Origin of the sequence: Micromonospora sp. NBC_01796 (assembly GCF_035917455.1) — a bacterium.
Taxonomy (GTDB): domain Bacteria; phylum Actinomycetota; class Actinomycetes; order Mycobacteriales; family Micromonosporaceae; genus Micromonospora_G.
Map to the genome: position 1 here is coordinate 571,876 of NZ_CP109078.1, position 114,947 is coordinate 686,822.

Below are 114,947 nucleotides of genomic sequence, written 5' to 3' on the forward strand. Positions count from 1 at the left end.
GCGGGTGACCTCGACGCTGTCCGGGGTGAGCAGGTGAGGGGCCAGCCAGGCGAGATCGACGGTGACCGGCGCCGGTTGGGCGAGATGGGCGGCGATCGCGGCGCTGACCCGTTCGGCCAGGTCCAGGGTGGATGAGTGGGGACGCGGATCGCCGGACACGGTGACGATCATGGTGTCACTCCTCGGCGCAACTGGGCCGGCTCACCCGACGGAACGGGCGGCGGCCGAAATCCACAACGGATCGGGGAACGGGTCGGTCGGACATCGGTGGCCGGCGACCCGGGGAGGGAGCGACCGTCACCGGTGGTTGTGCGGCGCGTGCTGCGAAGCAGCGCGACAACGGGCGGTGACTGCCGGACGGATAATCGGGACCCGGCAAGCGGACATGGCCGTGGGAAATGGGATTGACAGGCTCGGCCCACCCTTGCCTCCCCCCATGCTGCCGCTGCACCAGGAGCCGGTCAACCCCCATCCACCATTCGGGACTTTTGCCCGGCTACCTGATCGACCTGCGGCGTCATGGCCAGAACAACTCCTTAAATCCCATGTGATAAGTAGGATTATTCATTGATGTTCTTCGTCCTCGGGCGGGTTCCTGGCCAGCATCGCCTCCGTCCGATGAGGACAACGGGAGGTTTGCCGGACCGTCGCCGGGGGAACCTTCGATCCGTCCCCCCGACACCGACTGTTTTTACGAAGGGAGCACGGCCATGGGTCTGATGTTCCGTAAGCGCAAGAAGTTCGGCCCACTGATCCTGAACTTCACCGAGAACGGCTTTTCCTCCTGGAGCATCAAGATCGGCCGCTGGTCGTGGAACTCCAAGGCCCGCGCACACCGCGTCGACCTGCCCGGACCACTGTCCTGGAAGCAGGACAAGCGCTGACCGAGGAATCGGATGAGGGGCCGGCGAACCCGCCGGCCCCTCACCGTATCCGAGGTACGGATGCCCTGCGGTCGACCGCTGTGGCCGGGTCCGGCCCGGTCAACCGTCCACCGACGGCTGATCCGGCACGGGCGCAACCGCCTCGACCAGCACGTCACCGCCGAGCCGCCCGGACGAGGGCTCGCGGCGGACCAGACCGGCGGCGAGCAGTCCGGCCAGCGCCCGGTTGGTGTCCTCCGCGCGGTAGATGCTCCGCGTCATCGCGAACAGGCGCAGCTCGCTGACCGTACCGGGGCCGGTTCTGGTGAGCCGGTCCAACAGCCGCGAGGCGAGCGGGTCCGGGGACGGGTTCGGCGTGACCTCCACCGGCTCACCAGGTCCGTGCGGATCCCGGTAGCTCACCCCGATGCCGTGGCCCACCGTCCAGATCCCGTCCATGAACGCCTCCAGCCGCTTGCCGGACGAAGTGCCGAAGACCACCAGCCGGGGCTCCCGCTCCGGCCCACCGACCAGCTCCACCTCTGTGAGCAGGTCGAACCCGGCCTCCGGCACCGTCACGCGATGGTCGGACCCCGCCCGGGCGGTGTCACCGAGCACCAGCAGCAACTCCGCCGGTCGCCCGGCGGCCAGGGCCGCGAGGGTGGCCGGGGACGGTGCCGGGCCGTGGCTCGCGTCCAGCACGGCCAGGACCGGGGCGCCGGCCGCGCCGGCCGCCTTGAGCACCACCGCCAGCCGGTCGAGCCCACCGGGTACGGCGTACACGCTCACCTCGGCGGGCAGTCCGCTCTGGTCGACGCCGAGCCCCGGGTCGCCCGGCGACGCGGCGAGGACCACCGCCGCCAGTCGACGCCCCCGCAACGAGTCGGTCAGGCCGGTGAAGACCCGCAGGACCGACTCGACCGTACCGGTGTCCGCGCCGGTGTAGGCGTACACGAGGGTGGCCCGGCGGCCCCGTTGCAGGGCGCCCGGGGCCCACTCGGCGACCTGACGAACGAGCAGGTCACGGATGACGGCGGCGATCGGATCGGGAACCATCCTGCGGTTCTACCGTGCCACCCGCGCCGGTGTCACATCCGCCCCGCTCCGGGCGACCGGCCGAACCCGTCAGACCGGTACGGAGATCCCGACGCCGCCGCGCGTCTGCCCGCCGTACCGCTGCTTCTCGCGGTCGAGGTCGAGCCGGCCGATGCGCTTGCGCGCCGCGATCGCCGCGTCGTCGAGCTGGTCGGCCGGGACCAGCCAGACCACCTCGAACTCGAGTCCGTCGGGGTCGTGGGCGTAGAGGCTCTTGGTGGTGCCGTGGTCGGAGCTGCCGGAGAGCGCGCCCGCCTCGCTCAGCCGCAGCGCGGTGGCCGAGAGTTCGTCCAGGGTGTCGACCTCCCAGGCGAGGTGGTAGAGCCCGACCGTGCTCCGACCGGCGGTGGACGGGCCGGCACCGGTGCCCAGCTCGAACAGCCCGAGGTCGTGGTCGTTGGTGGAGCCCGGCGCCTGGAGGAACGCGGCCCCGGCGAAGTTGTCCGGCGTCATCGCGACCTGCCGGAAGCCGAGCACGTCACGGTAGAAGGCGACGCTCCGGGCAAGATCGCTGACGAAGAGTACGGCGTGGTTGAGCCGGTGGATACCCATGGGACCAACGGTACCGCGAGATAGTTGAGCGTTCAACCACTGGGGTTATGCTCTGCATCATGACCCGGTGGCTCGATCCCGAAGAACAGCGCACCTGGCGGACCTTCCTCGCCGCCAGCCAGGCGCTGATGGAGACCCTCGACCGGGAGCTGCAACACGACGCCGGCATGCCGCACGCCTACTACGTGATCCTGGTGCACCTCTCCGAGGCACCCGACCGCCGGCTGCGGATGAGCGAACTCGCCGAGGCGGCCGGCTCGTCGCGCAGCCGGCTCTCGCACGCCGTCGGGCGACTCGAACAGTCCGGCTGGGTACGGCGCGAGGACTGCCCCACCGACCGGCGCGGCCAGCTCGCCGTCCTCACCGACCAGGGCTTCGCCGCGCTCGCCGCAGCCGCACCCGGCCACGTCGAGGGCGTACGCCGGCACCTGTTCGACCCGCTCAGCCCAGCACAGATCGACCAACTGCGGCGGATCAGCGAAGCATTGGTCGACCATCTCGACCCGAAACGTCCGGCATCATGACCAAACTGCCCCCCATCGGCCCCTTGTACTGAACGTTGCTGGACCAGCACGATGGGACGTGTCTCCCGGCTTCGGCGATCTCACCCCTCAGGCGCAACAGCTCGTGGCCTCCGGCGATCTGGCCGGGGCTCAGGAACTGCTCGGTGCCGCCCTCAACAGCGCCGATCCCAGCCCGGCGAACGCCTCACCGGAACTCACCGAGGCGGCCGGGCTCCAGGCAAGGGTGCTGGTCGCCCTCGGCGAACCGCACTCCGCACGGGGCTGGGCCTCGTTCGCGTACGCCGCCGCCGACCGGCTCTACGGCCCCTCCGACCAGCGTACGGTCGCCAGCGCGGCCACCCTGGCGGCGGTCCTGCACCGGGTCGGCAGCCACGAACGGGCGGCCCGGCTCTACCGTGACGTGATCATCGAGCTGACCGCGAACGACGGTCCGGAATCCCTGCGGGTGCTCGCCGCCCACGCCGACCTCGCCACAGTGGAGTACGCCCAGGGCGAGTGCCAGCTCGCCCGCAACCGGCTCGAGGACGCCTGGGAACTGCACCGCGAGGTGTACGGCGACGGTCACCTCAGCGGGATCAGGATGCTCGCCCGGCTCGGCGCGATGCAGCGCGACTGCGGGCACTTCACCGAGGCGCACGAGCACCTGGCCCTGGCCCGGGAACTGTGTCGCGAGCACCTGCCCGCCGACCATCCGCTCGCCGCCCAGGTGGCGGCACTCGCCCGAGCGGCGGCGAATCCCGACCACAGCTGCCACGACGGCCAGTCGGCCGAGTCCGCCGATCCGGACGAGCCGGGCAATCGCACGGCCGGACCGAACGCCGGCTACCCGACCCCGGCCGACAGCCCCGCGCCCCCGCCCGACAGTTACACCGCCCAGGACCGCTACACCGCGCCCGACCGCTATGCCGCCCCGGACCGCAATCCGTCCCCGACCGGCGCGTACCCGGCCGCGACCGGCGGATATCCACCCGCGGCCGAGACCTACCCGGTTCCCCCCGACACCTACCCGGCGGACGCCGACACCTACGCCGCCCCGGCGGACGTTTCCGCCGTGGACGCATACGGGGCACCAACCGACAGCCATCCGGCGCACGCCGAGCCGGCGCCCTCGCTCCCCCCGCCCCGGATGCCGCCACCGCGCGTGCCACCGCCCCGGCAACCGGCCGACCACGGGCCGTTCGGCCCCGGCGCGTCCTCGGCCGACACCGTCTACCCACCGGCCGACGACCGCGCGACGGACCGGGACAACCAGTGGTGGCCGCCCGACCGGGCCGAGTCCGACCCGGCGGACGAGCCCGTCGACGGACCGGACGACCAGCGGGCCGGCTGGACGTCCACCGGCCGGACGGGTTGGCGGACCGAACACCCCGCCGACCAGGACAACGACTCCTGGGCCCGCGCACCGACCGGCACCGACTGGGACCACGCACCGACCGGGTCCGGTTGGGACCACGCACCGACCGGCGCCGCCTGGAACCACGGCACGCCCGGTGGCGGATCGTCCCCGCTGCCGCCCGCCGTTCCCGGCATGACGGCCGACCCCGACAGCGGCCGGGACCCGTTCCGCGAGGCCGGTGGGGGCACCGGGACCAGGCACCTGCCGGAACGTCGGACGCAGGCCAAACTGCCCGTCCGGATCTACCAGCCACCGCGCCGGCCGCTGCGGCGCACCCTGCCGGTCATCCTCGCCGGCCTGGTGGTGGTCCTGCTCGGCACGGTCGCGGTGGTCGCCGGGTTCGCGTTGACCGGTGACGCCGATCCGGAACCGACCGGCCCCACCGGACCGACGCCGAGCGGCCCGGCCGCGGGCACGACACCCGAGGCAACCGTGCCCGGCCCGGTCGCGGCACCACAGGTCTCCCCCGGTGCGCCGCCCACCGCTCTGGCCATCCGGGACAGCCGGGACAGTGTGAGCCTGACCTGGATCTACCCGCCGGGTGCCGAGGGTCCGGTGGTGGTGTCGGCCGGACGGACCGGCCAGGAGCCGCGGGCCATCTACGAGTTGGCGCCGGGGACCACCAACTTCATCGTCTACTCGCTGAACCGGAACACCGACTACTGCTTCACCGTGGCCGTCGTCTACTCGGTGGACCTGGTCGGGCGGACCAAGCCGGTCTGCACCAACCGGTCGAGCTGATCCAGGTCGGCCGGGCCGCTGTCAGTCGGAGAATCGACTGCCGCTGCCAGTCGGAGAGTCGGGCTGCCGCTGTCAGTCGGAGAGTCGGGCTGCCGCTGTCAGTCGGGCGGTCGGGCTGCCGCCGGTAGCCGTACCTCGACTCGGAGACCGGGGGCCGAGCCGGGACGGGTGCCGGCGACCTCGGCGCCCGCGTCGGCCAGCCGGACCGTGCCACCCTGGCGGCGTACCAGCTCACGGACGATGGCCAGGCCCAGGCCGGCTCCGCCGCCGTCGCGGGCCCGGGCGTCGTCCAGCCGGGTGAACCGGTCGAACACCCGGTCCCGGTCCGCCGCAGGGATGCCGGGACCGTCGTCGCTGACGGTCACCAGGTGCCAGCCCTGATTGTCGTCCTGCTGCGGAACCACGGTCACCACGACCTCGCCCGCCGCGTGCCGTACCGCGTTGTCGAGGAGGTTCGCCAGGACCCGGTCCAACGCGTCCGGCTCACCCTCCGTCCATGCGTCCCCGGCCGTCGGTACGACCCGCACCGGCGGCGACGCATACCGCTGGGCCACACCGTCGACCAACTCCACCAGCTCGATCGGCCCACTCGACCGGCGCTGCCGGGGTATCCCGTCGTCGGCCCGCGCCAGCAGCAGCAGGTCGTCCACGAGCCGGCTCAGCCGTTTGGTGTCGGCAAGCAGGTCGTCGGCGACCGCCGGCCAGTCCGTACGGTCGCCGAGGTGCTGCGCCACCTCCAACTGCGTACGCATGTTCGCCAGTGGGCTGCGCAACTCGTGGGCGGCGTCGGCGACGAAGGCCCGCTGACGTACCCGGGCCGACTCCATCCGGTCGAGCATGCCGTTGAGGGTGACCGCCAACCGATGGATCTCGTCCCGTGACGCCGGTACGGGCAACTGCCCCGGACGGGCACCTCCGGTGATCTCCTCCGCCCCGGCCCGGAGCGCCTCCACCGGACGGAGGGTGGCACCGATCACCCGCCAGGCGACCACCGCGAGCAGGACCAGCAGCAGCGGAAACCCGACCAGGAGGATGCTGCGCACCATGTTCACGCTCTGCGTGACATCGGTCATCGACTTCGCCACGAGTACGGTCTGCGGGTCCTCGGGCGGCCCCGCGGGCACCGCGACCACGCGTACCGGACCGGTCAGGCCGATCTGCCGGCCGGGGATGTAGACCCCGGACCGGTCATGGGTACGGGCAAGCTGCTCCCGGTTGAGCATCGGCACGAGGCGATCGGCGTCGATGCTGGCGGCCCGGATCCGCAACCGCTCGTCGATCACCTGCACGCGTACCTCCCCTCCGGCGACCGGAAGCGGATCGGGCAGGGCGTTCTCGGCGGCCAGCATGGCGACCGCGTCGGCGGTCTTGAACGCCTCGGTGTCGACGGTGCGTTGCAGGGCCCAGCCCAGTGCCCCGACCAGCAGCGCCCCGCCGACGAACAGGCCGGCGGCGAGTCCCGCCACCCCGATCACCATCAGCCGGGTACGCAGTCTCAGCCGGAGAAAGGGTGCCTCCCCGTCCTTTTTCGTACCGGACGAGACCCTTACCGACCGGGGGCGCAGGGCGACGCGGAGACTCATTGGTTCAGCCGGTAACCGGCACCACGGATGGTCTGCAGGCGGTCGCGGCCGATCTTGCGGCGCAGGTAGCCGACGTAGACCTCGACCGCGTTCGGCGCGGTCTCCAGGCTGGCGTCCCAGACGTGGTCCAGCAGCTCGGTCTTGGAGACCACCTGCCCGGCCCGGCGCAGCAGGTACTCCAGCAGCCCGTACTCCCGGGCGGTCAGGTCGACCTCCACGCCGTCGCGGGTCACCCGCCGCCTGGCCGGATCGAGGCTGAGGTCCCCGGCGGTCAGCACCGCCGGGCGCTGCGGCGCGCCCCGACGCAGCAGGGCCCGCAGCCGGGCCAGCAACACGACGTACGAGAAGGGTTTGGTGAGGTAGTCGTCCGCCCCGCAGTCCAGCCCGTCGGCCTGGTCGTACTCGCCGTCCTTGGCGGAGAGCATCAGCACCGGCAGCCACTGCTCCTCGGCCCGTAGCTGCCGTACCACCCGGTAGCCGGAGAGTCCGGGGAGCATCACGTCGAGGATCATCGCGTCGTAGCCGCCGTGCCGGGCGAGGTCGAGACCGGTCCGTCCGTCGCCGGCCACGTCGACCGCGAACCCCTCGGCCTGCAGACCGCGCTGCAAAGCAGCGGCGAGCCGCGCCTCGTCCTCCACCACCAGCAACCGCACCCGCCAAGGGTGCCACCGTGACCGGGGCGGACCACACCACTTCTCAGCCGGACCACAGCACCGACAGGGCACCATGGGAGCAGGAGGTGCTACAGATGTCAGTTTTCACGAACCGCCCGGCGCTGCGCTGGGTGGTACCGCTCGCCGCCGCGGCGGTGGTCGTCGGCGGCGGCGCCGCGATCGGCACACTGAGCGCGAACGCCGAGCCGGCCCTGCCGCCGCGCAGCGCCGCCCAGCTTCTGGTCGACCTGCAGACCGCCCAGGTGGAGGGCTTCTCCGGCACGGTGGTGCAGCGGGCCGACCTGGGCCTGCCCGCGCTGCCGGGCCTCGGTGGTTCCGGCAGCGCCGACCTGACCGCGCTCGCCTCGGGTACGCACACCCTGCGGGTCTGGTACGCCGGTCCCGACAAGGCCAGGGTGGCGTTGCTCGGCACCCTGGGTGAGAGCGACTTCATCCGCAACGGCGCCGACGTCTGGAACTGGCGCAGTCAGGGCAACGAGGCGACCCACTACCGGCTGCCCGCCTCGGCGGACACCGGCGAATCCGCCCCGACCGGGCTGCCGTCGACTCCCCAGGAGGCGGCCGACCAGGCGTTGGCGGCGATCGACCCGAGCACCCGGGTGACGGTGGGCCGGTCCGCGACCATCGCCGGGCGGGACGCGTACGAGTTGGTGCTCCAACCGCGGGACGAGGCGTCCCTGGTCGGTCAGGTACGGATCGCCATCGACGCCAAGGAACACCTGCCGCTGCGGTTCGAGCTGTTCGCCGAGGGCGCCGAGGAGGCCGCCTTCCAGGTGGCCTTCACCCAGGTCGACTTCAACCGGCCGGGCGACAGCCAGTTCACCTTCAACCCGCCGCCGGGCGCCAAGGTGACCGAGGCCAACGGCGACAAGCGCGCCACGGACAAGCCGCACAGCCCCGGCACCGGCACCGACGCGGACAAGGCGAACGCACCGACCACGGTCGGCAAGGGTTGGACCACCGTGGTGGTCGGCCGGGTGCCGGCCGAGCTGGCCGCGGGGCAACTCCCGGCGGGCGCGCAGGGCGGTGGCCCGCAGTCCTTCGATTCGGCGGACCTGCTGGGCAACCTGCTCGACGCGTTCCCGAAGCAGAGCGGCGACTGGGGCAGCGGTCGGCTGTTCAGCACTCGGCTGGTCAACGTACTGCTCCTGGACGACGGCCGGGTACTGGCCGGTGCGGTCACCCCGCAACGGCTGTACGAGGTGGCCGGGGGCCTGCGCTGACCGGACCGCCAAACTGATCGGAGCATCCGCCGGTCGGTGTCGCCCACGGGCGATGCCGGCCGGCGGAACTCGTCAGTGGTCGAACCAACGGCGGGCCGGAGCGGGAGGGCTCCGGCGGCGGAGTCGATAATGGTTTCGGCGATCAGCCGGAACGCGGCACCGACCGATAGGACCATGGTCGGAGTACGTGTCACCGCGCTATGTTCGTCATTCGAACACGAAAAAAGAACGGCAAAAGAATGCCGTTCTCAATGCATCTTAGCTACTGGGGAGAAGGTTTGTCAAGGTACTCCGAAACCTCGGATGACCAGCACGCCGACGAGATCGGCCACGAGCAGGATTACGTCTCCATGCTCTACGGCCGCCTCGACCGGCTGCGCGACCGGGCCGCACAACGCCTGGCCGGACAGCTGCGCAGCGTCGGCGGAACCCAGCAGGCCCGCTCCCAACGGGACAGCACCATCGCCATGTACGCCGAACAGGTCGAGCAGTACGGCGCGGTGGAGGATGGTCTCTGCTTCGGGCGACTCGACGTCGACGAGGGTCCGCCGCGCTACATCGGCCGGATCGGCGTCTTCGACGAGGACGGCGGGTACGAGCCACTGCTGATCGACTGGCGGGCACCGGTCGCCCGGTCGTTCTACCTCGCCACCGCCGCCTCACCGGACGGGGTACGGCGACGCCGGCACATCCGTACCCGGTTCCGGAAGGTGACCGGGATCAACGACGAGGTGCTCGACCTCGCCGCCGCCCGGAAGACCGAGCACGAGGGGCTGACCGGTGAGGCCGCCCTGCTGGCCGCCGTCAACGCCAGCCGTACGGGCAGGATGGGCGACATCGTCCAGACCATCCAGGCCGAGCAGGACCGGGTGATCCGGGCCGACCTGGCCGGGGTGCTGGTCGTGCAGGGTGGACCGGGCACCGGCAAGACCGCCGTGGCGCTGCACCGGGCGGCGTACCTGCTCTACACCCACCGGCAGCAGCTCTCCACCCGTGGCGTGCTGGTGGTCGGCCCGAACGCCACCTTCCTGCGGTACATCTCGCAGGTCCTGCCGACGCTGGCCGAGACCGGCGTGCTGCTGCGTACGGTGGGCGAGCTCTTCCCCGGCGTCACCGCGACCCGGGCCGAGTCACCGGTCGTGGCCGAGATCAAGGGTCGGCCGGTGATGACCGAGCTGCTCGCCGCCGCGATCAGGGACCGGCAGGAGGCGCCCGAGGACGGCATGGACGTGGTGGTCGAGCGGGACACCCTGCGCCTGGACCGGCAGACCGTGCTCGCGGCACGGGAGCGGGCCCGGCGTTCCGGCCGGCCGCACAACCTGGCCCAGCCGCTCTTCGACCTCGAGATCATCCATGCGCTGGCCCACCAGGTCGCCGAGCGGATCGGGGCCGACCCGCTCGGCGGGGACAACCTCCTCGAGGAGGCCGACCTCGCCGAGATCCGGCGCGAGCTGCGCGAGGAATCCGGGGTGCAGGAGGCACTGGCCCAACTCTGGCCGGTACTCACCCCGCAGCAGCTCCTGTCCGACCTGCTCGGGTCCGCCGAACGGATCGCCACCGCCGGGGCGGACCTGGTCGGGGCCGGGCTGACCGGGGCGGAGCTGGACCTGCTGCACCGGGATCCGGCCGGCGGGTTCACCCCGGCCGACGTACCGCTGCTGGACGAGTGCGCCGAGCTGCTCGGCGAGGACGACCGGTCCGCGCAGGCGCTGGCCGAGCGGGAACGCCAGCAACTGATCGAGTACGCCGAGGGTGCGCTCGAGATCGCCCTCGGCTCGCGGTCGATCGACACCGAGGACGAGGCCGAGGGCGGTGAGATCCTCGGCGTGACGGACCTGCTCGGCGCGGACCGGCTGGCCGAGCGGCAGGAGACCGGCGACCGGCTCACCACCGCCCAGCGGGCCGCGGCCGACCGGAAGTGGGCCTTCGGGCACATCATCGTCGACGAGGCGCAGGAACTCTCCCCGATGGCCTGGCGGCTGCTCATGCGCCGCTGCCCGAGCCGTTCGATGACGGTGGTCGGGGACGTGGCCCAGACCGGTGCGCTGGGCGGCGCCGCCTCGTGGCGGCAGGCGCTGGGGCCGTACGTGGCGGACCGGTGGCGGATCCGGGAACTGAGCGTCAGCTACCGCACCCCGGCCGAGATCATGGCGGTCGCCGGCCGGGTCCTGGCCGAGATCGACCCGACCCTGGAGCCGCCCCGGGCGGTACGCAGCACCGGCGTACCGCCGTGGGACGTCCGGGTGGAGCCCGCCGACCTGGCCGTCCGCCTGGTCGAGTGCACCCTCGCCGAGGCGGGTGCGGTCGACGACGGCCGGCTCGGCGTGATCGTGCCCGAGGGCCTGGCCGCCGAACTGGGCCAGGTCATCACGGACGCGGTGCCGGAGGCGGCCATCGGCGAGCACCCCGAGTTGGAGAGCCGGGTGGTGGTGCTGACCGTTTCCCAGGCCAAGGGCCTGGAGTTCGACTCCGTACTGGTGGTGGAGCCGGACCGGATCGTGGCCGAGTCACCGCGCGGGTTCAGCGACCTCTACGTCGCGCTCACCCGTGCCACCCAGCGGCTCGGCGTACTGCGCACCACCGGGGCGGGTCTCACCGGTCGGTGAAGTTGCCCACCTGACTGGCGTCGCTGGACTGGTCGCTGGTCGAACCGCCGGCCGGGGTACTCATCCCGCCGGTGGTCGCGTCACCGGTGGTGGTCGGTGCCACCTTGCCCTTGCCCCGTGGCGGGCCGGTCCGGCGAACACTCGCCGGGCCGGCGGTGCCGCCGGTGGTGGTCACCATGCCCCGTGGTGTCCGGGTCGGGCCACCGTCGCGCCAGACGCCGGTATCCGCCTTCGCGTCCGCCGGGTCGTCGACGTCCCGTGACTGGGCCTCCCGCCGTTCGTCTCCCGGCAGGGTCACCTCGTCCGTAGCGGCTGGCCCGTACTCGCCCCGACCGACCCGATCCTCGGCCCGCCGGGTCGATTGTCGTTTCTCGTCGTCTCCGCGCACGTTCACACCACCTCAATGGGAAGCCATCCGTACCGGTTGCCTGCCCGTGCGGCGGCCCGCTAAACGGTTCCCGACCCGGCCCTGACCTGGGACGAAGCCAATCGAGGACCGGCCGTTTGCCGGAAAGTGCGTCGGGTAGCCAGGTGGTGCCGCCCTCACCTCGGGCCGATTGGTTCGTGGCCGAGGGAGCGTTCGGAAAGCCTCATCGAATCCTGAGGAGGAAAAGATGAGTACGCAGACTCCGTCCAGGTCGCAACGACCGATGTCGGACCAGCCCACGATGAACCGGCCCATGTCGGACCAGCAGCACATGCAGGGGTACGACATGGACATGTCGGATCGGCACGCCGGTTACGACCAGCCTGTGGGGCGACGTGGTGGCAAGCCGGGTAGCGAGACCAAGCCCGCCTTCCTCACCACCGAGTTCTACGTCTTTCTGGCAGCCGTCGGTGGCGTGATCGCCGCCTCGGTAATCATCGGCAACGACAACGCGGGCCTCGATGTGTTCCGCGCTGACCGGGCCTGGTTCTTCATCGCCCTGCTGAGCATCGGTTACATGCTCAGCCGTGGTATCGCGAAGGCCGGCAGCTCGTGGCGTCGCGGTGGCAACCGCTAACCACGAGGGCGCCTTCGGGCGTGACCGGAAACGGTCCACTCCCTGAGCATCACGGTGCCGCGGTCGTCAGGTTCTCCCTGGCGACCGCGGCATCCGCACGTCTTCTTCTCGAACCGGCTCCGGCTGCCCGAAGCGGCACCGACTACTCCTCGAAGTCGCCGCCACCGTCGTCGCCGCCGAACGCGTCCTCCAGCATCTCGCCCGCGAGCAGGCCGCCGCCGAAGCCGAGCGCGGCACCGGCGACAGCGCCGCCCATCCCGCCGTGACCACCGCGACCGCCGTGGTACCCGTGGCCGCCCTGCTTGGCCCGGCTGCCGTAACCGGAGATCGTCTCGTTCAGCCAGGCGTCGACCTGACGGGTCCAGTCGACCGCCTCGGCACCGGCATGCTGTACGGAGTAGCGGCCGAAGCTGTCGTGGCCACCGGTGAAGAACCCGCCCCGCTTGTCACACTCGATGATCACGTCGACGCTGTACTGGTTGGTCACGAAGGTGAGCTCGACCTCGCGTACGACGTGCGCGTACTGCGGGGCGGCGAAGAACTCGATCTCCTGGTAGAACGGGAGCGTCTGCTGGACCCCACGGATGTGACCGCGTTCCAGGTCGGCACCCTTGAACCGGAACCCGAGCTGGTTGAACGCCCCGAGGATCCGCTCGTGCACCGGCAGGGGGTGCACCGACACCTGGTCGAGGTCACCCTTGTCCACCGCGCGGGCGATCGCCAGCTCGGTACGCAGTCCCATGGTCATGCCGTGCAGGCGCTGACCGTAGACGTCGGTGATCGGGGTCTCCCACGGCACCGGGAGCTGGAACGGGATGCTGAGCTGCTGGCCGGCGGCGAGCTGGAGCGCCCCGGTGACCGGCAGCCGGTGGAACTCCATCGTGCCGGCGTACTCGTGGTCGCCGGACTCCATCTCGACCCGGGTGACCAGGGCGAGGCTGATGTGTTCGATATTGGCCGCGGCGTCCCCACCGCGGAGGTTGACCTGGCCGTCGAGCACCAGACCGGGCCGGGTGTTCGGGTTGGACAACACCGTGTCCACGCTCGGACCACCGACACCGAGGGCGCTTAACATCTTCTTGAAGACCATGGGCTTTGACACCATCCACCGTGGATCGACGTACGACGTACTACACGGTAGTTGTCGTCCCTGTGAGATCGCTGAGAGCAGCCGGATCGTCACCTGTACGTATCCGGACGTGAAAATCCGTCATCGATGGACCCGACTGGCGCTCGGACGATAGGTTGCCAGCCGTCGCGGTGTGGCGACTCTCGGCTGATGGAGGCGGGCGTGACCGGTGTCGAACAGGTGCTGATGAAGCTCGGCTCGACGATCGTGACGACCGCCTGCAAGTCGTGGTTGACCGACCGGCAACGCCGGGCCGAGGCCCGCCTGCCACTGTCCGAGCTGATCAACCGGCGCCTCACCGACGAGTTCGACCGGCGCAAGCTGCACCGCGAGATCGAGGCGATGACCGACGCGGTGGCCCACCGGCTCACCGGACTGACCAAGGCCCGCAGCCTGCCCGAACACGAGCGACAGGCCGCGCTCGACGCCGTGGTCGACGCCTTCACCAGGGTCGGTGCCACCGACGAGGCGTTCTTCGCGGCCGACGCGGACGGCTCGAAGCTCGCCAGCGCGATAAGGAGCGGTGCGGCGGACACTCCGGACCGGGCTGGTCTCGGCGAAGTCGGCCGGCGGATGTACGACCTGGTGCTGGACGAGTGCTGCGACGTCTACGCCCAGACCGTGATCCACCTGAACTCGTTCGCGCCACGGGCGACCACGGAGGTACTGGCCCGACTGACCAGTCAGGGCACCCAGCTCAACGGAATGGGCGAATACCTCACCCGGATCCTCGCCCGGCTGCCCGTTCGGAGCCTGGACGCGCCCAGCGGCACCGACCTGGACGAGGAGTTCCGTCGCCGTTACCTGACCCAGGTCAGCACGGTGCTGGACGAGTTGGAACTGCTCGGCGTCGACGTCCGGCAGTACCGGCCCCGGACCACCCTGAGCGTCGCGTACGTCAGCCTGACGGTGAGCGAGACGGGGCAGCGTCGACTGCTGCCCCGGCGGGGACCGCGCCCCGACGGCTGGCTACCCGGCTCTTTGCGGCGCGGGGAGGACACCGATCCGGAGCTGGCCGAGTCGGGCGCGGTACGGGTCGAAGCGGCCCTGGGTCGCTCCCACCGGACCCTGATCCGGGGCGAGGCCGGCTCGGGCAAGACGACCATCCTGCGCTGGTTGGCGATCACCGCCGCCCGGGGCGCGTTCACCGGGGAACTCGCCGACTGGAACGGGCTGGTGCCGTTTCTCGTTGTCCTGCGCCGCTACCCGGATCGTCCTTTGCCCTCCCCCGAGCAACTGGTCAGCGCCACCACGACTGCGCTCGCCGGGCTCGCACCGCTGGGCTGGACCCATCGCCAACTCGCCCTCGGTCAGGCGCTGCTCCTGGTCGACGGGGTGGACGAACTGCCGGCGAGTGCCCGGCGGCGGGTCCGGGAGTGGCTGCGTGAGCTGCTCACGGCGTACCCGATGATCCGGGTCGTGGTGACCTCGCGCCCGGCGGCGGCCACCGCGCGCTGGCTGTCGGCGGAGGATTTCGGCAGCACGGTCCTGGAACCGATGAGCCCGGCGGACGTACGGGCGCTGGTCAGCCACTGGCACCGCGCGGTCCGCGACTCCGGTGACCTGCCGTGCCCGGTCGAGGAACTTTCCCGGTACGAGCACACGCTGATCGGCCGGCTGGATGCGAGCGCACATCTGCACGCGCTGGCCACCACTCCACTGCTCTGCGCCATGCTCTGCGCGCTCAACCTGGACCGGCGCACCCACCTGCCACCGGACCGGATGAGCCTCTACGCCGCCGCCGTCGACCTGCTGCTCCAGCGACGGGACGTCGAGCGGGACATCGTCTGGTCGGACCTCGCCCTGACCGGCCGGGACAAGCTCAACCTGATGCAGTACGTCGCCTGCCGGATGTCGATCAACGGCGAGTCGGAGACCCCCCGCGAACGGGTGGTCGAACGGCTGGGCCACAAGATCGCCTCCATGCCGCAGGTCGACGCCGATCCCGAGCTGACCTTCGACTATCTGCTCGAACGCGGTGGTCTGATCCGGCAACCGGTGCCGGGTCGGGTCGACTTCGTGCACCGGACGTTTCAGGAGTACCTGACCGCCCGCGAGGTCGCCGATCTCGGGGACATGGGCATGCTGGTCGAGCGGGCCCACCGCGACACCTGGCGGGAGACCATCATCCTCGCCGCCGGCCAGGCGAACGCCCGCTCCCGCGACGAGCTGATTGCGGGCATCCTGCGCCGGGCCGAGACCGAGCCGGACCAGCGGCGGGTGCTGCGGCTGGTCGCCGCCTCCTGCCTGGAGACCGTTCCGGCGCTGGAGCCGGAACTGCTGGGCGAGGTGCGGTCCGCGATCGACGCGCTGGTCCCACCTCGGACCCCCGCCGAGGCTCGTACGCTGGCTGCCGTCGGGGAGCCACTGCTCCGGCACCTGCCGCCGACGCTCGACGGCCTGACCGCGAAGGCCGCAGCCCACACCGTACGGACCGCCGCCCTGGTCAACGGCCCGCAGTCACTGGGCCGTCTGGCCGGCTACGCGGCCGATCCACGCGCCGAGGTGCAGCAGGAGCTGATCCGGGTCTGGGACTATTTCGATCCCCACGAATACGCCCAACAGGTGCTCGCCGACGCACCGCTGCTGGAGGGGTGTCTCGATCTGGCCAACCTCTCCTTGCTTCCGGCGCTACCGCACCTACGCCGGCTGGCCCACCTGGACCTGGTCACCGTAAAGGTGCTCGACCTCACCGAACTGGACGACGTGCCCCATCTCCGGGACCTTGCCCTGCTGGCGGGAACGCGCAGCCCGATCAAGCAACTGAAGCAACATGCGGGCCTGCGCTACCTGTACGTGTCCTCCTCCGCCGGGGCGGTTGCGCTGAACCCGGAGGAGTTATCTGAACTGGCACAGCTTGCCCACCTCTGCCTCTGGCAAGTTCGGAAACTCACCGCGATCTCGTTCGTATCCGAACTCACCAACCTCAGGTCACTCATGCTGAACTCGCTCGACAACGTCACCGACTACACGCCTCTCGACAATCTGCCGGCCCTCACCGACCTCTCGCTGCACAGCCCGCGAATCGACTTCTACACCAGGACCGCACTGCTGCACCGCCTGACCGCACTCACGCTGAGCGGCGTGGGCGCGCCACCCGACGGGATCTCCGAACTTGTCGGCAAGGCACCGCAGCTCGAACATCTGACCCTCGGCGGCTGCAACTGGGTGGAAAGCACAACGCCGCTGACCACGCTGACGGCGCTCAAAAGGCTCAGTCTCCCCCGTACGCGGGTGTCTGAGCTGGGTCCGCTGGCCGAACTGACCCAGTTGCGGCACGTGGACCTGGAGGGTTGTACGGCGGTCACCAGCCTCGCTCCGCTGGCCGGTCTGCCGCATCTGTCGTCGCTGTCGATCGCAGGGATCGCGCGTGGCACGGACCTGTCGCCGTTCGCCGGCCGGCGCGGTCTCACCATCACCCTCGGCAAGGGTCAGGATGTGCGCGGTCTCGACCGGCTCGGCTCGGGCGTGCGGGTGCTTGTTCGCGGCTACTGACCGGCAGATTGGACCGCAACGCGTCGGCCGATGCCTCAGCCGAGCGTGAGGTCGACGGTGGCGGTCTGGCCGACGGTCACCGTGGCGGTCTGTGGAGCGGCGTGACCGGAAACGGCTGCACCGGCCGCGGGCCGGGCCTGGAACTCGTACCGGCCGGGTTCGAGGGTCCAGTGGAAGACGCCCTTGTCGTCGCTGACCACCACCAGTTCCGGGATCGCCCTGGCCGGGTCGTCCAGCGACTTCGGGGCGACCGCGACACCGGCGACGGGTGAGCCGTCGGCGGCGAGGACGCGGCCGGTGACCGTACCCCGGTTGGTGGCGCGGCCGGAGTCGGCCGCCGGGTCGGACGCGGAGATCGGCGAGTCGCCACCCGGCCCGCCGGCCGAGCCGGGCGCGTTGCCGGGTTGGGCGCAGGCCGAGAGTACGGCGACCGCGAAGACCGCGGAGACGAGTACACGAGCATGAGTTGAGCGCATTGGTAGCTCCTTATGATGATCTGAACCATATGACGTACGGGGGGGCCACTCCGGTTCCGTCGCGATGACAGTCGGTGAGCGGACAGGCGGATGGGCCGGAGGTTGGTTCCCCCGGCCCACCCATCTGATCGGTCAGGCAGCCTTCCAGGCCTGCAGGTTGTTGAACCTCGCCTCGGTGATGCGGGTTCCGTGGTTGTACGTGTTGTGCGGGTACCCGATGTGCGGGAAGCCGTACGCGTGGATCCCCATCGAGCAGTAGCCGGTGCACCACGAGCTGCCCGCCGCCCGGAGCTGGTAGATCGGGCTGCCGCTCATGCCACCGGTGGTGTCGTTGCTGTAGAAGATCTGGTTCGCCTGGCTCACCGCGACCGTGCGGGCCACCGAGTCGCCCCGCCACTGCTGGCCGAAGGGCTTCTCACCCGGGTAGCCGTTGATCAGGGTGCTGGCACCGGCGAGACTCGCCGCCTGCCACCAGTAGCCGAACCAGCCGGTGCTGTAGCCGATGGTGCAGTTGAGCTTGATCGCACCGTAGTCGTACGCCTCGTCGCCGCTGACCGTCCAGCCGGTGACCGAGTAGAGCTGACGCACCGAGCACGATCCGTACGGCGCCGAGGCACCGTTGCGGGCCGGCCAGATGGTGAGCTGTCCGGTGTACCACGAACCGCCGCTGCCGCCGGTGTGCACGCAGTGCCCGGCGGTGGCCACGATGTCGGGGCCGTACATCCAGCCGGTGCAGTGCGCACCACCACTCCGCGTGATCATGACGACGGCACGGGCCGGGAACGACGTGGTCGGGTTGATCCTGATCCGGTTGTCCGGACCGAAGATCGACTCCGTACCGAGGGCGGTGGTCGAGGAGCCGCTCGGCGCGGTCAGGTTCGCGCCCACCATCTTGCCGGTGCCGGCGAAGCCGGAAACGCCGCCGATCGCGGCCCGGCTCGGCACCGACATACGCGAACCGTCGCTGGCCACCGGTGTGTCGGGACGGACCGAGGCCCGTTCCGCGCTCGCCGGGGCGGTGGCGACGGTCAGACCGGTGGCCATGATGGTCACGATGACCGTCATCCCGCGCACCCAGGTTCGACCGAGCCCTTTTCTTGTGTTCATTCGGGAACTCCCTTTCCCTCACGTACCCGGCTCTAATGAGCACGGCGATATTCGGCCCCGGACCACACGGGCCCGGCCGGATATTCGAACTGATAACGGCGATGATCCGCGACAGACGCCTGCGGGCCATGCCGAATGCCGGTCGTCAACCGGTTGCCGGTTCAGGCTCCCCGGACAATCTCGACTCGGCACCCCCTTGCGGTGGGCCACTACTCCCACCTGCTGATATCGCTCACTGTAGAGCGACGATTACAGAGAAGGAAGGGAGCCGCGACGGCTTTACCGGGATATACCGTGTCAGATCCGCGACAAGGAGTTAAATCCCATCGGTACGGTAGAAGTCGCTCTGCCGCCCGGAATTCGACGAGAGGTGATCATTCACGTTCGCTCCCCCACTGAGCTGCGCGTACCACGCCGGGCGCAGATCCCGGCGGGACCCGCCGTACGGGTCGCCGGGCCGAATGGGGAGAGCGCCGAACCGGGTCGCGCCCATTCCGCCGCGCCCGTATCCGATGCAGGAACGCGACAACACGCAACCCAATTATCATCGCCTTTCGGGTGGGTCCAAGGAATGCACCCACCCGTCCTCCAGTGCAGCGATTGCCGGTATGCGAAGGCGACGATCACCCATACCCGCAAACGGCCGGGAACCCGACGGAAAGGCCGGTGGCCGGGCCCCGGGAATGGGTCCGGCCACCGGTGACGGGACCCCGGTCCACCGATCGGTCCCGATGTCGCGCCACCCGAACGGGTCAGCGCTGGTGGAGGTGCGTCAACTCGCCGTACAGCGCAGGGTCGGCACACTGTTGGTGCCGTTCCACGTACCGATGAAGCCGAAGCTCGTCCCGGCACCCGCGCCGAGACTGCCGTTGTAGCCCACGTTCCGCGCGGTCACCGCCGAACCGCCGCTGGTGACCGTGGCGTTCCAGGACTGGCTGACGGTCTGCCCGTTGCCGAAGGTCCAGTTCACCGTCCAGCCGCTGATCGCCGCACCGCCAGCGGTCACCCGTACGTCGCCCTGGAAACCGCCCTGCCACTGTCCCGTGACCGTGTACGTCGCGGTGCAGGTACGCGTCCCCGCGGGCGGGGTGGTCACCGGCGGGGTGGTCGGCGGCGTGGTGGGCGGCCGGGTCGTGGGCGGAGTGGTCGGCGGCGTGGTCGGCGGGCGGGTGGTGGGCGTGGTCGGCGGGGTGGTCGGGTTGCCGCTGTAGACGCTCGCCTCGCGGGAGGTCTGCCGGATCCCGTTCGCGCCGTTGAAGATCCGCTGCCCCCAGGAGGTCAGGCTGTTGGCGTCGAAGTTCGTGACCATGTCCAGGTATTCGACGCCGCCGCCGTTCCCGCTCCACGACCAGCCGATGTACCCGATCCCGTTGGCCTGGGTGTAGGACATGATCGTGTCCTCGTCCGGGTTGCCGTCGGAGTGGTTGTGGCCGAACTCGCCGACCACGATCGGCAGGTTGGCGCTGCGGAACCGGCCGAGATAGTCGGTGATCTCGGCGGCGGTGTCGAAGACGCCGTACATGTGGACGCTGAAGACCGTGTTGCGGTCCGGGTCGCTGTTGAACACCGACTGCGCGTTGTCGCGCATGATGAACTGCCAGTCCTGACCCCAGTGCGGGGCATCCGCCATGATCGTGTGATCGAACCCGGCGTCGCGCAGCCGGGTGATCGCGTTGCGGGTCGCCGTCGGCCAGGTCGCGCTGACGCTGGCGTTGTTGCCGAACGGCTCGTTGCCGATGTTCAGGATGACGTAGCGCTCCTGGCCGGCGAGCGCGCTCTGGATGCTGATCCAGTAGCTGACCGCCTGGTCGAGGGTGATCGCCGCGCCCTCCTCGCCGTACCCGGTGGTGTCGTGCACCTCCAGTACGCAGATCAGCCGGTTCTGCTTGCAGGTGTTGATCACGCTGGAGACGTCGCTGGCGGTGTTCTGCGTCCAGCGGGCGCCGGAGCTCAGCACCACCCGTACGGTGTTCGCGCCGAGCGCCTTGATGCTGGCGAATGAACCGGTTTGGCTGGGGTACCAGGTGTGCGCGTGGCTGACCCCGCGCATCACGAACGGATTGCCGTTGGCGTCGAGCAACTGTCCGCCGCTGACCGTGAAGCCGGCGGCGGCGTGCGCCGGCTGGATGAACGCGAGTACGGAGACGAGGACAGCGAGCAGCGCCGCGACGGCGACGGAGACACGTGTTTTCATGGCCTACCTCAGGAAGAGCCCCGGAACGGGGAGGGGACGTGAGGGTTCGGCAACTGCTGCCCGGCAGCTGCCACCCGGCTTCCTGAAGCGCAGGGATCAGAGTAGGGCCATGCATCGATGAACGCAACCGGTTAAGTTGAGGGGGTCCCGTCGTCGCCTCGGCGACAACCGGACCCCCTCCACTGCCGACGTCACCAGGTGGTGGGCTTGCCCGGGGTGTAGATCCAGGTCTGGAAGAAGGCGTTCAGCCGCTGACCGGAGACCCGCTCGGCGAGCCGGACGAAGTCGGCGGTGCCGACCGTGCCGTCACGGTTCGCCGCGTACCAGGTGCGGAGGAGGGTGAAGAAGGCCCGGTCGCCGATCTTCTCCCGCAGCGCCTGGAGCGTCATCGCGCCCTTGGTGTAGACCGAACCGGCGAACAGGTTGTCCGCGCCCGGGTCGCCCGGCGGCGGGTTCCAGATCCCGGAGGTGTCCGGACGGGCGTAGTACGTGTCGAACCGGGCCGCCGCCGTGGTGCCGCCGGTGTGCTCGGTCCAGAGCCACTCCGCGTACGTGGCGAAGCCCTCGTTGAGCCAGATCTCCTGCCAGCGCTCCGGGCTCACGCTGTTGCCGAACCACTGGTGGGCCAGCTCGTGCGCGACCGTACCCTCGGACGGCGGGCCGGAGTAGATCGGCCGGGTCTGCGTCTCCAGGGCGTACCCGGCGTCCTCGTCGTCGTCGACGATCGCACCGAACGAGGTGAACGGGTAACGCCCGAACAGCTCGTTGAAGTACGCGATCATCTCCGGCGTACGCGCCAGCCCGGCCGCGGCGTCCGGTCCCAGGTCCCGGTCGATCGCGTCGATGATCGGCAGCCCCTTGGGGCCGGTGCTGCGCCGCAGCTCGTAGTCGCCGACCGCGGCCGTGGAGAGGTAACTCGCCATCTGGTCGGTGGCCCGCCAGGTGAAGGTGGTCCACCCGCCCCTGGTCCGCTGGCTGACCAACTCGCCGTTGGCCACCGCCGTCTTGCCCTCCGGCACGGTGATCCGGAAGTCGTAACTGGCCTTGTCGGTGGGGTGGTCGTTGACCGGGTACCAGGTCGACGCCCCCTCCGGCTCGTTGGCGACGAAGGCGCCGTCCGGGGTGGAGACCCAACCGTAGAGCGCGCCCTCGTTGTCGGTCGGCTGGCCGGTCGTACCGTCGTAACGGATCACGACCGTGAACCGCTCGCCGGAGGAGAGGCCGTGCCGGGGCGAGATCAGCAGTTCCTGACCGTCCCGGTCGAAGCGCGCCGACCTGCCGTCGACGGTGACCGAGCGGACGTCGAATCCGCGCAGGTCAAGGTTGAACCGGTCGAGCCGGTCGGTGGCCCGTGCCTCGATCGTCGCCACCCCGGAGAACGCCCGGGTGGCCGGCTGGTACCGGATCTCGAGTCCATAGTGTCGTACGTCGTAACCGCCGTTGCCGGCGAGCGGGAAGTAGCCGTCCCCGGCCCCGGGTGCGCCGACCCTGCTCCTGCCGGCACTGGCCGGCACGCCCGTGACGGTGAGGGTGAGGGTCGCCGCTGCGACGACCGCCGTGATCCGTCGAATCATGTGCATAGCGCGTCACGCTAGTGCCGGCGTTCCGGCCGGGGAAGACACCGGGCCGGACGGTACGGACGTAGGGCCATCGCGCGATCGGCGGACCCGGGCGTCCGGGCGGCCCGACGGTCGCCCGTCCGACCCGCCCGGACGCCGTCATCCCCACCACAGGATGTCGCGCCAGCCGGACTCTTAACCGGTTAAGCCAGGTACGCTACCCGCCACACCGGAAGATAGTCAAGCTCATCACTGTCTCGTCGCTCCGTCGTCTCTCCGGTCGATCCGGTGCCGGCCTCCGCCCCGGCCCGGTCTCCGGTCAAGCCGATTCCGGTGCCGGCCCCGATCCGGCGTCCAGTCGATCCGATCCCGGTGCCGGCCCCCGCCCCGGCCCGGCCCGGTAGAGGTCGCGCAGCAGCGCGATCTCCGCTCCGTGGTGGAGCATCTCGCGGTTGATGTGCAGCACGAGCGTGGCGAGCGGGTACTCGGCGAACGGTCCCTCGGCGGGACCGCACGGCCGGGCCAGACCCGCTTCGCCCAACCCCCGTACCCCGGCCACCCAGCGGGCGTACGCCTCGTCGAGTTGCTGGAGCGCCTCCTTTGCCGTGCCCGCGTACGCAAACGAGTCGTAGCCCACCTGAGGGCCCCCGAAATGCGAGGCGACACGGGTACCGAGCACGCTTGCGATCACGTGCCCCAGTCGCCAGGCGATCGTGGTGACCGGCGCCGGGTCGGGCTCGGGATAGGCGAAGTCGAGGAGATGCTCGCCCGTGCCGAACGCCTGCGCCGTACGGCTCTCGCCTCGTCGACGGACACTCCAGCAACCGGCCACCGGTTCCCAGAGATATTCGGGGTCGCTGAGGCCGTCGAGCCGGGGCCGGAGCTGGTTGCGCCAGTGCCAGTCGAGCTGGTCCAGCAGTTCGCGGTTCCAGTCGATGTTCATGGCCACAGATTACGGACTGAGCTGGACATTCACGTCCCGCCAGCCCCCGACACCGGGGCGATTCGGGCCCGACGACGACTCACGCCCGCCGACGGAAACCCAGTGCGACGAAGACCTGTCGGGTGGTCACCTTCACCGGTGCGAACACGCCCTCACGGACCCACCGGAGCGCCGGCAGGACCCCTCCCGACCACACCCGACCGACCGCTCGCCCGACCGGTACGGCGGTGTGCCGCCACAGCCAGCGCACCGCCAGCCCGATCGGCCGCAACAGGAGCCGGTACAACGCCCGCACCACCACCCCGCACAGCCACCAACCGAACCGCACCCCGGCCCGGACCAGCCGTCCGAGGTAGACCACGGCCAGCCCGACCGGGCGCAGCATGCGGGCGAGTTGACCCGCCGACCAACGCAGTGCACGACCGACCGGGACCACACCGTGACGCCACAACCAACGCACCGCCAGCCCGAACGGCCGCAACAGGAACCGGTACAGGGCCCGCACCAGCACCCCGCACAGCCACCAGCCGAACCGGGCACCGGATGCCACCACCCGGCCGATCCACACCATGCCCGCCCCGAGCAGGCGGAGCACGGCGGCCAGCCGGGCCAGTAGCCAGCCGGCGGCAGCCGCGAGCATCCGTATGAGCGCCCGGGCGGGTGGGGCGAGGAGCCGGTGCAACCAGGTCAGCGGCACCAGGACCAGGTAACGGACGAGCCAGGTCAGCGGGAACCACAGCAGGTAGCGCGCCACCCAGACCAGCGGCAGCCAGACCAGGTGCCGCGCCGTCCAGGCCAGCGGCAGCCACACCAGGTGCCGGGCCGCCCAGACCAGGCCGCGCGCCACCCAGACCAGTGGCAGCCAGACCAGATGACGAGCGGCCCAGACCAGGCCGCGCGCCACCCAGACCAGTGGCAGCCAGACCAGGTGTCGGGCCGCCCAGACCAGTGGGCGCCAGAGCAGGCGGTCGACGGCCCGTCCCACGGGACGGATCAGGTAGCGGTCCAGCAGCCGGCCGGTCAGCCGGACCGCCTCCCAGAGCAGGCCCAGCGGCACGATCACGAGCGCGGCGAGCACGCGTACCGGTAGTTGGATCCACCGGGGCACGTCCGGCTCGAGCGGCGGGGCCGCCGGCCGGGTCCCACCGTCCACCTCTGGCCCGATCACCTGCTCGACAGTAGTGTCCGGGGACCAGCGGCCGGTCCCCGGATCGATGCGGTCAGGCCGGCGCCGGCGCCGGGTCCGGAATCTGGCCGGCTCGGGCGATCACGTGATCGATCATCCCGTACGACTTCGCCTGCTCGGCCGTGAACCAACGGTCCCGGTCGGAGTCACGGGTGATCTCCTCGACGGTGCGGCCGGTGTGCCGGGCCAGCAGCTCGTGCGTGGTCCGCTTGACGTGGAGCATGTTCTCCGCCTGGATGGCGATGTCGGCGGCGGTGCCACCGATACCGCCGGAGAGCTGGTGCATCATCACCTGCGCGTGCGGCAGGGCGTAGCGCTTACCGGCGGTGCCGGCGCAGAGCAGGAACTGTGCCATCGAACCGGCCAGCCCCAGGGCGATCGTGGCGACGTCGTTCGGAACGAACTGCATCGTGTCGTAGACCGCCATGCCGGCGCTGATCGAGCCGCCCGGCGAGTTGATGTAGAGCTTGATGTCCCGCCCCGGGTCAGCGGCCGACAGCAGCAGTATCTGCGCGCTGATCCGGTTCGCGGAGTCGTCGTCGACCTCAGTACCGAGGAAGATGATCCGTTCCTGCAGCAACCGGTCGTAGACCTGATCGCCGAACGAGGCCTGCGCCTCGGCGCGCATCCACACCCTGTGCCCGTTCATAGATCCCGCCTCCTGCCCGGCCGGCGGGCGAGGTGCTCGCCCGGATAACCGACTCGTGCAGCCTCCCTCGGCGGCGGGGGCGCAGGGAACGGTTTCTGCTGTCGGGAGATCCGCTGACAGCGCAAGAGATCTCGCGTGCCGGGCCGCCGGACGACGGCGCCCCGGCACGCGGCGGACCGACGGGGCGGGCGGGCTCGATCCGGGACAGATCGTCGCGTACCTGTTCGAGCAGGTCGGCGAGGTGCAGCCCGAGGGCGCGGCAGATCGCGGCCAGCACCTCGGAGGAGGGCTCCTTGCGGCCCCGCTCGACCTCGGAGAGGTACGGCACCGAGACGCCCGCCATCCGGGCGACGTCGCGCAGGGTCCGTCCCTGGCGCAGCCGTACCCGGCGCAGCACGGAGCCGATCAGGCGGCGCAGCAGCGGGGGCGGCGTGGGACCGGTGGCGGCCGGCGGGGACCCGACCGTGGCCGCGACGCGGCTGGCCGGGACCCGCACCACCCGGCGCGGGGCCGGGCCGGTGCTGGCGGACGGGACGGTCTGCTCCGGGCCGATCCTCATGCCGCCACTCTATCCAGCACCGCGGGTTCCGGCTTGCTCGCCGGGTCGTCCTGTTCGAGGTCCGCGTTCGGGCGTACCACCAGGTAGAGCAGGCCGACCCAGAGCACGGTGAGCAGGATGGCACCGGCGAAGTCGCTCGGGTGGTGCATGCCCCGGTAGATCCGGGAGAGCGCGACGCCGAGCGGCATGACCACCGCGGCGACCACGGTCAGCCAGCGCCACCACCGGTCCGTACGCGGCATCACGAGTATCGCGATCGCCGCGTAGAGGCACATGGTGGCGGCGATGTGCCCGGACGGGAACGACGCGGTCGGCATCTGGCCGTCGAGGTTCTCCACGGCGGGACGGGGCCGGTCGACCGCCCGGGCGGTGGTCAGGAAGAGCGACAGCTCCCCGAACATGGTCAGCACGACGAACAGCACCGGTCGCCAGCGGCGCCAGACGGCGAGGATCAGCGGACAGAAGATCAACGAGACGAGGAGGATGGCGTGCGTGTCCCCGGCCTTGCTCCAGCCGTAGCTGACCGAGTCGAGAGTGGCCGTACGGTGTTCCTCGAACCAGCGCGGCACCTCGGTGTCCAGCCACGCCACGAACGTGCCGTCGGCGTAGTAGCTGACCAGCATGCCGAAGCCGTACAGGGCGGCGAACACCAGCACCCACCCGGTCACCAGCTCGGCGGTGCCGGCCCAGGGGTGCGGCAGCATCCGTTCCTCGGCGGGCGCCGGCCGCAGGTCCTGCCGGGCCTCCGGTTCCAGCCCCTCGGTGAGCTCCGGGACCGGGCGGCCCCGCTCGCGCCGCCAGAGCCGGAAGGCGTACCCGGTGACGACCAGCCAGGCCAGCCCGAGCAGCCAACCACCGAGTACGTCGGTGACGAAGTGCACCCCGAGCGCGATCCGGGTCAGCCCGATGGCGAACACCAGTACGGCCACGAACGCGATCGCCGGGCGCCGCCACCGGGGCCGGATGGCCGGCAGGAACACCAGCAGCAGGGCCCCGTACGCGACCAGCGAACCGAGCGCGTGTCCGCTGGGGAAGCTGTTGCCCACTCCCGCCGCCACCGGTACGTCGACCACCGGCCGCAGGCGCCCGACCAGTGCCTTGAGCGACGGGTCCAGGGCCAGCGCACCGGCCCCGGTGACCAGGAGGTAGCCGGCCAACCGGCCCTGCCGGCGGATCAGCAGCCCGACCACCGCGACCGTGACCAGCCAGACCATGATCGGTCGACCGCCCAGGTCGGTGATCGCCCGGAGCACCGTGACCAGCGGGTGGTGCGCGGAGACCAGCTCGTTGAACCAGGCCGCCACGCCGCTGTCGATCCGGCGCAACGGTCCCCACTCGACCCGGACCAGGGTCAGCAGCAGGGCGAATCCCGCCCCGGTGCCGACGATGAACACGAGGCCGGCCAGGCTCCGTTCGGTGAACTGGCCGCCCGGTCGCCGCAGTATGTCCTTGACCGCGCTCACACCCGCACCTCCTCGATGCCTGGCGTGCCGATACCCGATGGGGTCGCGCGGTACACCCGGACTCAGGGTGAATGCGGTGCCGGGTCGGTTCGGTCGTCGGCGGTGGCGTCGTGTTCGCCCGTACGCGCGACCGGCACGGTCCGGTCCGTACGGGGCTGCCAGCGGTCCGGCTCGGCCGGCTCCGGAACCCCGATCCGCAGTGCCTCCAGTTGGGCGCTGAAGGCCAGCCCGCCGAGGAGCGCTATCCCGGTGAGGTTGGCCCAGAGCAGCAGCGCCATCATGCCGGCGAGAGCCCCGTACGTCTCCCCGAACCCGTCGCTGAGACTCACGTACGTGGCCAGCAGGACGCTCGCCAGCCACCAGAGGGCGGTGGCCAGGGTGGCGCCGAACAGCAGCCAGGACACGCTCGGCTGGTGGCGGCGCGGGGCGTACCGGAACAGCACCGCGACGGCGAAGACGGTCAGGCCGAGGCTCAACGGCCAGCGGAGCACGTTCCAGGTCGTGTGCGCGACCTCGCCCCAGGCGTAGTAGCGCTGCACCGAGTCGCCGAGCGGTCCGCCGCCGACCAGGATGAGGAACCCGAACAGCGCCGGTACGCCGGCACCGAGCGCCAGCAGGACCGCACGGAAGTACTTGCGGAGCGCTGGCCGGTCCCGCTCCACCCCGTAGATCCGGTTCGCGCCCCGCTCGACCTGCGCCATCGTGGTGGTCAGGGCGAACAGTCCGGTGATCAGACCGAGGGCCAGGGCGAGTTCACCGGCGTCCTCGGTCCGCTCGGTGTCGACCAGCAACTCCTCGACCATGGCGTCACTCTGGCCGGGCGTGAGGGCGACCACGGTGTCGGCGACCACCCGCCCGCCGTCCTCCACCCCGAGGTCGCTGATCAGGCCGGTGAGCGCGATCAGGAACGGGACCACCGCCAGGCAGAGTTGCAGGGCGGTGGCCCGGGAGTGGCTGAAGCCGTCGCCGTACCGGAACCGGATGAACGCGTCCCGGAGCAGGTGCCAGCCGCCGTACCGGCGCAGGGTGTGCCAGGCGTCGTCGGCGGAGAGTTGGTCGTCCGCCATCAGCCGGGTCTCCGGAACGATGCGGGTGCTACTCACCGTGGACTCGTTCCACCCGGCGCGCCCCCCGCTCGGTCACCGACTCGGCGTCCACCGCCAGGTCCGGCGCCTCGGCCGGTCGCGGTACGCACAACCAGAGCGCCTTGGGCCGGATGTGCGCCCGCAGCGCCTTGTCGGGTGTGATCAGGTCGCCGTCGAGCTGCCTCGGTTGCCGGCGGTTGCTGGTGATCTGCACCCGTTGGCAGCGGAAGACCTCCATCCGGGGCACCCGCTTGTGCCGGTTGATCACTCCCCAGAGCAGTTGGGCCCACTGCCCGATCGTGCGCGGGGTGAGGATGGCGACGTCGAGGTAGCCGTCGTCGGGTTCGGCGTCGGCCAGCAGGCGTACGCCGCCCTGGAGGCGCCCGACGTTGGCCACCAGCACGGTCCGGGCCCGCCGGCGCAGCGGTGGCTTGTTGTCGATCCGGATGGACACCCGCATCGGCCGGTCGCGCAGGTGGCGTACGGCCCCGACCAGGTACGCCGGCCAGCCGATCCGGGCCTTGGTCGTCTCGGAGGTGGCGGCGAGCATCTGCGCGTCGAAGCCCATGCCGGCCATCACGGTGAAGACCTGGTTGTCGACCACGCCGACGTCGAGCAGCCGGCGGCCCCGCTCGATCGCCACCTCGATGCCGGCGGCCACGTCGCCGGAGAGCCCGAGGTTCGCGGCGAGCAGGTTACCGGTGCCCACCGGCAGCACCGCCATCGCGACTTCGGTGCCGGCCAGCGCGTTCACGCAGGACAGGATGGTGCCGTCGCCACCGCAGACGAAGACCACCTCGACCCCGGCCTCGACCGCCCGCTGGGCCTGTCCCCGGCCGGGGTCCTCCACCGTGGTCTCGTACCAGAGCGGTTCGGGCCAGCCGGCGTCGGCGAGCGCGCCGGTGACGGTGGTGCGCAACTGTGCGGCGTCGACCTTGGTCGGGTTCACCACGACTGCGGAGCGTAGGCCGCCATCACTGTTGGTATCGCTTCGCTGGCTCACGGGCGTCAGTGTGCAGCAAGTCGCGGAGCCGAGCGACCCGGCGGGCCGTGACGTACCCCGCATCGATATGACGTTGGCGAACGGGCCGGCGTGGGTACGCCGGCCCGTTCGTGGTCTTGCCGCTGCTTAGCCGAGCACGAGGCTCAGCCCGTACGCGGAGAGGATCTCCCGGACCGGCTGGAAGTAGGTCGTGCCGCCGCTGGAGCAGTTGCCCGAGCCACCGGAGGTGACCCCCTGGGCCTGGTTGCCGCTGAGCCACGAGCCGCCCGAGTCACCCGGCTCGGCGCAGGCGTTGGTACGGGTCAGGCCGCCGACCGAACCCTGCGAGTAGCGCACGGTCTGGTTCTTCGCCTGGACGGTGCCGCAGCGCCACCCGGTGGTGGAGCCCGACCGGCAGATGGAGGCGCCGACGGCCGACTCGGTCGAGCCGCGTACGGCCACCGTGGTGCTGCCGCTGTACCGGTTCACCACACCGCGCGGGACCCAGTTGGAGTTGGTCCGGATGAACGAGTAGTCGTTGCCGGGGAACGAGGAGCCGGCGAAGCTGCCCGCGGCGACCCGGTTCGAACCCTGGACGGCCGAGCCGGTGGTGCCGCAGTGTCCGGCCGAGACGAAGCCGCCGTTCACCGAGAAGCCGATCGAGCAGCGCCCGCCGCCGATGTAGTACGCGTCCCCGCCCCGGATGTCGTAGAGCGTCTTCGGGGCCTCGGCCGCGACGGCGATCCGGACCGAGCCGGCCGGCGCACCGCTGGTGGCGGCGAAGGTGCTGGCTGCCGCGAGACCGTCCGCGGTGGCCTCGACGACCACGGTGTTGCTGGTGACGTCGACGTACCAGCCGGTGACGGCCTTCGGCGCGGCGGTGCCCTTCGCGTCGAGGGTGTCCTTGATCGCCGTCAGGGCCGACTCGCTGCGGGCGACGACCTTCGGCTGCGCACCGGCGGCGCGTACCCGCTCGGCGGACGCGGCGTCGGTGACCGCGACGACAACCTGGCTGCCGTCGGCGAGCCAGGCGCCGCCGAAGCTGCCGCCGAGGGTGCCGCGCAGCGACTCCTCGGCCTTGGCGGCCCGGTCGTCAGCGGCGAGCCGCGCCTGCACCTGGCCGGCGGTGAGGCCGAGGTCGCGCTGCATCGCGCTGAGGATCTCCGCGGAGACGGCCGGTGCCGCCTCGCTGGTGGGCTTGGCCGAGGCCGCTTGCGGCAGCGTGGCCAGCATGCCGGCCGCGAGCAGGATTGCCGCTGCGACAGACGAGGATCTGTGCTGCATTGACGGTCCCTTCGATTGGGGGTTGAGGAACGCTGCGCACGCTCCGTCCGGATCCCGGTCCGGTGCGGCAACGCCCTCAGTGCGCCTCACGCTAGCCCCAATCGATTGATGCAAATACATATCCTCTATGTCATACCTTGCAGTCGACAAGCCGGCGACCGTCACATCCGGGCCGGTCGGCGCCGGCTCCGGTCGGGACCGGCGCCGGCACGTCGGGCGTACGTCAGGCAGCCGCGCCGAGGGCGTGATTCCACGGCGGCGGTCGTTTCCGGCGTAAGGGGAACCGGGGTGGGCCGTGGAGGAGGGCAGAGGACCCCTGCTTCTATGGTGGGCCGATGGCATCGGTCAAGCAGTTCCAGGTCACCTTCGACTGTGCAGAACCCGAGCGCGTCGCCCGTTTCTGGTGCGAGGTGTTGGGGTACGTCGTACCGCCGCCGCCGGAGGGGTTCGCCACCTGGGACGACTTCGATCGCTCCCTGCCGCCCGAGCGGCAGGGCTCGGCGTTCGCCTGCGTCGACCCCTCGGGGGTGGGCCCGCGGCTGTACTTCCAGCGCGTACCCGAAGGCAAGGTCGTCAAGAATCGGGTGCATCTCGACGTCCGGGTCGGCACCGGGCTCGTGGGGGAGGAACGCCTGGCCGCACTCGAGGCCGAGTGCGCACGACTGATCCCGCTCGGCGCGGTACGCGTACGACTACTGACCGCCGACGGCGACAACGAGTCGTGCCTCGTGATGCAGGACGTCGAGGGCAACGAGTTCTGCCTCGACTGAGTCGCCGCACCCTCGACCGAGTCGCCGCGCCCGACCTACCGAACCCGGTCCGCCGGCTCGAAGCCGCCACTACTGTCAGTACCGGAGACAGACGCTGCGAGCCAGCCCGCCACCCGGTGCCGGCGACCGGGCCCGGAGGTGACGACGATGAGCCTGCCCGCGAACGCGCCGGTCGTGGTCGGGGTGGACGACTCCGTACAGGGGATGACGGCGGTGCGGCTGGCCGCCCACGAGGCGGCGGCACACCAACGGACGTTACGGATCGTGCACGCCTTCAACTGGGTGGCCGACCCGTCGACCCCGCTTGAGGGAGAGCTTCGTGGACCCGCCGAACGGCTTCTCAACGAGGCCGCCCACGCCGCGACGGAGGCCGAACCCGAACTCCGGCTCTCCTGCGCCCTGATCGAGGGACCGGCGCTCACCACCCTGCTGCGGGAGTCGGGCAGCGCCGCGATGATGGTCCTGGGCGACGGGGGGCTCTCCGGCCAGACCGCCGTACCGATCGACGCCCTGTCGGTGCAGGTCGCCGCCCGCGCCGGATGCAGTGTGCTGGTCGTACGCGAGAGTTCCCCACCGCCGGGGCCGGTGCTGGTCGGCATCGACTGCGGCGCCGGTACGACAAACGCCCTCGGCTTCGCGTTCGACTCCGCCTCCTGGCGCGACACCGAACTGGTCGCACTCCGGATCTGGGAGGCGGACGATCCGTCGGAGGAGCCGGACCCCTCGGTGGCCGAGGAACTCGACGGGGCGTTGGAACCCTGGCGGCAGAAGTACCCGGACGTACGGGTCGTCCCCCGGGTCCGCAGCGGCGACTCGAAGCAGATCCTGCTCGGCGAGTCGCACGCGGCCGAGGTCGTGGTGGTGAGCATGCGCGGGGAACAACCCTCGCGCAGCATGCTCGGGGCGCTCAGCCAGACCCTGCTCTACCACTCCCCCGCCCCGGTGGTCATCGTCCGGACCGCCCACGAGCTGTACGTGCAGGCCTGAGCGTCCCCGCTCGGGGGACATCCACCGATCCGGCTGCGCGAGCACCCGGCAGGCGGCAGGCTCAGACCGATGGACACCGCGCTGGATCCGCACGCCCCGCTCACCGACGACGAGTTGCGTCGGCTGAACGCGTACTGGCGGGCGGCGAACTACCTGACCGTCGGCCAGATCTACCTGATGACCAACCCGCTGCTGCGGGAGCCGCTGACCCCGGACCAGATCAAGCCCCGGCTGCTCGGACACTGGGGCACCAGCCCCGGGCTGAACCTGATCTACGCGCATCTGAACCGGACCATCGTCCGGCGCCGGCTGCCGATGATCTTCGTGACCGGGCCGGGACACGGCGGCCCGGCGGTCGTGGCGAACACCTGGCTGGAGGGGACGTACAGCGAGCGGTACCCGTCGGTGGACCGGGACGAGGCCGGGATGGAACGGCTGTTCCGCCAGTTCTCCTTCCCCGGCGGCATCCCCAGCCACGTCTCCGCCGAGGTGCCGGGCTCGATCCACGAGGGCGGTGAACTCGGCTACTCCCTGATGCACAGCTACGGCGCCGCGTTCGACAATCCCGACCTGATAGTGGCCTGCGTGATCGGCGACGGCGAGGCGGAGACCGGGCCGCTCGCCGGGAGCTGGCTGTCGAACGTCTTCCTCAATCCGGCCAGGGACGGGGCCGTACTGCCGATCCTGCACCTCAACGGGTACAAGATCGGCAATCCGGCGATCCTCGACCGGATCCCCCAGCAGGACCTGCTCTCCGTGCTGCACGGCTACGGCTACCGCCCGTACGTGGTTGCCGGTGACGATCCGGACCGGGTGCACCGGGAACTCGCCGCCACCCTGGACCGGGCCCTGGACGAGATCGCCACCATCCAGGGCCGGGCCAGGAGCACCGGCGTGGTCGAACGTCCCCGCTGGCCGATGATCGTGCTCCGTACGCCCAAGGGTTGGACCGGACCGCGCGAGGTCGACGGACGCCGGGTCGAGGGGACCTTCCGCGCCCACCAGGTCCCGCTGGCCGGGGTACGGGACAACCCGGAGCACCTGGCCCAGTTGGAGCGGTGGCTGCGCGGCTACCGCCCCGAGGAGCTGTTCGACGCCACCGGTTCACCCGTACCCGAGGTGTGTGCCCTGGTGCCCGAGGGCGACCTGCGGATGAGCGCGAACCCGCGTACCAATGGTGGCGAGGTGCTGCGCGACCTGGTGCTGCCCGAATACCGCGAGTACGGCGTGGCCGTGCCGGAGCCCGGCGCCACCGCGACCGGCGCGACCACCCCGACCGGCCGGTGGCTGCGTGACGTGATCGTGGCCAACCCGGACCGGTTCCGGCTCTTCGGCCCGGACGAGGTGGCCTCCAACAAGCTGGACGCGGTCTTCGAGGTCACCGACCGGGTCTTCGTCGCCGACCGGGAGCCCGGTGACGACCACCTCTCCCCCGACGGCCGGGTGATGGAGGTGCTCTCCGAACACCTCTGCGAGGGCTGGCTGGAGGGTTACCTGCTCACCGGCCGGCACGGCGTCTTCACCAGCTACGAGGCGTTCATCCACATCGTCGACTCGATGGTCAACCAGCACGCGAAGTGGCTCAAGACGACCAGCGACATCCCCTGGCGCCGGCCGCTGGCATCGCTGAACTACCTGCTCTCCAGCCATGTCTGGCGGCAGGACCACAACGGCTTCTCGCACCAGGATCCGGGTTTCATCGACCACGTGGTGAACAAGAAGGCCGAGGTGGTCCGGGTCTACCTGCCGCCGGACGCGAACACTCTGCTGTCCATCATGGACCACTGCCTGCGCAGCCGGCACTACATCAACGTGGTGGTCGCCGGGAAGCAGCCCAGCCCGAACTGGCTGTCGATGGACGAGGCGGTCCTGCACTGCCAGCGCGGGCTGGGGATCTGGGGCTGGGCCAGCACCGACGAGGGGTCCGAGCCGGACGTGGTGCTGGCCTGCGCCGGTGACGTACCGACCCTGGAGACGCTGGCCGCCGCCGACCTGCTCCGGCGGCACCTGCCCGACCTGCGGGTACGGGTGGTGAACGTGGTCGACCTGATGCGCCTGCAGTCCGAGGTCGCCCATCCGCACGGCCTGCCCGACGCCCAGTTCGACACCATCTTCACCCGGAACAAGCCGGTGATCTTCGCGTACCACGGTTATCCGGCGCTGATCCACCGGCTGACCTACCGCCGGGCCAACCACGACAACCTGCACGTACGCGGCTATCAGGAGGAGGGGACCACCACCACGCCGTTCGACATGGTGATGCTCAACCAGCTCGACCGGTTCCACCTGGTGGTCGACGTGATCGACCGGGTACCCGGCCTCTCCGCCCGAGCGGCGCACCTGCGCCAGTCCATGATCGACGCCCGGCAGGAGTGCCAGGACTACACCCGCCGCTACGGCGAGGACGCCCCACGGGTGGCCGAGTGGCGCTGGATCGGCACCCGCGGTTGACCCCGGCACCGCGAACTGAGGCAGACATGACCGACAGACCGATCCTGGTGGGCTACGACGCCTCCGAGGGGGCCCGCCTCGCGCTCGCCTGGGCGCTGGACGAGGCCGCCCGGACCGGCACGTCGGTCCTGCTGGCGTACGCCTTCGAGTGGATGACCGCCGCGACCTGGATCGGACCCGGTCCCGGCCCCGGCACCTGGCCGGACGAGACGACCCGGCGGGCGGTCGGGGAGATGGTCTCCGCCGCGGTCACCGAGGCCACCGACGCCCACCCGGGCCTGACCGTACGGGGCGAGGTGCTCGACACCCCGGCCGGGATCGGACTGGCGCAGCGGTCCGCCGACGCGGCGCTGGTGGTGCTGGGCAGCCGTGGGCACGGTGGCTTCAGCGGCCTGCTCGCCGGCTCGACCACCATCTCGGTCAGCGCCCACGCGCACTGCCCGGTCGTGGTGGTGCGCCCCCTGCCCGACGCTGGTCCGGGTGCCGAACCCGGACGGAGGCGGATCGTGGCCGGGGCGGACGGTTCGCCGTACGCCCGGCTCGCGCTCGCCTGGGCGGTCGAGCGGGCGGTGAGCCGGGCCGCCCCGCTGCACGCGATCCGGGCCTGGGCCGAGCCGAGGGCACCCTGGCGTCCAGCCGACCTGGATCCGGCCGAGGTCACCCGGACCGAGCTGAACGCGCTGGACGAGGAGCTGGCCGGCTGGCGGGACCGGTACCCGGATCTGCCGATCACCGGCGAGGTGGTGACCGGTCACCCGACCGAAGTGCTGGTCGAGGCGAGCCGGCAGGCCCAACTGGTGGTGGTCGGCACCCGCGGTCACGGCGGTTTCCGGGGGCTGGTGCTCGGCTCGGTCAGCCAGCAACTGCTGCACCACGCGGAGTCCCCGGTCGCGGTGATCCGCGAGCTTCCGCCGGACACCGCCCGATAGCCCCTCGACCGCGAATCACCCGACCGCGAATCACCCGACCGCGAATCACCCGGCCGCGAATCACTCGGCCGTTTCGAGCAGGGTGCCGGTGACCCGTGCCCGGGGTCCGAGGGCCCGACCGCCGGGCGGGACGTCGTCCAGCACGGTGGCGCCCGCTCCGATCTTCGCGCCCCGCCCGATCACGATCGGTCCGAGTACGGTCGCACCCGCGCCCAGCGTCACCTCGTCACCGATGACCGGCTCACCGCTGTGGTCCCGTCGCCCGATCGTCACCTGGTGGTACGCGTTCACGTCCCGCCCGAGCCGGGCGTCACGGTGGAACACCAGCCCGTACGGGTGGAACAGGCGCAGTCCCGGGCCGCAGTTCAGCTCCCGGGGGAGGTCGCTGTTCGTACCGAGGCGGATGACCAGCAGGTTCAACACCTTGTACGGCACCGTCCAGCACCTGCGCGTGAGGGTACGGCGGGCGACCGTCCACTGCCCGAAGCGGAAGACCGCTAGCACGAGCCGTACCAACGGGTCCCGGTTCCGCCGAAAGTCCTGCCGGAGCGTATCGAACATGATGCAGAGCGTAAGACCCGTAGCCGGGCGGCCCCTAGCCGAACGGCCCAGGGCAATCGGTCAGAAATGCGACAAGCTAGGACCGGTACCGCCGTCTAGCCGAGCAGACCCGGCCCACGGTAGAGCAGGGCGTGCAGGCGCGCGTGCTCCTCGTGGGTGCCGATGGCGACCCGGCGCGCGGGATGATCGAGGTAGTGCCGGATCGCGCCGGTCAGGAACTCCGGGGAGACCGCGTACCGGTCGAACCAGACCGTTGCCCGCCTGCGCCGCAGAAGGCTGGTCGAGTCCCGCCGCCGCACCCGCAGGACGAGCCGGTTGTTGTGACGGCGTCCCTTCAGCCGGCCGGACGGCACCTCCGCCCACGGCAACTCCGTACCCCCGAACGGTCCGGGCAGGAACAGTCCGTCCCGTCGCAGTTCCAGGTCGGCGCCGCGACGGATCTCCAGCAGCACCATCGCGATGGCCACGACCACGCCCGTCACGGCGATCAGCGTGACGATCCAGGCGAACCAGGTGACCCAACCGTCCCCGTCCAGACCCTCGTACGAGAAGATCCAGAGTTGGATCGTCGGCAGGCCGGCGAAGAGCACCCAGGCCCGGTCGGTCCGCCACCACGCGCGGGCGGGCGCGACCAGGACCGGCGGCCCCCCGAGGGTGGGCGGGGCGAAACCGGTCACCGCTCGGACGGACTCGTCCCGGCCGTTCACCCACAGCAGGAGGAACTGGGCAGCAAGGATGGCCAGGCCGCCGGCGAGGTAGACCGGCTCCCCGTATCCGGTATCCCGAAGCCGGCCGGCACCGAGCAGCCAGGCGACGAGGAACGCGACGTATCCGAAAAGGACGGCGTACTGCACCGCGCGGGACGGGCCCGGGGTCGGCGGCTGCACGGTCACGATGGGTCGGTCCTGCCGATGACATGCACGCCGGCAGGGTAGCCGGGGTCCGCCACGAAACCCCATCGGCCACGGCGGCTCCGGGACGAGTGGGACTCAGAGCGCGCGGCGCAGCCACTCCTCGACCCCGGCCACGTGCACGGTGGCCCAGGACCGGGCCAGTTCGGGCTGGCGGGAGGCGATCGCGTCGAGAATGGCAGCGTGCTGTTCACGGGTGCGGGCGACCGCGCTCTCCTGGGTGAGGCCGCGCCAGATCCGGGCCCGGGTGGTGGGGCCGGAGAGGCTGTCGATCAGCGAGCAGAGCACGTCGTTGCCGGCACCGGCGGCGATCTGCCGGTGGAATTCGAGGTCGTTGGCGACCAGTGCGTCGATGGTCGGTTCACCGCCGAGTCCGTCGAGCAGCGTACGCAGCTTGGCGATGCCCTCCTCGGTCATCCGCTGGGCGGCCATCGCGGCGGCGGCGGGTTCCAGGATCCGGCGTACCTCCAGGAACTGGAGCACCGTGTCGTCGCGGTGGAAGTCGACGACGAAGCTCATCGCGTCGAGCAGCAGACCGGGGTCGAGGCTGGTCACATAGGTGCCGTCGCCCTGGCGTACGTCCAGGACGCGGATCACCGACAGCGCCTTGACGGCCTCGCGCAGCGAGTTGCGGGACAGCCCGAGCCGGTCGGCCAGATCGGCCTCCTTGGGCAGCCGGTCACCGGGGCGCAGTTCGCCGGAGACGATCATTTCCTTGATCTTGTGGATCGCTTCGTCGGTGAGCGCCATGCTCGTTCCCCTCCGGCCCGCGCGGTCAGTCAGCTCACAGGCTCGCAGTGCGGCGCCACGGAGTCGGCGAGCCCGCACCGCCCGGCGTGGCGGCGACGCTGCACCCGGCGCGCCACGCCGACCGCCCGGTGCGGTGCGACTCATCCGGCTCTCGGGCACCCAACAGCCGTGATACATCCGATGTCTACCAGCCTCTTGAACGCTTTCACAACCACGGTGGGTAAGTGAGCCGACAAACCCCGTGTTCCCGGGCCGGTCACCGACCGCGTTCGAGGGGGCGACATCCGATGGATACGCAGGTGGGGCGGTCGCTGACCGAACCCCGGACCGGCTCACCCCGGCCGGAGGTACTGTGCAGCCATGTCCGGCTCCGCCTCCGCCGCCCTCGACTCCGCCGCCGTCCCCTACGAGGTGATCCGGCACGGACCGGTGGGCAGTGTGGCCGAGGCCGCCGCCGCGCTGGGCATGGAGGTCGCGGACATCGTGAAGACGATCGTGATCCGTCGGGGCGACAACGACTACGTTTTTGTCCTCGTACCGGGTGACCGGGTCATCTCCTGGCCCAGGCTGCGCGCGTTGCTGGGCGTCAACCGGCTCTCCCTGCCCGACGCGGGCGCGGCCATGGACGCGACCGGGTACGAGCGCGGCACCATCACCCCGTTCGGTTCCACCACCGCATGGCCGGTTGTCGCCGACGAGCGGGTACGCGGGCGCCGGATCACCCTCGGCGCCGGCGAGCGGGGCGTCGCGATCGCCCTGGCAGCCGACGAGGCACTGCGTACCCTGGCCGCCACCGTCGCCGACGTGACCGACCCCGAACCGCCCCGCTAGCCGGGAGGGTCACACCCCGACCGGACGGTCCCGGGATCGGGAAGTCGCGTCCGGGCAGCACCTGGTCGGGGCTGGCCGGGAACGGCCCGGTGCGGTTCCGGGGGCGGGCGTGCGCCCGAACCGCCCGGAACCGCCCTGGGTCACGCCGTGCAGCTCACCCCGTAACACTGGCCGACCTGGCTGTTCCCGCTGGCCCGGTTGCCGCCGCCGTCGGTGTTGCCGGGAGCGGCGTAGATCCCCCAGCCGCTGTTGTTCCGGGCGATGTTGCGCCGTACCGTGTTGCCGGCATTGTCGACCACGATGCCGTTGCCGTTGTTGGCGTTGGCGGTGTTCCCGTCGAGTACGTTGCCCGCCGTCTCGGCACCACCGGTGACGAAGACACCGGCCCCGTTGTTGGTGTTGGCGGTGTTGGTCAGCAACCGGTTGGCGGAGGAGTTCTGGAGTTCGACACCGCTGCCCAGTTGGGCGTTGGCGGTGTTGGACTGGAGCACGTTGCCGTTCGCCCCGATCAGCTCGATCCCGCTGGCGTTGGGCGCGGTGACGTTCAGGTTGTTTCCCCGTACGGTGTTGCGCTGCGCCAGGTCGAGCAGGATCCCGGCGTCACCGCTACCGGAGACCCGGTTGTTGACCACCTGGTTGTCGTGCGAGGTGCCGAGCAGGATCCCGGCGTCGCCGCTGCCGGTGACGGTGTTGCCGTCGACGGTGTTCAGATTGGAGCCGGTCAGGGCGAGCGCCGCGTCCCCGCTGCCGGTGAGGGTGTTGGACCGCAGCGTGACCCGTTGCGACCCGACCACCTCGATCCCCCGGTCGCTGCTGTCGATCACCTGGTTGGTCTCGACCGTGTTGCTGGCCGAGTTCTCGACGTAGATGCCGTCCCGGTTGTCCCGTACGGTGTTGCCGCGCACGATGTTGCCGGTCGAACCGCCGAGCACGGCAACCCCGCGCTGGGACTGGAACTCCAGCAGGTTCCCGATGACCCGGTTGTTGGTGTCGGCGTTGACCAGTTCCACCCCGGCGACCTCGTTGTGCCGGGCGGTGATCGCGGTGACCAGGTTCTGGGTGGTGCCGGGATTGAGCTGGACCCCGTGGTCGAACCCGCTGATGGTGCCGTTGCGGATGGTCACCCCGTCGAAGCCGCCGTTGCGTACGCCCACACCGAGCCCGACGCCGTCGATGCTCCGGCCGTTGAGGTTGAGGACGATGTTGTGGGCCCCGATGACCAGTCCGTCTCCGGGGCAGTCGACCAGGTTCGCGGTGACCGTCGTACTGACGGTGACCACCGCGCCGCAGCTCGGCGCCGCCTGCGCCGGTCCTGCGGAAAGGACGAGCACGACCGGGGCCGCAACCAGCCCGCCGAGTACCGCGCCCAGCGCCCGCCGCATTGCGCGAATTTCTGACATGATGTGCCGCCTCCAGGTATTCCTGCCGGAACACGTCGCCCGCAACACCCGCTGTCGGAGCGACGTGAATAGCTGGAAATCTAGGTAGCGGAACAATTCCAAGTCAATGCGACGCCGATGAGAGCTGTCTTATCCGGGCCGTACGAGTATTCATGGCGAATGACCCACAGAATAGTGGTCTTCGGCGGATTCGTGAGTTATAAAAGCGCCTTCACAAACCGCGGGCGGGTCGCGACACCTGCCGCGGCCCGCCCGTCGGGTGCCGACCCACCGTCAGTGCTCCACCCAGCCGTGGCGCTGGGCGAGCACGGTCAGACCCTGCCGCACCTGCACGATCTGCGCCCCGGTCAACGTCGGTACGGCTTCGAGCAGCAACTCCGTCACCTCGTGCCGGAACCCGGCCGACGTGAGTACGTCACACATGCCGTCGTCGTCGGAGCGCTCCGTCCCGCCCGCGATCACACCGGACAGCGTTCCATTGCCGGCGGGGGTTCCGCTACGTTCCGTTTTGAGAATGCGGACCGCGAGGGCCTTCATCCCCCGATCGCTCTCCACCGCGTCGAACTCCACTGGTACGCCCGGCACAAACGCGTATTTCCCGTCGCCCAGGACATTCGCGTGTACGAAGACGTCCTCGCCGCCACCGTCCGGCGTGATGAATCCGTATCCACGCGCCTCGTCGAACCTGATGAACCTACCTCTGACCACCGCGCCCAACCTCGCCTCTACCGTCACCGACAACTCCGCGACAACACACACCGCCCAAACATCATAAGGTCACCACCCGATGCCGGAGCGGTGCAAGCGGCGTACGGATTGCGGGATGCGGGACCGCAACGATCGGGACCGGAACGATCGGAGCCGGAACAGAGCCGGCCGCCCGGGTACCCCTATGACCCGCCGGCCGGGACGCCGGGCCGCCGAACCGCACCCGACTCGCCCACGCCGACACCGGACTCCTCCGACACCGGCGTCGTGGACGGGACCGGGGCGTCGGCCGGACCCGTCGCGTCGGACGGGGCGGCGGTGTCGGGCAGGGCAGCGGTGTCGGGCGGGGCGGCGGCGAGCTGCCGGATGCCTCGATGGGCGAAGAGCAGCGGGATTATGCCGAAGACCCCGAACGAGATGTCGATGAGCTGCCACCACCAGGGAATGCCCCGGACCGGGCCGGCGATCAGCGCCAGCGGGACGATCGCGACGCAGGAGATCATGCCGAAGTGGACCACCCAGATGTTGCGCACCGGGTCGCGGTACGGGCCCCAGAACGCGATCGCGATGACCAGGTGGGCGAAGGCCAGCCAGTCCGTTCCGTACGCGAGGAAGGGGAACTCGTCGTTGGTGGCGACGATGCCCCGGTGCACGTGGTCGATCCACTCGACCAGCACCGGCAGGTGTTCGGGTGCCGGCGACCAGTCGGCATGCAGCAGCCGGACCAGCAGGCGACTCTCCGCTTCGAGGGGGAACGCGGTGACGCCACTGACAACCAGGCCGATGACAAACACCACCAGCCAGACACGTACGCGGGTAAGGGTGCTCACGAACCGTCAGCGTAGTTAGTCCCGGGTGGACCGGGCCCCGTCCGGCGAGCACCCTCACACAAGATTCACACCACCCACCCAGTTCACTGCCCGCCGATCCGGGGCAGATGGTGGCGTACTGCCGCGTACCTCCGCAGGGGCACCGGGCGGGGGACTTTTGTCAAAGCAGACAGGGGCTTCTGCTGGGATCGACGGAAGTTAGTTGGTCTTGGGTCTATCTTTCGTGTTGCCCACGGATTAAGGTTCTGTTTCAGCCAGAGCCACTCCAGAGCCCCTGCATGGGACCCACAAAAACGTTTCAGCGGCGCATCGGCGGCGCCACTGTCCCACCCCCGACTCCCGCATCGTCGCCGCGGCCCAGGTCGCGAGGAAGGTAGCGAGACATGGACAAGACAGCCTCCAGCCGCCCGCGAACGCTCCCCTGGCCCGCTGCGGCCAGTTGATCCGGTAGGACGGTGGCCAGGCGGCCCCGTCCACGTACCCGGAACCTCGGCCACACGAACGGGCCGAGCCCACGATCCTCCGCCGTACAGGCGGGTGGCGGGACCGGTGCACCACGACCGGCCCGGACAGCAGGAAACGTGGATCGTCGTGTCGGCGCGCGCGACCACCCGGTAGCGGACAGCACCCGGCGTCACCGGTCGGCAGCCGATGGCGGCTCCTGCGAGATCGCGCACCATCCAGACGGATGCGGCGCCACACCCCACCGTGACAACCAGACCACCACACCGGACCCGTGCGCGTCCGGTGTCGACGGGTGCCGCCGCATGCCCGCTCCACACCCCCGGAGGAACATATGACAAGACCCCTGCGCCGGTGGCTTGCCGCCATGGCCGGCGCCACCATCGTGCTTCCCGGCCTGGTGGCCGTACCGGCCTCGGCCGCGCCCGATCGGGGCGCCGCCGAGGAACGCCTGGTCACCGAGGAGAACGGACCGGCGGCGCTGCGCTCCGAGGCCCGCGCCCCGGAGGACTACCGGGTGCTCGTCTTCACCAAGACCGCCGGTACGCGCCGACCGTCCATCACCGACGGCGTCCGTACGATCCAGTCGCTGGCCGCGGCGAACGGGTTCTCGGTCACGGTCACCCAGGACGGTGGCGCGTTCACCACGGAGAACCTGGCCGACTACCGTGCCGTGGTCTTCCTCAACACCACCGGCAACGTCCTCAACCCCGGCCAGGAGGCCGCGTTCGAGTCGTACGTCAAGTCCGGTGGCGGTTACGTCGGCGTGCACGCGGCCGCCGAGACCGAGCCGGACTGGGCGTTCTACCAGAACCTGGTCGGCGCCAAGGCGTCCGGCGTGGCCAGCACCGAGGCGGGTGTCGTCGAGGTCGCCGACCGGGTGCACCCGGCCACCGAGGCGACGCCGCAGACGTTGACCCTCACCGAGGAGTGGTACAACTTCACCACCAACGTGCGGGGCTCGTCGCACGTGCTCGCCACCGCGCAGGAGAAGAGCTTCGCGGGCGGCACGATGGGCTTCGACCACCCGGTGAGCTGGTGCAAGGACTACCAGGGCGGGCGTTCCTTCTACACCGGGCTCGGCCACTCGATCGAGACCTACCGGGTCGGTGGCTTCAAGAAGCACCTGCTCGGCGGCATCCAGTGGGCGGCCGGCGTGGTCGAGGGCGACTGCGGGGCGACCGTACTCGGCAACTACGAGAAGGTCACCCTCAACGACGAGCCGGGCGAGCCGATGTCCCTGTCGGTCCTGCCCGACGGCCGGGTGCTGCACAACACCCGTGGCGGCGAGATCCGGCTGTACGACCCGGCGACGGGTGCCAGCCCGGTCATCACCACCGTCCCGGTGTACCAGCACGACGAGGACGGGTTGCAGACGATCTCGATCGCGCCCGACTTCGCCACCAGCAAGTGGGTCTACATCTACTACTCGCCGCCGCTGAACACCCCGCTGGACAACCCGGCGACCCCGGGTGTCAACGAGGGCGACGCCCCGGCGACGAGCACGGACCCGACGGTCTGGAACGCGTTCAAGGGGTACAACCAGCTCTCCCGGGTGAAGTTCGTCGACGGACCGACCCCACGGCTGGACATGGCGACCGAACAGCAGATCATGCGGGTCGACACCGACCGGGGCATCTGCTGCCACGTCGCCGGCAAGGTGAAGTTCGACGGCAAGGGTCTCGTCTACCTGATCACCGGCGACGACACCAACGCCAGCGGCTCGGACGGCTTCAACCCGATCAACGAGTCCCCCACCCAGGGACCGGGCTACGACGCCCAGCGCTCGGCCGGTAACACCAACGACCTGCGCGGCAAGGTGCTGCGGATCAAGGTCAAGGAAAACGGTACGTACAGCATCCCGGCCGGGAACCTGTTCCCGGAGAACACCGACTACGACAACAAGACCCGTCCGGAGATCTTCCTGATGGGCCTGCGGAACCCGTTCCGGTTCGACGTGGACAGCAACGGCTTCGTGTACGTCGGTGACTACTCGCCGGACTCGCGTACCCCGAGTGCGACCCGTGGTCCGGAGGGCACCGGCCGGTGGTTCGCCACCAACAAGGCGGCCAACTACGGGTGGCCGTACTGCTACTCGCCGAGCCTGCCGTACATCGACTACGACTTCGTCACCCGTACCTCCGGTGAGCCGTTCAACTGCGGCGCCCCGGTGAACAACTCGCCCCGCAACACCGGCCGTACGGTCCTGCCGGCGGTGGCGCAGCCCCAGTTCTGGTACACCTACGAGGCCCGGACCACCTGCGCCGGGGCGTACCTGCAGACCCCGCCCGCGACCTGCGACTTCCAGTGGCCGGTCATCGGCACCGGTGGCGTCGGCCCGCACGGCGGACCGATCTACAAGTACGACTCGGAGAGCACCTCGGAGACCAAGTTCCCCGAGTACTACAACAACAGCGTGGTGTTCGGGGAGTTCACCCGGGACAAGCTGTTCATGATGCGCACCAACGGCAGCGGCCAGCTGACCGGGGTGGAGGCGTTCCTGCCCGGCGTCATCTTCGACAACCCGATGGAGATGGAGTTCGGGCCGGACGGCAACCTCTACGTGCTGGAGTACGGCGACGGCTTCTTCCGGGCCAACCCGGACGCCCAACTCTCCATGATCCGGTACGTGAAGGGCACCCGTTCCCCGGTCGCCGCGCTGTCGGCGAACCCGACCTCCGGCCAGGCCCCGCTGCCGGTGCAGTTCTCCAGCGCCGGTTCGTCCGACCCGGACCCGGGTGAGTCGATCTCCTTCGCCTGGGACTTCGACAGCAACGGCACGGTCGACTCGGCCGACCCGAACCCGACGTACACGTACACCGCCAACGGGGTGTACAACGCCAAGCTGACGGTGACCGACTCCAGCGGCAAGACGGCGGTGCTGACCAGGGAAATCGTGGTCGGCAACACCGCGCCGACGGTCACGGTGACGGTGCCGGCAGGCGGTACGTTCTTCAACTGGGGTGACACGGTGCCGTTCACGGTCGCCGTCACCGACCCCGAGGACGGGACGATCGACTGCAGCCGGGTCACGGTCTCGTTCGTACTCGGTCACGACACCCACGGCCACGGCGAGACCGAGACCAGTGGGTGCACCGGCACCCTGCCCACCCCCGCCGACGGTGCCGACCACGCCGGTGGTTACCTCTACGGCGGGATCAGCGCCACGTACACCGACCTCGGCGCCAACGGCCAGCCGGCGCTGACCACGGTCGGTCAGGCGATCATCCAGGTACGGCGGCAGCAGGCCGAGCACGCCCAGGTCCAGCAGGGCGTGACGATCGCCGCCAGCACCGACACCGGTGGTGGTTCACAGGTCGGCGGGATCGATGCCGGCGACCACATCGCGTTCGAGCCGATCAACTTCGACGGCGTGAACACGGTGACCCTGCGCTACTCGGGTGGATCCGCCACCACGGTCGGCACCCCGCGTGCCAACGTGGAACTCCGGGTCGGTTCGCCGACCGGGGCGGTTGTCGCCACCGCCGTACTCAACGCCACCAGCGGCAACGGTGCCTACGCGAGTCAGGCCATTCCGGTGACCTACCCCGCCGGCCCCCAGCGCCTCTACCTGGTGTTCACCCCGGTAACCGGTGGCCCGACCACGGCCCTGGTCAACCTCAACTGGGTCGAGTTCGGAAGCACCACCCCGTAACCGAGTTCGCGCACCTGTAGAGAATGAGTGGCTTTCCGTACCCGGAGAGCCACTCATTCTCTGTTCGAGGCGTCGGCGCGGTCAGGCGTACTGCGGGGTGTCGACCCGGGTGGGTGCGACGGCGTTGCCGGCGAAGTCGTTGTCCTGGAAGTCGGCCGAGCCTCGGGTGCCTTCACCGGTGACCCAGAGGCCGTGGGTCTGCGACTTGTACCGCTGGGTGTCCCAGACCCGGTTGTTGCGCAGGGTGAGGTCCGAGGTGGCGGCAGCCAGGGTGATCCCGGCCCGGTTCGGGGGTGTGTCGGGCAGCCGGTAGGTGGCGCCGGCTGGTGGCGTACCCCCGGCCCAGGCCGTGGTGGCACCGGGCCGGACCGGTGCGAGCACGAGTTCGGTGGCGGTGTTGGTGGCGACCATCGCGGTCCAGTTACCTACCGTCACCATTTTGCCCCGGTGCCCGTCCGGGAACCAGGTCGCGCCGTCGTCCCGCACGGCCGTACGCGTGTAGCTGACCCGGTCCCCCGAGCCGCCGGCGGCACCGGCCTCCCGCCGGCCGTTGTCCCGGATGCGGTTGTTCACGATCGCCCCGTCGAGCAGACCGGCGTCGACCCGTACGCCGTCCAGGCCGTTCTCCCAGATCTCGTTGCCGTCGATCACGACCTCGTGAGCCGGGATGGAGTCCTCGGCCAGGTTGTGCTCCCGGTAGCCGTAGCGGCCGTTGCGGCTGATCCGGTTGCCGCGCACGATGTAGCGGCCGGGGGTGTTGCCGATGCTCAGCCCGTCCAGGATGTTCGCGTCGATAATGCAGTCCGCGACGATCCCGCCCCGACCGGCGATCCCGCAGGTGCCCTGGGCCGAGACGTCGAACCCGGCCTCGTGGTTACCGATCATGGTGCACCCGTTGACCACCAGGCCGTCCGCGCCCCAGTCGGAGATGCCGAACCGGTTGTCCTCGGCGTGGCAGGCGGTGATCCGGATGCCGCGCGGGGGCGGCCACATCTTCTGCTGAAGTTCGAGGAAGATGCCGTTGGTTCCGTTGCCGACGGCGGTGCAGGTGGAGACGGTGAGTCGTTCGCTCGCCCCCCACCCGCCGATCCCGATGCCGATGCCGGCGCCGCCCATCTGCTGCCCGGTGTCGAGCCGACCACAGCGCAGTGCGACCACACCCTGCACCACCGTGTCCTGGAGGAAGTCGCAGCCGAGACCGGTGGCGGCGGTGTCGTGGATGAAGAGGTCGCGGAACCGGCCGCGCATCACGTACTGGAGGCCGAGGCCCTTGGCCAGGTAGTCGTAGCGGGCCAACTGCACACCGGAGCCGTCGATCTCGAAGCTGGCGAACGTGCAGTCGGCGATGTGGTTCTCCCGGCTCGCCCCGTGCTGTACGGCGGTGAAGTAGGCCAGCGGCACCGGGTCGACCCGGTTCCCCTCGTTGCTGAGTACGAACTTGGTGGCGCCGATCCCGTCACCGACCAGGGAGATCCCGCTGCGCCACACGGTGCCGGTGTCCCGGATCGAGTAGACGCCCGGCGGGCAGTGGATCGTCCGGGCCAGCCCGTCGGCCGCGTACGCCGTACCGAGCCGGTCGACCAGCGCCTGTAACGCCGGCTGGTCGTTGGTGACCCCGTCCCCCACCAAGCCATGATCACGGGCGTTGCAGACCAGATCCTCAGGCACCGACACGCCCGTCCCCCTCCGTCGCCCGGAGATCGGTCGATTCCCGTTTCCCGCCGAACCTAACGTCCCCGCTCACCCGCCTCCCCCCTCCAAGACCCCCCCTCTTGTAGAGAACGAGTGGTTACTGCACCCCGGATAGGCACTCTTTCTCTACAAGAGTGGGCGCGGCCTCGATGGGGGTGGGGGTCAGCGGAGGGCGGCGGGGGTTTGGGGGGTGGGGCGAAGGTGGCCGGGGTGGAAGGCGGGGGCAATGGTGCGGGTCGGCTCGGCGGGTAGCGGCGGCAGGCCGAGCAGGTCGGTGATCGCGGAGACCGCCAGGACGCTGGCCCGGCCGTCGCCGAACGGAAGAGCCCGCTGAGCGGTGGAGCGTACGTTCAGTTCCTGCGTGGCGGCGGCGACGAGCCGTTCCGGGTCGGTGCCGACCAGGGTGCCGTGGCCGGAGTCGATGATCTCGGGGCGTTCCGTGGTGTCCCGGGCGACCAGGACCGGTACGCCGAGCGTGCCGGCCTCCTCCTGCAACCCGCCCGAGTCGGTGATGACCAGGTCGGCGACGCTCAGCAGGCCGATCATCTCGGGGTAGACCAGCGGCGGCGTCAGCCGGATGCCGGGGGTGTGCCCGAGTTGCGCGGTCATCGCCGCGCCGAGCGTCGGGTTCGGATGGGTCACCATGACCAGTTGGACGTCCGGGAAGCGGCGGGCGAGGAAACGCAGCCCGGAGCAGACGCCGAAGACGCCACCGCCCCGGTTCTCCCGCCGGTGCAGCGTCACGACGACCACCCGGCGGGTCGGGTCGATCCAGTCGGGCGGCTGGGCGAGTTGGTGGTCGAGCAGGTGGTGCAGCGCGTCGACCACGGTGCTCCCGGTGACCACGATCCGGTCGTCCGGGACTCCCTCGTCGAGCAGGTGCTGGCGGGCGGTCGGGGTGGGTGCCAGGTTGAGGGCCGCGATCCGGGACAGCATCGACCGGTTCGCCTCCTCCGGGAAGGGCCGGTCCAGGTCGTGGGTACGCAGACCGGCCTGGAGGTGCACCACGGGGATGCGCTGCCAGAAGGCGACCATCCCGGCGACCAGTGCGCTGAGGGTGTCCCCCTGGACCACGACCGCGGCGGGGCGGCGTATCGCGAGCACCCCGTCGGTCGCGGTGAGCAGCGCGGCGGCGAGTTCGGCGAGCGACCCGGTCCGGCGTACGGGTTCCAGGGTGACCTGGACGGCGAGGTCGAACGGCGCCAGCGCCTCCGCCACCCGTCCGGGGTGCTGCCCGGTGTCGACCACCGTGACCGTGACGCGGGTGTCCAGCCGCAACCGGCGTACCAGTGGGGCGGCCTTCACCGCCTCCGACCTGGTGCCGAGCAGCACGACGACCTCGTACGTGGCCGAGTCGTCAGCCCGCACGTCGTGGTCCGTACATCAGAGACACCCCTTGACAGTTAGCCGTGACGCCGATGTCACGTTAACCAGCCAAACGGACGTTTGCCGCGAAAACGACTAAACCAGGTACGGTCGCCGGGCGGGGCTATCCGGTGAGGCCGACGTCGCGGGCGAGCAGGGCCGCCTGGACGCGGTCGGCGACCCCGAGCTTGGCCAGCACCGCCGAGACCTGGTTGCGGATCGTCTTCTCGCTCAGCCCGAACCGGCGGGCGATCCGGGCGTTGCCCTCACCGGCCGCCAGGTACCGCAGGATGTCCCGCTCGCGCGGGGTGAGCTGGTCGAACGGCGCGGGCAGCTCGACCGGCTGGCGGCGCAGGGTGGTCAGCACCTGCGGCCCGATCCGGGGGCCGAGCACCAGACCACCGCCGGCGACCGTACGCAGCGCGTGCAGGATGGTGTCCGGATCGGTGTCCTTCAGGACGTAACCACGGGCGCCGGCCCGCAACGCGCGGTTCACCACGTCCTCGTCGTCGGCCATGGTGAGCATCAGGACGTGCACGTCGGGTCGACTCTGGATGATCCGGGCGGTGGCGTCCACCCCGTCACCGTCGGGCAGCGCGACGTCCATCGCGACCACCCCGACCCCTTCGGTCACCGCGGCGACCAGCGCCTCGGCGCACGAGGCCGCCTCCACCACACCCTCGACCCAGGGCTCGTCCTCGAGCATGGTGCGCAGCCCACGGCGTACCACCGGATGGTCGTCCACGATCAACACGCGTACCCGATCGGACATGACTCGCCGCCTCACTCACCCAGCGACCGGGCGGCCGGTTCCGGCCCGACGGCACCGCCGGGCCCGACCGGGTCACCGGGACCAACCTGTTGTACGGCAACCGTACCGGTCGCGTCGGGCGCGAACTCGGCACAGGGCAGCCGGACCCGGACCCGCGTCCCGTGCGGCGACACCTCGGAGATCTCGCAGTCCCCACCCAGTTCGGCGGCGCGTTCCCGCATCGACTCCACACCGACTCCACCGGGCCGGGGACCGGCGAACCCGATCCCGTCGTCGACCACCTCGACGACGAGCTGGTGGTCCCGGCGTACGGTCACCTCGCAGGCGCTCGCACCGGCGTGCCGGGCCACGTTCGCCAGCGCCTCCGACACCACCCGGTACGCCGCCACCTCGACCGCTGCGGAGAGTCCGCGCAGGTCGTGTTCCACGCTCAGCCGTACCGACAACTGTGGACCGTCGAAACGCTCGCACTCGACCCGGAGCGCCGACTCCAGCCCCCGGTCCAGCGCCGCCGGCCGCAACTGGTCGACCAGTTGCCGCACCTCCTGGGTGCAGGTGCGCAGGTCGTCAGCGAGCCCGTCGAGGACCCGGCCGAGCCGGTCCTGCCCGTCGGCCATCTTCCGGGCCGCCCGTACCTGCATCGACATCCCGGCGAAGGTCGGGCCGAGCCCGTCGTGCAGGTCCCGGCGCAGTCGCCGCCGTTCCTCCTCGCGAGCCATAACCAGGCGTTCCCGGGACTCCTGGAGGTCACGGATGAGCCGGGCGGTGGCCGTGGCGACCGAGGCGTGCAGCGCCACGTCGCTGAGCAGCCGGCGCTCGACCGGGGTGAACCGGCTGCCGGAGCGGCGGTGGGCCACGATCAGGCTCCCCACCCGCTCGCCGTGGGTGAGCATGTCGAACCTCTCCACCGACGTGGTCGCCCGGCCGTGTTCGGCGTGCAGTCTCGGCCCGTCCGCACCGTCGACCTCGACCGCGACGTACGGCACCTGCAACGAGCGCGCGATGGTGCCGGTCAGCAGCGGCAGGACCGCATCCGGCTGGACGGTCCGCTCCAGCAGGTCACCCAGCCGGGCGAGCACCGCGTACGGGTCGTCCCGGTCGCCGTAGAGCAGCCGGTTCACCCCGCGCTGCACCCGGTGCCGCAACGGTTCGAAGGTCACCGCGATCAGGCCGGTCGCGACGAGCGAGGCGTTGGAGGTGCTGCCGCGCAGCAGGATGTCGCGCAGCAGGGTGACGATGGCCACGAAGCCCGCGATCACCAGCAGGCTCATCACCAGCCACACCAGGGTCCGGTTGATCACCTGCTCGAGCCCGTACAGGCGGTAGCGCAGCACGGCGAGGGTCATCGCGGCCGGGATGGCGATCACCATCAGGACCCAGGCCCCGGCCAGGTTGATCCCGTCGAGCAGCAGCCCGAGCAGGAAGAGGACTCCGGCGGCGAGCAGGCAGGCCAGTTGCTGGCGAACCTCCCCGACCGACCGGCGCCACCGTTGTACGAGCGACACCAGCACCGCCACCAGCCCGAGCAGGCCGACCCCGATCGACAGCAACGCGATCCGTACGAGCAGTTGGGCCCGTTCGGTCGCGGCCGGCTCACCGGAGAAGAGCAGGTTGCGGGGATCGTCGAGGGCGGCCACGGCGAGCGCCCCGGTGGTGAGCGCGGTCGACGCCACGATCGCCGCCGCGACCACCCGCCAACGCGGGCCGGGCAGCCTTCCGTCCGGGAAGTACAGCAGCGCCAGGAAGATCAGGCCGTACGGCGGCCACCACAGCCACTGGACCAGCCAGGCCAGCGGCAACCAGGCGAGCCAGCTCAGTGCCAGGACCGCGACGGCGGCGGTGAGTCCGGCCGCGAACATCAACCGCCCGACCGGGTGGCCGGGCACGCCGGCCAGCACCAGGCCGCCCAGCGCGGTGAACGACGCGGCGATCACCGCGGTCATCGCGGTCGGCCCACCCGGTGCCGGCTGGAACCACTGCCCCACCACCACGAGTACGGCGATCACCACCGCCGCGGCGGCGAGCACCCGTCGGCGGTTGATCATTGGTGCTGCGGTCGACATCAAGTAGGGCCTCCCCGGGGCGCCGACGGTTGGTCAGGCCCAGCCGGCGGCGTGCATGGCGTTGTGCAGGAAATTGCCCTTGTTGCCGTGCATGTGCCACGGCAGCGCCTCGATCGCGTCCTGCAACGTGCCGCCGGTGGGCGCGGGCATCTCGTCGACCAGTTGCTCGACACTGACCCGGAACCGGTCGGTGAACTCGGGGTGGTCCTTCAGGTACCGCTCCACGTGCTCGAAGACCGCCTGGAGCCGCCGCTGGAGCTCGTCCGGATCGGCCGGCTCGGCGCTCGGTTGCAGATCCGCCAGCCGCCAGTCGACCCCGAAGTACGGGGCCAGGCGCCGGCCGTCGGTGTGGAAGAACTCGACCGCGCCACCGAACCGGTCACCCTGCTCCGGCTCGGCCAGCACCGCGGCGAGGTCGCCGTAGAGATGGGCGAAGGTGTTGTCGGCGGCGAGCAGCAGAATCTGCCCGTCGGTCTCGGTGGGGACGTCGGTCATCGTGACTCCTCGGTTCGATGGTCGAAGGTGGATCGGCGCGCGCCCGTACGGGCAGCGCGCCGGCTCGCCGGAGCGTAGGCGAGACAACGTCCACTCGGGATCGTCGTTGAGGTCCGAGCCTCGTTGCCGAACGCCCGGTCACCATCGTCGCGCGGGGGATGTCCCGTGGACCCGGGCGATCCGCCCGATCGGCGGGACAAAGCGCCGCTCGTACGAGGACCTTCGAATCGCCCCGGCCCTGACCGTGGTCACCCTGCCGGAGGAAGCGGCTACTTCCCGCCGTCCGGGGCGGGGCCGAAGCCGGTGACGGCGGCGTCCACGGGCACGAGGTAGTCGTACACGGCTCGGGCGAGCTGGCGTACGGTCTCGGCGCCGGTGGCCTCCGGGCCGGAGGTGACGAAGGCGACCGCCACCTCGGAGTGCGGGATGAGCAGGTAACCGACGTCGTGCGAGGCGTCCGGCAGCTCGCCGGTCTTGTGCGCGACCGGTACGCCCGGCGGCAGTGCGGCCGGGATCTTCGTGTTGATGGTCTGCTCCAGCATGAACGAGATCATCAGCGCCCGGGACGCGGGCGAGAGGATGTTCCCGTCCCAGACCGCGCCGAGCAGGGACACGACGTCGTCGGCGGTGAGGTAGTTCTCCTCGCCGCGCGCGGCTGCCGCGGTGTCGAGCATCCGGCGGTTGAGGGCGGTCTGCTTCAGCAGCATCGTGTCGATCAGCGCGTTCACCCGGACGAACCCGTTGAGGTGATTGATCAGTACGTTCGCCGCCGTGTTGTCGCTGTAGATGATCATGTACCGGGCGAGCCGGTACAGCGTCACCACCTGCGGGAACGTCTCGTGCTGCAACTCACCGGAGCCGCCGACCACGTCCTCGGGCCGGACCAGCACACCGTCGGACAACGACTCCCACCCGCAGTCGACCTCACGCAGCAGTTCCGCGAGGATCCACAGCTTGATGACACTCGCCGCCTTCGGGCGGAAGGTCCCGTTCACCTCGATCTGCTGGTCGCCGTACCGGCCGGACAGGTCGCGTACGGCCACACCGGTCGGGTTGGGCGAGGCGGCGACGATCTCCCGCAGTTGCTCGGTGAGCGGCAACAGCTCCGCACCGCGTCGCCGGTCGACGGGCGGCTGCGGGTTGGTCACCACCTCCCCGGTCAGCACCACGGGTTCCAGGTCGGGGCGGTGGATCTCGACGGCTCCCTCGGCCCGGCCACGCAACGGCACCCGGTAGACGTACGTGATGCCGTTGACCGTCACCCGTCCGGTGGCGACCCCGTCGGTCACCACCATCCCCTGGTCCAACACCCGGCCGGTGTCGCCGTCGCAGCCCCGGTACCGGACGATGCGTTCGGCCGCGTCGACCGCGAAGATGGCGTTCTCGGTGGCGAGCCAGGCCAGCTCGGCTCGCGGCGGCAACGGGTCGGCGTGGTCGGCGGACCAGGGGTCACGACCATCGGCGGGCCCGGTGTCGGGACGGCCGGAGTGCGCGGGTGCCGGCATCCCGACGATCACCATCAGGGTGGTCACCGCCACCACGGCCAGCCGACCGCAGAGCAGGGCGACGGTGGCGGCGATGGCGGCAGTTCGCCGGTGCCGGGCGACCCGCGGTCGGTTCTGGTTCACCCCGGCAAAGTAGCCAGCGGTACGGGCCGGCCGAGGCGGCTCGGCGGGGACATCACCCGACCGTGCGTACGCCCCCGGCGGGTCGCGGACGACCCGCACGAACCCGGCCGACCCGACCCCGGCGGGGGCGCCGCCACCGGCACCGGGACCTGTTCGCAAGCAATTCGGCGCAATCCGAATGGTGTAGATCGGAGTGGATTCGACCCGACCGTGCCGGTCAGACTCGACTGTGTCAACGGGGGTTTCAGAAGGGAAGAAGTCATGCGAGTAGGACGTCTGCTGGTCGGCGCGACATTCGCGGCGGGACTGGCGCTCGGCATCATGGTTACACCGGCCCAGGCCGGCGACGCGCACGCCAACGGCTGGGACCACCCCGGCCGGGTCGCCACCAACACCTGGGACCACCCCGGCGTGGTCGACAGCAACGGCTGGGACCACCCCGGCGTGGTCGAAAGCAACGGGTGGAGCCACGGCGGCTGATCAGCACCAACGACTACGGCTGGCCGGGAGCGGGCCTGATCATCGGTTCTGTGCCGTCTCGGGGCTGGTGAAGCGGGTGACGTCGGCGGGTGGTCCTCGGACCACCCGCCGGACTCGCCTGCCGTAGGACACACCGGGCGGGCGGTCCGTTGGGAGACTGGACCCGGCGGGTTGGCCCGACCCGCGTTACCGGAGGAGGCTGGAGTGTCCGTCCCGACCCCTGGCGTCATCGTCATCACCGGCGTGATGGCAGCCGGCAAGTCGACCGTGGCGCAACTCCTCGCGGAACGGCTTCCCCTCGCGGCCCACGTCCGGGGTGACGTGTTCCGAAGAATGGTGGTCACGAACCGGGAGGAGCTGACTCCGGAACAGACCACCGAGGCGACCGCCCAGCTCTGGTTGCGCTACCGCCTCGCCGCGAGCGTCGCGGACGCGTACGCCGAGGCGGGCTTCGCCGCCGTGGTGCAGGACGTCGTCCTCGGCCCCGAACTGACCGAGTACGTCGACCTCCTGACCGCCCGACCCCGGCACCTGGTTGTCCTCGCGCCGAGGCCGGAGGTGGTGCAGACCCGCGAGAACACCCGTGGCAAGCGCGGGTACGGCGACTGGACGGTCGAGGTGTTGGACCGGTCGCTGCGTCGGGACACCCCGAGGATCGGACTGTGGCTGGACAACTCCGACCAGACACCGGACGAGACCGTGGACGAGATCCTCGCCAAGCTCTCCGACGCCCGCCTGCCGGACTAGCCGGTCGGGCCGCGCAGGCCCTCGGCACGCCGCCGGAACAGGGTCCGCTCGCCGTCGTTGCGGGTGAGGGCGGCGGCTCGGGTGAACTCCGCGCGTGCCTCGTCCGCCCGTCCGAGCCGGGCCAGCAGTTCTCCGCGCACGGCCGGGAGTTGGGGGTAGTCACGCAGCGCCCGCTCGTGGGCGAGGTCGTCGGCGAGGGCGAGTCCGCGTACCGGGTCGTCGGCGAGGCCGACCGCGACGGCCCGGTTCAGCAGGATCACCGGGGACGGCTGGAGGTGGGCGAGCACCTCGTAGAGTGCCGCGATCCGGGACCAGTCGGTCAGGTCCGCGCGGGCGGCGCGGGCATGGCAGGCGGCGATCGCGGCCTGGAGGGTGTAGACGCCGCCGCCGAGTGTCTCGGCACGGTCGAGGGCGGCGAGCCCTCGACGAACGAGCAGCCGGTCCCAGCGGCGGCGGTCCTGGTCCGGCAGGAGCACCGGCTGCCCGTCCGGGTCGGTCCGGGCGCCCAGCCTGGAGGCTTGCAGCTCCATCAGGGCCGCCAGGCCGTGCACCTCGGGTTCGTCCGGCAGCAGGCCGGCGAGGAGTCGACCCAGCCGCAGCGCCTCCTGGCACAGCTCGGGTCGGGACCAGGCCGGGCCACCGGTCGCGGCGTACCCCTCGTTGAAGATCAGGTAGACGATCTCCAGTACCGAGCCGAGCCGGTCGACGAGTTCGGCCGGGGTGGGCAGCTCGAACCGGACCCGCGCGGCGGCGAGCGCGCGTTTGGCCCGGACGATGCGCTGGGCCGCGGTGGCCTCCGGCACGAGGAACGCGCGGGCGATCTCGCCGGTGGTGAGGCCGCCGACCATCCGCAGGGTCAGCGCCACCCGCGCCTGCACCGGCAGCACCGGGTGCGCGGCCGTGAAGATCAGCCGCAGCAGATCGTCGCCGATGTGGTCGTCGAGGATGTCGTCGAGGGCCGCCTCGGCGTACTCCTGCTGGATCTCGACGTCGCGGCCGAGCAGGTCGAGCTTGGTCGCGTACCGCTGCTGCCGCCGCAGCAGGTCGACCGCGCGATGTTTCGCGGTCGCCGTCAGCCACGGCCCGGGATCATCGGGTACGCCGGTCGCCGGCCACTGCACGAGCGCGGCGACCAGGGTGTCCTGGGCGATCTCCTCGGCCAGCCCGACGTCGCGGACCAGCCGGGCGATCCGGGCGATCAGCCGGGCGGACTCGATCCGCCAGACCGCCTCCACGGCACGCCTGGCGGCCTGCCCCGGATCGTCCGGTGCCGGATCGGTAGCCGTCACGACCACCGATCCAACCACCGGTCGGGTCATTCCGGGAACGGGAAGTCCTCCGGCCCGAACACCTTCAGGATGTCGGCGTCGCCCTCCCAACCCGGCCAGAGGTCCCGGTGCGCCTTCATGAACCGGGAGGTCCACTCGACCACCTCCTCCTTGGCGCGTACCTCGTAGAGGGCGTAGCTGATGACCTCCTTCGCCTCGGCGAACGGGCCGTCGGTCACGGTCAGGTCCCCGCCGGCGACGGTGACCCGCGCGCCGGCCGCGCTCGGCGCCAGGCCACCGGTGTCGAGCAGGCTGCCGGAGGTGGTCGCCTCCTCACCGAGCTTGGCGATCGCCGCCATCAACTCGGGTGGTACGGGCGTGGTCGGCTGTTTGGCCCGGAGCAGTGCCAGGTATCGCATGGTCGAACTCCCTCGGATGGTGGTGGGGCGGAAGGATCATCGGTGGAGCCGGCGGGACCGGCCATGGTGGTACGCCGACACCAGCGAGAGCCAGGTCCAGGCCAGGACGATCGCCACGGTGAACGACAGCGTCGCCCAGGAACTGCCGCCACCACCGGCCACGGCGACGAACCCGGCGAGGAACAGTGCCCCGGTCAGGCGCGAGAACACCGCCCATCCTCGCTGGTCGTCGGCGACGAACCGGCGGGCGAGCACAAAACACGCCGCGACCAAGGCGACGAAGCCGACGCCGCCCAGGCCGAAGTGGAGCAGACCGTGCCAGGAGGTGCCGGTGCCCTGCTCCGGCGTACCCGGTGGGAAGCCCTGTCCCGGGTCGGCCCGGAACATCCCGCCGGACACCAGACCCAGGCCGTAGCTCCCGAGCAGCCGGGGCGCCCAGGTGCTGGCCCGTCCGGGGTCGAGGGTGCGTCGCAGCCCTACCGCCCCGGCGACCACCAGGAGGCCGGTCACGATCAGGTTGGTGCTCTGGACCCATCCCGCCGTGCCGTTGGCGAGCAGGCTCCAGGCGTGCCGGGTCGGGTCGAAGCCGTCCCGTACCAGCATCTGGGCCACCGACACCAGGACGTACAGCGGACCGGCGACGACACCGGCGGCCAGGAGCCGCCCGGTGAGCCTGAGCCCGGCGGCGGCCGGTCGGTCGGCCGCCGCCTCGGCCGTGACGGGCGGATTCGTCTGGGACATCGCCGTCCCCTTCGGGTTCGGGGGCCGCCTTGCCGGCCCGCTACCTGTAGCTCGAACGGGACGACCCGATTTCGACACCGGCGCCGAACTTTTTCCGCCGGGATTTCCGGGCGCCCGCCCGTGGCCGCCCGGTCCCCGGTCCGCTCCCGCCGGCGAGGCCGGCCAGCAGGCTCCGAGAATTCAGGGCGATGAATTCAAGGTGAACCCCGCCGCAGCCCACTCCCCACGGCACCGCTTTCCGGACGAGAGCACGCTCGAAGTTGTGGCCGCAGAATGTGAAAGCCAAGGATGTTCACAAACGATGACGAGACGGTGACGAACGGAAGAAGGTTTCGGTGAAGACGCGCAAGACCGTTCTGCGCGAGAAGCACCCTTCGGGGCAGAACGGGTACCGCTTCGACCTCCTCCGGAGAAGGGCGACGGAGATCCCGTCCCCCCTCTTCATCTGTCCGGTCGCCCGGATTCCGGGGTCGTGGCTGGTCGCACCGCCGTCCCCGTCGAGACCGGGGCCGGTGGTCCGGCTCCGGAGACGTCCAACCGTGATGTCGACACCGGACGGGCTGGGTCGCCGTACCGCGCAGAGACCAGCCGCATAGGCACCGGCGACCACGGTGCCCCACCTCCCATCGAGGAGAGCACCGTGCAGACCGAGCCCGGCCCCCCGGATCCAGCCACCGGAACCGACTATCCAGCGCTCCGCCGCGTCCAGCGCCGCGTCGTCGTGTCGATCCTGGTGGTGCAGGCGGTGTTCTTCCTGGTCTTCGCGATGACCGGTCCGCTCGTCTCGCTCATCGCCGAGCGGATGACCGGATCGGCCCGTGGCGCCGGCTTCGCGCAGGCCCTCATCTTCTGCGGCGGGGTACTGGTCAGCATCCCGCTGGCCGCGCTGTCGGCGAAACGGGGTCGCCGCGCGGGGATCGCCACCGGCTACCTGGCCGGTGCCGCCGGCTCCGCGCTGGTGGTGGTCAGCGCGACCGTGTCGAGCTATCCGCTGCTGCTCCTCGGCGCGCTGGGCGTCGGCGCGGCGCTCGCGGCCGGGCTCCAGGCCAGATTCGCCGTGACCGACCTCGCCGACGCCGACCGGATCGGCCGGTCGATGGGCATCCTGTCCTGGAGCGCCATCACCGGATCCGTACTCGGCCCACCGCTGGCCGGTGGGGTGGAACAGCTCGGTGCGGGAAGCCTCGCGGAGTTCACCGCACCGTTCGCCGCGGTGGCCGCGGGTCTCGCCGTGGCCGGTCTGCTGGTGCTGGTGGCCCTGCGGCCGGATCCCCTGCTGCTGGCCCGATCGATGGGACGCGAGCCGGTACGCAAGCGACGCAACACCCGTGCCGCGCTGAGGGCGAGCCTGCGCAATCCGGTGATCCGACGGGGGATCGCGGTGGTGGTCACCGTCCACACCGCGATGATCTCGCTGATGAACATGGCACCGATCCACCTGAGCCACGGCGCCGTGACGCTCACCTCCATCGGCCTGGTGATCGGCGCGCACTCCGCGGCGATGTACCTGCCCGGTCCCGTGGTGGGCTACCTGTCCGACCGGCTCGGGCCGTACCCACTGCTGGTGACGGGTCTCGGCGTGATGGCGACGGCCGCGTTCGTGCTCGCGATGTCACCGGCGGGTGACACGGTCATGGTCGGCCTCGGGCTGACGCTGCTCGGCGTCGGCTGGGCCGCCGGTTATCTCGCCGGCTCGGTGTTGATCACCTCTGCCACCGAGGGCCAGCTCCGGACGATGGCGCAGGGCGCCTCGGACTTCTTCGTCCAGCTCGCCGCCGCGCTGGGTGCCCTGCTGGCCGGTGTGATGGCCGCCGCGCTGGGTTACGACGGGCTGTCGATCTTCTGGCTCGCGGTGATCGTCGCGCTGCTGTTCCGGATCCTGGCGGTTCGTCCGGCGGCGACGGTCGGCCCGACGATGGCCGCCGCGCCTTCCGGGCCGGAGTCACCGGGGTCGGCGCCCGACAGGGTCGACGCGACGAACTGTCGATGACCGTCGTGGGCGCCCGGAGCGCGCGGGACACCGGCGCTGCCGTCAGGGTAGGGATCTGGCGCGTACGTGGGCGCGTTCGCCCTGGCGTCCGAAGAGGCTGAGCACCTCGACGGGTGTGGAGTCGGCGCTGGCGAACCAGTGCGGTACGCGGGTGTCGAACTCGGCCGCCTCACCCGGTACGAGGACGAGATCCTGGTCGCCGAGGACCAGCCGGAGCCGCCCGCTGAGGACGTAGAGCCACTCGTAGCCCTCGTGGGTCTTCGGCTCCGGCACGGTTGTCGGCCGGGCCGCCGGAATGAGCATCTTGTACGCCTGGAGCCCGCCGGCGCGACGGGTCAGCGGCACCAGGGTCATCCCGTTGAGGTTGACCGGGCGCAGGTGGACCCGGGGGTCCCCGGTCGGCGGGGCGCCGACCAGCTCGTCGATCTGGACCCCGTACGCGCGGGCCAGGGGCAGGAGCAGTTCCAGGGTGGGACGACGTTGACCGGACTCCAGCCGGGACAGGGTGGAGACGGAGATGCCGGTCGCCTCGGAGAGGCTGGTCAGCGTGATCTCGCGTTGCCGGCGCAGCGTACGCAGCCGGGGCCCGACCGCGGTGAGCACGCTCTCCAGGTTGTCGTCCATCGCCCCAGTTTGCCACAACGGCAAGAATGTTTGCCGATCTGTGCCGACCGCCGCACAGTGGTCTCGGAGGTGGTCACCATGACCAGTGAACAGGCAGAACAGCCGACCCGGACGTTCGACGTCGCGGTCATCGGCGGGGGTGCCGCCGGGCTGAGCGCGGCGGTGGTGCTGGGCCGGGCCCGGCGCTCGGTGATCGTGATCGACGCGGGAACGCCCCGCAACGCCCCTGCCGCCGGGGTGCACGGGTTCCTGTCCCATGACGGGATCTCCCCGCACGAACTGCTCGAAACCGGCCGCAAGGAGGTCGACCACTACGGCGGCCTCCTGCTGCCGGGGGAGGCTGTCCGCGCCCGCCGTACCGGCGACGGCTTCGAGGTGACTCTCGGCGACGGTCGGCTGGTCACCGCCCGGCGGCTGCTGGTGACCACGGGACTGGTCGACGAACTCCCCGACGTCCCCGGCGTACGGGAGCGGTGGGGTCGGGACGTGCTGCACTGCCCGTACTGCCACGGGTGGGAGGTGCAGGACCGGGCGATCGGGATCCTCGGGACCGGATCGTGGTCCGTACACCAGGCCCTGCTGTTCCGGCAGTGGACATCGGACCTCGTCCTGTTCACCCACACCGCCCCGGAGCTGACCGACGAGCAGGCCGAGCAGCTCGCCGCCCGGGGCATCCGGGTGGTTCCGGGCACCGTCGAATCCCTCGACGTGGACGACGACCACCTCACCGGCGTACGCCTGACCGACGGGACCGTGGTCGCCCGGCAGGCGTTGGTGGTCGCCCCCAGGTTCGTGGCCGCCTCGCAGGTGCTGGCCACCCTCGGACTGCGACCCGTCGAGGACCCGCGCGGCATCGGGGCGAGCATCGCCGCCGGCCCCACCGGGTTGACCGAGGTCCCGGGCGTGTGGGTCGCCGGCAACGTCACCGACCTCAGCGCGCAGGTTGTCATGGCTGCCGCCGGTGGGGTCGCCGCCGCCGCCGCGATCAACGCGGACCTGATCGCTGAGGAGACCGAGCAGGCTGTCACGGCGTACCGCGAGGCGCGTACGGCGGGAGCCGGGCACGGCCACCACGACTCGACGGAGACCATCCTGTTCACCCGCGAGTTCTGGGACGAGCGGTACGGTTCCGCCGAGCGGATCTGGAGCGGGAACCCGAACCCGCACCTCGTCGACACCGTCACCGACGTGGTCCCGGCTACCGCGTTGGACGTCGGCAGCGGTGAGGGCGCCGACGCGATCTGGCTCGCCGCCCGGGGCTGGCAGGTCACCGGTGTCGACATCTCGGGAGTGGCACTGCAACGCGCCGCCGAGCGGGCCACCGAGCAGGGCGCCGACATCGCCGACCGGCTCACCTGGCAACAGGTCGACGTGATGTCCTGGGATCCCGCACCGGCACGGTACGACCTGGTGTCGGCCCAGTTCATGCACCTGCCCCGGCCTGCGCTCCGGGCGCTGCACCGCCGGCTGGCGGCGGCCGTACGGCCGGGTGGGACCCTGCTCATCGTCGGTCATCACCCGTCGGACCTGGACACCTCGATGGGGCGTCCCGACCGGGCCGACCTCATGTTCACCGCCGAACAGGTCGCGGCGACCCTGGACCCGAACGAATGGGACATCACCGCCGCGACGCCGCCTCGGCAGGCCACCGATCCGGAGGGCCGGACCATCACCATCCACGACGCCGTCCTGCGGGCCACCCGCCGCCACTGACCGCACTGCCGACGGGACAGGAGGCGGGCCGCGACGGTCCGCCTCCCCTGTCGGCCGGACGGACGCGGCGGGTGCCAGACTTGCGCGATGTTGCGCGTCGGGATCCTCGTGGCGGCACTGGTCGGTATCACGGCCGCGCCCCCGCTCGTCGGACTCACGGCGGCACCGGCGCATGCGATGGCGCCGACACCGGTGGTGGCGGCTCCATCGAAAGGCACCGAGGTCTGCGTCGTCACCGACGAACGGCTGATCGAGATCTCCGGCATGGTCGCCACCGACGACGGATACGTGGTGGTCAACGACAGTGCCGACCTGGAGAGCCGCCGGAAGATCTTCTTCCTCGACAGGTCGTGCAAGGTGACCAGGACGGTGTCGTACCCGAGCCGCCCGCGTGACACCGAGGACGTGGCGATGGCTCGCGACGGCACCATCTGGATCGCCGACATCGGCGACAACGACCGGGCCCGGACGAACATCGCACTCTGGCGACTGGCCAAGGGCGCCAAGGCGCCGGTGTTGCACCGACTGTCCTATCCGGACGGAGCACACGACGCCGAGGCGCTGCTGCTCGCCGGCGACGGCACACCGATCGTCGTCACCAAGGACCCCGGCACACCCCGGCTGTACGTACCCGACGGGCCGCTCAAGGCCGGTGCGACCGTACGGATGCGCAAGGCCGGGGAGTTCGTCCTGCCGCGTACCGGCACGGACAATCCGTGGTCCGCCTTCGGTCGGCTGATGGTCACCGGGGGTGCCACCGCACCGGACGGCAGTCGGGTGGTGCTGCGTACCTACGCCGACGCGATCGAGTTCGACGTCACCGACGGCAACGTGGTCGAGGCCGTCACCCGGGGCGTGCCCCGGATCACCCCACTGCCCGACGAACCCCAGGGAGAGTCGATCACGTACAGCCGGGACGGCCGGTTGTTGCTGACCGTCTCCGAGACCTCGGATCAACCGGCCACCACCCGACCGACCGTACTCGGCTACACCCCGGAGGGCAGGCCCGCACCGGCACCCACCGCGAACGCGACCGGGCCGGGATCAGCGAGCACGTCGGAGTCGAGCGCGTCCCCGGCGAGCAGCCGGGCGCAACCGTCGGAGGGGCCGGACGGCGCGTTTGTCGCCCGCCTGCTCGGCGGGCTCGGTCTGGCCATGGTCGCCCTCGCCGTCGTCGGCGTGCTCGGAGTGCTCGCCTTCCGCCGATGATCACCGGCACACCAGCGCCGGTCGGGGCGTCGGCGGGCGCCGTGGTGGGTAGTAGCGGCGTACAGATCGGCAACGAGGAGGCGACGAAGTGACCCGTACGTTGGTCCGGGGTCGACGGGCGGCCGGCGGTCTGCTCGCCGCCGCCATGCTGCTCTCCGCCTGCACCTGGCACGACGGCCGCTGGTCGGACGACAACCCGGACCGGACGGCCGCCGCCGAATCCGACCGTGCGGCCGACCACGCGGTCGCCGGGGCGCGCAACGACCGGCGGGAGGCGACGCTCGACCTGCTCAACGGCTCCGACGTGGTACGGGTGACCACCGCCGGTATCGGCGGCGACCTGTACCGCATCTCCACCCCGCAGGACGCCAAGGTACGGCCGTCGGTGCACGTCGACGGGGACACCGTGCTGGCCGGGCTCGCCGGCACCGGTCGGGCCGGACCGGCGATCGTCACCATCGTGCTCAGCGACGCGGTCCGCTGGCGGATCCGGCTCGGTGGCGGCGCCGGAGAGGAGATCGTCGACCTGACCGGCGGCCGGGTCGCGGAGGTCGACTTCAGCGCCGGCACCAACCGCGCCGAGGTGACCCTGCCACCCGCGAGCGGCACGGTCCGGGTGGTGATGGGCGGCGGCGCCAGCCAGTTCCTGGTCCACCTGACCGGCAACGCACCGGCACGGGTGCGCGCGGGCGGCGGCGCCGGAACCGTCACCGTGGACGGCAGCAGCCGGTCCGGCGTGGCCGGCGGCACGGTGATCACACCGCCGGCCTGGGAGACCGCCACCGACCGGTACGACATCGACGCCACCGCCGGCGTCTCCACCCTCACCGTCGACCGCCGCTGACCGACCCGCCCGAACCGTGCCGACGGGCGCCGGGGAGATCGCCCCCGTTGGGGTCACCCCGCGAGGTGACCCCAACGGTCGGCCAGTTCCCGCCACGTACCCCGGGCCACCACCGCGCCGTCGACCAGCACGACCACCAGGTCTGCCTGTGCCAACGCGGCCCGCTTCGAGGTCGATCCGACCACGGTCACCCCGTGCCCGCGCAACGCCCGCCACAGTTCCAACTCGGTGGTGACGTCGAGGGCCGAGGAGACGTCGTCGGCGATCAGCAACTCCGTACGCGGTGCCAGGGCGCGGGCCAGGGCGAGCCGCTGCAACTGCCCACCGGACAGCCGTGTCCCCTTGTGCCCGATCAGCAGCCCGAGCCCGCCCCCGGCCGCCGCCAGGTCGTGCTCCAGCTGCGCGGTCGAGATCGCACCGACGGCGTCCACCTCGTGCCCGAGCCGGATGTTGTCGGCCACCGTGCCGGAGAGCACCCGCGGGAGCTGTGCGACGTAACCGACCTGGTTGGGGCGGAGGAACAGTTCGGGTTCGGTGACCGGCTGCCCGTTCCAGCGCATGTCCCCGGTGTGGTGGACGATCCCGGCCAGGGCTCGCAGCAGCGACGACTTGCCCGCGCCGACCGGCCCGACCACCAGCACCAGTTGCCCGGTCTCGACGGTCAGGTCGACCTCGTGTACGCCGACCGTCCCGTCCTCGTGGACGGCGCTGAAGCCGACCAGGTCCAGCCGGCGCAGCGGATGCCGGGGTGCCGCCTCCGGTGCGGGTGCGGTTCCCTCGGAGAGGTCCACCCCCGGCACCGCCGCCGAGTACGCCCCGACCCCGCTCATCGCGACCGTACGCCGGGTCCAGACCCGGGCCGAGGGCAGTTGCGAGACCAGGGACGCCGTGGTCCAGGCGAACCACCGCACCGCTCCCAGGGTCGAGACCGCCACCAGGGTCGCGCCCGACGACAGCGAGCCGTTGAGGTAGAGCGCCCAGGCGGCGATCGGCAGGAGTCCACCGATCATCGAGGGGGTGGAGCGGGCCCACACCTGGGTCGAGATCTCCCGCCGCTGCCGATCGCTGCGGATGACGTCGAGTCGGGCGAGGTGTGCCAGCACCGACCGGGTCGCACCGGCCAGTTTCACCGTACGGGCGGCCGAGAGGGACGACACCAGGGCGGTCGCGAACGCGGCCCGGGCGGCGACCGTCTTGCGCGCGGAGCGCTCCAGGATCGGCCCGAACAGGGCGGCGGCCAGTCCGGAGAACAGGATCGTGCCGCCGAAGAAGAGGGCCGGGACCGGCGTCCCCGACACCAGCGTCATCGAGATCAGCAGTACGAAACAGGCCGCCTGGTCGAGCAGGTTGTCGGCGAGCATCACCACCCGTTCGGTGTCGCCGCCCTGGGCGACGACCTCGGCCGGGGTGTGTCCGCTGACCCGGCGGGCCCCGGTCTGTCCGTGCACCAGCCGCAGGCTGATCCGGAGCATCTGCCGGACCCACCACTCCGGGAACCACCGCCCGGTGAAGTACGACATCGGCACCACGGCCACCAGCCCGGCCATGATCCCTACGGCCGGCCAGAACGGGTCCCCCAGTCCGTCGACCAGGTCGGCCCAGAGCCACGGCAGGATCGCCCCGTCGAGTCCGAGCAGCACCATGAACAGGAACATCCCGAGCGCGCCGAGCCCGAACCGGGGGTCGTTACCGGCCAGCCGGAAGATCTCCCGAACGGTACGCGCACGTGCCGGTTCGGGCAGCGGCGGCGGATCGGCCTTCGCCCGTACGGCGGTCCGTTCCGGTGCGGGCACCACCGCCGTGGCGGTGCCGTTAGCCGTCGCCGCGCCGCTCCCCGCGCCCCGGACCGGGTCCACCCGCAGCAGGGTGTCGCCGTCCGGCGGGGCCAGCGCGAGCCCGCCGCCGGCACCGACGCCCACCCCGATCCCGATCCGGCGGACCGGTTCCGGCTCGGCATCGAAGGTGGCCTGGGTACTGGCGAGCAGCCGGGCGAAGCGCTCCGACTCGCGCAGCGGTCCGGCCTCGACCACCTCGCCGTCGGCGAGCACCACCACCTCGTCGCAGCGCCGCACCGAGGACAGCCGGTGCGCGATGACGATCCCGATCCTGTCCCGCAGCAGCCGTTCGGTGGCCAACTGCACCCGTGACTCGGTGACCGGGTCCATCCGGGCGGTGGCCTCGTCGAGGATCACCACGTGCGGATCCCGGACCAGGATCCGGGCGAACGCGACCAGTTGCTCCTGCCCGGCCGAGAGCACGTGCCCGCCCTCGCCGAGCTTGGTCTCCATCCCGTCTGGCAGGTCCGCGACCCAGGGGGTCAGGCCCAACTCGTCCAGCGCCCCGGCGGCCGAGGCGTGCAGTTGCGGGTCGAACAGGGCGACGTTCTCGGCGAGCGTTCCGGCGAGGATCTCGGTCCGCTGCGGGACCACGCCGATCCACCGGCGCAGGCCCTCCAGGTCCAGGTCGCACAGGTCGGTCCCGCCGAGGAACACCGCACCGCGCGGTACGTCGACGGCCCGGGTGAGCACCTTGGCCAGGGTCGACTTGCCGGAGCCGGTACGCCCGATCAGGGCGTACGAGTGGCCACGGGTGAAGGTCAGTCGGACGTCCCGCAGGGCCAGCCGGCGTCCGCCGTCCGACCCGGTCGTGCCGTAGCCGAAGGTGAGGCCGCGTATCTCCAGGTCGCCGTCGGCCGGCTGGGCGCCACCGGCCGGCTCCTGCGGGGAGTCGCGCAGCAACTGCACCCGCCCCCAGGCGCCGAGGGCGTACTGCAACTCGGGCACCATCCGGCTGACGTGTTCGACGGTCGCGCCGAAGGCGAGGGCGAGCAGCCAGACGGCGGTGAGCCGGGCCCCGTCGATCCGGTCGTTGGTCAGCGCCCAGACCCCGCCGAGGACCACCGCGGCGATGCCGGCGCGGGTGACACCGACGGCGACGGTGGTGACCCGTGCGGAGAGCACCCACACCACCCGTCCCCGGGCCAGTACCCGGCTGGCGCGTTGGGCGTACATCCGCAGCACGTACGGCCGGGCCAGGCTGGTACGGATGTCGTCCTGTCCGTGGATCGACTCCTCCATCACCGCGGCCAGGTCCGACCAGGCTTCCTCCTCGCCCATCCGGGCCGGACCGATCTTCCGGGTGGGTCCGGCCAGGCCGATCGCCAGCAGTACGCCGAGCAGCAGCATGACCACTCCGGCCGGCCACCAGACGCCGACCGCGAGCGCGATCGACAGCACCCCGGCGGTCAGCATCTGCACGATCCGTACGCCGCTGCCGCGCAGTTCGGCGGCGACCTGGTAGACGTCGCCGTCGATCCGGTCGAGCAGTTCCCCGACCGGTGTGGTCTCCAGTCTCGGCAGGTCCTGACCGAGGGCGACCCGGCAGAGCCGGCGGCGGACGTCGGCGGCCCAGTCGGCGGTCAGCCCGGCCGTGACGAGGCCGACCACCAGGTCGCTGAGCACGGCGACGACCAGGGACAGGGCCAGCACGGCGAACAGGGTGGTCGAGCGGTCCACCAGCACCGGCCCGGCCAGCGCCAACGCGGCGGACTGCCCGGCGGCACCGAGCACGATGAGACAGGCCACGGCCGCGACACGGCGCGGTGAGGTGGCCCACAGATCGCGGAGCAGGCGCATCGGAAGCTCCAGGGCGTAGTGGGCGGAGCCTCCAGCCTGGCGGTAAATCCGGGATCACTCAACGCAATTACGGCGGACTGTGATCATGGATACGGGAGCCGTCCTGGTCTGCGCGGCGGCCACGCCGCTACTGCACGATGTTCACCGCTCGGGCGATGATCAGTGCCACGACCAGCAGCGACACGGCCGACTGGAGCATCATCGCCGTCTTCGCCCAGCGGCTGAGCGGCAGCGTGTCGGTCGGGCTGAACGCGGTCGAGTTGGTGAAGGCCACGTACAGGTAGTCGAGGAAGACCGGCCGCCAGTCGTGCGGCGCCAGGTCCGCGGCGGTCATCTGCGGAAAGAGCAGATCCGGGTACGGGCGCCGCACGTTCGCCCGCGCCGCCGGCCCGCCCCGGTCGAGTTCCCAGTACCAGAGCGCGAAGACGATCACGTTGGTCAGCCAGATGGCCGCCCCGCTGAGCAGGATCGTCGCCGGGTCCTCCGGTGCGGCGTCGGCCACCAGCAGGACGATCAGCCGCCCGGCGGACCAGATCACCGCCATCGTCGCCACCGCGACCAGGGCCAGTTCGAGCACGCGTACGGCGGCCGACTCGCGGTTCATCCTGAACGGGTTCACCACCAGCAGTACGAGCAGCAGCGTCCCCTCGACGGCCGGGAGCAGCCACCTCGGGCTGAACGCGAACTGTGGCGGGGTGACCAGTTGCAGCACGATCGCGGCGGCGATCACCAGGGTCACCGGCCACCGGTGCTCCCCCGGATGCCGCCGTCGCCAGGCCGGCACCGGGTGCGGTGGCGGGCCGGGGTGATGGTCCGTTCCGCCCTGCTCCGCCTGCCCGCTCATCGTGGCATTGTCGCGTGGTTCTCCCGGATTCGTGCCGCGTCGGGTCGCGTACCCGTTCGGGGAGCCCGGACGGTCGCAGAGTGACTGGCATGACCTCGTCTCGTGGCCGCGTCGCCGGCCTGCTCCTCAGCCTCACCGCCGTTGCCGCGCTGGGCGCCGGATGCGGCGTCATCAGCACCGTGCAGAACGCCGTCGACACCGCGGGTGCCCTGTCGGAGTTCGCCGACCGGCTCGGTAAGGCCGCCGCGCTCACCTACACCGCCGAGTACACCATCGTCGGCGCCGAACAGGCGTCGGTCACCCTTGCCCAGCAGCCGCCCCGGTCGGTCCTGGTCAACGGGGACGGCCGGCTGATCACCACTCCCGACAGCATGATCATCTGCGACGGTGGCGAGTGCCAGCGGACGCCGAACAACGCCTCCACCGGGCCGGACGCCGCCATGGTCGCCGGGGTCGCCGGACCCGCGTTCATCACCCCCGAACTGGCCCTGGGCATGGTGGCCGCCGCCGCGATAGTGCCGAACACCGATGTGGACACCTCGGAGAGGACGATCGCCGGGCAGGACTCGCTCTGCGCCGACGTCACCGGAATCAAGGACCCGCAGGGCGGTACGGACGAACTCCTCCAGGACTTCTCGGTCTGCGTCACCGACTCCGGCGTACTGGCCTCGTTCACCGGCACCTCGAACACCGGCACCCACGCCTCCATAGAACTGGTCAAGTTCGCCGACTCCGTGGACGAGCGCTTGTTCGCGCCCCCCGCCAACGCCACCCTCACAGACCTCACCCCGCGCTGACCCACCGACGATCTTGCACTTGTGGTGCCCGAATCGAGCTACCGGTCCGGGTTTGTACACCACCACAAGTGCAAGATCGTCGCGAGGTGTCAGGGAGTGAGGGGGAGGCGGCGGAGGAGTTGGGCGTTGAGGGCCACGACGATGGTGGAGGCGGACATGAGGACGGCTCCCAGAGCTGGGCTGAGGGTCAGGCCGGCCGAGGAGAGGACTCCGGCGGCCAGCGGGATCGCGACGACGTTGTAGCCGGCGGCCCAGCCGAGGTTCTGCACCATCTTGCGGTAGGACGCCTTCGACAGCCGGATCACGCCGGTCACGCCGCGCGGGTCGGACGAGGCGAGGACAACCCCGGCGGACTCGATCGCCACGTCGGTGCCGGCACCGATCGCGATCCCGACGTCGGCGCGGGCCAGCGCCGGGGCGTCGTTGACCCCGTCACCGACCATCGCCACCCGGAGCCCACGGGCCTGCAACTCGGCCACCGCCCGGTCCTTGTCGGCGGGCAGCACCTCGGCGAACACCTCGTCGACACCGGGCCGGAAGCCCAGGTCGGCGGCGACCGCCTCGGCGACCGGCCGGGCGTCGCCGGTGATCATGACGATCTTCCGTACGCCCTGCCGGCGCAACTGGGCGATCGCCTCCCGCGCCTCGGGGCGGACCTCGTCGGCCAGCCCGAGCGCGCCCAGCGCCTCGGCCGACCCGTCCCCGATCCGGACCAGGTGCAGTACGGCCGCACCCCGCCCCGACCAGACGTCGGTGGTCGCCGCCAACTCGGCCGGCACCCGTACGTCGAGTTCGCGGAGCAGGGCGGGACCGCCGACGGCGTAATCCCGGCCGTCGATGGTGGCCCGTACCCCGCGCCCGGTCAGTGACCGGAAGTCGGTCGCGGTGGCCGTCACGCCGCGTTCGGCAGCCGCCGCGACGATCGCCCTGGCGAGCGGGTGCTCGCTGTCGGCCTCGACCGCACCCGCGAGCCGGAGCACCTCGTCCTGCGTCTGGCCGGGTGCGACGGCGAGGCCGGTGACCGTGTGCACGCCCCTGGTCAGGGTGCCGGTCTTGTCGAACAGAACCGCCTGGACGGTGCGCATCCGCTCCAGCGCCAGCCGGTCCTTGACCAGGATCCCGGCCTTCGCCGCCACCGCCGTGGAGAGCGCGATCACCAGCGGGATCGCCAGTCCCAGGGCGTGTGGGCAGGCGATGACGAGCACCGTGACGGTGCGTACCACGGCCTCGTCGACGTCGCCGAAGGCCGCCCAGGCACCGAAGGTCAGTACGGCGGCGGACAGGGCGACGTAGAACAGGAGCGCGGCGAACCGGTCGGCGAGCACCTGCGCACGTCCGCTCGACGCCTGCGCCTGGGCGACGAGTCGTTGGATGCCGGCGAGGGCGGTGTCGTCGCCGACGGCCGCGATCCTGACCCGGATCGCCGAGTCGGTGGCGACCGTGCCGGCCACGACCCGGTCGCCGGGCTCCCTGCGTACCGGGCGGGACTCTCCGGTGATCATCGATTCGTCCAGCTCCGCCCGGCCGTCGGTGATCTGCCCGTCGGCCGGTACGCGGGCGCCGGGGCGTACCAGCACCAGGTCCCCCACCCGCAGCTCCGGCACCGGTACGCGACCGACCCGACCGTCGTCCCCGATCCGCTCGGCGTCGTCGGGCAGCAGCGCGGCCAGGGCGCTCAGGGCTCCCTGGGCCTGCCCGATGGCCTTCATCTCCTGCCAGTGGCCGAGCAGCATGATGGTGACCAGGGCGGCGAGTTCCCACCAGAAGTCGAGGTCGAAGGCGCCGGCGCTGGTGGCCAGCGAGGCGACGTACGCGACGGTGATCGCCATCGAGATCAGCAGCATCATGCCCGGCGCCCGGTCCCGGACCTCGGCGAGGCCGCCGACGAGGAACGGCCAGCCGCCGTAGAAGAACACCACCGACCCGAGCACCGGGCCGACCCAGGACATGCCGGGGAAGTCGAGCGAGTAGCCGAACCAGTCCATCACCATGTGGCTGGTGACGACGATCGGCACGGTGAGGGCGAGGCTCAGCCAGAACTTCCGCCGGAACACCTCCGGGTCGTGGCCGGCGTGCTTGTCGTGTCCCTGGTGGCCGCCGCCCGTCCCGTGGTGTCCCTGGTGGTGGTCATGTGGCTCGATGTCCGATTGATCCGCCCCGGTCGCCATGTCGGCTCGCATTCCCCAGACCCCCTCGCCATCACCTCGGAGGCATACCCCCCGGAGGTATCCACAGCGAGACCGTAACATACCCCCGGGGGGTTAGCTATAGTTGGCGGATGACCACACCTGCCCCTCCCCCGACCCGCGGTTACACCGCCAGCAAGGACCAGCTCCTCTCCCGGCTGCGACGCATCGAGGGACAGGTCCGGGGCGTCGAGAAGATGGTCGAGGACGACCGCTACTGCATCGACGTACTCACCCAGATCTCGGCCGTCCAGGCGGCCCTCGACAAGGTCGCCCTCGGCCTGCTCGACGGCCACGCCCGGCACTGCATGCACGAGGGCGCCGCCGAGGGACGCGCCGACGAGATGGCGGACGAGATGATGGCCGCCGTCGGCCGGCTGATGAAGCGAGGGTGACCTGGCGCACCGGTGTTAACGTGCGCTGATGCGTCAGTCGCTGCGGCACCTCGCCGGACGGGTGTGGTGGTACCCCCACGACGAGGACCCGGACAATGTCCAGGGCGGCGTCGCGGTCATCGCCGACGATGCGGGCAGCGTGCTGGTCGACGCCGGCAACAGTCCGGGCCACGCGCGCCGGATCCGGGCCGCGATCGAGGCCGCCGGGCTGCCGGCCGTACGGCGGTTGGTCTACACCCACCACCACTGGGACCACGTCTGGGGTGCCTGTGCCTGGCCGGAGGTCGAGGTCATCGGTCACCGGGCCGGTGCGCGGATCCTGGCCGAGGAGGCCCTGCGCCCGTGGAGTCACCCCTACCTGCGCACGGAGGTCGAGGCGAACCCGCTGCTCGGCCCCAGCTTCCGGGGCCGGGCGTGGGCGATGCCCGACTGGACGGGTTTTGCCGTGATCCCGCCGCACACCGAGTTCGACGACACCCTCACGCTGCCGTCCGGCGTGGAGCTACGCCACGTCGGTGGCCGGCACGCCGAGGACTCGACCGTGGTGGCGGTGCCGGACTCGGGTGTGCTCCTGCTCGGCGACTGCTTCTACCCGCCACCGTGGCACCTGCGACAACCCGGCGACGGCCACGACGTGGGCCTGGTCCGACGGCTGCTCGACGAGCGCGTCACCGGCCGCTTCGACTGGTACGTCGACAGCCACGACCACCCGCACACCGCCGAACAGACACGGGAGCTGCTGGGCGCCGCCAGGGGCTGACGGCGACCTCGCTACGCCGGCACGGGACTGACTAGGGCTTGCGCGCGACCGCCCCGTACATGGCGATGTCCTTGTCCGCGATCTCTGCAGTCTCGGACCCGTCGGGGCGCCACCTGTGCACCTGGACCAGCCCCGGCTCGACCAACTCCAGGCCGTCGAAGAACCCCAGCGCCGTGGCACGGTCGCGGAAGATCAGGGTTTCACCGAGCCTGTTGTACTCCCGCTGGACCTCGGCCAGCGGAATCGGGTCGAACTCGTCGGTCGCGATGGACATCGCCAGGTAGCTGCCGGACGGCAACACGTCCAGGACCTGCCGTACGACCCGCAGCGCCTCGGCGTCGTCCTCGATGAAGTGCACGATCGCGATCAGCAGCAACCCGACCGGCTGGTTCAGGTCGAGGGTCTGCTGGAACTCCGGGGCGGAGATGATCGACTGGGGGTCGCGCATGTCCGCCGCCACGTAGGCCGTGCGTCCCTGCGCCGACCCGACCATCAGCGCACGCGCGTGCGTGAGGACGAGCGGATCGTTGTCGGTGTAGACCACCTGCGCGGTCGGGTCGACCGACTGCACGATCTCGTGGAGGTTCGGCGAGGTCGGCAGTCCGGTGCCGATGTCGAGGAACTGCCGGATCCCGCACTCGGTGGCCAGGAAACGCGCCACCCGGTGCATGAAGGACCGGTTGGCCTGCATGTGGACCCGCAACGAGGGCCAGATCCGCAACGAGCCCTCGCCCGCCTCGCGGTCGGCGGCGAAGTTGTCCTTGCCGCCGAGGATGTAGTCGTAGATCCGTGCGCCGTGCGCCCGGTCGGTACGCAGATCGACCCCGCGAGCATCCCCGCCACGACGTTCCACCAAAGCCTCCGTAGACGATGCCGTCACTCGTGCAGGCGACCCTACACGGGTCGCACGCCGTGCCGAACTCCTCTATGGACGGTAAGGGCGGATGGGGCAGGATGGGCCGATGCATCCGGGGATCGACACCGTCGACTGGTCGAAGCTGCGGCACGCGTACGGCACCGCCGAGGACGTACCGGCGAACCTGCGGGAGTTGGCCGACGAGGACGAGTCGGTACGCCACGGAGCGTTCGGCGAGCTGTGGAGCAGCCTCGTCCACCAGGGCAGCCGCTACGAGGCGAGCGCGTACGCGGTCCCCTTCCTGCTCGACCTGGTCGCCGACCCGGCGACTCCGGACCGTTTCCTGGTCGCCCGGTTCCTGGCGCTGGTCGCGATCGGGTCCGACGAGGCGTGGCTGCCCGACGGGATCGACGTGGACCACCTCCGTACCCGCGCCGACGGTGGCGAGCAGGCGTTACGGCGCTACCGGGAGGGTGCTGACCTGGCCCCGGAGGATCACGGCCGGATCGACGCGCACGCCGACCTGACCGCCTGGGAGGCCGTCCGCGACGGACTTCCGGTGCTCCGCGCCCTGCTCCGCGAGGACGACTCCGACCTGCGCACCGTCGTCGCGTACACGTTGGCGTGGTTTCCCGCGACGGCGGCACCGGAGCATGCGGCGGCGAGTCTCGCGGCGCTGGCCGAGATCGCGGCCGGGACGGACGAGGGACCGGCGGCGGTCGCGGTCGTCGCCGCCGGACTGCTCGGCGCGGACGGCGCCGACCGGATCGCGTCCACCGCGCTGGAGAGTGGGTCCCCGCTGGTCCGCTGGGCGGGTGCGGTCGCACTCGCCCGGCTGCACGGCCCGGCGGCCGGCGCGGCGGTGGCGGCCGAACTGCTCCGCTGGGCCGGTGGCGGCACCCGGCCCGACCACCGGATCCCTTACCTCGACGGTGACCTGGCCGGGTACGCGACCCTGGCGCTCGGTCGACTCGGTGCCGCGCACGCCGACGCGGCGTTCGCCGCCAACCTGGCCCGGCTGCCGCTGGTGCACGCCGTGGAGGCGCTGACCGTGCTCGGCGAGGCGCTGCGGTACGCCTTCCCGTCCGGTCCGGTGCCGGCGGGCACCCCGTTCGAAAGCCTCGACCCCGACCAGAGACACCTGGTACGGGTGCTCGCCGACGCACCCGACACCTGGCGCTACGACCAGTTGGAGTTCGGCAACTTCAGCATGCTGATCGGTGAGTACGGCCTGCCGAACCCGCACGCCCGGTTGCGCGCGTACGTCTACGGCAGCCCCGCTTCCGCCGTCCCGGACGGTCGATAGCCGCGTCGGCGCGGTGGCTGCCCCGTGCCGGCCGTCGATGCCGGTGGACCGTTCGGCGCAGTGGCGGCGGCGTTCGTCGGGTCCGCGCCGCCAATGGTCTCGCGTGGGATCGATCCCATCGCGAAGTCTCGATACAGCCGACCGTACCGGCGCTTCCGCTCTCGCCCAGCGGTGCAACCGCGCCACCGTCCCCGGCCGGCACCGACGAGAGGACCACCATGCGATGGAACGGACGCCGGCTCGCCGCAGCCGGCCTCGGACTCGCCCTGACCACCGGGATCGCCCTGGCCCAGGCAGTCCCGGCGCAGGCAACCACCGCCCAGGCACCGCCCGTGACGCTGGCCGAGTCCAACGGCGGGGTACGGATCATGCCGCTCGGTGACTCGATCACCGACGGCTTCAACGTGCCCGGCGGGTACCGGATCAACCTGTGGCAGCGCTTTGTCGCCAGCGGGTACACCGTCGACTTCGTCGGCTCCGGCTTCAACGGGCCGGCGAGCCTCGGCGACCACGATCACGAGGGCCACTCCGGGTGGCGGATCGACCAGCTCGACGCGAACATCGTCGCCTGGCTCCAGGCGACGAACCCGCGTACGGTCCTGCTGCACATCGGCACCAACGACATGAACCAGAACTACGACGTGGCGAACGCACCGGCCCGGCTCTCCGCGCTGATCGACAAGATCCGGGCCAACGCACCCTCGGTGGAACTCTTCGTCGCCACCATCACCCCCGAGACCAACCCCACCCTCCAGGCGCGCGTCCAGGCGTACAACGCCACCATTCCGGGGATCGTGGCGCAGAAGGGGCCGCAGACCCACCTGGTCGACATGTTCTCGGCGCTGACCACGGCCGACCTCGCCGACGGGGTGCACCCGAACGCCGCCGGGTACGACAAGATGGCGGCCCGGTGGTTCACCGCACTGCAGTCCGTACCGGCCAGCCTGACCCCGCCGGGTGTGCCGCCGGTCGGGAGCGCGGTGTCGCTGGTCAACCCGCAGTCGGGGCGTTGCCTCGACGTCTCCGGCGTGAGCACCGTCGCCGGCGCCCAGGTGCACATCTGGGACTGTCACGGCGGAACGAACCAGCGGTGGACCCGGACCGCGAGCGGTGAGCTGCGGGTGTACGGCAACCGGTGCCTGGACATCTCCGGCAGCGGCACCGCCAACGGGACCAAGGTGCAGATCTGGACCTGCAACGGCACCGGCGCGCAGCGCTTCACCTTCGGCACCGACGGTTCGATGGTGGTGCCCGCCTCGGGCAAGTGCGTCGAGGCGGCCGGGGGCGGCACCGCCAACGGCACCGTCGCCCAGCTCTACACCTGCAACGGCACCGCCGCCCAGCGCTGGTCCGTCCGCTAGGAAGGGGTGCCCCTTGCTGTCGCGTTTGCGGGCAGGAAGGGGCACCTCCGGGCGGTCAGGTGCGCTGGCGGGACTGGCCCTTGAGGTGCCGGCTGAGCGCGCGGGCGATCTCGCGGTTCGCGTCCCGCTCGGCCAGGGTCTGCCGCTTGTCGTAGGACCGCTTGCCCCGGGCGAGGCCGAGTTCGACCTTCGCCCACCCGTTGGAGAAGTAGATCGACAGCGGTACGAGCGTCAGCCCCGGGTCGCGTACCCGGTCCAGGATCTTGTTGATCTCCGTACGCCGGAGCAGGAGCTTCCGGGTCCGGCGCGGCTGGTGGTTCGTCCAGGTGCCGTACGCGTACTCGGCGATGTGCAGGCCGTACAGCATGATCTCGCCGTCGAGTTCCTGGGCGAAGGAGTCCACCAGTGACGCCCGCCCGGACCGCAGCGATTTGACCTCGGTGCCGAGCAGGGCGATGCCCGCCTCGTACGTCTTGAGGATCGCGTAGTCGTGCCGCGCCTTCTTGTTCGAGGCGATGAGCTTGCGCTCCGGTTCCCTGGACGCGGCTGCCTCCCGATGACTGTCCGACCCGCGCGATGCGGAGCTACCAAGATACTTCGAGCGCCGTGCGGCCGAGCTGCCACGGCGTTAGCGGGACAGGGACTCGACGAGCCAGGGGCGGAGAACGGGCAGGACGTTGCCCGGTTGCATCGCCCGGGTGTGGTCGAGCCCGTCGAGCACCCGTACCTGCCAGCCGAGGGCTGCCAACTCGCCCCGCCCTTTCTCGACCGGGCCGGCGATGTCGACGGTCACGCCGCCCCAGCGTTCGTCGTACGGGATCGTGTCCGCGGAGCCCACGAAGCAGAGCCGGGGGCAGGTGATCCGGTCCTGGGCCGCCCGGTCGTCGAACCCGCGCAGGGCCAGGTACAGGGTCATGAACTGCCGGGTCTGCGGCTCGGGGAGCGTCACCTGCACGGACGACCAGTCGAAGTCGGCCGGGTCCGTCCAGGCGTCCGCCCCGGTCGGGGCTTGCGGCGGGTCGGCGACCGGGGTGGTCGGGGCCGGGGGCGACATCGCGTGGGTCGCGGTGGTGACCGCGAGCATTTCCGCGTACGGTCCGTCGATCGGCGGGAAGCCGCCCATGACCAGCGCGGACAGGCGATCGGTACGGATCGCGAGCTGCAACCCGCTCAGCGCCAGCCACGAGTACCCGTAGTACGCGAACCGCTGCGCGCCCACCGAGTCGGCGACCGTGAGCAGATCCTCGACGATGGTGTCCGGGGTCAGGGTGTCCGGTTTCGGGAAGGCCCGCAGGTGCCCCTCGTAGTCGAACGCCACCACCCGGAACGCGTCGGCGAGCCCGTCGACCAGGGTCCTGCCCAGCGCCGGATCCATTCCCCAGCGGCGCATTTCGTCGGCCGCCGCTCCCTCGGTCGGCCGGGGGTCGACCGGGAGCAGGACGGTCGGTCCCGTCCCGTGCACCTCCACCTCGATCGTGCTTCCGTCGGGCAGGGTCACCTCGGGCATGAGCGGTCTCCTGGTTCGGCTCGTCGAGCACGGAAATAATTCCGTACGGGATAAGGTAATACCGCGAGGCACAATACCTTACGGGATAAAGAGTCTTCGGGGATCGACCTCGACACCCCGACCACGCGGAGTCGCGGACGTCACACCGGGAAAACCGGCTAGACAGACCGTTATGTTCAATCCCGGCGTCGGGCAGGAAGGCCGGTCCAGTAATCTCGGAGGATGTCCGTGACAACCACCGGTAGGGCGTCGGCCAGGGAACGGCTGCTGGCAGCGGCCGACGAACTGTTCTACGCGGAGGGCGTGCACTCCGTCGGCATCGACCGGGTGATCGAGCACGCGGGCGTCGCCAAGGCGACCCTCTACAACGCATTCGGCAGCAAGGACGAGCTGATCCGGGCGTACCTGCTGGGGCGGCTTGCCCGCCGGCAGGAGCGGGTGGCCCGCAGGCTCGTCGGGGTGGACTCGCCCCGCGACCGGATCCTCGCGGTGTTCGACGCCCTGACCGACGCGTTCAACCAGCCCGGCTTCCGGGGTTGCGCGTTCGTCAACGCCAGCGCCGAGGTCACACCGGGCGGCAAGGTCAGCGAGGCCTGCGCCACCTCCCGGGGCTGGACCCGGTCGACGTTCCGGGAGTTCGCCACCGAGGCCGGGGTCGCCGATCCGGACCGGCTCGCGGAGCAACTCGTACTGCTCTACGACGGGGCGTCGATCGCCGCCCAGCTCGACGGCAACGCCGGAGCGGGTGCCGCCGCCCGTATCGTCGCCGAGACACTGGTCGACGCCGCGATCCACCACTGACTGCGGCGTAGGGCCTCGCGCACGGGTAAGCGATTGACAGACTTCACCGGATGGACAACTGCGCCTATCTATCCGTTGCCGGCCGTCGGATGCACTGTCCGGCATGACTCACCACCATCCGGACACCGGACACACCCATGACGGCACGACCCGGCGCACGCTGATCGCCGGCGCCGCCGGCGGGCTGCTGACGCTCGCCGCCGCACCGGGCACCGCACAGGCGGCCACGGCCGCGCTCGCCGCCGGACCGAACCGGGCGGCGGGAACCGGCGCCGCCCGCGCCTCGCGGCTGACCCAGGGCACCACCCTGGTCCACGCCGACCTGCACAACCACACCGTGATGTCCGACGGCGACGGGGATCCGGCGCTCGCCTTCGCCTCGATGCGCGACGCGGGCCTGGACGTCGCGGCCCTCACCGACCACGCCACGCTCTTCTCCATCGAGGGGATCTCCCGGTCGGAGTGGGACCGTACCGGGGCCCTCGCCGACGCCGCCGACGATCCGGGCCAGTACACCGCCATCCGGGGCTTCGAGTGGTCCCACCCGCTGCTCGGCCACGTCAACGTCTGGTTCTCCGGCAACTACACCGACCTGCTCCAGTCGTCGAGCATGAGCCGGCTCTACAGCTGGCTCGCCGGCTCCGGCGGCGTGGCCGGGTTCAACCACCCCGGACGCGAGATCGGACGGTTCGACAACTTCCGCTACACGTCGAGCGTCCGGGAGCCGATGATCGGGCTGGAGATGTTCAACCGGGGCGACGACTACCTCTTCGACGGCTGGGGCGGCGGGCAGACGTCACCGCTCGTGGCCTGCCTGAACGCCGGCTGGCGTCCCGGCCTCACCGGCGTCTCCGACGAGCACGGGACCAACTGGGGCTTCCCCGAGGGCAAGGGGCGTACCGGTCTCTGGGTCGCCCAGAACACCCGGCAGGAGGTGCTGGCCGCGATGCGGGCCCGCCGGTTCTTCGCCACCCGGGTCTCCGGCCTGCGCCTCGATGCCACCGCCAACGGCGTACGGATGGGCGGAGTGGTCCCGGTGATCCGCGGGGACGTCGGTTTCGAGATCGACCTGGACCGGGGTCCGGAGTGGGTCGGCAAGCCGTTGCGGATCCAGGTGCTGCGCCCGGGCAGCGACGCCCCCACGGTGCCGCTGGTGGTCGACACCGTCGCCGGGCAGGTCACCCGGTTCACCGTCCCGCTCGACCTCGCCGACGGCAACTGGGTGGTCCTGCGGGTGTCCGACCCGACCCAGGCCAACCCGAGCCCCGGTCCCGCCGGCCACCCCTGCAACGACTGGGGTGTGGCCTACTCCAGCCCCTGGTGGCTCCAGCCGTGAAACCCTGACTGCGCCACCGGCCGCCGGGTGGGCGGACGTACGCCCGACGGCGCGGCACCTCACCGTCGGGCGTACGAGCGTTTTCAGTCAGCCAGGGTCACGATGGACTCGGCCCACCGGAAGTACTTGTTGGTGCCGAAGTCACGTACCGTCTTGATGCCGAACGCCTTGAGCAGCAGCTCCGCGTCGCCGGCCGAGACACCCTCGATGGCGGTGACCGGTGCGTCGGCGATCTCCTGGGCGCTCTTGCCTTCCCACGCCTTGGAGAGCTTCTTCTCGAGTCCCAGCATCCCTTTGTCCTCCTTAGACAGTCCGGCACCGCGCCGAACCGCGGGAAGACTACGACGATCCGGGCTTACCCGCCAGTCGGCCATCAAAGCGACACCGGGCGCCGCCGGTCGGCCTCGGCGCTCAGTCCGTCGGGCTCACGGTCTGCTCCGAGGTACGGTGCTCGACCTCCGATCCGCGACCGGCCGGAAGCCCGGCGGTACGCCGGTCGGACTCGGTCAGAATCGCCTCCGCCTGCGCCAGCGGGTCCTCGCTGCCGACCGCCCGCTCCTCCGGCAGCAGATACTCGGCGCGCCGCTCGACCTGACTGCGGTCACTGCTCTCTGTGCTCATACCGCACACCCATACCCCCGCACGGCAACCGCGACACTCCGGCGGCTGCCGGAGTGTCGCGGCATCCGGTCAGCCGGACTGGGTGGGGAACCACTCGACGACGCGGAAATCGCCACTCTCCAGCGTCTCGTACGGGGCACCGCTCAGGCAGAGGGGAACCGACTCGGTGCTGCCGGAGTCGAGGGCCCAGCTGTACCCCACCCGGTCGCGGCGTCCGTCGTCGTACACCGTGAACCCCTTCCGGACGCCGAGGAACTCGGGAAAGCTGGTTTCCGTCACCACACCGGTGGCCACCGCCACCGGTCCCGCGACGATCAGGCAGTCGATCCGCCCGGAAAACCATCCGCCTTCGTCACCCTCGTAGTGGCTGACCCGGAAGGTGCCACGGGCGGCGGTGGCGAAGCCGCGCGCGTCGAAGGCGAAGCGAACATCCTGCCCGTCCGCCCGGTACGTCCTGGCCGCGCCCACCAGGATCGGCTCGGTCGGCTTCGGCCCGGGCCGGAGTCCGTCCGGGCGCGGATCCCGTTCCTGTTGTCCGACCGCCCTCAGCGCCGGACCCGGGGTCGCCGCCGAGGCCGGCACCGATCCCCAGAGCGTGGCCGAGAGTGCGAGCGCCGACATGCCGGCCAGTACGCTCCGCCACCGCGGTGTTCGAGTCATGATGGTTTCCCCCTGTGGATTCGGTTACCGGGCGCTGGTTCGCCCAGGTCCACGGTCGTGCAGCCGCCCGTTTGACGACTCCCTCCGGCGGGGGAACCGCCTCCCCCGCCGGAGGAGGCGGTGAAGACGGAGCGCGGGCCCCGACCCCGGTGAACTCCCGGCCGGCAGATCCGCCGCCGCCCGGTGACCCGCCCCGCTCAGGTCGGCGCACCTACCGGTGCCGGCACGGGGATCGTCCCGGCAGTCCCCGTGGACCTGCCGGAGCGGAGCCCGAAGGCGGTGATCGCGGCGCCGAGGACCACGAGGGCGAGCGGGACGAGCAGCGCTGACCGGAGGGCGTCGAGCGCCGCTCCGGGTGAGCCGTCGTCGGCGAGCGCGGCGACGTTGACGGCGGTCACCGCCGACAGGCCGAGCGCGGTGCCGAACTGGATCGCGGTGTAGAGCAGGCCCCCGGCGAGACCGTGTTCGGATTCCCGCACACCGTCCGTGCCGGCCATCGTCAACGGCCCGTACGCCAGGGAGAAGGCCAGGCCGAGCAGGAGCATCGTCGGCACCATGGCGGCGTACGTCCAGTCCGGCCCGACCGGCAGGAACAGCGCGTACGACAGCGCCGCCAGCACCAGCCCGCCGAACAGCACCCGTACGTTGCCGAACCGGTCGACCAGGCGCGGGGTGAGCAGGGGTGACAGCACCACGTCCAGGCCGATCAGCAACATCGCCAGACCCGTCTGGAGGGCGCTCCAACCGCGCAGTTCCTGGAGGTAGAGCGTGACCAGGAACTGGAACCCGGCAAAGGATCCGACGAAGAGCAGGGCGGCCAGGTTGGTGCGTACCAGGGCGGGGTTGCGCAGGATGCCCAGGCGTACCAGGGGGTTGGCCGACCGTCGCTCGATCGTCGCGAACACGACCAGCAGCAGCAGGCCACCGAGGAACGCGCCGGCCGTGGCGGCCGGGCCGTCACCCGGATGCTCCAGCCGCACCACCCCGTACGCCAGCAGCAGCATGGCGCCGGTGATGCTGAACGCGCCGGCCAGGTCGAACCCGCCGGTCGGACGCTGCCTCGGTCCCGAGTCCCGGACCAGCGGGATGGCCGCGGCGAGGATCAGCGCGGACATGATGACCGGGGCGAAGAACACCCACCGCCATCCGATCGAGGTGAGCAGGCCACCGGCGACCAGGCCGAGGGTGAAGCCGCCGGCCGCCATGCCGGCGTAGATCCCCAGTGCCCTGGTGCGCTGCGGACCCTCGGGAAAGTTGGTGGTGATCAGCGACAGCCCGGCGGGTGCCAGGAACGCGGCGGCGACCCCGGTGACGAACCGCGCCACCAGCAGCATCCAGCCCTCGGTGGCGAATCCGCCGAGGCCGGAGAAGACGAGGAAGACGACCAGCCAGAGCAGGAACATCCGCCGGCGGCCGAGCAGGTCGGCGGCCCGGCCCCCGAGCAGCATGAAGCCGCCGTAGCCGAGCACGTAGGCGCTGACCACCCCGCTGAGCATCCCGGTGCTCAGACCCAGGTCGGCCCGGATCGACGGCAGTGCGACGTTGAGCATCGCAACGTCGATCCCCTCCAGGAAGATCGCGCCGCAGAGCACAAAGAGGACGGCTCGGGCGCGACCGTCCATCCGGTGATTCGATATGGACACCAGCCGACTCCTCACGAGTGTGGCGGGACCGGCGTCGGTTCTTCCGACGACTGCCGGTTCCCTCTTGTAACCAACAGCATCGTCAGGCACCATCGGTAGGCATGGAAGACGGCACTTCAATGTCCCCCGGTTACTGCGCGGATACCGACGACCACGAGGTCCTCCAGTGGGACACGCGGGCCGACTGCGAGGTCCGGCAGATCCTCGACCGGATCGCCGACAAGTGGTCGCTGCTGGTCATCACCCTGCTCGACCGGCGCAGCCTGCGCTTCACCGAGCTACGCCGGTCGATCGACGGAGTCAGCCAGCGGATGCTCACCCGTACGCTGCGGCACCTGGAACGCGACGGCCTGGTGAGCCGGACGGTGCACGCCACCGTGCCGCCCCGGGTCGACTACGAGCTCACGCCGCTGGGCTCGACCCTGCACGAGACCATCCGCGCGTTGGTCACCTGGACCGAGGGGCACCAGAACGAGATCGCCGCCGCCCGCTCGGCGTACGACGTCCGGGAGGCCGCCCAGCAGGAGGCGGCGGAAGCGGAGGCGACCCGGCGCGACGTCATCGCCCGGGAGGTCCTCGCCGGGCAGCGCTGAGCGCCGTACCGGGACCGGCTCAACCGGTGGGGTCCGGGACAGCGGTCGGAGAGGTCGGCTCGATCAGGAACTCCTGCTCGGCCGCACCGGTGCAGGGCTCCCGGAGCAGTTCGGCACCCGAACCCGGACCACCGTCGGGGAAGCCCAGGCAGAGGTCGGTGTAGGCCGGCCGTATCCGGTAGCCGCCCGGAACCGGGACATCGACCGGCTCGATCCGAAAGAGCTGGGCGGCCTGGTCCTCCCAGCACTCGTTACGGGGTTCGAGCATGTCCCCCACCACCGACCCGCCGGTCAGTACGGTCAGGCAACCCGTACCCAGCACCGGATGGACCCACTTGATGAAGTAGTGCTCACCGCCCACCCGCTGCAACAGGGTCAGGGGCGGTTCGGCGCCGGCGCAGGCCCGCTGGACCGCGACCTCGCTGCGGTACCGGCCGGTGTGCTCGCGGCCCTCGGAAACGCACCGCTCGGGCCGGTCGGCGATGCGGATGCGTACCCATCCCGACAACTCCGGCCGTCCCGCCGAAGCAGTGGGTTGAGGATCGTCGGGCGCGACGGTGTCGCGATCAGTCTGTGGCGGTCCGTCCGGCCGCGACACCAGCCAGGCCGCACCGATGACCGCGCCGACCACCGCGAGGGTGGTCAGCAGGACCACGAGCTGACGCAGCCAGGTCGACCCCCGACCGGGCGACGCCGGGTCCGCCTCCTCGCTCGTCGGCGCGGTGCGGTCGGAACCGTCCCCGGACTGCGTCGGCGGGGTGGGGCCGGCGGACGCTATCCGGTCCCGGGCCGCCAACCAGATCTCGACCTCCGACGGGCCGGCACCGCAGGCGCGGACGAAGGCGGCGACCATCTCCGGACGCGGCACCGACTGCCGGCGCAGGGCGTCGGCGATGGTGCTGCGCGGCAGGACGTCACCGGAACTGGCCGCCCGTTCCTCAAGCTGCCGGTAGGTGCACCCGGAACGCTCCTTGAGCTGCTGCAAGAGGGCCACGAACTCGGTCGGGCCGTCGGCCCGACCGGGCAGTGGAAAACGCGCATCCACACCCGACACAAACAACGATCTTAGTGAACCTTCGGGACATTCCCTATTCGCCGCCTCACCCCGGACCGGAGGATCCGGAAGGCCAGGCCAGCCGCCGTGACACCGGCCGTACGGCACGTCGGGACCGCCGCCTCAGGAGCACCGGGATCACCACCCCGGCCGCGAGCAGGATCCCGGCCAGGCCGAACCAGAGCGTCCCGCCACCAGTGGCGGTCGTCGCGGCGGTGGCCGTACCCGCACCGGCGCCGGGCGGGTCGGCCGGGGATCCGATGCCGGTCACGGTCGCCGGGCCGGTCTGCGTACCGGAGGGGCGGGCAGTCGTGGCGGGGCGGGCGCTCGCCGACGCGGCACCGCCGGGACGGGCAGCGGCGCTCGCCGGTCCGGCACCGGACTCGAAGATCACGTCCGAGCAGGAGTAGTAGGTGTCCGGAGTGGACGAGTTCTGCCAGATCGCAAAGATCACGTGCCGGCCGGAGAGCCCGGCGGGCAGCCGGCCCCGCATCCGGTAGGCGCCGTCGGTCTGCGGCGGGTCGGTGGCGGTCAGGAAGGGGCGCTCACCAAGATCGGACCAGGCCAGCGGTCGGGTCGGGTCGTACCCGTCACCGGTCACGTACCACCGGAAGGTGCCCTCGTGCGGGATCGTGGTCCGGTAGGTGAAGGTGAGCTCGGCACCCGCCTTGAGCCTCGTCGCCGGCCAGTCCGCCCGCGCCAGGTCCAGGCCCCGGAACTTGGCGACGCCGCCGCTGCACAACCTGCCGTCGGGGATCTTCTCCCGGTCCCGCCCGTTCACCCCGGCAACCCGTACGTTGTCCCACTGGTCCACGACGGTGCCGGCGGCGACCGCGGCCCGGCACGCGGCCGAGCCGTTGGTCCGGGGTGCCTCCGGGCCGCAGGCCGCCGACCGGCTGATCGGGTTGCCGGGCGCGCCGTGCGCCAGGGCCGGCCCGGTGGGCAGCAGCGCCGCGACCACCGTCGCGGCGGCGAGGACGAAGAGCTTTCGACGTACGGTCATCCTGGTCGACCTCCCGCACCCAGGTACGGAAACCGACGGCGAAAGGTTCGACGCCCGCCCGAACCGTCGCCGGAATCCCGGGCGACGGACCCTCAGTCGCTCGGCGCCACCAGCCCCAGCTCGTACGCGGTGATGACGAGCTGCACCCGGTCGCGGGCGCCGAGCTTGCTGAGCAGCCGGGCGACGTGCGACTTGGCGGTGGCCACACTGATGTACAGCTCGTCGGCGATCTCCCCGTTCGACCGCCCCCTGCCGATCAGGGTCAGCACCTCCCGTTCCCGGTCGGTGATGCCGACCGCCGGTCGCCCCGGTCGGCGGGCGGGCCGGCGGCTGTCCACGAAGTCGGCGATCAGTCGCCGGGTGACGCTCGGCGCGATCAGCGCATCCCCGGCGGCGACCACCCGGATCCCGGTGAGGATGTCGTCCAGGGCCATGTCCTTGACCATGAACCCGCTCGCCCCGGCCCGGAGGGCGCCGTAGACGTGGTCGTCCTCGTCGAAGGTGGTCAGTACGAGCACCCGTGCCGTCCCCGGTCCGCCGGTGATCCTGCGGGTGGCCTCGATCCCGTCCATGTCCGGCATCCGGATGTCCATCACCACCACGTCCGGCCGCACCTCCCCGACCACCCGGACGGCTTCGGTGCCCGTACCGGCCTCGCCGACGACGTCCAGGTCGGGGGTGTCGGCGATGAGCACCCGCAGGCCGGAGCGGACCAGCGGTTGGTCGTCGACGAGCACGACGCGTACGGTCACGGCAGCCGCACCGGCTCGGGCAGCGGCAGCGTCGCGGCCACCCGGAAACCGCCCTCGGGGCGCGGCCCGACGGTGAACTCGCCGTGCAGCAGGCCGACCCGCTCCCGCATGCCGGTGATGCCGTAGCCGGTGCCGGGCAACGGGCACCCCCGACCGCTGTCGGTGATCTCGATCCGGAGTTCCTCGTCCCGGTAGTCGACGGTGACCCGGCACTGCGGCGTCCCCGCGTGGCGTACGACGTTGGTCACCGCCTCCTGCACGATCCGGTACGCGGACAGCTCGATGTCGGCCGGCAGTGTGCGCCGCTCCCCCTGCCACCGCACCTCGACCCGGACACCGGCCTGGAAGGTGGTGTCCGCCAACCGGTCCAGGTCACCCAGTCCCGGTGCCGGTGGCGCCGGTACGTCCGAACCGGTGTGCCCGGGGGTGCGGCGCAGGCCGCCGAGGACCCGTCGCAGTCCGGCGAGGGTCTCCCGGCTGGTGGCCTCGATCGCACCGAGCGCCTTGCGGGCCTCGGCCGGCTGCGTGTCCATCACCCGGCTGCCCACACCGGCCTGGATAGCGATCACCCCGATGCTGTGGGCGACCATGTCGTGCAGCTCGCGGGCGATCCGCAGACGCTCGGCGGTGACCGCCTGTTCGGCGTACTGGGCGCGTACCACCTCGGCGTGGCGGCGGCGGGTGCGTACCGAGTTGCCGATCATCCAGGCGGTGAGCAGGGCCAGGGTGGGGACCTCGGGGCGCAGGGTCGGACCGGCACCGCCGTTGACCAGGCCGCTGCCGACCTGGACCACGAGTGCCAGGGCTGCTGCGGTCACCGACACCCGGCGTCTCCGGGTCGCGGCGACACAGCCCACCGCGATCGCGATCGCGAGCAGGTGCAGGTTGCGCAGGTCGGTCACGTATCCCCGCTCCGAGGTCTGGAGGGTGGTCGTCACGACCAGGAGGCTGGTGAGCGTCAACGCCAGGGTGACCAGGGGGTGGCGGCGCAGCAGCGTGGCGGGCAGGGCCACGGTGATCGCCGGCAGCAGGTACCGCTGGGGAACGCCCAGCACGTCGAGACCCAGGACACCGTCGTTCGCGCCGTTGGTCACGGTGACGGCCAGGACGAGCGGGAACAGCACCACCCCGCCCCAGGCCAGGGCGGCCCACACCGGGGGCGGGAGGCGGTCGCGCAACGGTGGCCGGAAGGACTGGGAAATGGCGTCCACGCAGCGAGAATAGCCAGCTCCGTCCGGTGGGACATCAGGCCACGGGCGTACGCCCCCGGGCTGAGCCGGGACCGTGATTGCCGCCGACGGCCCGATGTCCGGGCCCGTTCCGCTCGGCAGGATCGGTGTGGTGATCGAAGTCAACGCACTCACCAAGCGCTACGGCGGCACCACCGCCGTCGACAACCTCTCCTTCACCGTACGGCCCGGACAGGTCACCGGGTTCCTCGGTCCGAACGGGGCCGGCAAGTCCACCACCCTGCGGATGATCCTCGGGCTGGACACCCCGAGCGGTGGCACCGCCACGGTCTGCGGCGTCCCGTTCCGCAGCCACCCGCGCGGGCTGCGCCACGTGGGCGCGCTGCTCGACGCGCACCAGGTCCACGGCGGTCGCAGCGCCGTGACGCACCTGTCGGCGCTGGCCCGCAGCAACGGCATCGCCCGCCGACGGGTGGACGAGGTACTGCGGGAGGTGGGCCTGTCCGAGGTCGCCCGGCGCCGCATCGGCGGGTTCTCCCTCGGTATGAAACAGCGGCTCGGCATCGCCACCGCGCTGCTCGGCGACCCACCCGTGCTGATGTTCGACGAGCCGATCAACGGCATGGACCCGGAGGGGGTGCTCTGGGTCCGGAACCTGTTCCGCCGCCTCGCCGCCGAGGGCCGCACCGTGTTCCTCTCCAGCCACCTGATGACGGAGATGGAGAACACCGCCGACCAGCTCGTTGTCATCGGGCGGGGGCGGCTGATCGCCGCCGAGTCGCTGGGATCCTTTGCCGCCCGGAGCACCCGGCTCAGCGTGGTGGTCCGTACCCCGCAGCCCGCCGAACTCACGGCGGTGCTGACGGCGGCCGGTGCGACGGTCGAGCCGGAGGGTTCGGCCGGGAACGGAAAACTCACCGTGACCGGGCTGCCTGCGGAGCGAATCGGCGCGCTCGCCCTGGACAACCGGATCCTGCTGCACGAACTGACCACCCGTACCGCCTCGCTGGAGGAAGCATTCATGGAACTCACCGCCGGAAGCGTCGAGTACCTGGCCGGGCAGACCCGATGAGCGCGTACGCCGTCACCCCGCCGGCCCCGGTCGTCGAACCGCCGGCCCGGTTCCGGGACCTGCTCGGCGCCGAGTGGATCAAAATGTGGTCGCTGCGGTCCACCGGATGGATGCTCGCCCTGGCCACGCTGTTCACCCTCGGGTCGGCGGCGCTGGCTGCGCTGGGCGACTACCACAACTTCCCCCGCTATCCCCCGGAGGTGCAGCGGGAGCACATGTTCTCGTTGGGTGACGCCTACCCGCTGGACGGGTACCTGACCCTGATGCTGGTCGCCGCGAGCGTCGGGGCGATCACCATGGTCAGCGAGTACGGCAGCGGCCTGATCCGTACCACCACCGTGGCCGTACCCGCCCGTGGCTCGGTGGTCCTGGCCAAGGCGGTTGTCCTGACCGCCGTCTGGACCGTGGCCGGCGCGTTCATCGCCACCGGTACGTTCGTCGTCTCCCAGTCCATCCTCGACCTGCGCGGCGCCGCGATCTCGGTCACCGACCCGTCGGTGTTCCGGGCCATGGTGGTCTCGGCGCTGCTCGCCCCGGTCTGTGCGCTGATCGGCCTGGGCTTCGGCGTCCTGATCCGGCACGGCGCCGCCACGATGATCACCAGCATCTTCGTCCTGCTGATGCTGCCGCTGTTCTTCGCCTCGACCAGCCGTTGGTCGGCCACCCTCGACCAGGCGATGCTGCTCACCGCCTGGCAGCGGCTGACCGTCGCCTGGGTCCCGACCGGGCCCGACGTACGGATCGCCACGATCACCGAGTCCTGGATCGTGTACGCCGTCTGGCCCCTGGTCGCGATCGTCCTGGCCCTGGTTGTCGTACGACGCCGCGACGTGTGAGCGGGGACTCCGGGGGCGCGTCGCAGCCCCCGGAGTCGACGTCGCAGGTCAGGCGCTGACCCGGCGGACCAGGGTCGAGGGGAAGATTGCGTCCGGGGCCACCCGTGATCCGGCGAGGACCGCGCTCGCCGCGGCGGCGACGATCTGGCCGACCGGGTGGCTCGCCGTGGTCAGGGGCGGGGCGCTCAGCTCGGCGAACGGGATGTCGTCGAATCCGGCCACCGCCACGTCGTCCGGCACCCGGCGGCCGGCCTCGCGCAGCGCGGCGATGGCGCCGAGCGCGGTGGCGTCATTGATCGCGAAGACCGCGTCCGTGTCCGGCCAGCGCCGCAGCACCGTACGCATCCCCTGCTGGCCGGCGGCGGCGGAGAAGTCCCCGGCGACGAGGCGGACCGGGAGCCCGGTGGAACGCATCAGGTTCTGGTAGGACCTGACCGAGCGCCAGGCGCAGGGCAGCCACGGCGGACCGGTGACCATGGCGATGCGACGCCGCCCGCCCGCGTACAGATGGTGCACGATCGCGCTGGCACCGCCGCCGTTGTCGACGTCGAAGGACGGAACCCGGCGGGAGCCGATGCCGATCGAGGCGACCCGTCGGTGCAGTGACGCCGGCACCGCCGCGAGGGCGGCCTCGGTCGTGTTGATCAGCACCACGCCCCGTACGCTGCGGTCCTCGGCCAGCCGGTCCAGCCGGGGAGCGCCGCGCGGCACCCACTGCAGGGACACCCCGACGCCGTACGGGGCCGCGGTCTCGGCCGCCGCGGCAACCGCCCGGTCGACGTACGGGTCGTCGAGCACCCGGGATGTCGTACCGACGACCGCGATGACCAGCCGGAATCCCGTGCCGCTCACCAGTGATCTGGCTACCTGGTCGGGTTGGTAGCCGAGGTGGCGCGCCGCGGTCCGGACCCGGTCCCACACGGCCGGCGACGCCGGGCCGGTTCCGGAGATGACCCGGGAGGCGGTGGCGCGGGAGACACCGGCGGCCTTCGCCACGTCCTCGAGCGTCATCCGCCGGGTTGGCGGCATCGTCATGTCAACCTCCGCTCTGAGCCTTCCGGCCCGCCTCCACCTGCACCGGGGCCGACGCCGGGTGGCCCCGGTCCGGGTAACGGTGCAAGGTTACTCTTGCGGTGAGAGCGCTCTCAGGGGTGCGATCTTCTAGTGCGTCGGCCACCCCGACGCGGAAGGAGCCCACCCGTGAGTTCGACCCAGGCCGGTCCGGCCGCACCGATGCCCCCGGCTGCGGTACCGCCGGCACCGCAGGTCCTCGCCGCCCGTACCGCCGTCGCCTTTGTCTTCGCGCTCAACGGCCTGGCCGTCGCCTCGTGGTTCTCCCGGGTGCCCGCCGCCCGCGAGGGACTCGGGCTCACCGCCGGGCAACTGGGGCTGCTGCTGCTCGCGATGTCGCTGGGCGCGATCCTGGCGATGGTGACGGCCGGTGCGGTGGTGCACCGGGCCGGCTCCCCCCGTACCGCCGCCGGCGCCACCGCCCTCCTCGCGGTCGGGCTCGTGGTCGTCGGCCTCGGCATCGGGGGGTGGGCCTCGGTTCCGGTGGTCGCCGTCGGTCTCGCCGCGATCGGGTACGGCTCCGGTCTGACCGACGTGGCGATGAACGTCGAGGCCGCGCTGGTCGAACGGCGGCTGCGGCGCACGATCATGCCCCGTTTCCACGCGGCCTGGAGCCTGGGCACCGTCACCGGAGCCGGGCTCGGTGCCGCCAGTGCCCACGCCGGCTTCCCGGTCCTCGCGCACCTGGCCCTGACCGCCGCCCTCGTCCTGTTCGGCACGCTGGTCGCGGTCCGCTCCTTCCTGACCGCCCGCCCGGACGGGTACGCCGACCAGGCCGACGACGCGTCGGCCACCGCCGGCCGCAGCCGCGACAGCGGCGTCCTACGCGCCTGGCGCGAACCCCGCACGCTGCTCGTCGGCCTGCTGGTGCTGGTCATGGCCTTCACCGAGGGAACCGCGAACGACTGGGTCGCGGTGGCCTTCATCGACGGGCACGGGGTGAGCGAGGCGGCCGGCGCCGCCGTGTTCGCGATCTTCGTCGCCGCGATGACAGTGGGCCGGACCGCCGGCACCATCGCCCTCGACCGGTGGGGCCGGGTGCCGGTGCTCTTCGCCACGATCGGGCTGGCCGTCGTCGGCGTGGCGATCGCGGTCTTCGCCGACTCGACCCCGGTGGCACTCGCCGGGGTCGCGCTCTGGGGACTGGGCGCCTCCCTCGGCTTCCCGGTCGGAATGAGCGCCGCCGCCGACGACGAGAGCCGGGCCCCGGCGCGGGTCAGCGTCGTCGCCACCATCGGCTACACCGCGTTCCTGGCCGGGCCGCCGGTGGTCGGACTGCTCGGCGACCATGTCGGTACGTTGCAGGCGTTGCTGGTGGTGCCCATCCTGCTGGTGCCGGCGCTCGCCCTCGTACCGACGACGCGCAAGTCGCCCGAGCGCACCGCGCCCATCGACTCCTGACCGCCACGGGTGCGCCGGCCGATCCGGGGCGATCTTCTGTCGGACCCGGGGGCTACAGTCCGATCATGGTGTCCCAGCAGGAGATACGGCTGCGCGACGGCCGCCGGGTGCAGGCCTACGACAGCGGCGTCGAGAACGGCGCCGACGCGTTCACGGTGCTCTGGCACCACGGATCACCACAGACCGGCGCCCTGCTCGAACCCCTTCTGGCGGCGGCCCGCACGAGGGGCATTCGCCTGCTGTCGTACGGGCGGCCGGCATACGGCGGGTCGGATCCCAGTCCGGGCCGGGACGTGTCGTCCGCGGCGGCCGACGTCGCGCAGATCGCCGACGCGCTGGGCGTCGACCGGTTCGCGGTGATGGGTGCGTCCGGCGGCGGCCCGCACGCCCTCGCCTGTGCCGCCCTGCTGCCCGAGCGGGTGACCGGGGTGGTCTGCCTGGCCGGTATCGCACCGTTCACCGAGACCTTCGACTGGTACGCCGGCATGGTCTCCCCCGGAGGTCTGCGTGCCGCCGCAGCCGGGCGCGAGGCGCGCGAGCGTTACGCGGCCACCGACACGTTCGACGAGAACAGCTTCACCCCGGCCGACTGGGCGGCGTTGGCGGGCACCTGGTCGTCGCTGGGTGCGGACGCCCAACGGGCGGGCGGCGAAGGACCGGACGGGTTGATCGCCGACGACCTCGCCTTCGCCGCGCCCTGGGGCTTCGACGTGACGCGGATCGACGCACCCGCCCTCTTCGTCCAGGGCGGGCAGGACCGGGTCATCCCGCCCTCCCACGCCGACTGGCTGGTACGCAACTGCCCGTCGTCCGAACTCTGGCTGCGCCCCCGCGACGGCCACGTCTCGGTCCTCGACGCCGCCCCGGTGGCCATGGACTGGCTGCGCGCCGCGAGCTGACGGCGGCAGAGGCTCGCCGTCAGCCGCGGAGGAGGTCGGCGTGCGCGCCGCGCAGCCGGGCGAGCGCCGGGTCACCGCCCGGAGTGGCCCGCCGGTCCAGCTCGGCCCAGGCTTCGGCGAGGGCGTCGGTGACCGCGCGCAGCTCGGCCGCGTGCCGGCGGATGCTCTGCTGGTGGAGTTCGTCGAGCCGGCGGGCCCAACCGGCCGAGACCGTGGCGACCCGTTCGGCGTCGGCGCGTGCCTGGGCCACGGACCGGGCCGCGGATGCCGGCACGATCGCGGCGACCGGGCGGGGGTCGCCGTCGCGGGTGACGACGGTGACGGTGTCGGTCAGCTCGGCCAGGGCGACGAGCTGGGTCAGTCGGGTGCGGACCTCGCGCAGCGGCAGAACGCGCGACTGGTCGATGCTGTGAGCCAGGGCGGGGGCAGCCATGCGCACATGCTGCCCCCGGGGTACGACACTCCCGCTCGACCGACCACACCGACCGGACACAGTGGCCGCTCCGGCCACCCGTCACACGGCCGGCGACGGATCACGGCACCAGATGGATGCGGATCTTCCTGGCGGTGACCACCGCGTCCTCGAGTACGGCCAGTCGCGGTTCGGGGGACTCGATCAGTCGCGGATGGCGCAGCGGCACCAGCGGTGACAACCGCCGGTCCGCCAGCACCGTGTCGATCATCGACCGGTCCCCACCGCAGACCAGTGCCCGTACGGCGTCGTCGGGGTCGGCGGGCACGCCCGGCGCGTGGGGCAGCAGGACCCGGGCGGTGATGTCGGCGGCCCGCTGGGCGGCGGCCTGGGCCTGGTTCTCGCGGCGACGGGCGTAGCGGTGCTGTGACGTACCGCCGGCCGCGGTGCGACCCTGTACGTAGAAGCGCTCGACCTTGGACACGGTCACGCTCGTACCGTCCGCGACACCGGTGGCGACCGCGCCCTTGCGTACCAGCAGCAGGGCGATCCGGGGTGGTCGGACGACCTCGGCGAGCAGGGCGTCGACATCCCCCACGGTGGCGAGCCCCGGTGGCGGATACAGGGTGGCGGTGTCGCCGTTGTTCACCCCGGTCAGCACGAGGCCCTGCTCGGTGGCGCCGTCGTGCCGGCCGTAGAAGCCGTCGAGCCACCCCCGGATCCGCTCCGGCGAGATCTCCACCCAACGCCCACCACCGGCGGCGGGCCGTGCCTGGCGCACCTGACCTCCACCCGTCCGGGACGGCAGACCCACGGCACAGTGCCGCTTGCCGCCCTGCCCTACCTTCCAGAACTGAAGTCTCGCAGACCACGGGGTGGGCAGGCATGCAGATCATCGAGCACAGTGTCATCGGCACCCGGTCGGCCGTACTGCGCCTTCGGCGCCACGACGCACAGTTGCAGTTCGTGCTGTTCCCGATGCTCCATGTGGCGAACCCGCAGTTCTACGTTGCGGTGGCCGACCGGCTGCGCGCCTGTGACCTGCTCGTCGTCGAGGGAGTCAGCGGCGGCCCGTCCGTGCTCGCCTCGGCGATCACGCTCACCTACCGGGTGATGCCGGCCAACAAACGATCCGGGCTGGTGGTCGACAACATCCCGTACGGGTCGCTCGGGGTGGAACTGATCAACCCGGACGTCACGACGAAGGAGTTCGCCCGGAGCTGGCGAGCCATGCCACTGCACTACCGGCTGATGGTGTGGTGCCTGATCCCGTTCATGACCGTGGCACATTTCTTCGGCGGCACCCGGCGGCTGCTCTCGCCCGAGATCGAGTTGAGCGACCTGCCCAGCGGCAGGGCGGAGCTCTACTCGGACCACGAGGGCACCGATCATCTCGAACGTACGCTCGGCGGTGAACGAGACGAGCGGTTGCTGGCGGCGCTCGCCGAACTCGTCCGTACCCGCTCGGCCGAGCGGATCGACGTGGCGGTCGTCTACGGCGCCGCTCACATGCCGGCGATCGTACGCGGACTCTCGGAACGGCACGGCTACCGTCCGCGTACGGGCGAGTGGCTGACGGTCATCGAGGCGTGATGACCGACGACGGTGGCCTGACGGGGCTGGACGTGGTGCCGTGGGGGGCACTGCACCACGCCTACGGCAGCGCGATCGACGTACCCGACCAGCTTCGGGGGCTTCGCTCACCCGAGCGGGACACCCGGCACGCCGCGCTGAACCAACTGTCCGGCAACGTCTACCACCAGGGGACCCGCTGGCAGGCGAGCTGTCACACCGTACGGTTCCTGGTGGCGCTGGTCGACGACCCCGCCACTCCCGACCGGGCCTCGGTGCTCGGACTGCTGCGTGCGGTCGGAGTCGGTGACCGGCGCGACGATCATCTTCCGTTCCGCCCTGATCGGACCTTCGCCGATGCCGACGCGGTGGGCGACGAACAGCTCGCCGAGCTGATTCGGTGGCTCTACCACGGCGACGACCCGTACGCCGACGACACGATGACGGACCTCGGCGACGCCGCCGCGCTGCGGTGGGACGCCGACTCCTTCCGGGCCGCCGCCGAACACACCGACCGTTATGCGCGTTGGGTGGGCGACACCGACCCGGAGGTGGCGGCGAGGGCCGCGGAACTGCTGGCCTGGTTCGCCCCAACCGACGCCGCGGTCACCGCGCTGCTCATGGTCCCGGCCGATCCCGTACGTGCCCCGGTACGGGCCAGCGCCAACCTCACCCTCGCCCACCTGGACACCGAGGCGGTCGGGATCGAGCACCGGCTGCGGGAACTCCTGACGACACCACCGCCGGCGGTACACGTCACCGCCGCCGTCGCGCTGGCGTACCGGCTCGGGGATCGGCTTCCCGACCGGGCCCTCGACATCCTGATCAGGGCCGGGGAGCAGGACCCGCCACCCGAGTCACCCCCGGGCTGGGACCGCTCGGTGCGCGGGTTCGTCGCGCTCTCCCTGCAACGTCTCGGCCTGACCTGAGCCGGTGGCAGCGGGCCGCTCGGGGCGTGGTCGCTCGGTTCGGAGTTGTCGACGGGCGACGCGCTGAACGCCCCGCGCCGGATCGCCTCGCTGCCTGCCGCCGACACGGCCGCGGACTGCGCGTACGTCACCGGGCACGCCAATCCGACCAGCACCGTCGGCTGATGCCGGAGTCCGGAAGAGGCCATGTCCACCAACGGGGACATGACCTCTTCCGTGCCGGTGGGCGCCGTGCCACTTAGCCCGAACGCCCGCCCGACCCCGGACAACTACGCGGCGTCGGCGGGCTTCGCCTCGGCCGGCTTGACCTCCGTCGGCTCGGCGTCCGCAGACCCGGTCGCCGCAGGCTCAGCCTCCGCGGACTCGGTCGCGGCAGGCTCGGTCGCGGCAGGCTCGGTCGCGGCAGGCTCAGCTTCGGCCGGCTCGGTTTCGCTGTCCGCCGTACCGTCCGCTTCGGTGGCGGCGCTCTCCTCGCTCTCCTCCTCGTCGTCCTCGCTGTCGGTCTCCGCCTCGTCCGAATCGTCGGCCGATCCGGCCACCTCGGGACCGGTCCAGGAGAACTCGATCTCGACCGAGATCTCCGTACCGCTCTCGCGCTCGATCTCCAGCTCGCACCGGACCTGGTCGGCGACCGTCACCGCGCCGGCGGCGCCGTAGAAGATCTGTCCACCGGACTCCAACTGGCTGGCCAACTGGCGCAGCCACGCGGCCAGATCGGCCCGCGACACCGTACGGGCGTCCTCGTAGATTTGCATGCCCGACATGCTCGCATTCCACGATGGACCGTCAGCGGACGGGTCCGGTGCCGGGAAAGGCGTTCCGAGGCCGATGATCGTCGGCGAACACCCAGCTCGGCCTGGTCCGGAGCCGGTTACCGGGCCAGCAGGGAGCGCAGGGTCTTGACCACCTCGGCGGGGGCTTCCTCGGCCATGAAATGACCACTGGAGACGGTGGCGTGGTCCAGATCCGCCGCCCACGGCCGCCACAGGGCTGCCGCGTCGAAGCCGAGCGCGTCGCCCCAGTCCTGCTGGCGGACGGCCACCGGCATGCGGAGCCGGTTCCCGGCCGCCCGGTCGGCCCGGTCGTGCTCGACGTCGATACCGGCCGACGCCCGGTAGTCGGCGACGATCGACGGTACGGCTTCACGCGACGCCTTCAGGTACGCCTCCCGCACGTCGGCCGGGATGGCGTCGGGGTTGCGGGTCCAGATGTCGAGGAAGTAGCCGAAGAAGGCGTCGGCACTGGCGCTGATCATCTGCTCGGGCAGACCCGGCGGCTGGGCCATCAGGTAGAGATGGAAGCCGACCGCGGCGCTGGCCCCCTGCAGAACGTCCCACATGTCCAGGGTCGGCAGCACGTCGAGGGAGGCGAGTCGGGTGACCGCGTCGGGGTGGTCGAGGCCGGCGCGGATGGCGACCAGGGCACCCCGGTCGTGCCCGGCCAGGGCGAACCGGTCATGGCCGAGGGCGCGGGCCAGCGCGACGATGTCGGCGGCCATGGTCCGCTTGGAGTACGTGCTCCCGTCGGTCTCGGCGGGTTTGTCGCTGGCGCCGTAGCCGCGCAGGTCGGGGCAGATCACGGTGTGATCGGCGGCGAGGTCGGCCGCGACGTGCCGCCACATGAGGTGGGTCTGCGGGAAGCCGTGCAGCAGCACGAACGGGCTGCCCGAGCCGCCGACGGCGACGTTGAGTGCCACGTTCTCGGCAACGGTGACGCGCTGGTAGTCGAATCCGACGATCCTGGGTTCCACGGTGGGCCCTTTCCGGGGGACAGTGATTGCTGTGTGCCTTTTCGCGCGGTATCGGCGTTTCTGCCGCCGTACCGCGTCCTGCCTGTCGAGCCTGCCGGGCGGTGATGAGCGGTGGGTCAGCAACGAATGAGTACGCGGCGCGCACGGGCGGCGAACCCGGGTCGGCCGCATAGATTGGTGCCATGACCAGGCAGGCGACGGCACCGGAGGTGACCTTCGGCGTACTGGGTCCGGTCGGTGCCGGCAACGACCGTGGCCCGGTTCCGTTGAAGGGTGCCCGCCAGCGTGCGGTCCTCGCCCGGCTGCTGATCGCCCGGGGCCGGGTCGTACCGGTCGACCGGCTCGTCGGGGACCTGTGGCAGGAGCCGGCGCCGGGCGCGGTGGCGGCGATCCGTACGTTCGTGTCCGATCTGCGGCGGGCCCTGGAACCGGACCGGCCACCCCGCCAGCCGGCCCGGCTGCTGGTCACCGCACCACCCGGGTACGCGCTGCGGGCCGCACCGGACGCGGTCGACGCCTGGCGGTTCGAGTCCCTGGTCGGTGAGTCGGCCACACTGCTCGCCGCCGGACGGGCCGCCGAGGCGCTGGCCGGTCTGGACGACGCGCTCGGCCTGTGGCGGGGGCCCGCGTACGCCGAGTACGCCGAGCAGACCTGGGCCCGGGCGGAGATCAACCGGCTGGACGAGGTCCGGATGCTGGCCGTGGAACGGCGGGCCGAGACACTGCTGGCGCTGGGCCGAGCCGCCGAGGCCGCGTTCGACCTGCGGGCAACCGCCGACGGTCATCCGCTGCGCGAGGACACCTGGCAGTTGCTGGCCACCGCGCTGTACCGGTCGGGTCGCCAGGGGGAGGCGCTGGCCACCCTGCGCCGGGCACGGCAGACCCTGGCCACGGAACTCGGCGTCGACCCGGGCCCCCGACTCCGGCAGTTGCAGGCCGACATCCTCGCCCACGCCCCGCACCTCGACCCGCCGGTCACCCGGACCGCCGCCGAGGTTCCCGTACCGCCGGGCAATGCAGGGGCGGCACCGGCCGCGCGGGTCGGGGCGGTGGGCGTACCCGATGGAGAGCCCTCGCCGGACGAACCGCGCCCGTTCGTCGGCCGGGACGAGGAACTGGGCCGGCTGGAGCAGACGGCCGACGCGGTGACCCGGCACGGCCGGGCGACACTCGCCCTGGTCTCCGGGGACGCGGGCGCGGGCAAGACGGCCCTGGCCGAGGCGCTCACCGAACGGCTGGCGGCGCGCGGCTGGACCACGGCGTGGGGGCGGGTGCCCGAGTACGAGGGCGCGCCGGTCGACTGGCCGTGGGTGCAGATCACCGACGCCCTCACCGGGTCGACGTCCGAACCGGACCACCCGGACCCGGAGTCGGGTGAGGACCCCGCGGTGGCCCGGTTCCGTCTGCGCCGGGCGGCGGTGGCCCGCCTCGCGGCGGTGACGAGCCGGGGACCGACCCTGATGGTCGTCGACGACCTGCACCGGGCCGACGAAGGCACCCTGGACCTGCTGGCCGCGCTGCTGGTCGAGCCGGAGCCGGTCACCGGACCCGTGCTGGTCGTCGGCACCTACCGCGCCACCGAGATCACCCCGGAGCTGACCGGGGCCCTGGCCCGACTGGCCCGCACCGAGCCGGTACGGATCTACCTGGGCGGGCTGTCCGAGACCGCGACCGGGGAGCTCGCCCGCACCGTCGCCGGGCAGGACCTGGACGCCCCGACCACGCTCCTGATCCACCGTCGCAGCGGCGGCAACCCGTTCTTCGTACGGGAACTCGCGCGACTGCTGGCCGCCGAGGGCGGTGCCGCGCTGCAAACCGTCCCGGCGGGCGTACGGGACGTCATCCGGCACCGGCTGGCTCGGCTGCCGGAACCGGCACAGACCCTGTTGCGGCAGGCGGCGGTGATCGGCCGGGACATCGACCCGGAGGTGCTGACCGCCCTGGCCGGGGATGACGCGCCGATCCTCGACGCCCTCGACAGCGCCCTGGCGGCCGGCTTCCTCACCGAACGGGGCACCGACGGGCGGCCGGTCTTCACCCACATCCTGGTGCGCGACACCCTCTACGGCGACCTGTCCGCGCTGCGCCGGGCCCGGTGGCACGCCGTGGTCGCCGAGGCGATCGAACGGTTGCACCCGGACGACGTGACGGCACTCGCCCACCACTTCGACCGGGCCGGGAGCACCGCCACCGCACACCGTGCCGCGCACTACTCCCGTGCCGCCGCCGAGCAGGCCGAACGGCGTTTCAACCCGCACGAGGCGGCCCGGTTGTGGCGGCAGGCGCTCGCCGCCCACGACCGCGCGGGCGGCGGTGACGTACGGGAGCGGCTGGCGGCGGTGATGGGGCTGGGCCGTACGGTCGCGGTGACCGGGCACCTGGACCGGGCCCGCCGGTACCGGGCCGAGGCGGTCACCACGGCGGTGCGGCTGGGTGATCCGGAGCTGACCGCGACGGTTGTCACCGCGTTCGACGTACCGGCGATCTGGACCCGCAACGACGACGAGGAGCTGTCCCGGCTGATCGTCGACGCCGCCGAACAGACCCTGGCCGCGCTCGGCGCGGATCGGGCGGAGCAGCGCAGCCGCCTGCTGAGCACGATCGCCCTGGAGACGCGGGGCGACACCACGGACCGTGGTCGGCGGGCGGCGTACGAGGCGGAGGCCATCGCCCGGACGGCGGGCGACCCGGCGCTGCTGGCGTTCGCCCTCAACGCCCGCTTCATGCACACCTTCCACCGGGCGGGGCTGGCCGGCGAGCGTGCCCGGATCGGCGCCGAACTGGTCGACCTCGGTGCCCGGCACGAGCTGGTGACCTTCGAGGTGCTGGGTCACCTGATCCTGCTCCAGTCCCGGTGCGCGGTCGCCGACCTGGTCGACGCCGACACGCACGCGCAGGCCGCCGACCGCCTCGCGCACCGGTACGACCTGCCGCTGGTCGGCGTCTTCACCCAGTGGTACGCCGCCCTGCGCCTGTCCCTCACCGGGCACCCGGCCGAAGCGGAGGCGGCGTACCGGGCCGCGTCCACCCGCCTGCGCGGCGGGAGCATGCCGGGCATGGAACCGGGGCTGCTCTCGCTCGCCCTGCTCTCGCTGGACCTCCGGGAGCCCCTGCCGGACGGGACCGGGTGGCCCGACCGTGACTGGGGCCCGTACGAGCCGTGGATCCTGCCCCTGACCCTGCTCGCCGCCGGTCGCCGGGAGGAGGCCGCCGACGCGTTGTCGAGGGTCCCGGAGTCGCCGCACGACCTGTTGCGGGAGGCCCGGCTGAGCCTCGTCGCCCGTGCGGCCCTCGCCCTCGGTGACCGGACCGCGATGGAAACCGTCTACGGGGGACTGTTGCCGGCGGTGCACGAGCTGGCCGGGGCGGGTAGCGGCGTACTCGGTTTCGGGTCCGTGGCCGGGTGTCTCGGCGACCTCGCCACCGCGCTGGGACTTCCCGTCGAGGCCGCCGGCCACTACGAGGCGGCCCGGGAAAGGCACGCTTCGGGGGCCGCCGGGGACCGTTCGGGTTCCTAGGATCGGGGGCGTGACCATGCGCGTCGCGTCCGCCCTGATGTCCCGACTGCTTCCGCGCCGTACCGCGATCGCCGTTTTCGCCCGCGCCTCCCGGGACCTGAGCCCGCCCACGGTCGCGCCCTGATTCCGACGTCCGGGACCGTGCGGAACACGATGGGAAACAACGTCCGAATTCGCTATTCCGGACTGCCCGGCCGCGCTGTCGGGTGGGCATTAGGCTGGCCCTGAGCCTATGAATGTCACCGTTTCTCTCGGCTGGAGGCGCACGTGACAGACGCTGTGCGTAGGCCGACTCCGGCCGACCCGATGCCGGGATTGGAGTCGGAATCCGGGCTGCCGAGCGCGGTCATCCGCAACCTACCCCCCGAGTTGGGCCCGGACGCGGTCGCGGTGGTCGAGGGTCGGACGTTCATGATCTCGGACGCGACCGGCGACATTCCCGAGGGCACCATCGGCGGGCTGGTCCACGACGACACCCGTTTCCTGAGCCGCTGGGTCCTGCGCATCGGTGGCGCACCACTCCTGCTGCTGAGTTCCGGCACGGTCGAGGACTACTCGGCCGCCTTCTTCCTCACCAACCCCGGTATCGACGGCATCCAGGCGAACAGCATCGGCGTACGCCGGCAGCGCTTCATCGGCGACGGAATGCACGAACGCGTCACGCTGGAGTGTTTCGCCAACAAGGCCATCACGTTCGATCTGCGACTGTCGGCGGGTGCCGACTTCGCCGATCTCTTCGAAATCAAGGACTCGATTCCGGACCGGTCGCAGACGATCGTCCGGTCGCACGGCTCGCACGGCACCCACCTCGACTTCTCCTACCGGAACGGAACCTTCCGGGCCAGCACCCGGGTCGAGGCGGTGCCGCCGGCCAGCCGTACCGAGGGAGACGACCTGGTCTGGCAGGTAACCCTCGAACCGGGCCAGCAATGGCAGTGCGAGCTGACCGTTCCGCTCCAGTTCGGCGCACTCCAGGTCACCCCGAAACACCGACAATTCGGTGAGGTCTTCGACGGCGTACGCGAGGACGCCGTGAGCGTCTGGAGCAACGAGTGCGCCGAGTTGCGGTTCGACTCCGAGCTGCTGCGGGGCGTGCTCGACAAGACGAAGGCGGATCTGGCCGCGCTGCGGATCGAGAAGTCCGCCGGCGGCGTGCCGATCGTCCTGCCGGCGGCCGGGCTGCCCTGGTTTCTCACCATCTTCGGGCGGGACTCGCTGATCAGCGCCTATCAGACGATCGTCGCCGGTCCGAGCCTGGCCAGGGGCACGCTGCTCGCGCTCGCGTCCGCGCAGGGGACCCGGTTCGACGACTTCCGGGACGAGGAGCCCGGCAAGATCCTGCACGAGATCCGCAGCGGCGAGCTGACCCAGTTGAACCAGAAGCCGCACAACCCGTACTACGGGACCGCCGACGCCACCCAGCTCTGGCTCATCCTGCTCTCCGAGTACTGGCGGTGGAGCGGCGACGACGACCTGGTCCGCGGCTTCCGGGACAACATCGACGCGGCCGTACGCTGGATCGACGAGTACGGCGACCTGGACGGTGACGGCTACATCGAGTACGCCACCCGCTCGGCGCAGGGGCTGGGCAACCAGTGCTGGCGGGACTCCTGGGACGGGATCAAGTTCGCCGACGGGACGATCCCGGTGCTGCCGATCGCCACCTGTGAGATCCAGGGCTACACCTACGACGCGCGGATCCGGCTGGCGGAGCTGGCCGACGGGCCGCTGGGTGATCCGGCTCTGGCGCACCGGCAACGTACCCTCGCCGGGGAGCTGTACGACCGGTTCAACCGGGACTTCTGGATCGAGGCGCGCGGCGGATACTACGCGGTCGGGCTGGACGGCGAGAAGCGCTGCATCGACTCGATGACGTCGAACATGGGACATCTGCTCTGGAGCGGGATCGTCCCGCCCGAGCGGGCTCGTATCGTGGCGAACCAGTTGATGTCGGAGGCGATGTTCTCCGGCTGGGGCGTACGGACCACGTCCACGGAGGACGAGGGGTACAACCCGATCGGCTACCACGCCGGTACGGTCTGGCCGCACGACAATTCGCTGATCGCGCACGGATTGGCCCGGTACGGCTTCCGCCAGGAGGCGAACCGCATCATCACCGCGATGTTGGACGCGGCCACGTACTCCAACTACCGGCTACCCGAGGCATTCTCCGGTTATGACCGTCCGTACGGCCGGTTGCCGGTGCCGTACCCGACCGCGTGCAGCCCGCAGGCGTGGTCGGCGGGTGCGCCGATGCTGTTCGTCCGTACCCTGCTCGGCCTCGAGATCCGTGACGGTCGACTCGTCGCCGATCCGCTCCTGCCGGTCGAGTTCGGGCGGGTGGCGATGGACGGGGTGCCGGCCCTGGGCACGCTGTGGAACGTCGAGGCCACCGGGGACACGGCGTCCGTACGCCTCGCGGACTGAACGCCACTTCCGCACACCGCACCGTCGGCAGGTCCAGTATGAAAACTCACTCCTTACCGGACCTGGCGATAATCAACGACAATTGCTAATGGCGAATCATTCCAAAGGGTTTCGCTAGATCAGCTATATACACGTTAATGAATGTCGCTGTAGGATCTCCGCAATCATTCAGGTCCACCTTCCACGGCGTCACAACGCCCGTGGGAGCGGCCCGATCGAGGGAGGTTCGGACGTTGACGCTTCCACGCACGCTCCAGCGCAGAATGGCCGCCATCGGCACCGTGCTCGCCACCACCGTGGCCACGGTCCTGGTCGCCGGGCCGGTGACCGCGGCCCCGGCCAGCGGTGACATCAGGTACCACGCCGGCACCACCGCCGTACCGGGCAGCTACATCGTGGTGCTCAAGGACAGCGCGGTCGGCGGCCGGGCCGGCACCCGCCAGGCCGAGGTCAAGAGCAGCGCGGGCAGCCTCGCCGCCCGCTACGGCGGCAGCACCGGCCACGTGTACGGCGACGCCCTCAACGGCTTCGAGGCCCGGCTGTCCGAATCGGGCGCCAAGCGGCTGGCCGCCGACCCGGCGGTCGCGTACGTCGAGCAGAACTACACCGTCACGACCTCGGTGACCCAGACCAACCCGCCGTGGGGGCTGGACCGGATCGACCAACCGAACCTCCCGCTGAGTGCCACCTACAGTTACGTCCGCAGCGGCAGCGGCGTGATCGCGTACGTCATCGACACCGGTATCCGGATCACGCACAGCGAGTTCGGCGGCCGGGCGATCTACGGGTACGACGCGGTTGACGGCGCACTTCCGGCCGACGACTGCAACGGCCACGGCACCCACGTCGCCGGTACGGTCGGCGGTCGCACGTACGGCGTGGCCAAGAGCGTCCGACTGGTCGCCGTACGGGTCCTCAACTGCGCCGGCAGCGGCACCCTCGCCGGGGTGGTCGCCGGGGTGAACTGGGTGACCAGCAACCACCAGGCGGGTCAGCCCGCGGTGGCGAACATGAGCCTCGGTGGCACCCTCAACGGCTCGATCAACACAGCCGTGCAGGGCTCCATCCTGGACGGTGTGACCTACGCGGTGGCGGCGGGCAACAACAATCTGCCCGCCTGCGGCTACTCCCCCGCGTCGGTCACCACCGCGCTCACCGTCGGCGCGACCCAGAGCAACGACGTCCGGGCGACCTTCTCCAACTACGGCACCTGCCTGGACCTCTTCGCGCCCGGTGTCGGCATCCTCTCCGCCTGGTACACCAGTGACACCGCCAGCGCCAGCCTCCAGGGCACCTCGATGGCCTCGCCGCACGTCGCGGGGGCGGCGGCCAGGGTGCTCCAGGCCAACCCGAGCTGGCTACCGGCCACGGTGCACTCCTTCATCAACTCCACCGCCACGCCCGGCGTGGTGATCAACCCCGGTCCCGGCTCACCGAACCGGCTGCTCTACCTGCCTCCGTCGTACTGACCCGAAACGAACGACCGGCCCCGGGGCGACACTCGCCCCGGGGCCGCCTGCCCGGAGGGACCACACGATGAACCCATCAGGTATCCGAGGCCGGCGCCTGCTCGCAGCCGGTCTGCTCACGGTGCTCACCGTCGGCACCGCCACCCCGGCGTCCGCCGCACCGGGCGCCGACCCGCCCGACGGGCGGATCCTGCGCGCCGGCGGGGCCACCGCCGTACCCGACAGCTACCTGGTCGTCCTGCGCGACGCGGCCACCGCCGCCGGCCCGGCCGCGGTCGCCGCCACCGCCGACCGACTCGCCGTCGACCACGGCGGTACGGTCGTACGCGTCTACCACGCGGCCATCAACGGCTTCGAGGTACGCCTGCCGGAGCGGGCCGCCAAACGACTGGCCGCCGACCCCTCGGTGGCGTACGTCGAACAGAACCATCTCATCGTCCCGCTGGCCGCCGGGGTGCAACCGAACCCGCCGTCCTGGGGACTGGACCGGATCGACCAGCACCAACTCCCCCTCGACCAGCAGTACGTCTACCCGAACACCGCGCCGAACGTCACCGCGTACGTGATCGACACCGGGATCCGCAAGACGCACGTCGACTTCACCGGCCAGGCGGTCGACGGGTTCGACGCGGTCGACGGGTTGCTGCCTGCGGACGACTGCAACGGACACGGCACCCACCTGGCCGGCATCATCGGCGGCCAACTGCACGGGGTGGCCAAGGACGTCCGGCTGGTCTCCGTACGCGTACTCAACTGCACCGGGAGCGGCAGCTTCGCGCAGGTGATCGCCGGGATCGACTGGACCGTGCAGAACGCGGTCCGCCCGGCGGTGGTGAACATGGGCATCGGTGGCGGCGCCAGCACCGCACTCGACGCCGCGGTGATCAACACGATCAACCGGGGCATTCCGGTTGTCGTACCGGCGGGCAGCTCGGCGAGCAACGCCTGCAACTACTCGCCGGGCCGGGTCCCGCAGGCGCTCACCGTGGCCGGCACCACGATCACCGACGCCCGGATGGGTTCGGCGAGCTTCGGTAGCTGCGTGGACATCTTCGCGCCGGGCCAGGGCATCACGTCGACCTGGCACACCAGCAACACCGCGACCAACACGATCAGCAGCAGCTCGGCGGCGTCCGCGCACGTCGCCGGCTGCGTCACCCTGCTGCTCCAGGACCACCCGACGTGGACCCCGGCGCAGGTGGCGAGCCACCTGGCGGCGGTGTCGACCGGCGGGGTGGTGTCGAACCCGGGTGCGGGCTCACCCAACCGCCTGCTCTACTGCGGTCCCTGACCGGTGGCCCCGGTCCCCCGCCCTCGGTGCGCGGGACCGGGGCGGGGCCGCACGGGGTCAGCCGAGGGTGTCGAGGAAGGCGAGCACCCGCGTGGTGAGCAGGGTGGCGGCGGACTCGTCGTACGAGGGCAGGCTGCTGTCGGCGAACAGGTGCCGGTTGCCGGGGTAGAGGAACAGCTCGGCGTCCGGGGTGCTGTCGACCAGGGCGCGGGCGGCGTCGAGGTCGCCCTCCCCGGCGAAGAACGGGTCGGCGTCCATCCCGTGGATCTGCACCGGTACGCCCCGGGGCCACGCCCCGCCGAACTCGGCGGTCGGGACGCAGCCCTCCAGCAGCAGCGCACCGGCGGCACCGGCCCTGGTCTGGGCCAGTAGCTGCGCCGGCAGGACACCGAGGGAGAACCCGGCGTAGACGAGGTGGGCGGGCAGCGCCTCGGCGGCGGCCCGACCACGGTCGAGGACCGTGTCGAACCCGATCTTCTGGGCGTGCCCGACACCCTGTTCGAGGTTGTCGAAGACCTCCCCCTCGTAGAGGTCCGGTACGTGCACCGTGTGACCGGCCCGCCGGAGCCCCTCGGCGAACTCGCGCACCCCCGCCGTCAGTCCGTTCGCGTGGTGGAACAGCAACACCTCGGCCATACCGCGCCCCCTCACCTTCGCGGTGCCGGGCGGCTCCGCCGCGACGAGTATCGCCCCGCCCCCCGACACTTCTCCCGAGGGCGGCTCGGGTCAGGACCCGGTACGGGCCTCGCGGCGGGCCTGCTCCCACCGCTCCACGAGCACCCCCATCTCGCCCTGGACGTAGTGGAAGAAGTCCCGCATGTCGGCCAGCCGGCCACCGGGCAGGGACGATTCGTCGCCGACCGCCAGCACGCCCTCCTGGACCACGTCGGCGACCCGCTGGTACACCCCGCCCCGGACGGTGGACGAGTACCAGGACGAACTCGGCGCCTTGTAGAGGTCCCGCCGCGAGCCCGGCGCCGGTTCACGCACCGCCATGCCGACCTGCATGAGGTAACGGACCGCACCGGAGACCGCCGCCGGACTGACCCCGAGCCGCTCGCTGATCTCGCTCGCGGTGAGCCCGGGTTCCTCGGCGGCCATCAGCGCCGCGAACACCCGCGCCGCCATCCGGGGCATACCCATGTCGCTGAGCGTGAGAGCGAAGTGCTCGATGAAGCGACGGACCGCTTCCTCGTCGCGCCGGCCGTCAGGTTGCATCTTCCTATCTTTCACTATTCTGTGAAGATCACGGTGAGGTGGCCCGGTACGGCGTCACGGGGTGAGGTCGCGCCGCCGGAACAGGACCAGGCCGACCGCGCCGAACGCCAACGCGACGGCGGAGAGGACCACCAGCGGCGTCGCGGTGATCTCGGCCGAGGGCAGCGCCGGCACGTGACTGAACGGGGAGAGGTCCCGCACCGACGCCGGCAGGTTCAGCAGGCCGCCGAACTGCCCGAGGACGAGGCAGAGGGTGAACCCGAGCCAGGCCAGCCCGACGGCCATCCGGGGCACCAGCCCGAACACCGCGACGGCGAACCCGGCCAGGATCAACGCCGACGGCAACTGCACGTACGCCGCCCCGGTCAGCTCGGCCAACTCGCCGCCGACGTCGCCCGCGCTCAGCCCGTACGACAGGCCCATCGAGACCCCGGCGAGCCCGAGCAGGACCGCGGCACCGACCATCGCGACCACCAGGTGCCCACCCAGCCAGCGCAACCGGCCGGTGGCGGTGGCGAGCACGGCCTCGGCCCTCCCCGTGGACTCCTCGGCCCGCAGCCGCAGCAACGCCTGGACCAGGTAGCCGGCGACCAGCGCCCCGACGAGCGCCATCATCGCGGCGAAGAACGCGTCGACCAGCGCTCCCCCGCCACCGCCACCGGCGAGGTTGTTGATGGTCCGGGTGACGCCCTCGTTCCCGCCCAACCCCTCCTCGACCGCGCCACCGATCGAACCGATGCCCACCCCGGTCACCGCGAGGGCGACGGCCCAGCCCAGCAGCGTGCCGCGCTGCAACCGCCAGGCCAGGCCGAGCGGGCCGAGCAGCCCCCGAGCACCGCGAGCCGGACCGGGGCGGGCCGCGAGCAGACCCATCCCGACATCCCGGCGTACGGTCAGCGCGAACGCCAGTCCGACCGCGCCGACGAACAGGGCCAGCGGCAGTCCGAACACCCACCACCGCTCGTCGGCGAACGGACGCACCCGCATCGCCCAACCGATCGGGGAGAGCCACGACGCCCACCCGCTGGTCATCGTGTAGCCGTTGGGCAGGACCTCGCCGAACGCGTCGCCGAGCCCACGGACCAGGTACGCCGCGCCGATCACGGCGGCGGAGATCCCGTTCGCCCCGCGCGAACTCCCCGCCACCTGGGCGGCGACGGCCGCGACCGCGGCGAAGGCGACACCGGCGGCGCCGACCGCCAGCCCCGCCGCGACCGAACCCACCGTCGGCTCGCCGCTGCCGGTCAGCACGAGCGTGACCAGCACACCCAGTACGGCGTTGGCGACGACCGTGACGATCAGTGCGGCGGTCAGGCTGGCGTGCCGGCCGACCACCGTCGCGCCGATCATCTCGGTCCGACCGGTCTCCTCGTTCTGCCGGGTGTGCCGTACGACGGCGAGGGTGCTCATGAACCCGGCGAGTACGGCGAGGAACGCCAGTACCTGGAACATCGCCATCTCACCGGTGCTCGCCCCGGTGGGTGCGGCCCGGAGCATGAGCAGGGCCGGGGTCTGCACGGCCGTCCGCAGTACGGTGATCCGGTCCGCCTCCGTCGGGTACTGCGCCTGGATCGCGGAGACCGAGACGGCCGCCATCAGCGCGGTGCTCAGGATCCAGATCGGCAACTGCACCCTGTCCCGGCGCAGGGCGAGCCGGGTGAGCCGGGCGGTGCCGGTGAACGCGCTCATCGGGTACCGGCCAGTTGGTTGTCCGTGGCGGCCAGTTCGCTGCTGTAGTGCCGCAGGAACAGCTCCTCCAGCGAGGGCGGGGCACTGGCCAGCGAGCGGACCTCGAACTGGGTCAGGTGCCGCAGGACCTGGTCCAGTTGCGCGGTGTCGACGTCGAACCTGGCGTGGGTGGTGTCCCCGTCGAGGTCGTGCACCCCGGGCAGGTCCACCAGGCCGGTGATCGGACGCGCGGTCTCCACCGAGATCGAGGTACGGGTCAGGTGCCGCAACTGGGCCAGGGTCCCGGACTCGACCGTCTGCCCCTCCCGGATGATGCTCACCCGGTCGCACAGCGCCTCCACCTCGGAGAAGATGTGGCTGGAGAGCAGGACGGTGCGCCCCCGCGCCTTGACCTCCCGTACGCACTCCTGAAAGACCGCCTCCATCAGCGGGTCGAGCCCCGAGGTCGGCTCGTCGAGGATGTAGAGCTCGACGTCGGAGGCGAACGCGGCGATGACCGCGACCTTCTGCCGGTTGCCCTTGGAGTACGTCCTGGCCCGCTTGGACGGGTCGAGCTGGAACCGTTCGACCAGTTCGTCCCGGCGTCGCCGGTCCAGGCCCCCGCGCAGTGCCCCGAACAGGTCGATCGCCTCCCCGCCGGTCAGGTTCGGCCACAGGTTCACGTCGCCCGGCACGTACGCCAGGCGCCGGTGCAGTGCCACCGCGTCCCGCCAGGGGTGGCCGCCCAGCAGGCTCACCTGGCCGGCGTCGGCGCGGAGGAGCCCCAGCAGGACCCGAATGGTGGTCGACTTGCCGGCGCCGTTCGGGCCCAGGAAGCCGTGCACCTCACCGGTGTCGACGGACAGGTCGAGCCCGTCCAGTGCGCGGCTCCGGCCGAACAACTTCACCAGGCCGGAGACCGAGATAGCTGTTGTCATGCCATCCACGCTACACAGATTTCACGAAATCATGAAAGCTCAGAAATGTATGAAACCCGTCAAGATTTCCAAGAGGAGTTGCCTGAGGGAGGCCGTCTGTCAACCGCCTCTATCGTTACCTAGCGGTGGCAGTTGCACGGGTGGTCGCGTGCGAAGCTTCACTGGCAGGATTCCGGCAAGGAAGAACGGGCGCATGACCTTCACCATCGCGACTGGCGGCAGTGACGACCCCTCCGTACTCCGCCTGGCCGGCGAGTTGGACCTGGCAACGGTTGTCCAGCTCAACGACCAGGTGGACCAACTCCTGGACACCGGTCACCACCGGATCCTGCTCGACCTGTCGGAGCTGTCGTTCTGCGACTCCACCGGCCTCGGCGGCTTCGTACGCGGAAACAACCTCTGCACCGACGCGGGCGGCTGGTTGCGGGTCACCGGGGCCACCGGTGTTGTCGCCCGTGTCCTCGCGGCCACCGGGCTCGACGTGTTCCTCGCACCCGAGCCACAGTCGACGGGGCTTACCGCCCACCGGGGCGACACCGCCAACGGGCAGTCCTGAGGAACCCGCTGGGGCCGACCCGGGCCGTCAGCGGGCCGTCACCCAGTCGGCCACGGTCGTGACGTCCGCCTGGTGTGGAAACACCTTCCGGGTGAGCACCCGGTGCACCTCCGGGTCCGCGTCGAGGCATCCGTCGGCCAGGACGGTGAGGCCGAAGTCCAGGTCGGCCGCCTGACGCAGGGTGGACAACACCACGCCGCTGGTGGCGATGCCGGTGAGGACCAGATGTTCGATGGCCCCGGCCCGCAGCACCACGTCGAGGTCACTGCCGGCGAAGGCGCTGACGCGTCGCTTGGTGACCAGGATGTCACCGGGCTCGGGTGCCACGTCGGGATGGATCTGCATGGCGCGGTCGTCGCCGGCCGCCCCGGTGCGTCCCGCGAGCCCGCCGAACATCCTGTTGCGGGTGCTGATCTCCGGGTAGCCGGGGCGGAACCCGACAACCACGTAGATCACGGGAAGGCCGGCCGTGCGGGCCGCACCGATCGCCTCGCCCAGGCCCGGCAGATAGTCGGGATCGGGGTAACGCTCGACCACGGCATGTTGCACGTCCATGACGAGAAGAGCCTGCTTGGCCACGGTCGCCTCTCCGTACGACGAAGTAAGTCATCGGTTGATTACTTCGGACCGTAGCCGCGCCGGCAGACTATGTCAACGTGTGATTACTTATGAGCGGCGGGGTTATGCTGCGGCGACATGGCGCGGCTTCGGGCGGGACTGAGGGGAGGTCGACGGTGACGGCGAGCGGAACCGGTGGGTCCGTGGGCGACGCAGACGACGACGCGTCTACCGCCGGACCGGCCGAAGGGGATCGGCGGCGGCGGGACGCGGCGGCGACCCGGCACGCGCTCCTCCAGGCCGCGCGCAGCAGGTTCACCCGCCTCGGGTACGACCGCACGACACTGCGGGACGTGGCCGCGGATGTCGGCGTGAACCTCGCACTGATCAAGCGGTACTTCGACTCGAAGGAGGGCCTGTTCAAGGCCGCCCTGGCGGCCACTCCCCGGTTCCCGGGGCCCGAGGGCGAGTTCCCCCGGGACCATGCCGACCTCGCCGAGGCACTTGCCCACCAACTCTCCGCCACCGCCTGGCCGGAGTTCAGCGAGCACCCGGTGCTGCTGTTGCTGCGCGTCTCCGGCGACGAGCGGGTGGACAGCCTGCGCCGGCAGGCCCTACAGGACTTCAGCCGGCGAGTGCTCGAAGCCTCGGACGCTTCTCGGCCCGACGACGCCCCGTCGCGAGAACAGCACGACCGGGAGCGGCTGCTGCGGGCGGAACTGGTGGTCGCGCTGGGGGTCGGTGTTGCCGTCGTACGGTCCGCCGTTGGTCTGCAGCCACTGGGCGACGCGACCTCCGAGGAGTTGGTCGGCCCGTTGCGCGATGTCGTCGACGTCCTGCTCACGCCCCGGGACTGATCGGGTGGGGTGCGGCGCGGTCAGCGCGCCGTGAGGTCGTCCACCTCGGCCGCGAACAGTCGGGCGGGATCGAAGCCCATCCCGGTGAAGTGGCCGGCGAGTTCCAGGGACAGCATGCCGTGCAGCCGGGTCCAGGAGACCAGGCCGCGGTGCAGGGCCGCGGCCGAGGCAGGGTGCTCCGCCGCCCACTGCCGGTGGTCTTCGAGGTGCGCGTCGAACGGTGTCGCGGGACGGCCCGAGGGCAGCGCGGCGCAGGCATCGAGCAGGATCGTCATGATCTCGGACGCGATCCGGGTGACGTCGTCGGGCGCGTGGTAGCCGGGGACGGGTGTGCCGTAGATGAGGAAGTACCGCTGCGGGTCTTCCAGCGCCCAGGCGCGTAGGACATGTGCCAGCCCGGCCAGGTCGGCGCCGGACCCGGCGGCGACCCGGAAGGTCTCGGCGAGGCTGCCGTACGCGTCCGTGATGAGCGCGGTGATCAGCTCGTCGCGGTTGGCGAAGTACCGGTAGAGCGCGGGTCCGCTCATGCCCATCTGTTTGGCGATCGCGTTGAGCGAGAGCGCGGACGCCCCGGCCGTGGCGATCTGCCCCCACGCGTGTTCCTTGATCTCCGTACGCACCTGGGCGCGGTAGCGCTCGCGCGGTGTCTCCGTGCCGGCTTCCGCCATGGCCCGCCGTCCTCCCTGCCGTCCGCAGCCACCCGACCACGTGCCGCTAGATGCTCAAGATTTAGTTAGACGCTATCACGAAACTTCTTGACTCTCTCCTAAGCGAGCTGTTAGAACTTATAACGAACGCGAAGACAGCTAACTAATGCGAACCACAGCGGAGGTCGTCATGGGTGTCGAGGAACTCGTCGAGGTTGTCCTGCCGGGTCCGGTGGAGCCGGAAGGGCTGGAGATCCGGCGCGGAACGGTCCCCTCCCCCGGTCCGGGCGAGGTCCTGATCAGGATGGAGGCGACCGGGGTCTCCTTCGCCGAGCAGCAGATGCGTCGCGGCCGTTACTACGACCAGCCGGCGTTCCCCTTCGTACCCGGCTATGACCTGGTCGGCACGGTCGTCACCACCGGCGAGGGTGTGGAGCCGGGCCTGACCGGCACCCGGGTGGCCGCACTGGTGAAGGTCGGCGGCTGGGCCAGCCACGTGCTCGTCGAGGCGGCCGACGTGGTGCCGGTGCCCGACGGGGTCGGCCCGGCGGAGGCGGAGACCATGGTGCTCAACGGCATCACCGCCTGGCAGATGCTGCACCGCAAGGCCCGGATCCGTACCGGGCAGACCATCCTGGTGCACGGCGCCAACGGCGGCGTCGGCTCGGTCCTGGTGCAACTCGCCCGGACCGCGGGCGTGACGGTGATCGGTACGGCATCCGCCCGCCACCACGACGCGCTACGTGAGCAGGGCGTCATCCCGGTCGACTACCGCACCGAGGACGTGGCCGCGCGGGTACGCGTACTCGCGCCGGACGGGGTGGACGCCGTCTTCGACCACGTCGGTGGTCGCAGCATCCTCGACTCCTGGCAACTCCTCGCACCCGGCGGCACCCTCGTCTCGTACGGCACCGCCTCCACCCGCGACGACACGGGGTCGAAGCAGTGGCCCGTCTTCAAGCTGCTCGGCCGGGTGTGGCTGTGGAACGCCCTACCCAACCGCCGGCACGCCTACTTCTACAACATCTGGGCCGGGCAGGCCCTGGCCAAGAGCCGGTTCCGGGCCCGGCTGCGCGCCGACCTCATCGAGGTGTTCGCGGCCCTGCAACGCGGTGACGTCACCGCCCGGATCGCCGCCCAACTGCCGCTCGCCCGCACCGCCGACGCCCTGCGGCTGGCCGAGTCCGGCACCATCGCCGGCAAGGTCGTCCTGAACCCGTAGCCCATACCCTCTCCCCTCACTCACGGAAGCGAGGAAACGCCATCAACGGACGCGAGCGGAACGGGTACGGGCCGCCGCACCGTTGTCGTCAGCTCGATCCGCCGACCTTCGGCGGCCGAACGGAGCAGGGCGGTCATCGTCTCGAGCACGTGCAGTGCGACCTCACCACCGGCACGCGGTGGACGCTGCCCGTCGGCTCGGACGAGGTCGAGCAGACCGACGCCCCGGGACGCGCCCACGTAGCCCGCCCGTGGTTCGAGCACCCGCCACTCGTCGGAGCCGAGCGCGAAGAGGCGGACCTCGCCGTCGAAGCGGTTCGGGTCGGGTACGGCGAGCGCCCCGGCCTCCCCCTGCACCTCGATCGGGGCGGCGGTTGTCGCCACACCGTCGAAGCTCTGCGTGATGGTGGACAGGGCGCCGTTGACGTGCTCCAACACCCCGGACACGTGGGTGTCCACCTCCACCGGGATCCGCTGGCCGGTGCGCGGGCCCGAACCGATGACCCGCTCGGTGCGCAACCGGCTGGCGGCTCCGACCACCGCGCGTACCGGTCCGAGCAGGTGGACGAGGGCGGAGATGTAGTACGGCCCCATGTCGAGCAACGGGCCGCCGCCGGGGGTGTAGTAGAAGTCGGGGTGGGGATGCCAGCGTTCGTGCCCCGGGGTGACCATGACGGCCGACGCCGACAGCGGGCGCCCGATGAGGCCACTGTCGATCGCGGCGCGGGCGGTCTGCGTACCCGTGCCCAGGACGGTGTCGGGTGCGCAGCCCACCCGGACGCCGGCCGACGCGGCCCGGTCCATGATCGAGCGGCCGTCCGCGAACGTGACCGCGAGCGGCTTCTCGACGTACACGTTCTTGCCCGCGTCGATCGCGGCGAGCGAGATCTCGGCGTGTGCCGCGGGGATCGTGAGGTTGAGGACCGTCTGCACGTCCGGGCGGTCGAGCAGCCGCTCGACGCTCATCGCCTCGGCACCGGGGAGCACGGCGGCGGTCGCGGCCGACCGGGACGCGTCGAGGTCGGCCACCGCGACGATGCTCACCGTGGGATGGTCCGCCAGCGTCTCCAGGTACGCCCGGGAGATGACCCCGAGACCGACGACGCCTACGCGGTGCGGGTCGCCCACAGCATCCCCCTCTCGATGACGGTACGGACGCTGGGATGCTCCAGCGCGTCCAGGTCGTGCCCCGGAGTTGTCACCACAACCCGTCCCGCCCCCCAGTGACGGGTCCAGATCGCCGGCGAGGTGACCGGCCGCTGCCACGGGTGCCATTCCCGGGTCGGGTGGACGGTCGTGGCCAGTACGTCGATCAGGTCGTCGTGCAGCACCCAGTACTGCTCGGTGACCAGGTCGAAGTCCTCGATCCCGGTGGTGATCGGATGCTCCCGGCCGAGGTCGGTGACACGCACGGTGTACGGCAGGAAGTTGTCCTCGGCGCCACCGTGCCGCTCGCACGGCTCCTTGCCCGGATGGGTCGCGAACTGGCCGCCCACCAGATGCAGGTAATCCGATGACGCGCGGAACGAGTCCACTATGCCGCCGTGCCAGCCGGTGAAGCCCGTACCGGCGACGACCGCCGCACTGAGCCCGGCCACCTGCTCCGCGGTGATCTGCGACATCGTCACGCACTGCACGACGAGGTCGGTGCCGGCCAGTTCCTCGGCGTC

The 114,947-nt window shown here is 71.3% G+C and carries 101 protein-coding genes and 2 pseudogenes (2 of these 103 only partly in view); 41 read left to right on the forward strand and 62 right to left on the reverse strand.

Going from position 1 to position 114,947, the window contains the following annotated elements:
* Nucleotides 1–171, reverse strand: the 5' end (the start) of a protein-coding gene (locus tag OIE47_RS02610; RefSeq protein ID WP_326559865.1) for an NADPH-dependent FMN reductase. Its footprint begins 351 nt before the window's first position; the window shows 171 of its 522 coding nt (coding positions 1–171); the start codon lies at nt 169–171; its stop codon lies beyond the left edge, outside the window.
* Between the two features lie 539 nt (nt 172–710).
* Here OIE47_RS02610 and OIE47_RS02615 point away from each other — a divergent pair.
* A complete protein-coding gene (locus OIE47_RS02615; RefSeq protein WP_326559866.1) occupies nt 711–884 on the forward strand; it encodes a DUF4236 domain-containing protein in 174 nt (57 codons plus the stop codon).
* 99 nt (nt 885–983) lie between these two features.
* Here OIE47_RS02615 and OIE47_RS02620 read toward each other — a convergent pair whose 3' ends face one another.
* Together OIE47_RS02620 and OIE47_RS02625 are read right to left on the reverse strand one after the other, a co-directional pair.
* Nucleotides 984–1,919, reverse strand: coding sequence for a hypothetical protein (locus OIE47_RS02620; protein ID WP_326559867.1), 936 nt, complete (start codon nt 1,917–1,919; stop codon nt 984–986).
* A gap of 69 nt (nt 1,920–1,988) precedes the next feature.
* Nucleotides 1,989–2,510, reverse strand: a complete 522-nt coding sequence (locus OIE47_RS02625; RefSeq protein ID WP_326559868.1) for a VOC family protein — start codon at nt 2,508–2,510, stop codon at nt 1,989–1,991.
* 47 nt (nt 2,511–2,557) lie between these two features.
* Here OIE47_RS02625 and OIE47_RS02630 point away from each other — a divergent pair, with 47 nt between their 5' ends.
* Together OIE47_RS02630 and OIE47_RS02635 are read left to right on the forward strand one after the other, a co-directional pair.
* Nucleotides 2,558–3,034, forward strand: a complete 477-nt coding sequence (locus OIE47_RS02630; protein WP_326559869.1) for a MarR family winged helix-turn-helix transcriptional regulator — start codon at nt 2,558–2,560, stop codon at nt 3,032–3,034.
* Nucleotides 3,035–3,092: 58 nt separating this feature from the next.
* On the forward strand, nt 3,093–5,171 hold the full coding sequence (locus tag OIE47_RS02635) for a tetratricopeptide repeat protein (protein ID WP_326559870.1): 2,079 nt from the start codon (nt 3,093–3,095) through the stop codon (nt 5,169–5,171).
* 98 nt (nt 5,172–5,269) lie between these two features.
* Here OIE47_RS02635 and OIE47_RS02640 read toward each other — a convergent pair whose 3' ends face one another.
* Nucleotides 5,270–6,649, reverse strand: coding sequence for a sensor histidine kinase (locus OIE47_RS02640; protein WP_326562974.1), 1,380 nt, complete (start codon nt 6,647–6,649; stop codon nt 5,270–5,272).
* Between the two features lie 101 nt (nt 6,650–6,750).
* Nucleotides 6,751–7,407: a response regulator transcription factor gene (locus OIE47_RS02645; RefSeq protein WP_326559871.1), complete on the reverse strand. Its 657-nt coding sequence runs from the start codon at nt 7,405–7,407 to the stop codon at nt 6,751–6,753.
* 95 nt (nt 7,408–7,502) lie between these two features.
* Between OIE47_RS02645 and OIE47_RS02650 the strand changes: the two genes are divergently transcribed.
* Both OIE47_RS02650 and OIE47_RS02655 read left to right on the forward strand, forming a co-directional pair.
* Nucleotides 7,503–8,651, forward strand: a complete 1,149-nt coding sequence (locus OIE47_RS02650) for a LolA family protein (protein WP_326559872.1) — start codon at nt 7,503–7,505, stop codon at nt 8,649–8,651.
* 251 nt (nt 8,652–8,902) lie between these two features.
* Complete coding sequence (locus OIE47_RS02655) at nt 8,903–11,257, forward strand: HelD family protein (protein ID WP_326559873.1); 2,355 nt, start codon at nt 8,903–8,905, stop codon at nt 11,255–11,257.
* Here the strand turns inward: OIE47_RS02655 and OIE47_RS02660 are convergent.
* Nucleotides 11,244–11,645 (reverse strand): hypothetical protein, encoded by a 402-nt coding sequence (locus OIE47_RS02660; RefSeq protein WP_326559874.1) that lies wholly within the window; start codon nt 11,643–11,645, stop codon nt 11,244–11,246. The genes OIE47_RS02655 and OIE47_RS02660 overlap by 14 nt on opposite strands.
* Before the next feature lie 292 nt (nt 11,646–11,937).
* On the opposite strand from OIE47_RS02660, the gene OIE47_RS02665 reads away from it, so the two are divergent.
* Nucleotides 11,938–12,261, forward strand: a complete 324-nt coding sequence (locus tag OIE47_RS02665) for a hypothetical protein (RefSeq protein WP_326559875.1) — start codon at nt 11,938–11,940, stop codon at nt 12,259–12,261.
* Nucleotides 12,262–12,403: 142 nt separating this feature from the next.
* Here OIE47_RS02665 and OIE47_RS02670 read toward each other — a convergent pair whose 3' ends face one another.
* Complete coding sequence (locus tag OIE47_RS02670; RefSeq protein WP_326562975.1) at nt 12,404–13,351, reverse strand: sporulation protein; 948 nt, start codon at nt 13,349–13,351, stop codon at nt 12,404–12,406.
* Nucleotides 13,352–13,552: 201 nt separating this feature from the next.
* On the opposite strand from OIE47_RS02670, the gene OIE47_RS02675 reads away from it, so the two are divergent.
* On the forward strand, nt 13,553–16,885 hold the full coding sequence (locus OIE47_RS02675) for an NACHT domain-containing protein (RefSeq protein WP_326559876.1): 3,333 nt from the start codon (nt 13,553–13,555) through the stop codon (nt 16,883–16,885).
* A gap of 35 nt (nt 16,886–16,920) precedes the next feature.
* Here OIE47_RS02675 and OIE47_RS02680 read toward each other — a convergent pair whose 3' ends face one another.
* The 12 genes from OIE47_RS02680 to OIE47_RS02735 all read right to left on the reverse strand — a co-directional run bounded on the left by OIE47_RS02680 (nt 16,921) and on the right by OIE47_RS02735 (nt 30,372).
* Nucleotides 16,921–17,361 (reverse strand): carboxypeptidase-like regulatory domain-containing protein, encoded by a 441-nt coding sequence (locus OIE47_RS02680; protein WP_326559877.1) that lies wholly within the window; start codon nt 17,359–17,361, stop codon nt 16,921–16,923.
* 132 nt (nt 17,362–17,493) lie between these two features.
* Nucleotides 17,494–18,468 carry a trypsin-like serine peptidase gene (locus tag OIE47_RS02685; RefSeq protein ID WP_326559878.1) on the reverse strand — a complete coding sequence of 325 codons (975 nt, stop codon included), beginning with the start codon at nt 18,466–18,468 and terminating at the stop codon, nt 17,494–17,496.
* Nucleotides 18,469–19,240: 772 nt separating this feature from the next.
* On the reverse strand, nt 19,241–20,662 hold the full coding sequence (locus OIE47_RS02690; protein ID WP_326559879.1) for a cellulase family glycosylhydrolase: 1,422 nt from the start codon (nt 20,660–20,662) through the stop codon (nt 19,241–19,243).
* Between the two features lie 191 nt (nt 20,663–20,853).
* Nucleotides 20,854–22,242 (reverse strand): M1 family metallopeptidase, encoded by a 1,389-nt coding sequence (locus OIE47_RS02695; RefSeq protein ID WP_326559880.1) that lies wholly within the window; start codon nt 22,240–22,242, stop codon nt 20,854–20,856.
* A 298-nt stretch (nt 22,243–22,540) separates the two neighbouring features.
* The gene (locus OIE47_RS02700; protein WP_326559881.1) at nt 22,541–23,164 is read right to left on the reverse strand and encodes a DinB family protein; all 624 of its coding nucleotides are present in this window, start codon (nt 23,162–23,164) and stop codon (nt 22,541–22,543) included.
* Between the two features lie 79 nt (nt 23,165–23,243).
* A complete protein-coding gene (locus tag OIE47_RS02705) occupies nt 23,244–24,332 on the reverse strand; it encodes a hypothetical protein (RefSeq protein ID WP_326559882.1) in 1,089 nt (362 codons plus the stop codon).
* 52 nt (nt 24,333–24,384) lie between these two features.
* Entirely contained in the window at nt 24,385–24,978 is a 594-nt protein-coding gene (locus tag OIE47_RS02710; protein WP_442792041.1) for an ATP-dependent Clp protease proteolytic subunit, read from the reverse strand.
* Nucleotides 24,896–25,558, reverse strand: a complete 663-nt coding sequence (locus OIE47_RS02715; RefSeq protein WP_326559884.1) for a helix-turn-helix domain-containing protein — start codon at nt 25,556–25,558, stop codon at nt 24,896–24,898. Before OIE47_RS02715 ends, OIE47_RS02710 begins: the two co-directional genes overlap by 83 nt.
* Nucleotides 25,555–27,021, reverse strand: coding sequence for a phosphatase PAP2 family protein (locus OIE47_RS02720; RefSeq protein WP_326559885.1), 1,467 nt, complete (start codon nt 27,019–27,021; stop codon nt 25,555–25,557). Before OIE47_RS02720 ends, OIE47_RS02715 begins: the two co-directional genes overlap by 4 nt.
* Before the next feature lie 62 nt (nt 27,022–27,083).
* A complete protein-coding gene (locus OIE47_RS02725; RefSeq protein WP_326559886.1) occupies nt 27,084–28,124 on the reverse strand; it encodes a YihY/virulence factor BrkB family protein in 1,041 nt (346 codons plus the stop codon).
* Entirely contained in the window at nt 28,117–29,058 is a 942-nt protein-coding gene (locus tag OIE47_RS02730) for a diacylglycerol/lipid kinase family protein (protein ID WP_326559887.1), read from the reverse strand. Before OIE47_RS02730 ends, OIE47_RS02725 begins: the two co-directional genes overlap by 8 nt.
* A gap of 177 nt (nt 29,059–29,235) precedes the next feature.
* The gene (locus OIE47_RS02735; protein ID WP_326559888.1) at nt 29,236–30,372 is read right to left on the reverse strand and encodes a S1 family peptidase; all 1,137 of its coding nucleotides are present in this window, start codon (nt 30,370–30,372) and stop codon (nt 29,236–29,238) included.
* Nucleotides 30,373–30,707: 335 nt separating this feature from the next.
* On the opposite strand from OIE47_RS02735, the gene OIE47_RS02740 reads away from it, so the two are divergent.
* From OIE47_RS02740 to OIE47_RS02755, 4 genes are all read left to right on the forward strand, one after another.
* A complete protein-coding gene (locus OIE47_RS02740) occupies nt 30,708–31,142 on the forward strand; it encodes a VOC family protein (protein WP_326559889.1) in 435 nt (144 codons plus the stop codon).
* A 147-nt stretch (nt 31,143–31,289) separates the two neighbouring features.
* Nucleotides 31,290–32,129 (forward strand): universal stress protein, encoded by an 840-nt coding sequence (locus OIE47_RS02745; protein WP_326559890.1) that lies wholly within the window; start codon nt 31,290–31,292, stop codon nt 32,127–32,129.
* A 69-nt stretch (nt 32,130–32,198) separates the two neighbouring features.
* The gene (locus tag OIE47_RS02750) at nt 32,199–34,580 is read left to right on the forward strand and encodes a phosphoketolase family protein (protein ID WP_326559891.1); all 2,382 of its coding nucleotides are present in this window, start codon (nt 32,199–32,201) and stop codon (nt 34,578–34,580) included.
* A gap of 26 nt (nt 34,581–34,606) precedes the next feature.
* Nucleotides 34,607–35,509, forward strand: coding sequence for a universal stress protein (locus OIE47_RS02755; RefSeq protein ID WP_326559892.1), 903 nt, complete (start codon nt 34,607–34,609; stop codon nt 35,507–35,509).
* A gap of 60 nt (nt 35,510–35,569) precedes the next feature.
* Here the strand turns inward: OIE47_RS02755 and OIE47_RS02760 are convergent, their stop codons facing one another.
* The 3 genes from OIE47_RS02760 to OIE47_RS02770 all read right to left on the reverse strand — a co-directional run bounded on the left by OIE47_RS02760 (nt 35,570) and on the right by OIE47_RS02770 (nt 37,731).
* Nucleotides 35,570–36,070, reverse strand: a complete 501-nt coding sequence (locus OIE47_RS02760) for a serine acetyltransferase (protein WP_326559893.1) — start codon at nt 36,068–36,070, stop codon at nt 35,570–35,572.
* A gap of 95 nt (nt 36,071–36,165) precedes the next feature.
* Nucleotides 36,166–36,963, reverse strand: coding sequence for a hypothetical protein (locus tag OIE47_RS02765; protein ID WP_326559894.1), 798 nt, complete (start codon nt 36,961–36,963; stop codon nt 36,166–36,168).
* A gap of 96 nt (nt 36,964–37,059) precedes the next feature.
* On the reverse strand, nt 37,060–37,731 hold the full coding sequence (locus OIE47_RS02770; protein WP_326559895.1) for a FadR/GntR family transcriptional regulator: 672 nt from the start codon (nt 37,729–37,731) through the stop codon (nt 37,060–37,062).
* A gap of 360 nt (nt 37,732–38,091) precedes the next feature.
* Between OIE47_RS02770 and OIE47_RS02775 the strand changes: the two genes are divergently transcribed.
* Nucleotides 38,092–38,562 carry an aminoacyl-tRNA deacylase gene (locus OIE47_RS02775; RefSeq protein ID WP_326559896.1) on the forward strand — a complete coding sequence of 157 codons (471 nt, stop codon included), beginning with the start codon at nt 38,092–38,094 and terminating at the stop codon, nt 38,560–38,562.
* A gap of 140 nt (nt 38,563–38,702) precedes the next feature.
* Here the strand turns inward: OIE47_RS02775 and OIE47_RS02780 are convergent, their stop codons facing one another.
* From OIE47_RS02780 to OIE47_RS02790, 3 genes are all read right to left on the reverse strand, one after another.
* Nucleotides 38,703–39,962, reverse strand: a complete 1,260-nt coding sequence (locus tag OIE47_RS02780; RefSeq protein ID WP_326559897.1) for a right-handed parallel beta-helix repeat-containing protein — start codon at nt 39,960–39,962, stop codon at nt 38,703–38,705.
* 273 nt (nt 39,963–40,235) lie between these two features.
* Nucleotides 40,236–40,670, reverse strand: a complete 435-nt coding sequence (locus tag OIE47_RS02785) for a cold-shock protein (RefSeq protein WP_326559898.1) — start codon at nt 40,668–40,670, stop codon at nt 40,236–40,238.
* 182 nt (nt 40,671–40,852) lie between these two features.
* Nucleotides 40,853–41,500 carry a hypothetical protein gene (locus OIE47_RS02790; protein ID WP_326559899.1) on the reverse strand — a complete coding sequence of 216 codons (648 nt, stop codon included), beginning with the start codon at nt 41,498–41,500 and terminating at the stop codon, nt 40,853–40,855.
* Nucleotides 41,501–42,296: 796 nt separating this feature from the next.
* Here OIE47_RS02790 and OIE47_RS02795 point away from each other — a divergent pair.
* Nucleotides 42,297–45,617, forward strand: coding sequence for a ThuA domain-containing protein (locus OIE47_RS02795; protein WP_326559900.1), 3,321 nt, complete (start codon nt 42,297–42,299; stop codon nt 45,615–45,617).
* Nucleotides 45,618–45,698: 81 nt separating this feature from the next.
* On the opposite strand, the gene OIE47_RS02800 is transcribed toward OIE47_RS02795, so the two are convergent.
* The 6 genes from OIE47_RS02800 to OIE47_RS02825 all read right to left on the reverse strand — a co-directional run bounded on the left by OIE47_RS02800 (nt 45,699) and on the right by OIE47_RS02825 (nt 53,632).
* Nucleotides 45,699–47,318 carry a right-handed parallel beta-helix repeat-containing protein gene (locus OIE47_RS02800; RefSeq protein WP_326562976.1) on the reverse strand — a complete coding sequence of 540 codons (1,620 nt, stop codon included), beginning with the start codon at nt 47,316–47,318 and terminating at the stop codon, nt 45,699–45,701.
* A 153-nt stretch (nt 47,319–47,471) separates the two neighbouring features.
* Nucleotides 47,472–48,677 carry a non-hydrolyzing UDP-N-acetylglucosamine 2-epimerase gene (gene wecB / locus OIE47_RS02805; protein WP_326559901.1) on the reverse strand — a complete coding sequence of 402 codons (1,206 nt, stop codon included), beginning with the start codon at nt 48,675–48,677 and terminating at the stop codon, nt 47,472–47,474.
* Between the two features lie 121 nt (nt 48,678–48,798).
* Nucleotides 48,799–49,446, reverse strand: coding sequence for a response regulator transcription factor (locus OIE47_RS02810; protein WP_326559902.1), 648 nt, complete (start codon nt 49,444–49,446; stop codon nt 48,799–48,801).
* Between the two features lie 11 nt (nt 49,447–49,457).
* Nucleotides 49,458–51,509 carry an ATP-binding protein gene (locus OIE47_RS02815; RefSeq protein WP_326559903.1) on the reverse strand — a complete coding sequence of 684 codons (2,052 nt, stop codon included), beginning with the start codon at nt 51,507–51,509 and terminating at the stop codon, nt 49,458–49,460.
* Nucleotides 51,510–51,542: 33 nt separating this feature from the next.
* Nucleotides 51,543–52,004: a hypothetical protein gene (locus OIE47_RS02820; protein ID WP_326559904.1), complete on the reverse strand. Its 462-nt coding sequence runs from the start codon at nt 52,002–52,004 to the stop codon at nt 51,543–51,545.
* A 269-nt stretch (nt 52,005–52,273) separates the two neighbouring features.
* Nucleotides 52,274–53,632 carry a serine hydrolase gene (locus OIE47_RS02825; protein WP_326559905.1) on the reverse strand — a complete coding sequence of 453 codons (1,359 nt, stop codon included), beginning with the start codon at nt 53,630–53,632 and terminating at the stop codon, nt 52,274–52,276.
* Between the two features lie 261 nt (nt 53,633–53,893).
* On the opposite strand from OIE47_RS02825, the gene OIE47_RS02830 reads away from it, so the two are divergent.
* Together OIE47_RS02830 and OIE47_RS02835 are read left to right on the forward strand one after the other, a co-directional pair.
* Nucleotides 53,894–54,112 carry a hypothetical protein gene (locus OIE47_RS02830; RefSeq protein WP_326559906.1) on the forward strand — a complete coding sequence of 73 codons (219 nt, stop codon included), beginning with the start codon at nt 53,894–53,896 and terminating at the stop codon, nt 54,110–54,112.
* Nucleotides 54,113–54,316: 204 nt separating this feature from the next.
* Nucleotides 54,317–54,859, forward strand: a complete 543-nt coding sequence (locus tag OIE47_RS02835) for an AAA family ATPase (RefSeq protein ID WP_326559907.1) — start codon at nt 54,317–54,319, stop codon at nt 54,857–54,859.
* Here OIE47_RS02835 and OIE47_RS02840 read toward each other — a convergent pair.
* From OIE47_RS02840 to OIE47_RS02850, 3 genes are read right to left on the reverse strand one after another with little or no spacing between them, the layout of a single operon-like run.
* Nucleotides 54,856–56,148 (reverse strand): RNA polymerase sigma factor, encoded by a 1,293-nt coding sequence (locus tag OIE47_RS02840; RefSeq protein WP_326559908.1) that lies wholly within the window; start codon nt 56,146–56,148, stop codon nt 54,856–54,858. The two genes, OIE47_RS02835 and OIE47_RS02840, sit on opposite strands and share 4 nt — an antisense overlap.
* A 26-nt stretch (nt 56,149–56,174) precedes the next feature.
* Nucleotides 56,175–56,546, reverse strand: coding sequence for a YciI family protein (locus tag OIE47_RS02845; protein WP_326559909.1), 372 nt, complete (start codon nt 56,544–56,546; stop codon nt 56,175–56,177).
* Between the two features lie 36 nt (nt 56,547–56,582).
* Nucleotides 56,583–57,287: a DUF998 domain-containing protein gene (locus OIE47_RS02850; protein ID WP_326559910.1), complete on the reverse strand. Its 705-nt coding sequence runs from the start codon at nt 57,285–57,287 to the stop codon at nt 56,583–56,585.
* A gap of 640 nt (nt 57,288–57,927) precedes the next feature.
* Here OIE47_RS02850 and OIE47_RS02855 point away from each other — a divergent pair.
* Nucleotides 57,928–59,277, forward strand: coding sequence for an MFS transporter (locus OIE47_RS02855; RefSeq protein WP_326559911.1), 1,350 nt, complete (start codon nt 57,928–57,930; stop codon nt 59,275–59,277).
* Between the two features lie 42 nt (nt 59,278–59,319).
* Here OIE47_RS02855 and OIE47_RS02860 read toward each other — a convergent pair whose 3' ends face one another.
* Nucleotides 59,320–59,901: a helix-turn-helix domain-containing protein gene (locus OIE47_RS02860; protein WP_326559912.1), complete on the reverse strand. Its 582-nt coding sequence runs from the start codon at nt 59,899–59,901 to the stop codon at nt 59,320–59,322.
* Between the two features lie 78 nt (nt 59,902–59,979).
* On the opposite strand from OIE47_RS02860, the pseudogene OIE47_RS02865 reads away from it, so the two are divergent.
* The 4 genes and pseudogenes from OIE47_RS02865 to OIE47_RS02880 all read left to right on the forward strand — a co-directional run.
* Nucleotides 59,980–60,951: pseudogene (locus OIE47_RS02865) on the forward strand (NAD(P)/FAD-dependent oxidoreductase); the annotation flags it as partial.
* Nucleotides 60,952–60,993: 42 nt separating this feature from the next.
* The gene (locus OIE47_RS02870; RefSeq protein ID WP_326562977.1) at nt 60,994–61,614 is read left to right on the forward strand and encodes a class I SAM-dependent methyltransferase; all 621 of its coding nucleotides are present in this window, start codon (nt 60,994–60,996) and stop codon (nt 61,612–61,614) included.
* A gap of 87 nt (nt 61,615–61,701) precedes the next feature.
* A complete protein-coding gene (locus tag OIE47_RS02875; protein ID WP_326559913.1) occupies nt 61,702–62,823 on the forward strand; it encodes a hypothetical protein in 1,122 nt (373 codons plus the stop codon).
* 88 nt (nt 62,824–62,911) lie between these two features.
* On the forward strand, nt 62,912–63,667 hold the full coding sequence (locus tag OIE47_RS02880) for a hypothetical protein (RefSeq protein ID WP_326559914.1): 756 nt from the start codon (nt 62,912–62,914) through the stop codon (nt 63,665–63,667).
* Nucleotides 63,668–63,720: 53 nt separating this feature from the next.
* Here OIE47_RS02880 and OIE47_RS02885 read toward each other — a convergent pair whose 3' ends face one another.
* On the reverse strand, nt 63,721–67,302 hold the full coding sequence (locus OIE47_RS02885; RefSeq protein WP_326559915.1) for an ABC transporter ATP-binding protein: 3,582 nt from the start codon (nt 67,300–67,302) through the stop codon (nt 63,721–63,723).
* Nucleotides 67,303–67,429: 127 nt separating this feature from the next.
* The gene (locus OIE47_RS02890; protein WP_326559916.1) at nt 67,430–68,146 is read right to left on the reverse strand and encodes a hypothetical protein; all 717 of its coding nucleotides are present in this window, start codon (nt 68,144–68,146) and stop codon (nt 67,430–67,432) included.
* An 89-nt stretch (nt 68,147–68,235) separates the two neighbouring features.
* Here OIE47_RS02890 and OIE47_RS02895 point away from each other — a divergent pair, with 89 nt between their 5' ends.
* Nucleotides 68,236–68,943 (forward strand): hypothetical protein, encoded by a 708-nt coding sequence (locus OIE47_RS02895; RefSeq protein ID WP_326559917.1) that lies wholly within the window; start codon nt 68,236–68,238, stop codon nt 68,941–68,943.
* A gap of 89 nt (nt 68,944–69,032) precedes the next feature.
* Here the strand turns inward: OIE47_RS02895 and OIE47_RS02900 are convergent, their stop codons facing one another.
* Nucleotides 69,033–71,123 (reverse strand): heavy metal translocating P-type ATPase, encoded by a 2,091-nt coding sequence (locus OIE47_RS02900; RefSeq protein WP_326559918.1) that lies wholly within the window; start codon nt 71,121–71,123, stop codon nt 69,033–69,035.
* Between the two features lie 98 nt (nt 71,124–71,221).
* On the opposite strand from OIE47_RS02900, the gene OIE47_RS02905 reads away from it, so the two are divergent.
* On the forward strand, nt 71,222–71,524 hold the full coding sequence (locus tag OIE47_RS02905; protein WP_326559919.1) for a metal-sensitive transcriptional regulator: 303 nt from the start codon (nt 71,222–71,224) through the stop codon (nt 71,522–71,524).
* Between the two features lie 28 nt (nt 71,525–71,552).
* A complete protein-coding gene (locus tag OIE47_RS02910) occupies nt 71,553–72,284 on the forward strand; it encodes an MBL fold metallo-hydrolase (protein WP_326559920.1) in 732 nt (243 codons plus the stop codon).
* Between the two features lie 31 nt (nt 72,285–72,315).
* On the opposite strand, the gene OIE47_RS02915 is transcribed toward OIE47_RS02910, so the two are convergent.
* Nucleotides 72,316–73,140: an SAM-dependent methyltransferase gene (locus tag OIE47_RS02915; protein ID WP_442792042.1), complete on the reverse strand. Its 825-nt coding sequence runs from the start codon at nt 73,138–73,140 to the stop codon at nt 72,316–72,318.
* Nucleotides 73,141–73,246: 106 nt separating this feature from the next.
* Here OIE47_RS02915 and OIE47_RS02920 point away from each other — a divergent pair, with 106 nt between their 5' ends.
* Nucleotides 73,247–74,446, forward strand: coding sequence for a hypothetical protein (locus tag OIE47_RS02920; protein WP_326559922.1), 1,200 nt, complete (start codon nt 73,247–73,249; stop codon nt 74,444–74,446).
* 218 nt (nt 74,447–74,664) lie between these two features.
* Entirely contained in the window at nt 74,665–75,807 is a 1,143-nt protein-coding gene (locus tag OIE47_RS02925) for a ricin-type beta-trefoil lectin domain protein (protein ID WP_326559923.1), read from the forward strand.
* Nucleotides 75,808–75,862: 55 nt separating this feature from the next.
* Here OIE47_RS02925 and smpB read toward each other — a convergent pair.
* Nucleotides 75,863–76,345: pseudogene (gene smpB / locus OIE47_RS02930) on the reverse strand (SsrA-binding protein SmpB); the annotation flags it as partial.
* Between the two features lie 90 nt (nt 76,346–76,435).
* Nucleotides 76,436–77,314, reverse strand: coding sequence for an alpha/beta fold hydrolase (locus OIE47_RS02935; protein WP_326559924.1), 879 nt, complete (start codon nt 77,312–77,314; stop codon nt 76,436–76,438).
* 222 nt (nt 77,315–77,536) lie between these two features.
* Between OIE47_RS02935 and OIE47_RS02940 the strand changes: the two genes are divergently transcribed.
* Together OIE47_RS02940 and OIE47_RS02945 are read left to right on the forward strand one after the other, a co-directional pair.
* A complete protein-coding gene (locus tag OIE47_RS02940) occupies nt 77,537–78,115 on the forward strand; it encodes a TetR/AcrR family transcriptional regulator (RefSeq protein WP_326559925.1) in 579 nt (192 codons plus the stop codon).
* Between the two features lie 103 nt (nt 78,116–78,218).
* Nucleotides 78,219–79,451: a CehA/McbA family metallohydrolase gene (locus OIE47_RS02945; RefSeq protein WP_326559926.1), complete on the forward strand. Its 1,233-nt coding sequence runs from the start codon at nt 78,219–78,221 to the stop codon at nt 79,449–79,451.
* 83 nt (nt 79,452–79,534) lie between these two features.
* Here the strand turns inward: OIE47_RS02945 and OIE47_RS02950 are convergent, their stop codons facing one another.
* The 4 genes from OIE47_RS02950 to OIE47_RS02965 form a co-directional block, all read right to left on the reverse strand.
* On the reverse strand, nt 79,535–79,741 hold the full coding sequence (locus OIE47_RS02950; RefSeq protein WP_326559927.1) for a hypothetical protein: 207 nt from the start codon (nt 79,739–79,741) through the stop codon (nt 79,535–79,537).
* Between the two features lie 121 nt (nt 79,742–79,862).
* Nucleotides 79,863–80,072, reverse strand: coding sequence for a hypothetical protein (locus tag OIE47_RS02955; RefSeq protein ID WP_326559928.1), 210 nt, complete (start codon nt 80,070–80,072; stop codon nt 79,863–79,865).
* Between the two features lie 69 nt (nt 80,073–80,141).
* Nucleotides 80,142–80,732, reverse strand: coding sequence for a hypothetical protein (locus OIE47_RS02960; RefSeq protein ID WP_326559929.1), 591 nt, complete (start codon nt 80,730–80,732; stop codon nt 80,142–80,144).
* Nucleotides 80,733–80,929: 197 nt separating this feature from the next.
* Entirely contained in the window at nt 80,930–82,375 is a 1,446-nt protein-coding gene (locus OIE47_RS02965) for an MFS transporter (RefSeq protein ID WP_326559930.1), read from the reverse strand.
* A 119-nt stretch (nt 82,376–82,494) separates the two neighbouring features.
* Between OIE47_RS02965 and OIE47_RS02970 the strand changes: the two genes are divergently transcribed.
* Nucleotides 82,495–82,968, forward strand: coding sequence for a winged helix-turn-helix transcriptional regulator (locus OIE47_RS02970; protein ID WP_442792127.1), 474 nt, complete (start codon nt 82,495–82,497; stop codon nt 82,966–82,968).
* 19 nt (nt 82,969–82,987) lie between these two features.
* Here the strand turns inward: OIE47_RS02970 and OIE47_RS02975 are convergent, their stop codons facing one another.
* The 4 genes from OIE47_RS02975 to OIE47_RS02990 form a co-directional block, all read right to left on the reverse strand.
* Entirely contained in the window at nt 82,988–84,022 is a 1,035-nt protein-coding gene (locus OIE47_RS02975) for an RICIN domain-containing protein (protein ID WP_326559932.1), read from the reverse strand.
* A gap of 46 nt (nt 84,023–84,068) precedes the next feature.
* Nucleotides 84,069–85,025, reverse strand: coding sequence for a lytic polysaccharide monooxygenase auxiliary activity family 9 protein (locus tag OIE47_RS02980; protein WP_326559933.1), 957 nt, complete (start codon nt 85,023–85,025; stop codon nt 84,069–84,071).
* A 92-nt stretch (nt 85,026–85,117) separates the two neighbouring features.
* Nucleotides 85,118–85,777: a response regulator transcription factor gene (locus tag OIE47_RS02985; RefSeq protein WP_326559934.1), complete on the reverse strand. Its 660-nt coding sequence runs from the start codon at nt 85,775–85,777 to the stop codon at nt 85,118–85,120.
* Nucleotides 85,774–86,988, reverse strand: a complete 1,215-nt coding sequence (locus OIE47_RS02990) for a sensor histidine kinase (protein ID WP_326559935.1) — start codon at nt 86,986–86,988, stop codon at nt 85,774–85,776. Before OIE47_RS02990 ends, OIE47_RS02985 begins: the two co-directional genes overlap by 4 nt.
* 121 nt (nt 86,989–87,109) lie before the next feature.
* Here OIE47_RS02990 and OIE47_RS02995 point away from each other — a divergent pair, with 121 nt between their 5' ends.
* Both OIE47_RS02995 and OIE47_RS03000 read left to right on the forward strand, forming a co-directional pair.
* Nucleotides 87,110–88,039 carry an ABC transporter ATP-binding protein gene (locus OIE47_RS02995; RefSeq protein WP_326562978.1) on the forward strand — a complete coding sequence of 310 codons (930 nt, stop codon included), beginning with the start codon at nt 87,110–87,112 and terminating at the stop codon, nt 88,037–88,039.
* Nucleotides 88,036–88,875, forward strand: a complete 840-nt coding sequence (locus OIE47_RS03000) for a hypothetical protein (RefSeq protein ID WP_326559936.1) — start codon at nt 88,036–88,038, stop codon at nt 88,873–88,875. Before OIE47_RS02995 ends, OIE47_RS03000 begins: the two co-directional genes overlap by 4 nt.
* 48 nt (nt 88,876–88,923) lie before the next feature.
* On the opposite strand, the gene OIE47_RS03005 is transcribed toward OIE47_RS03000, so the two are convergent.
* Nucleotides 88,924–89,910, reverse strand: coding sequence for a LacI family DNA-binding transcriptional regulator (locus OIE47_RS03005; protein ID WP_442792043.1), 987 nt, complete (start codon nt 89,908–89,910; stop codon nt 88,924–88,926).
* A gap of 198 nt (nt 89,911–90,108) precedes the next feature.
* Here OIE47_RS03005 and OIE47_RS03010 point away from each other — a divergent pair, with 198 nt between their 5' ends.
* Nucleotides 90,109–91,347, forward strand: a complete 1,239-nt coding sequence (locus OIE47_RS03010; protein WP_326562980.1) for an MFS transporter — start codon at nt 90,109–90,111, stop codon at nt 91,345–91,347.
* Nucleotides 91,348–91,412: 65 nt separating this feature from the next.
* Nucleotides 91,413–92,246 carry an alpha/beta fold hydrolase gene (locus OIE47_RS03015; RefSeq protein ID WP_326559937.1) on the forward strand — a complete coding sequence of 278 codons (834 nt, stop codon included), beginning with the start codon at nt 91,413–91,415 and terminating at the stop codon, nt 92,244–92,246.
* 19 nt (nt 92,247–92,265) lie between these two features.
* Here OIE47_RS03015 and OIE47_RS03020 read toward each other — a convergent pair whose 3' ends face one another.
* Together OIE47_RS03020 and OIE47_RS03025 are read right to left on the reverse strand one after the other, a co-directional pair.
* Nucleotides 92,266–92,679 (reverse strand): type II toxin-antitoxin system Phd/YefM family antitoxin, encoded by a 414-nt coding sequence (locus tag OIE47_RS03020; RefSeq protein WP_326559938.1) that lies wholly within the window; start codon nt 92,677–92,679, stop codon nt 92,266–92,268.
* Between the two features lie 100 nt (nt 92,680–92,779).
* Entirely contained in the window at nt 92,780–93,439 is a 660-nt protein-coding gene (locus OIE47_RS03025; RefSeq protein ID WP_326559939.1) for an acVLRF1 family peptidyl-tRNA hydrolase, read from the reverse strand.
* 104 nt (nt 93,440–93,543) lie between these two features.
* Here OIE47_RS03025 and OIE47_RS03030 point away from each other — a divergent pair, with 104 nt between their 5' ends.
* Together OIE47_RS03030 and OIE47_RS03035 are read left to right on the forward strand one after the other, a co-directional pair.
* Nucleotides 93,544–94,251, forward strand: a complete 708-nt coding sequence (locus OIE47_RS03030; protein WP_326559940.1) for a hypothetical protein — start codon at nt 93,544–93,546, stop codon at nt 94,249–94,251.
* Entirely contained in the window at nt 94,251–95,159 is a 909-nt protein-coding gene (locus tag OIE47_RS03035) for a hypothetical protein (protein ID WP_326559941.1), read from the forward strand. The genes OIE47_RS03030 and OIE47_RS03035 overlap by 1 nt, the downstream gene beginning before the upstream one ends.
* A 269-nt stretch (nt 95,160–95,428) precedes the next feature.
* Here the strand turns inward: OIE47_RS03035 and OIE47_RS03040 are convergent, their stop codons facing one another.
* Both OIE47_RS03040 and OIE47_RS03045 read right to left on the reverse strand, forming a co-directional pair.
* Nucleotides 95,429–95,914 (reverse strand): amphi-Trp domain-containing protein, encoded by a 486-nt coding sequence (locus tag OIE47_RS03040; RefSeq protein ID WP_326559942.1) that lies wholly within the window; start codon nt 95,912–95,914, stop codon nt 95,429–95,431.
* A gap of 116 nt (nt 95,915–96,030) precedes the next feature.
* Nucleotides 96,031–96,909 (reverse strand): alpha/beta fold hydrolase, encoded by an 879-nt coding sequence (locus tag OIE47_RS03045; protein WP_326559943.1) that lies wholly within the window; start codon nt 96,907–96,909, stop codon nt 96,031–96,033.
* A 182-nt stretch (nt 96,910–97,091) separates the two neighbouring features.
* Between OIE47_RS03045 and OIE47_RS03050 the strand changes: the two genes are divergently transcribed.
* The 4 genes from OIE47_RS03050 to OIE47_RS03065 all read left to right on the forward strand — a co-directional run bounded on the left by OIE47_RS03050 (nt 97,092) and on the right by OIE47_RS03065 (nt 105,614).
* Nucleotides 97,092–100,427, forward strand: a complete 3,336-nt coding sequence (locus OIE47_RS03050) for a BTAD domain-containing putative transcriptional regulator (RefSeq protein ID WP_326559944.1) — start codon at nt 97,092–97,094, stop codon at nt 100,425–100,427.
* A gap of 267 nt (nt 100,428–100,694) precedes the next feature.
* Entirely contained in the window at nt 100,695–102,854 is a 2,160-nt protein-coding gene (locus OIE47_RS03055) for an amylo-alpha-1,6-glucosidase (protein WP_326559945.1), read from the forward strand.
* A gap of 233 nt (nt 102,855–103,087) precedes the next feature.
* Nucleotides 103,088–104,323, forward strand: coding sequence for a S8 family peptidase (locus tag OIE47_RS03060; protein ID WP_326559946.1), 1,236 nt, complete (start codon nt 103,088–103,090; stop codon nt 104,321–104,323).
* Nucleotides 104,324–104,390: 67 nt separating this feature from the next.
* Complete coding sequence (locus OIE47_RS03065; protein WP_326559947.1) at nt 104,391–105,614, forward strand: S8 family peptidase; 1,224 nt, start codon at nt 104,391–104,393, stop codon at nt 105,612–105,614.
* A gap of 57 nt (nt 105,615–105,671) precedes the next feature.
* Here the strand turns inward: OIE47_RS03065 and OIE47_RS03070 are convergent, their stop codons facing one another.
* The 4 genes from OIE47_RS03070 to OIE47_RS03085 all read right to left on the reverse strand — a co-directional run bounded on the left by OIE47_RS03070 (nt 105,672) and on the right by OIE47_RS03085 (nt 109,438).
* Nucleotides 105,672–106,250: a dienelactone hydrolase family protein gene (locus OIE47_RS03070; protein WP_326559948.1), complete on the reverse strand. Its 579-nt coding sequence runs from the start codon at nt 106,248–106,250 to the stop codon at nt 105,672–105,674.
* Nucleotides 106,251–106,340: 90 nt separating this feature from the next.
* Nucleotides 106,341–106,832, reverse strand: coding sequence for a GbsR/MarR family transcriptional regulator (locus tag OIE47_RS03075; RefSeq protein ID WP_326559949.1), 492 nt, complete (start codon nt 106,830–106,832; stop codon nt 106,341–106,343).
* Between the two features lie 54 nt (nt 106,833–106,886).
* Nucleotides 106,887–108,521 (reverse strand): ABC transporter permease, encoded by a 1,635-nt coding sequence (locus OIE47_RS03080; protein WP_326559950.1) that lies wholly within the window; start codon nt 108,519–108,521, stop codon nt 106,887–106,889.
* Complete coding sequence (locus OIE47_RS03085) at nt 108,518–109,438, reverse strand: ABC transporter ATP-binding protein (protein WP_326559951.1); 921 nt, start codon at nt 109,436–109,438, stop codon at nt 108,518–108,520. Before OIE47_RS03085 ends, OIE47_RS03080 begins: the two co-directional genes overlap by 4 nt.
* Nucleotides 109,439–109,631: 193 nt before the next feature.
* Between OIE47_RS03085 and OIE47_RS03090 the strand changes: the two genes are divergently transcribed.
* Nucleotides 109,632–109,994: an STAS domain-containing protein gene (locus tag OIE47_RS03090; RefSeq protein WP_326559952.1), complete on the forward strand. Its 363-nt coding sequence runs from the start codon at nt 109,632–109,634 to the stop codon at nt 109,992–109,994.
* A 27-nt stretch (nt 109,995–110,021) separates the two neighbouring features.
* On the opposite strand, the gene OIE47_RS03095 is transcribed toward OIE47_RS03090, so the two are convergent.
* Nucleotides 110,022–110,573, reverse strand: coding sequence for a cysteine hydrolase family protein (locus tag OIE47_RS03095; RefSeq protein WP_326559953.1), 552 nt, complete (start codon nt 110,571–110,573; stop codon nt 110,022–110,024).
* Nucleotides 110,574–110,755: 182 nt separating this feature from the next.
* Between OIE47_RS03095 and OIE47_RS03100 the strand changes: the two genes are divergently transcribed.
* The gene (locus OIE47_RS03100; RefSeq protein ID WP_326559954.1) at nt 110,756–111,409 is read left to right on the forward strand and encodes a TetR/AcrR family transcriptional regulator; all 654 of its coding nucleotides are present in this window, start codon (nt 110,756–110,758) and stop codon (nt 111,407–111,409) included.
* A gap of 20 nt (nt 111,410–111,429) precedes the next feature.
* Here the strand turns inward: OIE47_RS03100 and OIE47_RS03105 are convergent, their stop codons facing one another.
* Nucleotides 111,430–112,077, reverse strand: coding sequence for a TetR/AcrR family transcriptional regulator (locus OIE47_RS03105; RefSeq protein ID WP_326559955.1), 648 nt, complete (start codon nt 112,075–112,077; stop codon nt 111,430–111,432).
* A gap of 145 nt (nt 112,078–112,222) precedes the next feature.
* Between OIE47_RS03105 and OIE47_RS03110 the strand changes: the two genes are divergently transcribed.
* Nucleotides 112,223–113,278: a medium chain dehydrogenase/reductase family protein gene (locus OIE47_RS03110; protein ID WP_326559956.1), complete on the forward strand. Its 1,056-nt coding sequence runs from the start codon at nt 112,223–112,225 to the stop codon at nt 113,276–113,278.
* A 20-nt stretch (nt 113,279–113,298) separates the two neighbouring features.
* On the opposite strand, the gene OIE47_RS03115 is transcribed toward OIE47_RS03110, so the two are convergent.
* A complete protein-coding gene (locus tag OIE47_RS03115; protein ID WP_326559957.1) occupies nt 113,299–114,405 on the reverse strand; it encodes a Gfo/Idh/MocA family protein in 1,107 nt (368 codons plus the stop codon).
* A protein-coding gene (locus OIE47_RS03120; protein WP_326559958.1) for a ThuA domain-containing protein crosses the window boundary here: on the reverse strand, nt 114,384–114,947 show its 3' portion. Its footprint extends 138 nt past the window's final position; the window shows 564 of its 702 coding nt (coding positions 139–702); its start codon lies off the right edge, out of view — the gene reads right to left on this strand; its stop codon occupies nt 114,384–114,386. Before OIE47_RS03120 ends, OIE47_RS03115 begins: the two co-directional genes overlap by 22 nt.

Excerpts from the sequence above, each read along its gene's own strand:
- OIE47_RS02615 (WP_326559866.1), top strand. The coding sequence starts at position 711 with ATGGGTCTGATGTTCCGTAAGCGCAAGAAGTTCGGCCCACTGATCCTG.
- OIE47_RS02620 (WP_326559867.1), bottom strand. The coding sequence starts at position 1,919 with ATGGTTCCCGATCCGATCGCCGCCGTCATCCGTGACCTGCTCGTTCGT.
- OIE47_RS02625 (WP_326559868.1), bottom strand. The coding sequence starts at position 2,510 with ATGGGTATCCACCGGCTCAACCACGCCGTACTCTTCGTCAGCGATCTT.
- OIE47_RS02630 (WP_326559869.1), top strand. The coding sequence starts at position 2,558 with ATGCTCTGCATCATGACCCGGTGGCTCGATCCCGAAGAACAGCGCACC.
- OIE47_RS02640 (WP_326562974.1), bottom strand. The coding sequence starts at position 6,649 with ATGGTGATCGGGGTGGCGGGACTCGCCGCCGGCCTGTTCGTCGGCGGG.
- OIE47_RS02650 (WP_326559872.1), top strand. The coding sequence starts at position 7,503 with ATGTCAGTTTTCACGAACCGCCCGGCGCTGCGCTGGGTGGTACCGCTC.
- OIE47_RS02655 (WP_326559873.1), top strand. The coding sequence starts at position 8,903 with ATGCATCTTAGCTACTGGGGAGAAGGTTTGTCAAGGTACTCCGAAACC.
- OIE47_RS02665 (WP_326559875.1), top strand. The coding sequence starts at position 11,938 with ATGTCGGACCAGCAGCACATGCAGGGGTACGACATGGACATGTCGGAT.
- OIE47_RS02670 (WP_326562975.1), bottom strand. The coding sequence starts at position 13,351 with ATGGTCTTCAAGAAGATGTTAAGCGCCCTCGGTGTCGGTGGTCCGAGC.
- OIE47_RS02680 (WP_326559877.1), bottom strand. The coding sequence starts at position 17,361 with ATGCGCTCAACTCATGCTCGTGTACTCGTCTCCGCGGTCTTCGCGGTC.
- OIE47_RS02685 (WP_326559878.1), bottom strand. The coding sequence starts at position 18,468 with ATGAACACAAGAAAAGGGCTCGGTCGAACCTGGGTGCGCGGGATGACG.
- OIE47_RS02690 (WP_326559879.1), bottom strand. The coding sequence starts at position 20,662 with ATGAAAACACGTGTCTCCGTCGCCGTCGCGGCGCTGCTCGCTGTCCTC.
- OIE47_RS02695 (WP_326559880.1), bottom strand. The coding sequence starts at position 22,242 with ATGCACATGATTCGACGGATCACGGCGGTCGTCGCAGCGGCGACCCTC.
- OIE47_RS02700 (WP_326559881.1), bottom strand. The coding sequence starts at position 23,164 with ATGAACATCGACTGGAACCGCGAACTGCTGGACCAGCTCGACTGGCAC.
- OIE47_RS02710 (WP_442792041.1), bottom strand. The coding sequence starts at position 24,978 with ATGCGCGCCGAGGCGCAGGCCTCGTTCGGCGATCAGGTCTACGACCGG.
- OIE47_RS02715 (WP_326559884.1), bottom strand. The coding sequence starts at position 25,558 with ATGAGGATCGGCCCGGAGCAGACCGTCCCGTCCGCCAGCACCGGCCCG.
- OIE47_RS02735 (WP_326559888.1), bottom strand. The coding sequence starts at position 30,372 with ATGCAGCACAGATCCTCGTCTGTCGCAGCGGCAATCCTGCTCGCGGCC.
- OIE47_RS02740 (WP_326559889.1), top strand. The coding sequence starts at position 30,708 with ATGGCATCGGTCAAGCAGTTCCAGGTCACCTTCGACTGTGCAGAACCC.
- OIE47_RS02745 (WP_326559890.1), top strand. The coding sequence starts at position 31,290 with ATGAGCCTGCCCGCGAACGCGCCGGTCGTGGTCGGGGTGGACGACTCC.
- OIE47_RS02750 (WP_326559891.1), top strand. The coding sequence starts at position 32,199 with ATGGACACCGCGCTGGATCCGCACGCCCCGCTCACCGACGACGAGTTG.
- OIE47_RS02755 (WP_326559892.1), top strand. The coding sequence starts at position 34,607 with ATGACCGACAGACCGATCCTGGTGGGCTACGACGCCTCCGAGGGGGCC.
- OIE47_RS02760 (WP_326559893.1), bottom strand. The coding sequence starts at position 36,070 with ATGTTCGATACGCTCCGGCAGGACTTTCGGCGGAACCGGGACCCGTTG.
- OIE47_RS02770 (WP_326559895.1), bottom strand. The coding sequence starts at position 37,731 with ATGGCGCTCACCGACGAAGCGATCCACAAGATCAAGGAAATGATCGTC.
- OIE47_RS02775 (WP_326559896.1), top strand. The coding sequence starts at position 38,092 with ATGTCCGGCTCCGCCTCCGCCGCCCTCGACTCCGCCGCCGTCCCCTAC.
- OIE47_RS02780 (WP_326559897.1), bottom strand. The coding sequence starts at position 39,962 with ATGTCAGAAATTCGCGCAATGCGGCGGGCGCTGGGCGCGGTACTCGGC.
- OIE47_RS02795 (WP_326559900.1), top strand. The coding sequence starts at position 42,297 with ATGACAAGACCCCTGCGCCGGTGGCTTGCCGCCATGGCCGGCGCCACC.
- OIE47_RS02810 (WP_326559902.1), bottom strand. The coding sequence starts at position 49,446 with ATGTCCGATCGGGTACGCGTGTTGATCGTGGACGACCATCCGGTGGTA.
- OIE47_RS02815 (WP_326559903.1), bottom strand. The coding sequence starts at position 51,509 with ATGTCGACCGCAGCACCAATGATCAACCGCCGACGGGTGCTCGCCGCC.
- OIE47_RS02820 (WP_326559904.1), bottom strand. The coding sequence starts at position 52,004 with ATGACCGACGTCCCCACCGAGACCGACGGGCAGATTCTGCTGCTCGCC.
- OIE47_RS02830 (WP_326559906.1), top strand. The coding sequence starts at position 53,894 with ATGCGAGTAGGACGTCTGCTGGTCGGCGCGACATTCGCGGCGGGACTG.
- OIE47_RS02845 (WP_326559909.1), bottom strand. The coding sequence starts at position 56,546 with ATGCGATACCTGGCACTGCTCCGGGCCAAACAGCCGACCACGCCCGTA.
- OIE47_RS02850 (WP_326559910.1), bottom strand. The coding sequence starts at position 57,287 with ATGTCCCAGACGAATCCGCCCGTCACGGCCGAGGCGGCGGCCGACCGA.
- OIE47_RS02860 (WP_326559912.1), bottom strand. The coding sequence starts at position 59,901 with ATGGACGACAACCTGGAGAGCGTGCTCACCGCGGTCGGGCCCCGGCTG.
- OIE47_RS02875 (WP_326559913.1), top strand. The coding sequence starts at position 61,702 with ATGTTGCGCGTCGGGATCCTCGTGGCGGCACTGGTCGGTATCACGGCC.
- OIE47_RS02885 (WP_326559915.1), bottom strand. The coding sequence starts at position 67,302 with ATGCGCCTGCTCCGCGATCTGTGGGCCACCTCACCGCGCCGTGTCGCG.
- OIE47_RS02890 (WP_326559916.1), bottom strand. The coding sequence starts at position 68,146 with ATGAGCGGGCAGGCGGAGCAGGGCGGAACGGACCATCACCCCGGCCCG.
- OIE47_RS02895 (WP_326559917.1), top strand. The coding sequence starts at position 68,236 with ATGACCTCGTCTCGTGGCCGCGTCGCCGGCCTGCTCCTCAGCCTCACC.
- OIE47_RS02900 (WP_326559918.1), bottom strand. The coding sequence starts at position 71,123 with ATGCGAGCCGACATGGCGACCGGGGCGGATCAATCGGACATCGAGCCA.
- OIE47_RS02905 (WP_326559919.1), top strand. The coding sequence starts at position 71,222 with ATGACCACACCTGCCCCTCCCCCGACCCGCGGTTACACCGCCAGCAAG.
- OIE47_RS02910 (WP_326559920.1), top strand. The coding sequence starts at position 71,553 with ATGCGTCAGTCGCTGCGGCACCTCGCCGGACGGGTGTGGTGGTACCCC.
- OIE47_RS02920 (WP_326559922.1), top strand. The coding sequence starts at position 73,247 with ATGCATCCGGGGATCGACACCGTCGACTGGTCGAAGCTGCGGCACGCG.
- OIE47_RS02925 (WP_326559923.1), top strand. The coding sequence starts at position 74,665 with ATGCGATGGAACGGACGCCGGCTCGCCGCAGCCGGCCTCGGACTCGCC.
- OIE47_RS02935 (WP_326559924.1), bottom strand. The coding sequence starts at position 77,314 with ATGCCCGAGGTGACCCTGCCCGACGGAAGCACGATCGAGGTGGAGGTG.
- OIE47_RS02940 (WP_326559925.1), top strand. The coding sequence starts at position 77,537 with ATGTCCGTGACAACCACCGGTAGGGCGTCGGCCAGGGAACGGCTGCTG.
- OIE47_RS02945 (WP_326559926.1), top strand. The coding sequence starts at position 78,219 with ATGACTCACCACCATCCGGACACCGGACACACCCATGACGGCACGACC.
- OIE47_RS02950 (WP_326559927.1), bottom strand. The coding sequence starts at position 79,741 with ATGCTGGGACTCGAGAAGAAGCTCTCCAAGGCGTGGGAAGGCAAGAGC.
- OIE47_RS02955 (WP_326559928.1), bottom strand. The coding sequence starts at position 80,072 with ATGAGCACAGAGAGCAGTGACCGCAGTCAGGTCGAGCGGCGCGCCGAG.
- OIE47_RS02960 (WP_326559929.1), bottom strand. The coding sequence starts at position 80,732 with ATGACTCGAACACCGCGGTGGCGGAGCGTACTGGCCGGCATGTCGGCG.
- OIE47_RS02970 (WP_442792127.1), top strand. The coding sequence starts at position 82,495 with ATGTCCCCCGGTTACTGCGCGGATACCGACGACCACGAGGTCCTCCAG.
- OIE47_RS02980 (WP_326559933.1), bottom strand. The coding sequence starts at position 85,025 with ATGACCGTACGTCGAAAGCTCTTCGTCCTCGCCGCCGCGACGGTGGTC.
- OIE47_RS03000 (WP_326559936.1), top strand. The coding sequence starts at position 88,036 with ATGAGCGCGTACGCCGTCACCCCGCCGGCCCCGGTCGTCGAACCGCCG.
- OIE47_RS03005 (WP_442792043.1), bottom strand. The coding sequence starts at position 89,910 with ATGACGATGCCGCCAACCCGGCGGATGACGCTCGAGGACGTGGCGAAG.
- OIE47_RS03010 (WP_326562980.1), top strand. The coding sequence starts at position 90,109 with ATGCCCCCGGCTGCGGTACCGCCGGCACCGCAGGTCCTCGCCGCCCGT.
- OIE47_RS03015 (WP_326559937.1), top strand. The coding sequence starts at position 91,413 with ATGGTGTCCCAGCAGGAGATACGGCTGCGCGACGGCCGCCGGGTGCAG.
- OIE47_RS03020 (WP_326559938.1), bottom strand. The coding sequence starts at position 92,679 with ATGGCTGCCCCCGCCCTGGCTCACAGCATCGACCAGTCGCGCGTTCTG.
- OIE47_RS03030 (WP_326559940.1), top strand. The coding sequence starts at position 93,544 with ATGCAGATCATCGAGCACAGTGTCATCGGCACCCGGTCGGCCGTACTG.
- OIE47_RS03035 (WP_326559941.1), top strand. The coding sequence starts at position 94,251 with ATGACCGACGACGGTGGCCTGACGGGGCTGGACGTGGTGCCGTGGGGG.
- OIE47_RS03040 (WP_326559942.1), bottom strand. The coding sequence starts at position 95,914 with ATGCAAATCTACGAGGACGCCCGTACGGTGTCGCGGGCCGATCTGGCC.
- OIE47_RS03050 (WP_326559944.1), top strand. The coding sequence starts at position 97,092 with ATGACCAGGCAGGCGACGGCACCGGAGGTGACCTTCGGCGTACTGGGT.
- OIE47_RS03065 (WP_326559947.1), top strand. The coding sequence starts at position 104,391 with ATGAACCCATCAGGTATCCGAGGCCGGCGCCTGCTCGCAGCCGGTCTG.
- OIE47_RS03070 (WP_326559948.1), bottom strand. The coding sequence starts at position 106,250 with ATGGCCGAGGTGTTGCTGTTCCACCACGCGAACGGACTGACGGCGGGG.
- OIE47_RS03075 (WP_326559949.1), bottom strand. The coding sequence starts at position 106,832 with ATGCAACCTGACGGCCGGCGCGACGAGGAAGCGGTCCGTCGCTTCATC.
- OIE47_RS03080 (WP_326559950.1), bottom strand. The coding sequence starts at position 108,521 with ATGAGCGCGTTCACCGGCACCGCCCGGCTCACCCGGCTCGCCCTGCGC.
- OIE47_RS03085 (WP_326559951.1), bottom strand. The coding sequence starts at position 109,438 with ATGACAACAGCTATCTCGGTCTCCGGCCTGGTGAAGTTGTTCGGCCGG.
- OIE47_RS03090 (WP_326559952.1), top strand. The coding sequence starts at position 109,632 with ATGACCTTCACCATCGCGACTGGCGGCAGTGACGACCCCTCCGTACTC.
- OIE47_RS03105 (WP_326559955.1), bottom strand. The coding sequence starts at position 112,077 with ATGGCGGAAGCCGGCACGGAGACACCGCGCGAGCGCTACCGCGCCCAG.
- OIE47_RS03110 (WP_326559956.1), top strand. The coding sequence starts at position 112,223 with ATGCGAACCACAGCGGAGGTCGTCATGGGTGTCGAGGAACTCGTCGAG.